At 72.7% G+C, this 111132-nt stretch carries 110 protein-coding genes and 2 pseudogenes; 48 read left to right on the forward strand and 64 right to left on the reverse strand.

From position 1 onward, the window contains the following. The first annotated feature begins 94 nt into the window (after positions 1-94). From ABZ312_RS22090 to ABZ312_RS22100, 3 genes are all read left to right on the forward strand, one after another. Positions 95-679, forward strand: a complete 585-nt coding sequence (locus tag ABZ312_RS22090) for a hypothetical protein (protein WP_500438558.1) — start codon at positions 95-97, stop codon at positions 677-679. 125 nt (positions 680-804) lie between these two features. Then, a complete protein-coding gene (locus ABZ312_RS22095) occupies positions 805-1365 on the forward strand; it encodes an AMIN-like domain-containing (lipo)protein (protein ID WP_500438560.1) in 561 nt (186 codons plus the stop codon). 248 nt (positions 1366-1613) lie between these two features. Further along, positions 1614-3650, forward strand: coding sequence for a DUF1996 domain-containing protein (locus ABZ312_RS22100; protein ID WP_500438562.1), 2037 nt, complete (start codon positions 1614-1616; stop codon positions 3648-3650). A gap of 78 nt (positions 3651-3728) precedes the next feature. On the opposite strand, the gene ABZ312_RS22105 is transcribed toward ABZ312_RS22100, so the two are convergent. Both ABZ312_RS22105 and ABZ312_RS22110 read right to left on the reverse strand, forming a co-directional pair. Beyond that, positions 3729-5108, reverse strand: a complete 1380-nt coding sequence (locus tag ABZ312_RS22105; protein WP_500326988.1) for a hypothetical protein — start codon at positions 5106-5108, stop codon at positions 3729-3731. Between the two features lie 4 nt (positions 5109-5112). After that, positions 5113-6216, reverse strand: a complete 1104-nt coding sequence (locus ABZ312_RS22110; RefSeq protein WP_500438563.1) for a hypothetical protein — start codon at positions 6214-6216, stop codon at positions 5113-5115. A gap of 511 nt (positions 6217-6727) precedes the next feature. On the opposite strand from ABZ312_RS22110, the gene ABZ312_RS22115 reads away from it, so the two are divergent. Both ABZ312_RS22115 and ABZ312_RS22120 read left to right on the forward strand, forming a co-directional pair. After that, entirely contained in the window at positions 6728-8938 is a 2211-nt protein-coding gene (locus ABZ312_RS22115; protein ID WP_500358157.1) for a HelD family protein, read from the forward strand. A gap of 118 nt (positions 8939-9056) precedes the next feature. Continuing rightward, on the forward strand, positions 9057-9797 hold the full coding sequence (locus tag ABZ312_RS22120; protein WP_500438565.1) for a DUF6193 family natural product biosynthesis protein: 741 nt from the start codon (positions 9057-9059) through the stop codon (positions 9795-9797). A gap of 403 nt (positions 9798-10200) precedes the next feature. Here the strand turns inward: ABZ312_RS22120 and ABZ312_RS22125 are convergent, their stop codons facing one another. The 3 genes from ABZ312_RS22125 to ABZ312_RS22135 form a co-directional block, all read right to left on the reverse strand. Beyond that, the gene (locus ABZ312_RS22125; RefSeq protein ID WP_500358153.1) at positions 10201-10410 is read right to left on the reverse strand and encodes a cupin domain-containing protein; all 210 of its coding nucleotides are present in this window, start codon (positions 10408-10410) and stop codon (positions 10201-10203) included. A 137-nt stretch (positions 10411-10547) separates the two neighbouring features. Continuing rightward, positions 10548-11522, reverse strand: a complete 975-nt coding sequence (locus ABZ312_RS22130; RefSeq protein ID WP_500438567.1) for a hypothetical protein — start codon at positions 11520-11522, stop codon at positions 10548-10550. 130 nt (positions 11523-11652) lie between these two features. Then, positions 11653-12309: an aggregation-promoting factor C-terminal-like domain-containing protein gene (locus ABZ312_RS22135; RefSeq protein WP_500326997.1), complete on the reverse strand. Its 657-nt coding sequence runs from the start codon at positions 12307-12309 to the stop codon at positions 11653-11655. Between the two features lie 389 nt (positions 12310-12698). Between ABZ312_RS22135 and ABZ312_RS22140 the strand changes: the two genes are divergently transcribed. Further along, complete coding sequence (locus ABZ312_RS22140; RefSeq protein WP_500326999.1) at positions 12699-13379, forward strand: TIGR04222 domain-containing membrane protein; 681 nt, start codon at positions 12699-12701, stop codon at positions 13377-13379. Positions 13380-13405: 26 nt separating this feature from the next. Here the strand turns inward: ABZ312_RS22140 and ABZ312_RS22145 are convergent, their stop codons facing one another. Both ABZ312_RS22145 and ABZ312_RS22150 read right to left on the reverse strand, forming a co-directional pair. Then, complete coding sequence (locus tag ABZ312_RS22145; RefSeq protein ID WP_500438569.1) at positions 13406-14977, reverse strand: hypothetical protein; 1572 nt, start codon at positions 14975-14977, stop codon at positions 13406-13408. 159 nt (positions 14978-15136) lie between these two features. Beyond that, on the reverse strand, positions 15137-15562 hold the full coding sequence (locus ABZ312_RS22150) for a hypothetical protein (RefSeq protein WP_500327002.1): 426 nt from the start codon (positions 15560-15562) through the stop codon (positions 15137-15139). Positions 15563-15675: 113 nt separating this feature from the next. On the opposite strand from ABZ312_RS22150, the gene ABZ312_RS22155 reads away from it, so the two are divergent. Then, positions 15676-16224 carry a CGNR zinc finger domain-containing protein gene (locus ABZ312_RS22155; protein WP_500327004.1) on the forward strand — a complete coding sequence of 183 codons (549 nt, stop codon included), beginning with the start codon at positions 15676-15678 and terminating at the stop codon, positions 16222-16224. 15 nt (positions 16225-16239) lie between these two features. Here the strand turns inward: ABZ312_RS22155 and ABZ312_RS22160 are convergent, their stop codons facing one another. The 3 genes from ABZ312_RS22160 to ABZ312_RS22170 are packed head-to-tail and all read right to left on the reverse strand — an operon-like array spanning position 16240 to position 19046. Beyond that, on the reverse strand, positions 16240-17445 hold the full coding sequence (locus ABZ312_RS22160) for a cytochrome P450 (protein WP_500327005.1): 1206 nt from the start codon (positions 17443-17445) through the stop codon (positions 16240-16242). Between the two features lie 34 nt (positions 17446-17479). Continuing rightward, on the reverse strand, positions 17480-18847 hold the full coding sequence (locus tag ABZ312_RS22165) for an NAD(P)/FAD-dependent oxidoreductase (protein ID WP_500327007.1): 1368 nt from the start codon (positions 18845-18847) through the stop codon (positions 17480-17482). Next, entirely contained in the window at positions 18837-19046 is a 210-nt protein-coding gene (locus ABZ312_RS22170) for a ferredoxin (RefSeq protein ID WP_500327009.1), read from the reverse strand. The genes ABZ312_RS22165 and ABZ312_RS22170 overlap by 11 nt, the downstream gene beginning before the upstream one ends. 133 nt (positions 19047-19179) lie before the next feature. On the opposite strand from ABZ312_RS22170, the gene ABZ312_RS22175 reads away from it, so the two are divergent. After that, positions 19180-19380, forward strand: coding sequence for a hypothetical protein (locus ABZ312_RS22175; RefSeq protein ID WP_499510265.1), 201 nt, complete (start codon positions 19180-19182; stop codon positions 19378-19380). Positions 19381-19396: 16 nt separating this feature from the next. On the opposite strand, the gene ABZ312_RS22180 is transcribed toward ABZ312_RS22175, so the two are convergent. Both ABZ312_RS22180 and ABZ312_RS22185 read right to left on the reverse strand, forming a co-directional pair. Continuing rightward, entirely contained in the window at positions 19397-19786 is a 390-nt protein-coding gene (locus ABZ312_RS22180; RefSeq protein ID WP_500327011.1) for a hypothetical protein, read from the reverse strand. Between the two features lie 133 nt (positions 19787-19919). Further along, complete coding sequence (locus tag ABZ312_RS22185; RefSeq protein WP_500327012.1) at positions 19920-20066, reverse strand: hypothetical protein; 147 nt, start codon at positions 20064-20066, stop codon at positions 19920-19922. 194 nt (positions 20067-20260) lie between these two features. Here ABZ312_RS22185 and ABZ312_RS22190 point away from each other — a divergent pair, with 194 nt between their 5' ends. Then, positions 20261-20791 carry a hypothetical protein gene (locus ABZ312_RS22190; RefSeq protein WP_500438571.1) on the forward strand — a complete coding sequence of 177 codons (531 nt, stop codon included), beginning with the start codon at positions 20261-20263 and terminating at the stop codon, positions 20789-20791. A 229-nt stretch (positions 20792-21020) separates the two neighbouring features. Continuing rightward, positions 21021-22133 carry a VanZ family protein gene (locus tag ABZ312_RS22195; RefSeq protein ID WP_500438572.1) on the forward strand — a complete coding sequence of 371 codons (1113 nt, stop codon included), beginning with the start codon at positions 21021-21023 and terminating at the stop codon, positions 22131-22133. Between the two features lie 29 nt (positions 22134-22162). Here the strand turns inward: ABZ312_RS22195 and ABZ312_RS22200 are convergent, their stop codons facing one another. Then, a complete protein-coding gene (locus ABZ312_RS22200; protein WP_500327017.1) occupies positions 22163-23431 on the reverse strand; it encodes a helix-turn-helix domain-containing protein in 1269 nt (422 codons plus the stop codon). A 427-nt stretch (positions 23432-23858) separates the two neighbouring features. Between ABZ312_RS22200 and ABZ312_RS22205 the strand changes: the two genes are divergently transcribed. Next, positions 23859-24404, forward strand: a complete 546-nt coding sequence (locus tag ABZ312_RS22205) for a hypothetical protein (RefSeq protein ID WP_500327018.1) — start codon at positions 23859-23861, stop codon at positions 24402-24404. An 877-nt stretch (positions 24405-25281) separates the two neighbouring features. Here the strand turns inward: ABZ312_RS22205 and ABZ312_RS22210 are convergent. The 4 genes from ABZ312_RS22210 to ABZ312_RS22225 all read right to left on the reverse strand — a co-directional run bounded on the left by ABZ312_RS22210 (position 25282) and on the right by ABZ312_RS22225 (position 27878). After that, entirely contained in the window at positions 25282-25680 is a 399-nt protein-coding gene (locus ABZ312_RS22210) for a VOC family protein (RefSeq protein WP_500327022.1), read from the reverse strand. Further along, a complete protein-coding gene (locus ABZ312_RS22215; protein WP_499510253.1) occupies positions 25677-25970 on the reverse strand; it encodes an ArsR/SmtB family transcription factor in 294 nt (97 codons plus the stop codon). The genes ABZ312_RS22210 and ABZ312_RS22215 overlap by 4 nt, the downstream gene beginning before the upstream one ends. 67 nt (positions 25971-26037) lie before the next feature. Next, complete coding sequence (locus tag ABZ312_RS22220) at positions 26038-27171, reverse strand: PP2C family protein-serine/threonine phosphatase (protein WP_500438574.1); 1134 nt, start codon at positions 27169-27171, stop codon at positions 26038-26040. Positions 27172-27350: 179 nt separating this feature from the next. Next, positions 27351-27878 carry an alpha/beta hydrolase fold domain-containing protein gene (locus ABZ312_RS22225; RefSeq protein WP_500438576.1) on the reverse strand — a complete coding sequence of 176 codons (528 nt, stop codon included), beginning with the start codon at positions 27876-27878 and terminating at the stop codon, positions 27351-27353. A gap of 100 nt (positions 27879-27978) precedes the next feature. Here ABZ312_RS22225 and ABZ312_RS22230 point away from each other — a divergent pair, with 100 nt between their 5' ends. Further along, positions 27979-28119 (forward strand): hypothetical protein, encoded by a 141-nt coding sequence (locus ABZ312_RS22230; RefSeq protein WP_500438578.1) that lies wholly within the window; start codon positions 27979-27981, stop codon positions 28117-28119. Between the two features lie 45 nt (positions 28120-28164). Here the strand turns inward: ABZ312_RS22230 and ABZ312_RS22235 are convergent, their stop codons facing one another. Continuing rightward, entirely contained in the window at positions 28165-28689 is a 525-nt protein-coding gene (locus tag ABZ312_RS22235; protein ID WP_500327029.1) for a P-loop nucleotide/nucleoside kinase family protein, read from the reverse strand. A gap of 198 nt (positions 28690-28887) precedes the next feature. On the opposite strand from ABZ312_RS22235, the gene ABZ312_RS22240 reads away from it, so the two are divergent. Beyond that, positions 28888-29442, forward strand: a complete 555-nt coding sequence (locus ABZ312_RS22240; protein ID WP_500327031.1) for a DoxX family protein — start codon at positions 28888-28890, stop codon at positions 29440-29442. A gap of 70 nt (positions 29443-29512) precedes the next feature. Here ABZ312_RS22240 and ABZ312_RS22245 read toward each other — a convergent pair whose 3' ends face one another. After that, a complete protein-coding gene (locus ABZ312_RS22245) occupies positions 29513-30670 on the reverse strand; it encodes a glycosyltransferase (protein WP_500438580.1) in 1158 nt (385 codons plus the stop codon). Positions 30671-30864: 194 nt separating this feature from the next. Here ABZ312_RS22245 and ABZ312_RS22250 point away from each other — a divergent pair, with 194 nt between their 5' ends. Then, complete coding sequence (locus ABZ312_RS22250; RefSeq protein WP_500438582.1) at positions 30865-31437, forward strand: SMI1/KNR4 family protein; 573 nt, start codon at positions 30865-30867, stop codon at positions 31435-31437. Between the two features lie 265 nt (positions 31438-31702). On the opposite strand, the gene ABZ312_RS22255 is transcribed toward ABZ312_RS22250, so the two are convergent. Together ABZ312_RS22255 and ABZ312_RS22260 are read right to left on the reverse strand one after the other, a co-directional pair. Further along, complete coding sequence (locus ABZ312_RS22255; RefSeq protein WP_500327038.1) at positions 31703-31921, reverse strand: hypothetical protein; 219 nt, start codon at positions 31919-31921, stop codon at positions 31703-31705. Positions 31922-31974: 53 nt separating this feature from the next. After that, a complete protein-coding gene (locus tag ABZ312_RS22260; RefSeq protein WP_500438584.1) occupies positions 31975-32280 on the reverse strand; it encodes a hypothetical protein in 306 nt (101 codons plus the stop codon). 558 nt (positions 32281-32838) lie between these two features. On the opposite strand from ABZ312_RS22260, the gene ABZ312_RS22265 reads away from it, so the two are divergent. Together ABZ312_RS22265 and ABZ312_RS22270 are read left to right on the forward strand one after the other, a co-directional pair. Continuing rightward, on the forward strand, positions 32839-34491 hold the full coding sequence (locus tag ABZ312_RS22265; RefSeq protein ID WP_500358847.1) for an alpha-keto acid decarboxylase family protein: 1653 nt from the start codon (positions 32839-32841) through the stop codon (positions 34489-34491). Between the two features lie 150 nt (positions 34492-34641). Next, positions 34642-35274, forward strand: coding sequence for a DUF6193 family natural product biosynthesis protein (locus ABZ312_RS22270; RefSeq protein ID WP_500438586.1), 633 nt, complete (start codon positions 34642-34644; stop codon positions 35272-35274). Between the two features lie 39 nt (positions 35275-35313). Here the strand turns inward: ABZ312_RS22270 and ABZ312_RS22275 are convergent, their stop codons facing one another. The 3 genes from ABZ312_RS22275 to ABZ312_RS22285 form a co-directional block, all read right to left on the reverse strand. Beyond that, positions 35314-36831: a GMC family oxidoreductase gene (locus tag ABZ312_RS22275; protein WP_500327043.1), complete on the reverse strand. Its 1518-nt coding sequence runs from the start codon at positions 36829-36831 to the stop codon at positions 35314-35316. A 55-nt stretch (positions 36832-36886) separates the two neighbouring features. After that, positions 36887-38368, reverse strand: a complete 1482-nt coding sequence (locus ABZ312_RS22280) for an aldehyde dehydrogenase family protein (RefSeq protein WP_500327044.1) — start codon at positions 38366-38368, stop codon at positions 36887-36889. 402 nt (positions 38369-38770) lie between these two features. Beyond that, on the reverse strand, positions 38771-39214 hold the full coding sequence (locus tag ABZ312_RS22285) for an ATP-binding protein (protein WP_500327045.1): 444 nt from the start codon (positions 39212-39214) through the stop codon (positions 38771-38773). 232 nt (positions 39215-39446) lie between these two features. Here ABZ312_RS22285 and ABZ312_RS22290 point away from each other — a divergent pair, with 232 nt between their 5' ends. The 3 genes from ABZ312_RS22290 (at position 39447) to ABZ312_RS22300 (ending at position 41813) form a co-directional block, all read left to right on the forward strand. After that, on the forward strand, positions 39447-39713 hold the full coding sequence (locus tag ABZ312_RS22290; protein WP_500327191.1) for a WhiB family transcriptional regulator: 267 nt from the start codon (positions 39447-39449) through the stop codon (positions 39711-39713). A 322-nt stretch (positions 39714-40035) separates the two neighbouring features. After that, positions 40036-40761, forward strand: coding sequence for a sigma factor-like helix-turn-helix DNA-binding protein (locus ABZ312_RS22295; protein ID WP_500327046.1), 726 nt, complete (start codon positions 40036-40038; stop codon positions 40759-40761). A gap of 134 nt (positions 40762-40895) precedes the next feature. Next, on the forward strand, positions 40896-41813 hold the full coding sequence (locus ABZ312_RS22300; RefSeq protein ID WP_500327048.1) for a DUF6891 domain-containing protein: 918 nt from the start codon (positions 40896-40898) through the stop codon (positions 41811-41813). Positions 41814-41998: 185 nt separating this feature from the next. On the opposite strand, the pseudogene ABZ312_RS22305 reads toward ABZ312_RS22300, so the two are convergent. Beyond that, positions 41999-42222: pseudogene (locus ABZ312_RS22305) on the reverse strand (cytochrome bc1 complex cytochrome b subunit); the annotation flags it as partial. On the opposite strand from ABZ312_RS22305, the gene ABZ312_RS22310 reads away from it, so the two are divergent. Then, positions 42193-42315 (forward strand): hypothetical protein, encoded by a 123-nt coding sequence (locus ABZ312_RS22310; protein WP_500358861.1) that lies wholly within the window; start codon positions 42193-42195, stop codon positions 42313-42315. The pseudogene ABZ312_RS22305 and the gene ABZ312_RS22310 sit on opposite strands and share 30 nt — an antisense overlap. A gap of 89 nt (positions 42316-42404) precedes the next feature. On the opposite strand, the gene ABZ312_RS22315 is transcribed toward ABZ312_RS22310, so the two are convergent. Further along, the gene (locus ABZ312_RS22315; protein WP_500327049.1) at positions 42405-43151 is read right to left on the reverse strand and encodes a phosphotransferase family protein; all 747 of its coding nucleotides are present in this window, start codon (positions 43149-43151) and stop codon (positions 42405-42407) included. A 320-nt stretch (positions 43152-43471) separates the two neighbouring features. On the opposite strand from ABZ312_RS22315, the gene ABZ312_RS22320 reads away from it, so the two are divergent. Continuing rightward, the gene (locus ABZ312_RS22320; RefSeq protein WP_500438588.1) at positions 43472-44323 is read left to right on the forward strand and encodes an NmrA/HSCARG family protein; all 852 of its coding nucleotides are present in this window, start codon (positions 43472-43474) and stop codon (positions 44321-44323) included. Between the two features lie 37 nt (positions 44324-44360). Here the strand turns inward: ABZ312_RS22320 and ABZ312_RS22325 are convergent, their stop codons facing one another. Beyond that, positions 44361-45110 carry a hypothetical protein gene (locus tag ABZ312_RS22325; RefSeq protein ID WP_500358853.1) on the reverse strand — a complete coding sequence of 250 codons (750 nt, stop codon included), beginning with the start codon at positions 45108-45110 and terminating at the stop codon, positions 44361-44363. Positions 45111-45545: 435 nt separating this feature from the next. On the opposite strand from ABZ312_RS22325, the gene ABZ312_RS22330 reads away from it, so the two are divergent. From ABZ312_RS22330 to ABZ312_RS22340, 3 genes are read left to right on the forward strand one after another with little or no spacing between them, the layout of a single operon-like run. Continuing rightward, positions 45546-47249 carry a bifunctional phosphatase PAP2/diacylglycerol kinase family protein gene (locus tag ABZ312_RS22330; RefSeq protein WP_500438590.1) on the forward strand — a complete coding sequence of 568 codons (1704 nt, stop codon included), beginning with the start codon at positions 45546-45548 and terminating at the stop codon, positions 47247-47249. Between the two features lie 42 nt (positions 47250-47291). Next, positions 47292-48245, forward strand: a complete 954-nt coding sequence (locus ABZ312_RS22335; RefSeq protein WP_500438592.1) for a YihY/virulence factor BrkB family protein — start codon at positions 47292-47294, stop codon at positions 48243-48245. 28 nt (positions 48246-48273) lie between these two features. Further along, positions 48274-49047: a phosphatase PAP2 family protein gene (locus tag ABZ312_RS22340; RefSeq protein WP_500327058.1), complete on the forward strand. Its 774-nt coding sequence runs from the start codon at positions 48274-48276 to the stop codon at positions 49045-49047. Between the two features lie 339 nt (positions 49048-49386). Here the strand turns inward: ABZ312_RS22340 and ABZ312_RS22345 are convergent, their stop codons facing one another. The 6 genes from ABZ312_RS22345 to ABZ312_RS22370 all read right to left on the reverse strand — a co-directional run bounded on the left by ABZ312_RS22345 (position 49387) and on the right by ABZ312_RS22370 (position 54273). Beyond that, the gene (locus tag ABZ312_RS22345; RefSeq protein WP_500438594.1) at positions 49387-50235 is read right to left on the reverse strand and encodes a hypothetical protein; all 849 of its coding nucleotides are present in this window, start codon (positions 50233-50235) and stop codon (positions 49387-49389) included. A gap of 55 nt (positions 50236-50290) precedes the next feature. Next, positions 50291-51493 carry a hypothetical protein gene (locus ABZ312_RS22350; protein WP_500438596.1) on the reverse strand — a complete coding sequence of 401 codons (1203 nt, stop codon included), beginning with the start codon at positions 51491-51493 and terminating at the stop codon, positions 50291-50293. Then, a complete protein-coding gene (locus tag ABZ312_RS22355; protein WP_500327063.1) occupies positions 51490-51813 on the reverse strand; it encodes a PadR family transcriptional regulator in 324 nt (107 codons plus the stop codon). The genes ABZ312_RS22350 and ABZ312_RS22355 overlap by 4 nt, the downstream gene beginning before the upstream one ends. A gap of 75 nt (positions 51814-51888) precedes the next feature. After that, the gene (locus ABZ312_RS22360; protein ID WP_500327065.1) at positions 51889-52737 is read right to left on the reverse strand and encodes an oxidoreductase; all 849 of its coding nucleotides are present in this window, start codon (positions 52735-52737) and stop codon (positions 51889-51891) included. 19 nt (positions 52738-52756) lie between these two features. Continuing rightward, complete coding sequence (locus tag ABZ312_RS22365; protein WP_500438598.1) at positions 52757-53509, reverse strand: SDR family oxidoreductase; 753 nt, start codon at positions 53507-53509, stop codon at positions 52757-52759. A gap of 44 nt (positions 53510-53553) precedes the next feature. Next, positions 53554-54273 carry an SDR family oxidoreductase gene (locus ABZ312_RS22370; protein ID WP_500327069.1) on the reverse strand — a complete coding sequence of 240 codons (720 nt, stop codon included), beginning with the start codon at positions 54271-54273 and terminating at the stop codon, positions 53554-53556. A 241-nt stretch (positions 54274-54514) separates the two neighbouring features. On the opposite strand from ABZ312_RS22370, the gene ABZ312_RS22375 reads away from it, so the two are divergent. After that, on the forward strand, positions 54515-55909 hold the full coding sequence (locus ABZ312_RS22375; RefSeq protein WP_500327071.1) for a D-alanyl-D-alanine carboxypeptidase family protein: 1395 nt from the start codon (positions 54515-54517) through the stop codon (positions 55907-55909). Between the two features lie 43 nt (positions 55910-55952). Here ABZ312_RS22375 and ligA read toward each other — a convergent pair whose 3' ends face one another. The 4 genes from ligA to ABZ312_RS22395 form a co-directional block, all read right to left on the reverse strand. Then, positions 55953-57986, reverse strand: a complete 2034-nt coding sequence (gene ligA, locus ABZ312_RS22380; protein WP_500438599.1) for an NAD-dependent DNA ligase LigA — start codon at positions 57984-57986, stop codon at positions 55953-55955. 66 nt (positions 57987-58052) lie between these two features. After that, positions 58053-58478, reverse strand: a complete 426-nt coding sequence (locus ABZ312_RS22385; RefSeq protein WP_500327074.1) for a hypothetical protein — start codon at positions 58476-58478, stop codon at positions 58053-58055. Between the two features lie 18 nt (positions 58479-58496). After that, the gene (locus tag ABZ312_RS22390) at positions 58497-59501 is read right to left on the reverse strand and encodes an NAD(P)H-dependent flavin oxidoreductase (RefSeq protein WP_500438601.1); all 1005 of its coding nucleotides are present in this window, start codon (positions 59499-59501) and stop codon (positions 58497-58499) included. A gap of 62 nt (positions 59502-59563) precedes the next feature. After that, entirely contained in the window at positions 59564-60403 is an 840-nt protein-coding gene (locus ABZ312_RS22395; protein ID WP_500438603.1) for an alpha/beta fold hydrolase, read from the reverse strand. Between the two features lie 274 nt (positions 60404-60677). Between ABZ312_RS22395 and ABZ312_RS22400 the strand changes: the two genes are divergently transcribed. Further along, a complete protein-coding gene (locus ABZ312_RS22400; protein ID WP_500327080.1) occupies positions 60678-61565 on the forward strand; it encodes a LysR family transcriptional regulator in 888 nt (295 codons plus the stop codon). A 28-nt stretch (positions 61566-61593) separates the two neighbouring features. Here the strand turns inward: ABZ312_RS22400 and ABZ312_RS22405 are convergent, their stop codons facing one another. The 3 genes from ABZ312_RS22405 to ABZ312_RS22415 form a co-directional block, all read right to left on the reverse strand. After that, entirely contained in the window at positions 61594-61833 is a 240-nt protein-coding gene (locus ABZ312_RS22405; protein ID WP_500327082.1) for a hypothetical protein, read from the reverse strand. A gap of 280 nt (positions 61834-62113) precedes the next feature. After that, positions 62114-62431 (reverse strand): hypothetical protein, encoded by a 318-nt coding sequence (locus tag ABZ312_RS22410; protein WP_500360488.1) that lies wholly within the window; start codon positions 62429-62431, stop codon positions 62114-62116. Positions 62432-62496: 65 nt separating this feature from the next. Beyond that, complete coding sequence (locus ABZ312_RS22415; RefSeq protein WP_500438630.1) at positions 62497-63309, reverse strand: class I SAM-dependent methyltransferase; 813 nt, start codon at positions 63307-63309, stop codon at positions 62497-62499. 164 nt (positions 63310-63473) lie between these two features. Between ABZ312_RS22415 and ABZ312_RS22420 the strand changes: the two genes are divergently transcribed. Beyond that, the gene (locus tag ABZ312_RS22420) at positions 63474-64019 is read left to right on the forward strand and encodes an MOSC domain-containing protein (RefSeq protein WP_500438605.1); all 546 of its coding nucleotides are present in this window, start codon (positions 63474-63476) and stop codon (positions 64017-64019) included. On the opposite strand, the gene ABZ312_RS22425 is transcribed toward ABZ312_RS22420, so the two are convergent. Both ABZ312_RS22425 and ABZ312_RS22430 read right to left on the reverse strand, forming a co-directional pair. Further along, positions 64016-64627: a TetR/AcrR family transcriptional regulator gene (locus ABZ312_RS22425; RefSeq protein WP_500327086.1), complete on the reverse strand. Its 612-nt coding sequence runs from the start codon at positions 64625-64627 to the stop codon at positions 64016-64018. The genes ABZ312_RS22420 and ABZ312_RS22425 overlap by 4 nt on opposite strands. A gap of 98 nt (positions 64628-64725) precedes the next feature. Next, positions 64726-67809 (reverse strand): helix-turn-helix transcriptional regulator, encoded by a 3084-nt coding sequence (locus tag ABZ312_RS22430; protein WP_500438607.1) that lies wholly within the window; start codon positions 67807-67809, stop codon positions 64726-64728. 431 nt (positions 67810-68240) lie between these two features. Between ABZ312_RS22430 and ABZ312_RS22435 the strand changes: the two genes are divergently transcribed. Beyond that, positions 68241-68930: a hemerythrin domain-containing protein gene (locus ABZ312_RS22435; RefSeq protein WP_500327090.1), complete on the forward strand. Its 690-nt coding sequence runs from the start codon at positions 68241-68243 to the stop codon at positions 68928-68930. A 74-nt stretch (positions 68931-69004) separates the two neighbouring features. On the opposite strand, the gene ABZ312_RS22440 is transcribed toward ABZ312_RS22435, so the two are convergent. Beyond that, positions 69005-70204, reverse strand: coding sequence for an MFS transporter (locus tag ABZ312_RS22440; protein ID WP_500438609.1), 1200 nt, complete (start codon positions 70202-70204; stop codon positions 69005-69007). A 247-nt stretch (positions 70205-70451) separates the two neighbouring features. Between ABZ312_RS22440 and ABZ312_RS22445 the strand changes: the two genes are divergently transcribed. Further along, entirely contained in the window at positions 70452-71396 is a 945-nt protein-coding gene (locus tag ABZ312_RS22445; RefSeq protein ID WP_500327094.1) for a helix-turn-helix domain-containing protein, read from the forward strand. Between the two features lie 21 nt (positions 71397-71417). On the opposite strand, the gene ABZ312_RS22450 is transcribed toward ABZ312_RS22445, so the two are convergent. Beyond that, positions 71418-72089 carry a ribonuclease FAU-1 family protein gene (locus ABZ312_RS22450; protein WP_500438611.1) on the reverse strand — a complete coding sequence of 224 codons (672 nt, stop codon included), beginning with the start codon at positions 72087-72089 and terminating at the stop codon, positions 71418-71420. 193 nt (positions 72090-72282) lie between these two features. Here ABZ312_RS22450 and ABZ312_RS22455 point away from each other — a divergent pair, with 193 nt between their 5' ends. Continuing rightward, positions 72283-73224 (forward strand): SDR family oxidoreductase, encoded by a 942-nt coding sequence (locus tag ABZ312_RS22455; protein ID WP_500438613.1) that lies wholly within the window; start codon positions 72283-72285, stop codon positions 73222-73224. A gap of 18 nt (positions 73225-73242) precedes the next feature. Here the strand turns inward: ABZ312_RS22455 and ABZ312_RS22460 are convergent, their stop codons facing one another. Then, positions 73243-73977, reverse strand: coding sequence for a hypothetical protein (locus ABZ312_RS22460; protein ID WP_500327099.1), 735 nt, complete (start codon positions 73975-73977; stop codon positions 73243-73245). A 277-nt stretch (positions 73978-74254) separates the two neighbouring features. Continuing rightward, positions 74255-75361 (reverse strand): cation diffusion facilitator family transporter, encoded by a 1107-nt coding sequence (locus ABZ312_RS22465; RefSeq protein ID WP_500438615.1) that lies wholly within the window; start codon positions 75359-75361, stop codon positions 74255-74257. Between the two features lie 61 nt (positions 75362-75422). Between ABZ312_RS22465 and ABZ312_RS22470 the strand changes: the two genes are divergently transcribed. The 4 genes from ABZ312_RS22470 (at position 75423) to ABZ312_RS22485 (ending at position 78078) form a co-directional block, all read left to right on the forward strand. After that, positions 75423-75782, forward strand: coding sequence for an ArsR/SmtB family transcription factor (locus tag ABZ312_RS22470; RefSeq protein WP_500327102.1), 360 nt, complete (start codon positions 75423-75425; stop codon positions 75780-75782). Positions 75783-75820: 38 nt separating this feature from the next. Then, on the forward strand, positions 75821-76195 hold the full coding sequence (locus ABZ312_RS22475; protein WP_500359459.1) for a hypothetical protein: 375 nt from the start codon (positions 75821-75823) through the stop codon (positions 76193-76195). A 106-nt stretch (positions 76196-76301) separates the two neighbouring features. Continuing rightward, positions 76302-77402, forward strand: a complete 1101-nt coding sequence (locus ABZ312_RS22480; protein ID WP_500327105.1) for a PLP-dependent cysteine synthase family protein — start codon at positions 76302-76304, stop codon at positions 77400-77402. Between the two features lie 202 nt (positions 77403-77604). Next, positions 77605-78078 (forward strand): DUF3558 family protein, encoded by a 474-nt coding sequence (locus tag ABZ312_RS22485; protein ID WP_500327107.1) that lies wholly within the window; start codon positions 77605-77607, stop codon positions 78076-78078. Between the two features lie 261 nt (positions 78079-78339). Here ABZ312_RS22485 and ABZ312_RS22490 read toward each other — a convergent pair whose 3' ends face one another. The 4 genes from ABZ312_RS22490 to ABZ312_RS22505 form a co-directional block, all read right to left on the reverse strand. Then, positions 78340-78852 (reverse strand): cupin domain-containing protein, encoded by a 513-nt coding sequence (locus ABZ312_RS22490; RefSeq protein WP_500327109.1) that lies wholly within the window; start codon positions 78850-78852, stop codon positions 78340-78342. 186 nt (positions 78853-79038) lie between these two features. Next, positions 79039-81813, reverse strand: coding sequence for a bifunctional YncE family protein/alkaline phosphatase family protein (locus tag ABZ312_RS22495; protein ID WP_500359461.1), 2775 nt, complete (start codon positions 81811-81813; stop codon positions 79039-79041). 6 nt (positions 81814-81819) lie between these two features. Next, the gene (locus ABZ312_RS22500; RefSeq protein ID WP_500359462.1) at positions 81820-83178 is read right to left on the reverse strand and encodes an ABC-2 transporter permease family protein; all 1359 of its coding nucleotides are present in this window, start codon (positions 83176-83178) and stop codon (positions 81820-81822) included. Then, a complete protein-coding gene (locus tag ABZ312_RS22505) occupies positions 83175-84116 on the reverse strand; it encodes an ABC transporter ATP-binding protein (protein ID WP_500327115.1) in 942 nt (313 codons plus the stop codon). Before ABZ312_RS22505 ends, ABZ312_RS22500 begins: the two co-directional genes overlap by 4 nt. A gap of 233 nt (positions 84117-84349) precedes the next feature. Between ABZ312_RS22505 and ABZ312_RS22510 the strand changes: the two genes are divergently transcribed. Continuing rightward, positions 84350-84832 carry a MarR family winged helix-turn-helix transcriptional regulator gene (locus ABZ312_RS22510; protein ID WP_500327117.1) on the forward strand — a complete coding sequence of 161 codons (483 nt, stop codon included), beginning with the start codon at positions 84350-84352 and terminating at the stop codon, positions 84830-84832. After that, a complete protein-coding gene (locus tag ABZ312_RS22515; protein ID WP_500438616.1) occupies positions 84829-85281 on the forward strand; it encodes a winged helix DNA-binding protein in 453 nt (150 codons plus the stop codon). The genes ABZ312_RS22510 and ABZ312_RS22515 overlap by 4 nt, the downstream gene beginning before the upstream one ends. A gap of 269 nt (positions 85282-85550) precedes the next feature. Here the strand turns inward: ABZ312_RS22515 and ABZ312_RS22520 are convergent, their stop codons facing one another. Continuing rightward, positions 85551-86414, reverse strand: a complete 864-nt coding sequence (locus tag ABZ312_RS22520) for a glycine-rich domain-containing protein (RefSeq protein ID WP_500438617.1) — start codon at positions 86412-86414, stop codon at positions 85551-85553. Between the two features lie 261 nt (positions 86415-86675). Between ABZ312_RS22520 and ABZ312_RS22525 the strand changes: the two genes are divergently transcribed. The 3 genes from ABZ312_RS22525 to ABZ312_RS22535 all read left to right on the forward strand — a co-directional run bounded on the left by ABZ312_RS22525 (position 86676) and on the right by ABZ312_RS22535 (position 91507). Continuing rightward, positions 86676-87257 carry a hypothetical protein gene (locus ABZ312_RS22525; protein ID WP_500327122.1) on the forward strand — a complete coding sequence of 194 codons (582 nt, stop codon included), beginning with the start codon at positions 86676-86678 and terminating at the stop codon, positions 87255-87257. Between the two features lie 167 nt (positions 87258-87424). Then, positions 87425-90211, forward strand: a complete 2787-nt coding sequence (locus tag ABZ312_RS22530; RefSeq protein ID WP_500438619.1) for an ATP-binding protein — start codon at positions 87425-87427, stop codon at positions 90209-90211. Between the two features lie 222 nt (positions 90212-90433). Beyond that, positions 90434-91507 (forward strand): PP2C family protein-serine/threonine phosphatase, encoded by a 1074-nt coding sequence (locus ABZ312_RS22535; RefSeq protein WP_500438620.1) that lies wholly within the window; start codon positions 90434-90436, stop codon positions 91505-91507. On the opposite strand, the gene ABZ312_RS22540 is transcribed toward ABZ312_RS22535, so the two are convergent. From ABZ312_RS22540 to ABZ312_RS22550, 3 genes are all read right to left on the reverse strand, one after another. Then, the gene (locus tag ABZ312_RS22540; RefSeq protein ID WP_500327127.1) at positions 91508-92512 is read right to left on the reverse strand and encodes a helix-turn-helix domain-containing protein; all 1005 of its coding nucleotides are present in this window, start codon (positions 92510-92512) and stop codon (positions 91508-91510) included. Between the two features lie 465 nt (positions 92513-92977). Then, positions 92978-93661: a hemerythrin domain-containing protein gene (locus tag ABZ312_RS22545; RefSeq protein WP_500438621.1), complete on the reverse strand. Its 684-nt coding sequence runs from the start codon at positions 93659-93661 to the stop codon at positions 92978-92980. 365 nt (positions 93662-94026) lie between these two features. After that, the gene (locus ABZ312_RS22550; protein WP_500327129.1) at positions 94027-94518 is read right to left on the reverse strand and encodes a cupin domain-containing protein; all 492 of its coding nucleotides are present in this window, start codon (positions 94516-94518) and stop codon (positions 94027-94029) included. A gap of 498 nt (positions 94519-95016) precedes the next feature. Here ABZ312_RS22550 and ABZ312_RS22555 point away from each other — a divergent pair, with 498 nt between their 5' ends. Then, positions 95017-96414 carry an FAD-dependent oxidoreductase gene (locus tag ABZ312_RS22555; RefSeq protein ID WP_500438622.1) on the forward strand — a complete coding sequence of 466 codons (1398 nt, stop codon included), beginning with the start codon at positions 95017-95019 and terminating at the stop codon, positions 96412-96414. Between the two features lie 140 nt (positions 96415-96554). Beyond that, positions 96555-97103 (forward strand): YciI family protein, encoded by a 549-nt coding sequence (locus tag ABZ312_RS22560; protein ID WP_500327132.1) that lies wholly within the window; start codon positions 96555-96557, stop codon positions 97101-97103. Between the two features lie 72 nt (positions 97104-97175). Here ABZ312_RS22560 and ABZ312_RS22565 read toward each other — a convergent pair whose 3' ends face one another. The 6 genes from ABZ312_RS22565 to ABZ312_RS22590 form a co-directional block, all read right to left on the reverse strand. Continuing rightward, on the reverse strand, positions 97176-98108 hold the full coding sequence (locus ABZ312_RS22565; RefSeq protein WP_500438623.1) for a hypothetical protein: 933 nt from the start codon (positions 98106-98108) through the stop codon (positions 97176-97178). A gap of 123 nt (positions 98109-98231) precedes the next feature. Beyond that, positions 98232-99074 (reverse strand): alpha/beta fold hydrolase, encoded by an 843-nt coding sequence (locus ABZ312_RS22570; protein WP_500438624.1) that lies wholly within the window; start codon positions 99072-99074, stop codon positions 98232-98234. Then, entirely contained in the window at positions 99071-99667 is a 597-nt protein-coding gene (locus tag ABZ312_RS22575) for a TetR/AcrR family transcriptional regulator (RefSeq protein ID WP_500438625.1), read from the reverse strand. Before ABZ312_RS22575 ends, ABZ312_RS22570 begins: the two co-directional genes overlap by 4 nt. Positions 99668-100102: 435 nt before the next feature. Continuing rightward, positions 100103-100528, reverse strand: coding sequence for a hypothetical protein (locus ABZ312_RS22580; protein ID WP_500327138.1), 426 nt, complete (start codon positions 100526-100528; stop codon positions 100103-100105). An 87-nt stretch (positions 100529-100615) separates the two neighbouring features. Next, positions 100616-101107: an FBP domain-containing protein gene (locus ABZ312_RS22585; protein ID WP_500327140.1), complete on the reverse strand. Its 492-nt coding sequence runs from the start codon at positions 101105-101107 to the stop codon at positions 100616-100618. A 121-nt stretch (positions 101108-101228) separates the two neighbouring features. Next, complete coding sequence (locus ABZ312_RS22590) at positions 101229-102032, reverse strand: SDR family NAD(P)-dependent oxidoreductase (protein WP_500327142.1); 804 nt, start codon at positions 102030-102032, stop codon at positions 101229-101231. 102 nt (positions 102033-102134) lie between these two features. Between ABZ312_RS22590 and ABZ312_RS22595 the strand changes: the two genes are divergently transcribed. Beyond that, a complete protein-coding gene (locus tag ABZ312_RS22595) occupies positions 102135-102977 on the forward strand; it encodes a helix-turn-helix transcriptional regulator (RefSeq protein ID WP_500327144.1) in 843 nt (280 codons plus the stop codon). Positions 102978-103078: 101 nt separating this feature from the next. Here the strand turns inward: ABZ312_RS22595 and ABZ312_RS22600 are convergent, their stop codons facing one another. Both ABZ312_RS22600 and ABZ312_RS22605 read right to left on the reverse strand, forming a co-directional pair. Then, positions 103079-103735: an FMN-dependent NADH-azoreductase gene (locus ABZ312_RS22600; protein ID WP_500327146.1), complete on the reverse strand. Its 657-nt coding sequence runs from the start codon at positions 103733-103735 to the stop codon at positions 103079-103081. A 118-nt stretch (positions 103736-103853) separates the two neighbouring features. Beyond that, positions 103854-104578, reverse strand: a pseudogene (locus ABZ312_RS22605) (DsbA family oxidoreductase). Positions 104579-104664: 86 nt separating this feature from the next. Between ABZ312_RS22605 and ABZ312_RS22610 the strand changes: the two are divergent. From ABZ312_RS22610 to ABZ312_RS22635, 6 genes are all read left to right on the forward strand, one after another. Next, positions 104665-105120 (forward strand): winged helix-turn-helix transcriptional regulator, encoded by a 456-nt coding sequence (locus tag ABZ312_RS22610; RefSeq protein WP_500438626.1) that lies wholly within the window; start codon positions 104665-104667, stop codon positions 105118-105120. Positions 105121-105250: 130 nt separating this feature from the next. Next, positions 105251-106552 (forward strand): amidohydrolase family protein, encoded by a 1302-nt coding sequence (locus ABZ312_RS22615; protein WP_500438627.1) that lies wholly within the window; start codon positions 105251-105253, stop codon positions 106550-106552. Between the two features lie 59 nt (positions 106553-106611). After that, positions 106612-107130, forward strand: a complete 519-nt coding sequence (locus tag ABZ312_RS22620; RefSeq protein ID WP_500327154.1) for a P-loop NTPase family protein — start codon at positions 106612-106614, stop codon at positions 107128-107130. Between the two features lie 84 nt (positions 107131-107214). Then, the gene (locus tag ABZ312_RS22625; protein ID WP_500327156.1) at positions 107215-107790 is read left to right on the forward strand and encodes a TetR/AcrR family transcriptional regulator; all 576 of its coding nucleotides are present in this window, start codon (positions 107215-107217) and stop codon (positions 107788-107790) included. A gap of 85 nt (positions 107791-107875) precedes the next feature. Beyond that, entirely contained in the window at positions 107876-108670 is a 795-nt protein-coding gene (locus ABZ312_RS22630) for an SDR family NAD(P)-dependent oxidoreductase (protein ID WP_500327158.1), read from the forward strand. A gap of 94 nt (positions 108671-108764) precedes the next feature. Beyond that, a complete protein-coding gene (locus ABZ312_RS22635; RefSeq protein WP_500438628.1) occupies positions 108765-109787 on the forward strand; it encodes a methyltransferase in 1023 nt (340 codons plus the stop codon). A gap of 257 nt (positions 109788-110044) precedes the next feature. On the opposite strand, the gene ABZ312_RS22640 is transcribed toward ABZ312_RS22635, so the two are convergent. Further along, the gene (locus ABZ312_RS22640) at positions 110045-110599 is read right to left on the reverse strand and encodes a hypothetical protein (protein ID WP_500327161.1); all 555 of its coding nucleotides are present in this window, start codon (positions 110597-110599) and stop codon (positions 110045-110047) included. 230 nt (positions 110600-110829) lie between these two features. After that, entirely contained in the window at positions 110830-111027 is a 198-nt protein-coding gene (locus tag ABZ312_RS22645; RefSeq protein WP_500358522.1) for a hypothetical protein, read from the reverse strand. Positions 111028-111132 lie beyond the last annotated feature (105 nt).

Consider the following 111132-nt stretch of genomic DNA (forward strand, 5'->3'; position numbering starts at 1 on the left):
CCCGTCACCCCGAGGCACAGGGCCGGGCCCGGGAGGAGATCGACCGCGTCCTCGGTGGACGCGGGCCACGGCGGTGGCCGCCGTCGTGGCCTGCGTGACCCTCGCACCGGGGCTGTGGCCACCGGGCGGGGCACGGACGCCGGCCGACGCGGCGGGACAGCGGCACGCCCTCCCCGCAGCGACGCCCTCGCCGGGAGCCACGGGGGACCGCACGACGGTACGCCTCCTGAGCGGCACCGGACTGACGCTGCGGGTACCGCGGACCTGGCACAGCCTGTCCGTCGACGACCGCGGCACGGCGACGGGCTTCGTCGCCTCGCAGCTCCTGAGCCTCCCGTCACGCGACTCCTGCCCCGACCTGGCGGAGGAAGCGCTGCCCGCCTGCGAGCCGCTGGAGGAACTCGGCGAGGACGGGGTGCTGATGACGTTCCGGACCGCCGTGACGGGCAAGGCCGGCCCGGCGACGCCCCTCACCCTGGGCGATCCGGTGGCCGCGGGAAAGGGGTGCCAGGTACTGCGGGGCGACACGGAGATCCTCGCCTGGGGTTACGGCCGCTCGGCGGCGTACGGCAAGCCCTTCGAGGTGCGCATCGACGTGTGCCTGCGCGCACCGTCGGACGCCACCCTCACCACGGTCACGGAGGCCCTGAAGTCGGCGTTCTCCAGCGCCGGCGGCTGACGGGAGACGGCGGGCCCGTGGACCGACCGGCGACGGCGCGTTCCAGGGCGTCCCGGCACAACCAAACCCTTGCCCGGCATGTCGTACATCGAAAGCAGGCAAGAGCCGCAATGCAAGGGGGAACCATGCGTGCGAAACGATACGGGGCGGTCCTGGCCGCCCTGGTGATGGCGGGTGCGGGGGTGGCCGTGGCAGCGCCCGCGGTGGCCGCGGCGCCCGCGGCGGCGTGCCCGACGGGCTGGGGCAGCCTCCCGAAGTCCGGGACCGACGCCGACCTCGGGTCACTGACCGACATCAGGACCGGCAGCCACGAGTGCTACGACCGTGTGGTGTTCGACGTGCCCACCGCAGGCACGGACGCGATCGGCTACACCGTGCAGTACGTCGACGCCGTCCACCAGGACGGCTCGGGGCGGGTCATACCGGTCTCCGGTGGGGCGATCATCGAGATCCGGGTGGCCGCCCCCTCGTACGACCCGCAGACCGGCGCCGCGACGTACCCGGGCCGCGCGGGGCGGGCGCTGCCGGGCGTCGACCTGACCGGCTACCGGACCTTCCGGGACGCGAGGTTCGCGTCGAGCTTCGAGGGTGACACGCAGGTGGGCCTCGGTGTGCGGGCCCGGCTGCCGTTCCGGGTGTTCCAGCTCTCCGACCGTCTGGTGATCGACGTGGCCCACACCTGGTGAGGTGCTCCCGCCGGCCGGGCCCGGTGGCGTGGCGCCACCGGGCCCGGTCTGGGCGGCCACGGCCTTGACCAGTAACTCCTGTGAATTCCTGGGGCGGTTGAACACTCCGGGGGTGGTGTCCGTATGTGTGGACGGCTTGTCGTGTTCAGGCCGCCAATCATCAGGCGCGCAGGAGGGTTTCCTTGGTACGCAATTCGCGCAGACGTGCTACCGGCACACGTAGTGGCACCTTTGTAGCCGTCGCCCTGATGCTGGGAGGCGGTGTCCTGGTGACGGCGAACGTGTTCGCCTCGGCGACCGAGGGGGACTCGTCGGGTCAGACGGCCCAGACGACCTCCGCGGGCCAGGCGATCACGGTCGACTGTCCGGACGTCGGCACGGAGCTCACCTCCGTGCCCGAGCAGGCGAAGGAGGACGTCGACAAGGAACTCGCCCTCCTGGACCAGCAGATAGCCGAGGCCTACCAGAGGCTGAAGGAGACGTCGGCGGCCCAGCAGCAGGACCCCGGTTTCGTGGACAACGCGGTCCTGGGCCCGCTGAAGGACAAGCGCGCCGCGACGATCGCGCGCATCCTGCAGGCCATCGACCGCGTGGGGGACCCCCCGCAGGGCGTCGAGGGCCTCGCGGGGTGCACGGTCCGCTCCACCGATGCCCAGGAAGGCCAGCAGGGACAGGAGGGCCAGCAGGGTCAGGAGGGCAGCGCGCAGCCGTCCACGGGTGACGGCGGCCAGAACGGCCAGGACGGCCAGGGCGCCCCGGCCGGACAGGGCGGCAACGGCCCCGTCGTGGCGGACTTCGCCGACATCATGAGCGTGAACCCGAACGCGCCGCGCGGCCCGCAGCCGTCGGACGCCTCTTCCGGCACGTTCTCGTCCGAATGCGGTGTCAACGCAGGCGGCCTGTTCAACTCCGACAACATCATCGTCGCCCCCGGAGTGACCAACGGCGCCCACCACTTCCACGACTACATCGGCAACCAGTCCAACAACGGACTCGCCACCATCGACGACCTCGCCGAGGCGGAGACGAGCTGCAAGGACCAGGGCGACAAGTCGTCGTACTACTGGCCCGTGCTGCGCGTGCAGGACGGCACCGTGGAGCGGGACGCCGGGGCGCCCGGCGGCGGCACCGAGGGCAACGCCGGGAAGATCGTGACCCCCAAGGAGGTCACGCTCACGTTCGTCGGCAACCCCGTCAGCAAGGTCACGCCCATGCCGCGCCTGCTGCGCATCATCACGGGCGACGCGAAGGCCTTCGTCAACGGGCCGGCCAACGCCAACGCCTCCTGGAGCTGCACGGGTCTGGAGGACCGGCAGCTGAAGGACAAGTACCCGCTCTGCCCCGACGGCAGCGACGTGGTCCGCACCTTCCGGTTCCAGAGCTGCTGGGACGGCCAGAACGTCGACAGCGCCAACCACCGCACCCACGTGGCCTTCGCCGACGCGGGCGGCAACTGCCCGCAGGGCTTCAAGGCCATCCCGCAGCTCGTCCAGCGCATCGTGTACGACGTCCGGACGCCGAGCGTCCAGGACGGCGGCAAGACGGTGCCGTTGTTCGCGGTGGACTCCTTCCCCGAGAACCTGCACAAGCCGATCACCGACCACGGCGACTTCATCAACATCTTCGACGAGGGCCTGATGCAGGAGGTGGCCGACTGCATCAACCAGGGCCGCACCTGCGGCGCCGGCGACGACGGTGCAGAGGAGCCCGGCAACGGCGGGAACGGCGACCCGGGTACGGAGGAGCCCGGCAACGGCGGGAACGGCGACCCGGGTACGGAGGAGCCCGGCAACGGCGGGAACGGCGACCCGGGTACGGAGGAGCCCGGCAACGGGGGCAACGACGACCCCGGCGCCGAAGAACCGGGCGACGGCGGGAACGACGACCCCGGCGCCGAGGAGCCCCCGGCGGACAACCCGGACGACGACCAGAACGGAGGCGACGACACCCCCGACGCTCCTGTCACGGTGACGCCCAAGGCCGACACCACGCCTACGGCGGGCCAGGACGACACCGCCAACCCCCCCGCCGGCGGCCACCAGCACCACGGCGAGGAGCAGGGCGGGCAGCAGGGCGAGGAGCAGGGCGGCCAGCAGTCGACGGCGCCCGGGCAGTCCCCCGCCCCCGGCGGGTTCGCCCCGAGCCCCGCGGGACAGGCCAACCAGCAGGCGATCAACGGCGGTCTGGCCGACACCGGGACCAACCTGTGGCCGGCCGGCCTCGGAGCGGTCCTGGCGATCGCGGGATTCCTCCTGCTCCGCCGGGTGAAGCGCGGCGCGCTCTAGCTCCGCTTCCCCTGCGGCCGCAGTGAAGTCCCCCTTGGCGACCGGGCGTACCGCCCGGTCGCCAAGGGCGTCGTCCACCTAGTCGGGGACCCCGGCGCCGTCCAGGAGCCGGTGCATGTCCTCTGCGGGCAGACCGGGGTTGCCGGCGGCGTGATGGGTCGTGCCGGGGTCGTCGAGCAGTTCGCGGATCAGCGGTACGGGCAGCCGCGGGTGACGGGCCGCAGCCCAGCGCCGGTCGGGGTCGCGGGCGAACTCCTCCAGGGTCCGCACGGGCAGGTCCGGGTCGGTCAACGCGAGACGACCTGCCTCGGGGTCCGCCGAGTCCGCGAAGCGCTCCGCGAGGCCCGCGGCGGGGAACCGCGGGTGGTTGGCGAACCACTCGACCGCGCGGTGGGTGCCGTTGAGGTAGAGGTCCAGCAGCGTTTCCGGCGGCGGTTCCGGGTGGAACTCGCACAGCAGGAGCCGCACGGCGAAGTCCTCGTCGCGGGACAGCAGTTCGACGTACTCGGGCTCCAGGCCGGGGCACACGGCGGCGCTGCGGCGCAGCCACGTGTGCGCGGAGGTCGCACATCGCCGCAGGACCTCCGGGTCGTCCTGGGCCTCCCGAACCCAGTCCAGCGCGTCCAGGCGGTCCTCGGGGCCCACGGTGTAGTCGACGGCCGCGCGTTCCCGCTCCGTCAGCTCCGGCCTGGCGGAGACGACCAGCCGCACGTGCGGATCCGGGTGGGTGGCCAACCGCGCGACGAGGTCCGGTGGGAGGGAGGGGTTGGCGGCGACGGCCCCCGGGCGGTCGCCGGTGACCAGGCGTTCGGCGAGCTCGCGGCTGAGCAGCCCGCCGCGGAGCACCCTGGCCAGGTCCCAGGGGTTCGTGAGGCTCTCCACGAGCCAGGCCGTGCGTTCTGCGTCCTGATGGCAGACGCGCATTGCGGCGGCGCGTCGCACATCGAGGTCGTCGTCGTGGAGCAGCGCTTCCTTGGCGTCGTCGGTGAGGGAGTCCCACGCGCGGCAGGCCGCCTGGCGCAGGGGGCCGTCCGCATGGTCCGCAAGTCGCGCCAGGAGGTGGCCGGGCACGAGGCGCGAGATGACGGTCTCGCAGCGGATCCGCCCGTCCGGGTGGGCGAGGAGACGTTCGTACGCCCAGTCGGGCAGCGGGTCCACGCGTGTCCTGTACGGCGTCGGGCCGATGGCCAGGCCCAGGATGACCCGCGGCGACGGATCGTCGAGGAGGCGGGCCCGCTGGGCCGGGTCCGCGTTCTCGCTCTCGGCGAAGCATGCCCGTAGCGCCGGGTCCGGGTCCGTCAGGATCGCGTCGACCACTTCCAATGGCAGACCTCTTCGCTGGGCGACGTTCCGTCTGATGACCCGGTCGTCGTGCCTGAGCAGTCGCAGCAGGACGTCCGCGGGCGCGGAGGGATTCCAGGACAGATACGCCAGGGCGGCGACGTGGTGGTCGGCCATGGTGTCAGGGACCCCCCACCGCGCGGCGCTCGGCGACCCGGAGCGTGGTGGCGGCCGCCACGCCCGCCGCAAGGCCGAAGGTCAGCGCGGCCGGGACCCCGATGCCCAGACTGGCGGAGAGGGACAGCAGCCCCCAGTGCAGACCGGCCCCGTCCACGGTGACCCGCAGCAACTGCGAGGCGATCAGCCCGAGGACGGTCGCGCAGACCGCGCCGACCGCCATCGCGGGGAACGTGGCCCGTGTCAGCAGTACGGGCAGCCGCCGCAGCATCCACCACACCACGGCGAGCAGCAGCAGGTCGGCGGCGCGGGCCAGGAGCCAGTCGGTCAGCGGGCCGCCTGACGGGGTCGTCCAGGCACCGAGGAGCAGCCACTGGCGCAGCAGGTCGCCCGGTTCGGAGAGCAGGCCGATGCCGGGGGAGTAGGTCTGGAGGGCGGCGGCGACCGACTGGTACGAGAGCACCACGAGGGACACCGCGACCACCGCCGTCCCGACGGTCGCGGCCAGCCGGCCCGCACGCGCCGGGACGACCGCCTGGGGGAGCGGGTCCGCGCCCTTGGCCGTGATGCGCGCCGTGAGCACCGTCACCGCCGCCGCGAGCAGCGCGGCCACCGCGACGGCCTCCCGCCCGGTGGTGATCACCGCGGCCAGCTGGGGCAGGAAGCGGTAGCTGCCGTGCCCGTGCGAGGCGATCAGCCACGGCGCGGAGACGGTGACCGCCAGCGTTCCGGCCGCCAGGCCCCACGCCCACACCGCGAGCAGCGTGGCGGGCCACCGGCCGTGCACCGGGGGCAGCCTGCGCAGCAGGAGCAGCGCCCCGGGCACGAAGGACGCGAAGACCGCGGCGAACCGGATCTGCAGCCCGGTCCTGTACAGCGTGAGGTAGTCGGTGCCGCCGGTCGGCGCGCCGAAGGGCTGCCCCCAGCCCGGCGGGTCGTACGACCAGGGGGTCAGCCACGTGCCGAGTTCCGTGGCCGCCCGGCCGCCGATCACGTCGACGGTGCCCGGCAGGTTCAGCGCGTGCGCGCTCGACCCCGCCCACCACAACAGCGCCGTGAGCAGCAATCCCCCGGTCAGGACCGGTATCGCCGCACGCCGGTAGGTCATCGTCCGCCCCCGCTTCGATCGTTCGTCCAGCGGGCGTTGATCATAGGGGCACCCGGCCCCTCCGGATCCCGCAGCTCCCGGGTGCCGGCCGCCACCGGCGGTTCGATGTGCCCCGTACGCCGACGACAGCGCATGCACTTCATGCCTTCCCACGCCCCGAATTCCGGTTACGGCGGGCGATTCTGCGGCACCCCCAGGGGCTTGCCGCAAGCCCCCCGGTGCGCTGTACGTTGGGAACGGATTGGAGCGGACGAGCTCCTTTCCCTTTCTTTTTTGCGCGCGCCGGAGCCCGCCGGAGGGGCGTCCCGGTACCGTCCCGGCACCTTCGCAGCACCGAGGCCCAGGCCCCGCCCCCGAACGCAGGAAATCCCCGTACCGCAATTGCGGTACGGGGATTTCCTCACGTATATTGAGTGTTTCTGTGCGCGCACAGAAACGGCCCCTCACCGGGGGCCACTGGAATCACCATATCGGACAGGGAGCGAATGTGTCAACTCGCGAAAGAGTCGAACTGCAGAAGGAGCAGGAATTCATCGACCGGCTCTACGAGCGGGTCGACACGCTGCGCGGGGTCGCCACCCGGCGCGTCGAGGACGCGCTGACCCCGGTGGGCAACGGCATGCAGGCCCGTCTCGAACGCGACGTCCTCGTCGCCGAGCGTTCCGGTCTGCTGGCGGCCCTCAACGCGGTCGACGGCTCGCTGTGCTTCGGCCGGATCGACCTCCAGGACGGTGCCGCGCACCACATCGGCCGCATCGGGATCCGTGAGGACGACACCGACCACACCCCGCTCCTGATCGACTGGCGCGCACCGGTCGCCCGGCCGTTCTACGTCGCCACCGGGCACACGCCCATGGGACTGCGCCGGCGCCGGCACATCACCACCGACGGCCGCCGGGTCACCGAGCTGCACGACGAGATCCTCGACCTCGAGGACGACGACCGCAGCGGCTTCGAGGACCGCACCGGCGACGCGGTGCTGCTCGCCGCCCTCAACTCGGCCCGCACCGGCCGCATGGCCGACATCGTGCGGACCATCCAGGCCGACCAGGACCGCATCATCCGCGCTCCGCACCGCGGCGTCCTCGTCGTCGAGGGCGGCCCCGGCACCGGCAAGACCGCGGTCGCGCTGCACCGGGCGGCCTTCCTGCTGTACGAGCACCGTGAGCTGCTGGCCAAGCGCGCGGTCCTGATCGTGGGTCCCAACCCGGCCTTCCTCCGCTACATCGGCGAGGTGCTGCCCGCCCTCGGCGAGACCGGCGTCATGCTCGCCACGCAGGCCGAACTCTTCCCCGGCGTCCACGCCCGCGGCACCGACACCCCGCGCGCGGCGGCCGTCAAGGGCAGCGCGGAGATGGCCGAGGCGCTCGCTCTCGCCCTGCGCGACCGCCAGGTACTGCCCGAGCCCGGTGCGCCGATCGTCATCCCGCACGACGACGGCGAACTCGTCCTGGACTGGGAGATGGCCTACCAGGCCCGGGACGCCGCCCGCGAGACGCGCCAGCCGCACAACCTCGCCCGGCCGTACTTCGCGTTCCACGTCATCGACGCCCTCACCGCGCAGCTCGCCGACCGCATCGGCGCGGACCCGTACGGCGGCCCCAACTTCCTCGGCCCGGACGACCTCGCACAGCTCGGCAAGGGCGTCGCCGCCAGCGCGGGGGTGCGGGCCGCCGTGGCGGAGCTGTGGCCGCTGCTCACCCCGCAGGAGTTCCTCGCCGGCTACCTCGCCGAGCCGGCGTACCTGCCGGACGAGGACGCCCGGGCGATCCGCCGCGCCCCGGACGACGGCGAGTGGACCCCGGCCGACGTGCCGCTCCTGGACGAGGCGGCCGAACTGCTCGGCGTCGACGACAGCGCCGCGCGGGCCGCCGCCGAGGCCGAACGCCAGGAGCAGATCGCCTACGCCCAGGGCGTCCTGGAGGTGTCGCGCGGTTCGGAGTCGTTCGAGTTCGAGGACGCGGAGTCCGAGGTCCTGGCCGCCCACGACATCATCGACGCCGAGCGGATGGCCGACCGGCAGGAGGAGGCCGACCACCGCAGCGCCGCCGAGCGGGCCGCCGCCGACCGTACGTGGGCGTTCGGGCACATCATCGTCGACGAGGCGCAGGAGCTGTCGCCGATGGCGTGGCGCCTGCTGATGCGACGGTCCCCGACCCGCTCGCTGACCCTGGTCGGCGATCCGGCGCAGACCTCGGAGGAGGCGGGCGTCGGCTCCTGGGAGAAGATCCTCGAGCCGTACGTCGGCGACCGCTTCGAGCACGTGCGGCTGGGCGTCAACTACCGTACGCCCGCGGAGATCATGGACCTGGCCGCGCAGGTCGTACGCATCGAGGACCCCGCCTTCGAGCCGCCCCGGTCGGTCCGTTCCACCGGCGAGAAGCCGTGGACGCGGCACGCCGGCGCGGACCTGGCCGGCGCGGTGGCGCGGGCCGTCGCGGAACTGACCCCCCACGAGGGGCGCCTCGCGGTGATCGCGCCGCGCGCGCTGCACGCGGAGATCGCCGCCCCGCTCGACGGGGTCACGGCCGGCGCCGAGCCCGACCTCACCCTGCCCGTGGTGCTGCTCGGCCCCCGGGAGGCCAAGGGGCTGGAGTTCGACCACGTCCTGGTCGTGGAACCGGCACGGTTCGGCACCAGCGACCTGTACGTGGCCCTGACCCGCGCCACTCAGCGCATGGGCATCGTCCACCGCGAGGACCTGCCCGCGTCGCTGCGCTGACCGCCACCCCCACCGCCACCTCACGACCCCGGCCCGGCGCTCACCGGCCGGGGTCGTCCGGAGCCGTACGGGCCGTGCCGGTGTTCCCCGCGCGGCGCGGTGACGCCACACTGGGCGCGTGGACCCCGACCTCTATCCCGACCTGATCGCCGCAGCTGGCCTGTCCGCCGCCCTGGAGCAGGCAGCGGCCGCCCTCGGCGCCGATCTCGTGATCGTGCGTGACGGCGGTGACGCAGTCCTCCAGGCGCGTGTCGCCACCGCCGTGCCCGACCGTGATCCGCTGGTCGTCCACACGTACGCCAAGGAGCGCGGTTTCACGTTCTCCGGATGGAGCCGGGGGGTCGAGCTGATCTCGGGGAGCACGGCCGACCTCGGGGACGTGGTGCGGGTGGGGGCGGCCTGGGGGGACGGCACCGGATTCCGCGACCTGCACCAACGGTTCTCGTTCCTCCACCCCAGCGAGCGCGCCGAAGCCCATGAACGCGGACCGGCCGCCGAGGTCGAGCTGCAGTGGCGAAGGCTGCACGAACAGGCGGCGGAGGCGCCTGACTTCGACGGCTTCCGGCTCCTCGTGCAGGCGGCCCATGCCGAGCCGCGGCTGCGGCAGCTCTTCGCGTTCTCCAGCCACTGGGTACTGGGCTTCAGCGCCCGCACCGGGCACCCGTCCCGGTTGGAGGTGGCCATCGTCCCCGCGCACGACGGCCATCCGTATCGCGTGAAGGACCACCTCCACCTCGGGGACGGTGTGATCGGCGAGGCGGCCACCGCGGAAGAGGCGGTCGCGCTGGCGGTCGCCCACCTCCCCGCCGGGCTCGGACCGGCCGTCGCCGGCACCTCCGCACCCGATGACGGCAGGTGAGCCCTTCGAGGTGCTGCTGGAACGGCTGACGGTGCACCGGTAGCCGGCGGGCGCCGTCGGCGAGTCCGGACCGCCCACCGCGTCCACGCTCCGGCGGCTCGCGCCCACGCTCGGGCTGCACACGCCGGACCTCTTCGTCATCGTAGGCGTCGACGTACCCGGCGATCTCGCTCCCGCCGACCCGAAGCCCGGACGTCGCGTACCGGATCTCGTCCGGCACGCCGTCGCCCTCCCGTCCTGCGCCGGTACGTGGCGTCACTGCCGCCGCCGCACGAGCGGTACCGGACGGCCCCGGCGCCGTCCTCACGGGCCTGCCACGCGACCGCAACCTCGGTTGGATGGCCACGGCCGAGACGTTCTTCCTGATCACGGGCCGCTGCTGGTCCGCGGCACGGGGAAAGGTTCACGGCCTTTCGACCCGGGTGAGGACGATCGCGTAGCGGCACTCGGCATTGCTGGTGTTGGCGAACACGCACGGGACGGGTGCGTCGACTTCGATCGAGTCGCCCGGGCCGAGTTCGTGCACCACATCGCCCTCGTGGAAGGTGAGCCTGCCGTCGAGCACCCAGACGGCCTCCCGCTGGAAGGCCAGGGAAGCCGCCGGATACGGCACGCGGGCATCGAACAGGCCCCTGGAGACCGCCTCCGAGGGGCCTGTTGGCGCTCAAGCGGCATCGAGGAGGCCATCACCCCCGCACCACCAGGCCCGGCCGGAACCCGGCAGCAACCCGCGGGAACCGGACCCCGTGGCTACGGGCTGACGTCGACGTAGTCCGAGGCCCTCTTGCGGACGAAGTAGCCGGTCCCGGTCGCGTCGTCGAAGGTCACCGCCCAGGTGCCGTCCTGGGTCGCCCGCTCCAGATTGAAGAAACGGCCCTTGCCGTCGACGCCCAAGGCGTGCACGTACCGGTAGCTCTTGGCGCCGCGGGGCCGGAAGTACAAGGACACCCGGGTGTCGCGAAGGGCCTTCCAGGTGGTGCCGCTCCGGTACTGGACGGTGCCCCCCACCTTCGTGAGGGCACCCTTCCGCACAGGCTCGGGAGAGGCGTTGAACCCCGTGATCCGGGTGGCCCGCCGGGAGAGGTGGACGCTCTTGGTGACCGCGGTGGCGAGATCGGGGTTGCCCTGGAAACGGGTACGCCAGTAGCCGTCCGCGGGTGCCGTACGGGTGTGGCTGAAGGTCTCGGCGACGCCGGGCTCGTTGTGACGGACCGTCACCGGGAGGGTGGCCACGGCCTTCCAGCCGGTCTTGCCGTCCTTGGAGTACTCGAGCGTGACGGCCGGCTTGGCGGGCCAGTGCCCACGGCTGTCCTGGAACTTCACCGAGCCGTCCACGTGCAGCCGGGACCGGTCGTCGAGGCTGGTCTTGACGTTGAGCACGGTCGCGAACGCCACGTGGACGGTCAGGGGCTGCGCCGACTCCGCCGCGAACGGGTCGTCGACACCCCCGAGGACGACCTCGCCGGCGGCGACAGGGCTGCTCGGGGGCACCTTCAGGGTGTACCGGCCCTGGCTGTCGGTGAGCGCGCCGCCGACTTCGTTCCCGCCCTGGGCGTTCGTGTACGAGAGCCACGCGCCGGGCAGCGGCCGCCAGCCGGCGGGCGTCTGGATCTCCGCGAGGCCGGTGACGGTGCCGGTGGCGCCCGGCGCGAGGTTCAACGCATGGGTGTTCACCGAGACCCTGGTGGGGGACTGCACGGTGGTGAGGTCCGTCAACGGCGTCACCGCGTTGATGGTGTGGGGGTCGGCCGCGGAGGAGCGGTGCCGGGCGACGTTCGCAAGCCCGCGCAGACAGATACCGTCAACCTTCCGCTGCGCTCGCCACTTCGGCGGCCGCCGCCGACCTCGACGGACGCTAGTACCAGTTGTTGGCCTGCCAGAACGACCAGGCGCCGCAGGGGCTGCCGTAACGGCTGTCCATGTATTTGAGGCCCCATTTGATCTGGGTGCCCGGGTTGGTGCGCCAGTCGGCGCCCGCGGAGGCCATCTTGGAGCCGGGCAGGGCCTGGACGAGGCCGTAGGCGCCGGAGGAGGAGTTGGTCGCGGTGTAGTTCCAGCCGCTCTCGTGGGTGACGATGTTGGAGAAGCACTGGTACTGCGAGGCGTCACCGATGATCGCCTGGGCCATGGCCTTGACCTCGGCGACGGTGTACGAGGCCTTCACGACCAGCGCCGCGCGGGCGGCGGCCTTGGCCTTGCGGTCGGCCTCCGCCTTCTCCTCCGCCGCCTTGCGGGCGGTGGCGTCCTTGGCGGCCTGCTTGCGGGCGGCCTGTTCCGCGGTCTTCCTGGTGCCGACGTCGGCGGCGTCGGACTGCGCCTGCACCTGCTGCGTCAGCGACGCCTGCTGGACCCGCTGGCCGGCGGGTATGTCCGACAGGACGGTGTCGACTTCGGAGGCGGCGAAGGGCTGCTCACTCGCCTGGCTGCTCGAGGCGACACCGACGACGGCGCCCACGGAGGTGACCGCCGTGGCCGAAGCCACCGCGATCCCCCGGACCGAGATCCGGCTCACACGGTTTCCTTCCAGCGCGGCCCGTTCGGTGATCTCCCGGACGCGATCGTGCCCCTCCCACCGGCTCGGACCGCCCCCGGCGACCACCGGCCAACTCCGTTGCCCCGTACGCGTGTACGTACGGGTGTGCGGATGACAGGGCCTGACTGGAGCGACAGCCTGCCGTAGGGGAGCACCCCAAGGCAATTCCCCCGGCACATTTCCTTACACACGCATCATCAGCCCCGGCAGTCCCGCCCCGTACCGGTGAAGGACCGCCGGCCGCACCTACACCACCGGCCGTACGTCCGCTACGGCACCCTCAAATCGCCCTCTGAACCCCGCCCCGGCAGGCTTCGACCACCCCCGCCGATGGGCACGTACCGGGCACACGCACGGGGGGTGGTGCCATGGACGAGGGAACGGCGGTCCGGCTGGAACCGCACGAGATCGCGCTGCTGCGCGGGGGCCCGAGGGCCGCCGTGACGGTCGCCGTGGTGGCGCTGCACCTGCGCGGCGCCGTGGAGTCCGGCCGGCCGGGCACCCTGCGCCGGGAGGTCTCCCCGGAACAGGCGGACCCGCCGCCGCACCGCCACCCGCTGGAGAAGGCGATACGGGTCGGGCTGTACCGCCCCGCGGGGATCAGGGAACTGCTCGGGCGCGCGGTCGTGCGCACGGCGCTGTCCCGGATGCGGGCGGAACTTGCCGGGGCGGGGCTGCTGCGCCTGGTGCGGGTCAGCCCGACCCGGGCCGCCCGCCGGTACCTGGCGGACCTGCGGCGGGGTACGCCGATGCCGCAGGGTCCCGCAGGGCTCGCGGAGGAGGACATCCTGCTCGCGGTCGCCCTCTACGGCGACCCGGCGCTGACCGCGCTCGTCCCGGCCTTCACCGGTGAGGCGGGGCTGATCGGCCGCGGAGCGGTCGCGGACGAGGGCCTGTTCCCGTTCGGCAGGCACGAGTTCCTGCGCTGGCGCGCCGACTACCCCGACGGCGACACGGGCCACGGCGCCGACGGCGGTGCCGGCCATTCCGGCTACACCGACCACTCCGGCGGCTTCGGTTGCGGCGGCGGAGGCGGCGGTTCGGACTGACGAGGCGGACGAGGGTGGCCGGACGGTCAGAAGCCGAAGGACTTCGTCGTGTAGGCGCACTCGGTGTAGATGTAGCCGGGCTTGAGCGTGGCCTTGTCGGACGCCGGGCTCGATCCGTCGGACGACGTCGACTTGTGCAGGAAGTACGTGGTGCCGACGGGCAGGCGGATGGTGCGCTGGGGGTAGTTCGTGCCGCTGTCCTGGCAGGGCTTGAACCCCGCGAGGGAGGGCGTCAGGAGTGAGTACGAGGTGCAGCTGCGGCAGGCCTTGAGCGTGAGGCTGCCGGTCACCGGCCCGGTGTAGAGCACCGTGATCGGGTTGGGGCTGTCGTTCTTGATCGTGACCGAGATGCTGCCGCCGGAGGCCAGCGTGGGCAGGCGCTTGCCCGCCGCGGGGATCTCGTCCGCGACCTCCGCCGCGATGGCGAACTTCTTGGCCAGCGCCCGGTTCTTCGCGCTCTTGTTGTCGGCGACGAACGTGTTCATCGTCTCCCGCGCCTCACCGAAGTCGCCGTCCTTGTACTGGTCGACCCCGCAGGCGTACACCCCCGAGTCGGCGCTCCTCCCGGCCCGGGCGGCGGAGGCGGCGACGGCGTCGCCGACGTCCCCGGCGCCGGCGTTCAGCCCCCCGGCCTGGGTGCCGAGGGTGCGCAGCCGGTCGACGGCGGGGCAGGGGTCGGAGCCGCTCACGTCCTTCGCGGCCTTGTCCACGGCCGAGTCGACGGCGGGTGCGACCTTCGCGGCCTGCTCGGAGTCGGGGAAGGTGCCCAGGAGGTCGCCGAAGTTCTCCGTCCAGCCGGCGTCCTCGTTGCCCAGTCGCTGCGCCCCGCACTCGTAGAGGGAGGCGGCCAGGCGGTCGTCGGGCCACTGGGCGAGCGCGCCGAGCGTCTGCTTGCCCATGGTGTCCGGGACCGTGCGCAGGTACGTCAGTGCCGGTATCGCCGCGCAGTAGTCCTGCTGCTCATAGGCGGCGCCGACGGTCGTGTAGTAGGTCTTCAGGCGGTCGGGTACCCGGGCCGCGGCCCGCGAGCCGGGGTGGCCGGATCTGATGTCCCGGTACTCGCCCAGGGCCTTGCGGTAGTCGGACCGGGCCGCGTCGAAGGGTCTGCTCCCCCCGGCCCGCACGAGCCGGTCGGCCTGGTCGAGCCGGTCCAGGAGCGCCTGCTCGTTGGCCTCGTCGCGGGCCATGTCGTACAGCACGACGCCGCCGGCCGGTACGGCCAGCAGCACCAGTCCGAGGGCGATCGCCAGGGGAGCGCCCGCGGGCCGCACCAGCCGGGTGCGCAGGCCGACCACGGCGCCGTGGACGGCCGCGGCCAGGAGGAGGACCAGGTAGACGGCCACCAGGCCCACGGGCACGCCGTCGGGGTCCGCGGGCAGCGCCACCAGCAGCAGGATGCCGGTCGCGAACCAGCACACGGCCATGAGCACCCAGCGCCGGGTCAGGGCGTAACCGAGGCCGAGACCACTGAGGTTGAGCAGCCCCACCGCCGCCGCGCGCAGCCCGTCCGGCGGCGCGGGCGGCGGGGTGGACGGCATGGGCGGGATGACGAATCCGTATCCGTATCCGTGCGCGGTGCCGTGCGGTTGCTCGGACATGGCGGCTCCCCCCGGTCAGCACTGCCCGCATGCCTGCAACTTGTCAGTGTACGGACGGTAGCCGGATCTCGACAGTGAGTTCGAGGGGTGGAATCGGGCCAACCGCCCGCAATGGGGTCGGTCCGGGCCGGAGCCGCCGCCGCGCCGGAGCCGGCGTGATCACACCGCCTTGAAGGGCTCCCGGTAGGACTTGCGCAGGGATGCGGCGGCGACGGGGAGCAGGGTGGCGAGCACCTTGCCCTTGAGCGTGCCGGGGGTGCGGGTGAGCTCGACGTCGACCCGTGTGCCGTTCCCCTCGGGGGTCAGCTGGAAGATCCATCCGCCGCCGGGGCCGAACACCTTCGAGTCGTGCGTGGTGATGGCGACCCTTCCCGTCCCGGCGTCCCAGTCGTAGCGCGCCCGCTCCCAGGCGGACGCGGTGCCCTCGGTCACCTCGGCCCAGGTGTCGCCGATCGCGTGCACCGTGAGGTGTTCGGCGTCGATGGTGGGCCAGGTCCGGGCCCGTGCGGGACCGAAGTCGGTGAGCACCGCCAGTGCCTCGGACGGGCTGAGCGAGGAGAGCAGGTGGAAACGTACGACAGCCATTGTGGCGTCCCCCACATCATGAGTAACCGTTCTGAACGGTGACGACCGTGTCACGGGGCGAAGTCACCTGTCAAGCCAGTGACGAATCGCGGGTCACCGGTTAGGATGGTGATGTGAACCATGCCTTCCCCTGTGGGACGCTCGCCCTCGACTTCCTGGGCACGCTGCGCGCACGACGCAATGCGGTGCCCACGGAGAAGCTCGCCTCGCCCGAGCTCCTCGACTCCTGGTTCGTCGAGTCCCGGATGCTCGACCGCGAGCCCGGCTCCGACGCGTCGGACCTCGCGGCGGCCGTGGACCTGCGGGAGTCGATCTACGCCCTGGTCGTGGCGCGGCTCGACGGCGAACCGCTGCCCGCCGGAGCGGTCGCCGCGGTGAACCGCCACGCGGCCCAGGCACCCGTGGTGACGCAGCTCGGCCCCGACGGTACGAGCCGTTCCGGTTCGGCGTCACAAGGCCTCGCCGCCGTCGCCCGCGAGGCCGTCGAGATCATCGGCGGCGAGGAGGGGGCGCTGCTGCGCGAGTGCGCCCGCCCGGAGTGCACCCAGGTCTACCTCGACCGCTCCCGGGGCCGCCGGCGTGAATGGTGCGCGATGAGGACCTGCGGGAACCGCGTCAAGGCAGCGGCCTTCCGGGCCCGGCACCGCACCACCGAAGCCTGAGGCGAGCGAGGGGCATCAGAACCTGACGGTGAGGTGACGGGGCCCGCGCAGCATGGCGTTGCGCCGGTAGGGAGGCGGGTCATGCAGCAGGGTCGCCGTACCCAGACCGGGCAGCAGCGCGCCGAGCGCCGCCTGGGCCTCGATGCGCGCGAGCGGTGCGCCGAAGCAGAGGTGGACGCCGCTGCCGAAGCCGAAGTGCTCGTTGTCCTTGCGGGCGGGGTCGAACCGTTCGGGGTCCTGGAACCGCAGGGGGTCACGGTTGCCCGAGGCGAGCGCGAGGATCACGGACGTGCCCTTCGGCACGACGGTGCCCGCGATGTCCACGTCGGCGAGGGGGATGCGCTCGCGCAGGTGCACCGGCGGCTCGTACCGCAGCAGTTCCTCCACCGTCTCCGGCAGCAGTTCCGGCTCCCGGCGCAGCCGCTCCAGCTGGTCGGGGTGGCGCAACAGCGTGAGCACACCGTTGGTGATCAGGTTGACCGTGGTCTCGTGCCCCGCGATGAGGAGCAGGATCGCGGTCTGCGCCAGTTCCTCGTCGGTGAGCCGCAGCTCCGGATCCGGTTCGTTGACGAAGTCCGAGAGCAGGTCGCCGGTGGGCCGGCCGCGGCGCTGCTCCGCGAGGCCGAGCAGGTACGCGCCCATCTCCATCTGGGCCTTGCGGCCCGCCTCGGCCCGCGCGGCGGTGTCCTCGCCGGGGCCGATGTCGGCGGAGGCGACGAGCAGGTCGGTCCACTCCCGGAACCGCGGCTCGTCCTCGCGCGGCACACCGAGCACCCGGCAGATGACCGTGACCGGCAGGGGGTAGGCGAGGTCGTCGACGATGTCGATGTGGTCGCGGCCCCGGAGCCCCTCGACCAGTTCCCCGGTGATCCGGGTGATCTGCCCGCGCATCGCGTCGACCCGGCCGGGGTTGTGGGGCGGGCCGAACGGCCGCATGGCCAGCGTGCGCAACCGGTGGTGCTCGGGGTCGTCCAGCCGCAGGAACGGCAGGTGCTGCGTCTCCTCCGCCGCCGGGGCAGCCGGTGTGGTGCGGTTGCGGGGGTCGGCGCTGAGCCTCGGGTCGTGGAGCAGGCCGACGATCTCGTGGTACGTGCCGACCAGGTAGCTGCCGTCCGTCTGCCGCACCACGGGCCCGGCCTCGCGGAGCTCCGCGTACAGCGGGTACGGGTCGGGGCGGCTGGCGTAATCGGTGATCCGTTCCAGCAGGGTCTCGGCGGTCATGCGTGGTGGCTCCTCGTGGATGGGCGGGGGTGGGTCACCCGGCGGGCCTCGCCAGGACCAGCCGCCGGTCCGGCAGGTACCCGGTGAGCGCGACCGTGGGACCGTGCGAGAGCCGGCTCGGGTCCGGCACATCGGAAGGGAGCACGACCTCGGCCGCCGTACGGCGGTCCGACGCGCCCAGCGGGGGCGGGAACGGGGCGGCCGTCTCGATGAGGCGCTCGTAGTACTCCAGCGACTTGGCCATGTTGACCGTGACCGCGGCGGTCAACCGGCCGCGGTAGCCGTACGCCATGACCAGGCGGCGCTCCTCCAGTGAGCCCTGCGCGATGACCACGTGGTCGGAGAAGGTGGGGACGCCCACCGACTTGATGTTGTAGCCGAACTGGCTCGACCAGAACGTCGGCACCGCGAGGTGCGGACGCCGCAGCGGCCCCGGACTGACCATGTTGTGGGCGGCGACCTCGGCCTGGTCCACCGCGTTGCGCCAGTGCTCGAGGGAGAGCAGCTGGTACTCGTACAGCGGGTGCGGGAAGCGCGAGACGTCACCGGCCACGAAGACGTCGTCCGTGACGATCCCGTACATGGTGAACGCCCGGCAGCCGGCGTCGCAGGCGATCCCGCGCGGGCCCGCGGCCAGCCCGGACTCCGCCAGCCACTCGACGTTGCGGACCGCGCCCATCGCGACGACGCACACGTCCGCGTCGACACGGGTGCCGTCCGACAGGTCCGCACCGGTGAACCTGCCGTTGCCGCGCAGCGAGGTGACGGTCACGCCGCAGCGCAGGTCCACACCGTGGGCCCGCTGCATGGCGGCGGCGAGCTTCGACAAGGTCCCGCCGAGCGCCCCCACCAGCGGCGCCGGGCCGCGTTCGGTGACCGTGACCTCCAGACCGCGCTCGCGGCAGACCGACGCGATCTCCGAACCGGTGAAGCCCGCGCCGATCACCAGCACCCGGCGCGGCCCGGCGGCCAGCCGCTCGGCCAGGCGCGCGGCGTCGTCGCTGGTGCGCAGGGTGAACACCCCGTCGAGGGCGGCCTCCTCCGGAACGGGCCAGGGCCGCGCCCGCGTCCCGGTCGTGATCAGCAGCCGGTCGAACGGCAGCGACGAGCCGTCGCCCAGCAGGACTCGCTTCCCCACCGGGTCCAGCCCGGTGGCGCGCACCCCCAACCGCCACTCCGCCTCCGGATCACGGCGCATCGGCAGCCCGGTGGCGTCCGCCGACACCTTGCCGAGCAGCACCCCCTTGGACAGCGGCGGCCGGTCGTACGGCGGGTGGGGTTCGTCCCCGACGACGGTCAGCGAACCGGTGAAGCCCTTCTCGCGCAGCGTCTCCGCGGCCCGCAGGCCCGCCAGCGACGCCCCGACGATGACGATCCGGCCCTCCAGGAGGTCAGCGGACACCGGCGCTCACCTCCTCGCCCACCAGGATCGCCTGCACCGGGCACGCCGCGGCGGCCTGGCGCACGCGTTCGTACTGGTCGCCCGGGACCGCCGGGTCGTACAGCAGTGCCTCCTCGCCGTGCAGTTCGAACACGTCCGGCGCAAGGAACACGCACTGCGCATAGCCTTGGCAACGGGTGAGGTCCACGACAACGCGCATGCCCAGCCACTCTCTCCGGCGCTTTGATGTCCCTCCATTCGTAAGCCCTGCGGGGCCGCGGCGCTCGCCCGGATACTCCGACCGGACATTCCGCCAGGATGCGTTCCCGCCCCTGCGGGTCCACGCTGAGCCGGTGCGATGCCGAGTGATCGTGTACCCGCCCTCGGGCACCGGCGGCCGCCGCGTGCGGTGCGACGGCAGGATCCTCGGCCTCGCCTACGGACCCCGGGACGTCCTCGCGCTGGCCCGCCGCGCCGGGCTCCGCATGCGCCTGGGCGACCTGTACGACAGCGACCTCGTCGAGTGGCGCGGCGCCGGCCCCACGACCTGGTGACGGCCCGCCGACGCGGCTACGGACGCGGCCAGAGCGGCGCCATCACACCGAGGTCGATCACCGACACCCACTCCGCCGACGGGATGGCCCGCTCGAGCACGAACCACTCGTCCGGACGACCGTCGAACCGGGACGCCGCGAGCGCCTCCGCGGACCCCGCGGGCAGCCTCGTACCCGCCCACGCGTGCCACCGCTGCGCCTCCGGCGCGGGAACCTCCACCGTGAACCGCACGGTGCGGTCCCGGAAGGCCCCCGGCAGCGACCCCGGACTCGGATCGGCGGTCAGGTGCACGGACCGCGCCAGTTCCGGTACGTCCTCCAGCTCCTCCGGCCAGGTCGCCCTGATCTCCGCGTCTGCCAAAATCAGCGGCCACAGCCCCGGCCGCGTGAAGTGGAAAAGGAGCATGCCGGGACCCTACTGGCGGATCGTCGCCGCGTATGTTTCCGGCATGTGACGAGGCGCGCACCTCGATGCGCGCGTTGTCGTCGCATCGGAAGAGCGAGGCCGCGCCAACGGTGAGCGCGGTCAGGTGACTCACTCACAGCAGTACGTCGCGCCCTTCCGGGTCGCCGCACACGGGGCAGTCGTACTCGTCAAGCGATTTTCCAGGAACCGGATGCCCGCAGAAGACGCAGGGGCGCATGTCGGCGTCCAGCGTTTCGACCGGGGGTTCGTCGTCGTTCACGACCGCAGGGTTCCACGCCGCGGACGGTTCGGGTGAGGCTTGCGCACACAAAGGGTCGCAGCGGCGGTGGACGGGGCGCGAGCCGGCCCGAGCCTGCCGTGTCGGTGGCGGCCCATAAGGTGCGGGCAACGTCTCCAAGAAGGAGTTCCCGTGGGGTTTTCCGGGCACCTGCTCTTTGCCCGCAGCAAGCGTCCGTGTTCGACGGCATCGACCAGGAGCTGAAGGACGGGGTGCACGAGTGGTGGCCGCGAGCGGGTGGTTGGCAGACCCTCCAGTTCGACAATGAGATCTGGGAGGACGACGATCTGCCCGCCCTCGTCGAGTGGACCGGCGCACCGGCCTGCGTCGGGTCCGTATCCGACAGCAGTGTCGCCCTGGTGACGGGGCTGGGAACCGACGGGCGACGTTGGCAGGCGTGGCTCAACCTGCACATTGCCGCGGCACTCGTCACCGAGGAACCGGAGGACCTGGAAGATCAGCTCCTGTGGGTGGACACCCCCGAGTTCGACGAGGCTGTGAGCCGCACACGCGCGGAACTCGACGCGGAGATTCCTTCCGACGCCGAAGGCGCTCTCGCCTGGGCCGCAGCGGCAGGCATCCCGGCCGTGGAACCGCAGTCCCGGATCGAGGAGATACTGCGTTCGGAGGAGACCTTCGTGGAGGACCTCTTCGCCGTACTGCTGGATGCGTTGGGTTTTCCGGAGGGGACCGAGCCCACGCCGTAGCCGCAGGAAACGGCGTTCAACCGGAGGGCCGAGCGCCGATCCGGAGCCTGTACTGGTGATCTTCCGAACCGGCAGGGGTGGGCTGTTACAGCTTGGTCATGAGTTGAACCAGGGCCCATGACGTGTGGGCGCCAGGGTGATCGCCGACGCGCCGCGATTCGCGCGCCGTCGGCTGATCTCCTCGCGCTCGAAAGGTACGGCATTGTTCGCTCTCGTCTTCGGAGGGCACATGTTGTACCTCCTCCTCGTCGCCCTCGTCTCCGCGGCCGTGCTGGGGGTCGTCTCGGTCGCCCTGCGTGGCCGTTCCGACCGGCCCTGGACCTACGGGGCGTGGGCGGCCACGACGACGGCCGCCTTGTTCCTGACGCTTTGGCTCAGACCCGTCGGTACAGGCGCGGTGAAGTGCACGGTGAGCAAGGACGTGTGGGAGGCGTTCGGGACGACCCAGGGCTGGATGAACGTCGCCCTGTTCGTGCCGATCGGCTTCTTCGGTGTGCGGGCGGCCCGGCGTCCGGTGCCTCCTGTGCTGCTGTCGGTCCTCCTGGCGTGCGGGATCGAGACCGTCCAGGCCTGCCTTCCGGTCATCGGCCGTTACTGCGACACCAGTGACTTCACCACCAACGTGGCGGGCGCCGTCGTGGGCGCGGGCATCGGGGTCCTGTCACTGCGCCTCGCCGGTACGAGGGTCCCGCCCTGGCCTACGCGCCACCGCGGGCTCCAGGCCGCGACCGGTGCGGGGTTCCTGGCCGTGGCCCTCGTGCTGACGACCGTCGTCGACGTGCGGGTCGTCGACCACGCCGAGCCGAGCAGGCAGGCGTCCGCGGAGCAGCAGGCGGTGATCGGGCAGGCGGTGCGCAAGGCGCTGGGCGACGACGTCAGGATCGTCCGGGTCCAGGACAACACGCCGTGCGGGATCGACGGCGTGAACGAGGAGGTGTGGGCGGAGCTGGACCCGAGCGGGGTCGCCTTCATGAGCTGGCCCGACCCGGACGGGTTCCGCGTCGACGTGTCGACGGGCCCCCGGACCGGGGCCGCGGCGGTCGGGAAGCCCATCCCGGGCTCTTCCTGGTCGGTGCACGACGCGGCGGCCGCCGAGCGGTCCGCGGACCGGTACGTGGCCCTGCACTACCCCACTGCCGACACGAAGCGGCCCGCGGTGGACCGCGTCGACGACGGCGCGGGCGGGATGTGGACCGTGACGTACCCCTACCGTGACGACAGCATGCGTGCCGTGACGTCGCTTCAGGTGACGGTGAACTCCGCCGGGCGTCTCCTCGGCGTCCGCCTCGCCGCGACCGCCGGCACCGGCCCGGACACCAAGTCCGGCGACTACTGCGGCTGACGACCCGGCGGACCCATGCGGTCACAGCGCTAGCTGTCGTAGGGGACCCAGGCACGCCGGCCTGCGTCGTTCGTGCCGTACCAGTAGTGCGGCAGTGCCGTGATGCCGCTGGTGCGGAACGGGCGGCCGTGGTCGTCGATGCGGATCGTGCCGGTGCGGCCCTGGGAGGACCAGTCGAGTTCGAGGTACCAGCGGGCGTCGTGGGTCCGTGTCATCGCGTCGACCAGCAGCACCTCCGGGTCCTCGGCGGAGACGCGGTACGGGAAATGCGCGGCCGGGATGACGTGTTCGCTGTCGGCGCCGTCCTCCGGGCGGGTGATGGGGCGGTCGACGTCGAGGTTCACGGTGAAGCGGCGGGGCGTGAGGTCGCTCCCGCAGCCCTGGCCCATGGCGTACGCACTCCCGGCGGCCGGGTTGCCGCGGCTGACGATCCGGACGTGGAGCGCCTCGAGGACCACGGCCGCCGACGACCGCCCCTGCACCGAGATCTGCACCCTCGTCTGCCGCCCGTGCACCGCGCCCTGCGTCGCCGCCCACGCCCGGGCATCCTGCTCCACCGGCGGTGCAGGTACCTGTGCGGGCGGCTTGGCGATGACGTAGTCGTGGCCGCAGCCCTTGTCCCAGACCAGGGAGTCGGCGCTCCACGCGAGGGGCAGGCCGGTGGTCTGCTTCGCGGCCGCGGTGGGACCGCTGCCGGTGGCGGGCGGGGAGGAGCTCCGGGAAGGGGAGGGGGACGTGGTGGCCGACGTCGGCGACCGGTGGGGTGCGCCGGGGGCGGTCGTCCGCGAGCCCGCGGTGCGGGAGGCGTCCGCCTCGGAGGACCGCTCGCCCGACAGGGCGGACGTGCTGCGCAAAGCGGCGACCAGCGCGCAGGCGACGGCGATGGACGCCAGGACCCCTCGGCGGCGGTACCAGGGGCGGGGAGCGGGGGTGGGAGCGGGCGCGTCCGGGTCGGGGCCGTCCCCGGGCTGCTCCGCGGAGCTGCCCTCCTCGACGAGCACCCCGTCCCCGTCCGGTGCCGCCGCTTCCGCCGGACCGTCCGTACGCACCTCCTGCCGAGCCGCCATCGCCGACAGCCACAGACGGTGCAGCTCGAGCCGCTCCTGCGGGCCCGCGTCGCAGAAGGCCGCGAGCCGTTCCACGGGCGCGAAGTCCTGAGGCACCGCGTCGCCCGTGCAGTACCGGTGCAACGTCGAGGTGTTCATGTTGAGGCGGCGGGCCAGAGAGGCGTAGCTCCGGTTCGTGCGGTCCTTCAGCCGGCGCACCAGCGCCGCGAACTCCTCGACATCGTCGCGCATCGACACCGTTCTCCCGTCGTCCGGCCGCCGATCCTGCATCCCAGGCACTCATATCCCTGCACGTCAGATGGGCCGGGATGGTTCCACCGCCGCCAAGGGGGCGGTAATCGTTGCGCAGGACTCCGGTGGCCGCCGATGCTCTTCGTGTCGCACCGACCAGGGCCGGACCGACCAGCCGGCGTCGGGCGACGTCCGGCACCGATGCACTGCACTCATGCATCCACCGCATTCACCGCATTCACGGGGGGACACCCATGCCCAAGCGCACCCGAGCAGGCGCGCTCCTCGCAGCCGCCGACCTGCCGCCGCACCGCACCTCGTCCTGAACGGCCCGCAAGGCCACCACCGGCGTACCGGAGGCGACGGACCGGGACACCGGCCCGCGGACACTGCCGGACCACTCGATCACCCGAAACGGAGAACCGACATGAACAACAAGACTCGCACCGCCCTCACCGCCGGCGTCCTCGCCGTTGCCCTCGGACTCGGCGCAGGCATCCAGGCCTCCGCCGGGACCCCGCACAGCGTCAGCGCCAAGTCGTCCGAGTCGGCACAGGCGTCCGTCCACGCCCCCGCGAAGGCGTCCACCGCAGCACCGCAGTCGGTCAGCGGCACGCCCGGTCGGGCGGTGACCCGGGTCGCCGACTTCTACGGCGCGTACATCGACGCGAAGGGCGACTACACGGACCCGGACGTCACGCTGGCCACGGCCCTCCGCAAGCACTACCTGACGCCCGACTTCGCCCTGCGGCTGGCGGCCTGGGAGAAGGAGAACGGGGCGGACGGCGTCCTGCGCGCCCAAAACGTCCCGGCCCGGTGGACGGTGACCGACAACGGAACCGTGGGAAACGGCCATGAGGTCATCGTCACCCTGACCTTCGGCAGCGGGGAGACGGCGCAGAAGACCAAGCTCTTCGTGCTGCTGGAGCGATACGACCACATCGTCGACATCGAGACCACGAGCGCCCGCTGACGGCTGACGGCACCGCTGACGCACACCATGGGGCCCCGCCGGGCAGTGCAACTCCGGCGGGGTCCTGTGTACCCACCGCGCAGGAGGCGCGTGCGGTGCGTAGGCCCGGGCGGCGAGGACGGCTTCCCTCGCCGCCCCGGACGCCGCCCCGGGAAGTCCATCCTGGGCTCAGGTGTGGCTGGTCACCCATGAACCACAAGTAGCTGCCCGGCGTCGCCGCACACGCTTCGAGAAGTTCGGCGAGGTCGAGCAGAGCCGCCTTCTGCTCCTCGTCAGTGCACCGCTGCGTCAGGACGGCGACCTCCTGGCGGACGACGTGAGCCTCCTGCTCGTTGAACAGCGACCTCCTGGCGGACGACGTGAGCCTCCTGCTCGTTGAACAGCGTGTCGCCGTAGGGTCCACCCAGCCGAGCTTGCCGGAGTCGTGCCGGCCGAGCGTGCCGAGCACCCTCGCCAGCGCTTCACCGTGCTCATAGGACCCTCGCAGCAAGGTCCCCCGGGACGTCCCCTTGCGTGCTGGTCGCCCAGAGTGCAGTTCCAGTTCGATCCCCACGGCCCCTCCCTTGGCTCGGTAGTCCAGAGACGACCTGCTGAACTGCTGGGAGCTCATCGTCCGACAGCGTGCCCGTCCGATCCGGGGTGGCGTTCACGCGGATCAAGGTACCGGGAGCGCAGCGCAACGGCTCCGGGCGGGGATTGGCTGCGCACGGTGATCCCGCGCCCCGACTGCGGGCGCCGGTGGCGGCGCCGCTACTGCGACGGCCCCTGAGCGCGCTCGTCCCAGCCGACCGCGACCGCCCAGGTGACCCCGGGCCCCGCGGTCACCGCCCTCGAAGTCAAGGACACGCGGGGGCGGGACCACCGCCCACGCCCCGCCTCAGTTCCCGGCGTCCGCGCTGTGCACGATCTGGATCAGGTTGCCGCAGGTGTCGTCCAGTACGGCGGTCGTGACGGGGCCCATCTGCACCGGTTCCTGCGTGAAGTGCACCCCGAGCCCGCGCAGCCGGGCGAACTCCGCGCGCACGTCGTCCACGGCGAAGGAGGTCGCCGGGATGCCGTCCTCGGCCAGCGCCGTCTTGTACGGCTTCACCGCGGGGTGGCCGGAGGGCTCGAGCAGCAGCTGCGTCCCGTCGGGCTCCTCCGGTGAGACCACGGTCAGCCACCGGTCCGTACCGATCGGGACGTCGTGCTTCTTCACGAAGCCCAGCACGTCGGTGTAGAAGCGCAGGGCCTTCTCCTGGTCGTCGACGAAGACGCTGGACAGGTGGATCCTCATGGGGTGCTCTCCGATGCGTCGGGCCTGAGCCACCGGGTCACGATGTGCTCCAGGGGTTCGGTGTTCAGGTCGTGGTATTTGTACCGGCCCTGGCGCCGCGTGAGCACCAGCCCCGCCGATTCGAGCACGGCCAGGTGCTGGCTGACCGCCTGGCGGGACAGCCCCAGGCCGTGCTTCATCGCCAGCCGCCCGCAGATCTCGAACAGGGTCTGGCCGTCCCGTTCCGCCAGCTCGTCAAGGATGCGTCGGCGGGTGGGGTCGGCCAGCGCCTTGAACACATCCTCTGCCATGACCGCAACGATAGGCAAGTGGATGCTTGCCTATCAAGCCCGGGTTCCGGGGTCGCCGTCCGGCGGTTCAGCTGTCCTGGATCCGGTCGGCCGCGTAGGCCCCGTCTTCCGTCGGGGTGTGTGTGATGGCCAGCAGCGCCGTGTCGTCGGTCCTGCGGCCGCCGGTGTGGCGGTGGTGGTCGGCGAGCAGGGTGTCCACGAGGGCGTCGGGGTCGGGGCGGCGGCGGCCCGTGCATCGGGCGACGGGGTCGTAGAAGGTGCCCGACGCGTCGCGGGCTTCGGTGAGTCCGTCGGTGTAGAGCAGCAGACTGGCCCCTTCGGGGAACGCCACCGTGTCGACGCGGTCGACGGTGTCGGTGCCGTCGTCGAGGGCGCCGAGGCCCAGGGGCAGGCCCGGCCCGGTGGGCTCGACGTACCGCACGGTGTCGCCCAGGAAGAGCAGCGGCGGCGGGTGGCCGCGGTTGACCAGCCGGACCTCGTTCCCGTGCCGGGGGAACTCCGCCAGCACGCCGGTGATGAACCCCTCGAACTCGGTCAGGGTCCCCGACTGCCGGGACTCGAGGGTGACGGCCCGCTCCAGCCGTTGCGCGAGGGCGGTCAGGCTGGGCTCCTGCAGGGCCGCCTCGCAGAAGGTCCCGATGCCGACGGCGACCGCCCTGACCGCTTCCATCCCCTTGCCGCGTACATCGCCGATGACGCAGCGGACGCCGAAGGGGGTGTCGACCACGGCGTAGAGGTCCCCGCCGATCTGCGCGTCCGTCTGGGCGGCCTCGTACCGGGCGGCGAAGCGCAGCGGGCCGATCCGCTCCGGTGGTGTCGGCAGGACGGCGCGCTGGACGGCGGCGGCGATGTCGCGTACGGAACGGAGCTGCGCATCGCGGTGGTACAGGAGCCGGTTCAGGAGGACGGCGATCCCGGTCACCGTCGCGACCATGAACAGCTCGCTGAACGCGATGGCACTCCGGCGGTAGCCGAAGACCCAGAACATGACCGCGTCGAGGACGAGGGCGGTCAATCCGATGAGGACCGTCCCGCGCAGCGACAGCAGAGCGGCGGCCACCAGCACCGCAGCCGCGTAGAGGGCCGCGGCGCTGACGGTGCGTGGCGTGGCGAGGTCGATCACCACGGCGACGAGCAGCAGGACGGCCGGCAGCAGGCGACTCTCCGTTCCCGCCCAGCTCCGCGTTCCCAGCCTTGCCACGTGCTGCTCCCGAGGTCGACCGGGCTTCCGGCCAGCTCAGGCTAACCGTCGCCCGTCCGCCCCGCCCTCCACGTCACCCGGCTCGCCCACCGCGGACATCGCCACGTGCCGGGTGTCACCCGGCTGGAGCAGGGGGCCCGCAGTAGTGGGCCGGTGGTGGGCCGGTGGTGGGCCGGCGGTCAGGCCGTCCCACCGGCCTCGCCGGTTCGCAGACCGCGGCGGAGGGCGTCGAGCTGCTCGGCGATCATGCGGCGGCTCACCTCGGTCCGCGGGGCCAGTTGGGCCGCGCCGTGGAAGGCGCCCGGGAAGTGGTGCATCTCGGTGGGGACGCCCGCGGTGATCAGCCGGTGGGCGTAGGCCAGGTCCTCGTCGCGCAGCGGGTCGAACTCGGTGGCCGCGATGTACGTGGGCGGCAGTCCGGCCAGGTCCTCCGTCCTGGCCGGGGCGGCGTACGGGCTGACGCCGTCGCCGCCGCGCAGCCCCTTGCCGCCGAGGTAGTGGTCCCAGCTCCGTTGGGCGTTGCGGCGGTTGAAACCGGGGGTGTCGGTGAAGGCCCGCATGGAGGCGGTGGCGAGGCGGTCGTCCAGGATGGGGGCGCCGAGGTACTGCATGCTCAGGGCGGGGCCGCCGTGGTCGCGTGCGTACAGGGCGACCGCCGGCGGGGCGGTGCCCCTGTGTGAGGGCTGGAGCGTCTTCCCCCGGCTCACCTTGTGCGTCGTGGACGGGCCCGGCGACCACGGATGCGTCGTACCCGTCCTGGCCGCGCCGGTGTTGGGCGGGCCTGACGATGGTGCGGCGTCGAGCGGGATGGCCGACTGGTGCCTGGACGTCGAACAGGCCGGTGGGGCGGTCGTCCTGTCGGTGGGTCAGCTGCCGGGCGCGCTCGACTGGCCGGTCCTGCTGTCCTCCGGCGTAGCGCGTGGCGGCTTCATGCCCGCCCTGACCTGACGGCGGCCGGCCGTCGAGCCCGCGAGGCCCCCGCGGCGGCGGTCCTCACTCGAACGAGGGCCACCGGCCGGCGGCCCACTCGCGCCATCCCGGCCACCCGGCGGGAGGGTCGCCCACGTCCTCGCCAGCGAGTTCGGCGGCGTCGGGCTCCTCGAACAGCGCCCGCCATTGCAGGAGGTCCGCCTCGCTCATCGGGAAGGTCCGTTCCGGTGTCGTGGCCTGGCGCCGGGCGACGCGGGCCCGTTGGGTCTCGTGGTCCACCGGTACGTACACCAGGCGACAGGACCCGCCCGCGGATTCCGCCAGGCGGCGGATCGCCGACCTCTCGTCACGCGACCAGCACCCGAAGTCCAGGACCACATCGGTCCCGAGCGCCAGCGCCTGCAGCGCGAGCCGCAGCAGCAGCCCTTCCAGCACGTCGCGCTTCCCGTCGGCCTCGGATGCGCCGAACAGCGGGATCATCCACTCGTCCGGCGTCAGGCGCAGCGCGCCGTGTTCCCCGGCGAGCCGCCGGGCCACGGTGGTCTTCCCGGCCCCGGGCAGGCCGACCATCAGGAACAAGGAGGTCACCCGGAGATCCTGCCAGGGGAGGGACGGGGTGGGGCCATCGGTGGCACGGCATGCGACCCCCATGGACCTAACGTCCGGCGTGCCGCCTGCCGGACGGCGCCGCAGGGCGTCACGCTGCTGCCGTGATCGGCCGTGCGGTGGACCGCCCGTCGCGACGTCCGGCTCGCAGGCCGCACATCCCCACGAAGGGCCTCAGACATGTCCGCTTCCCCGCTCGGCACACTGTCCCGCTCCGGCTCCCACGCCACCGCCGAGTTCGGCGTCCCGCCGTACGTCCATGACGCCGGGCTGCTGCTCCTGCGGCTGGTGCTCGGGCTGACGATGGCGGGCCACGGAGCCCAGAAGCTGTTCGGATGGTTCTCCGGGGTGGGCCTCGACGGCGCAGGACGCGTCTTCACCTCCGGCGGCTACCCGGCCGGGAAGGCGATGGCGGTGCTGGCGGGGCTCAGCGAGGTGCTCGGGGGCGTGGGCCTCGCCCTCGGGCTGCTGACCCCGCTCGCCGGGGCGGCGGTGGTGGGCGTCATGGTCAACGCCGTCGTCGTGAAGTGGGGTGGCGGGTTCTTCGCCCCGACGGGGGTGGAGTACGAACTGCTCATCGCCGCGCTGGCCACCACGCTGGCCGTCGGCGGGCCCGGCCGCTTCGCGTTCGACCGTCACCTTCCGGGCGTGCGCGCGCACCGGGTGGGCCACGGCGTCTCCGCGGTGGTCCTCGGCGTGGTGCTCGGCGTGTTCGTGCTGCTGTTCCGCAAGTGACCGGGGACGGCGGCGGGGTCCGCGCGCGTGGGGCCCGTCAGCCGTCCGACGGGCCCTCTCGCGCTGCGCGCTATGCCGCGGCGGCGGCGGTGAGGCGCTCGGCGACCTCCGAGGCCGAGGGCATCGCGGCGATCTCGTCACGCAGGCGCTCCGCCGCCGCGGTGAACGCGGGCTCGGCGAGCACACGGCTGACAGCGGCGGTGACCGCTTCCGGCCCCTGCTCGCCGATCGGCATCGCCACGCCCGCTCCCGCGGCCTGGAGCCGGAACGCCTGACGCTGCTGTCCGGCCGCTCCCGGGACGACGACGGCCGGGATCCCGCGCGCCGCCGCCCCGAACGTGTTGCCGGAACCGCCGTGGTGCACGACGACCGACACGCCGTCCAGCAACTCCGCGGCCGGCACGAAGGACACCAGCTCGACCCTGCCCGGCTCCAGCCCGAGGTCGTCGACCGGGGCGCCTCCCGTCGTGGCGACGAGGTCGACGTCCAGGACGCTCAGCGACCGGAGCAGCGGACCGAGTGCGGAGGCCCTGCCGGAGACGGTGCTGAGGCTGACGAGCACCCGGGGCCGGCCGGTACCGGGGACCCTGGCCGCGCGCGGCGTGCCCTCGGGGCCCTGGTGGGGCTCCGGCCGCAGCGCCATCCGTTCGAGGGGCGGCAGAGCCCCGCCGCGCTGCAGGCCGGGCGGGCAGAGGTCCACCAGCCAGCGGCCGGACGGCGCGTGGGCCGGGGCCTGCAGACCGCGGTCGAGGTAACGGGACCGCGCCGTCGCGGCCAGGGCGTCCAGGACCTCGGGCTCCAGCGCCGGGTCGATGCCCATCACCGCGGACGGCACCTTGAGCACGGCGGCGACCAGCGGCCCCACGAAGTCGCAGTGCTCCGACACGACCAGGTCCGGCTCCCACGTGCGCGCCTCCGCGAGGGCCTCGTCCACGGAGAGGTCGAGGCGTACCCCGGCGAAGAACTCGGCGACCAGCGCCGGCGAAGGATTCGACGCCATGTCGACACCGCTGCGGCGGGACACTTCGGCGATCGCCACGTCGACGGTCGGACCGGCGGGGATCAGCTCAAAACCCTGCGCCTCGACCGGGCCGGCCATGGCGGCGGCGGAGACGAAGGCAACGGTGTGCCCTTGCGCGCGCAACGCCCGGGCGAGCGGCAGCAGGGGCAGGAAGTGGCCGGTCAGGGGGGTGTTGAACATGAGGATGCGCATGGGTATCGAGATCACCTGTGTGCTTGTGCCACCTGCGTGGCCGCGGTGGGCGGACCGTCGTCGCGGTGCGACTCCCCGGGCCGGCGTGCTGCCCAGGACCCGGAAATGATTGTCGGCACAAGTATATGGGGGCTACTTGCCGAAGCAAGCAGGGGCCCCCGGGTCGCTCGTGGACACCGCTTGTCAGACGGGCCCGTCATGATCGGCACATGATCGAAGCCGACGACCCGGCCGATGACCTGGCCGACGACCTGGTGGTGCGCGCGGCGGCGAAGGCCGGGGCCACCACCGGGACCTTGCCCGCGCCCGCCCGGGCCGCGCAGGTGGCGGAGGCCGAAGCCCTTCTGGGCTTCGCGATACCGCCGTTGCTCGCCCGCCTCTACACGGAGGTGGCCAACGGCGGCTTCGGGCCCGGGTACGAGCTGTTCCCGCTGGTCGGGCAGGGGTGCAGCGCGGTGGCCGCGTACCAGGCCCGGCGGGCGGAGTCACAGGCCGCGGCCTCCCCGCACTGGCCCGAGGGCGTACTGCCGATCCTCGACTGGGGCTGCGGCATGTACGGCGCGGTGGACTGCCGGAGCGCGAGCGGCACCGTCCTGATCTTCGAGCCGAACGCCGACACCGGTGACTGGTCGGACGGCTGGTTCGTCGACGAGCGGAGCCTGGCCGACTGGCTCGGGACCTGGCTCGCCGGCGGCGGCTGGTACCGGCTGGACGGCCACGGCGACGACGAGCTCCCGGAACCCGGCAGGTGGGAGGAGGCGGCCACGCGGCTCGCCGCCTGAGGGCACGCCGCGGGGGCGCGGTTCTGTCCCGTGTCTCCGCGGTCGTGGTCGGCCGGTGCCGGGGCGGTCGGGTCAGTAGCGGGCGCCGACGGGGCGGTACGGCGTCGAGGCCCGGCGACATCACTCTGGGCCACCAGCCGAAGCAACCGGACGGCACCCCTGGTCACCGTCTGGTCACCCACTGCGCCGAGGAAGGGAGCCCCGACCACGACACGACGGTCCTCCTCGACATGATCGGCACCCGGCGGGACCCCGCGACCGCGGGTCAGGGCATCGGCCTGCCGGCCTCGCCCCGTCGGCGGGACATCCCGCGGTGGACCGTCCAGCAGCTCACCAGGACCAGCAACGCCCCGGCGACGGGCCATCCGATGGACCCGCCGTCGCGGTACTCCCGTACGCCGGTGAAGAGCAGGAGCCCTGACGGGATCAGTACCGCCCAGTCGATTGCCCTGCCCCATCTCCTGAGGGCCGTCTCGTCGATCATGCGCGGATCATACGGTCGACGCGTGCGTCCGGCGGAGCCGGATCCGGATCCGCCTACTGCTCGATGAGGCGAAGGGCCCCGATGATCGCGAGCGTCGGGCCGGCGACCGTGAAGACCGAGCCGACGATCTTCGTCTTGATGCGCGAGGCCGTGCGTGTGGCCGAGGTCGGTGCGGGCACCCATCCGTAGGCGTCATGGGCGTCCTGCTGTGATTGCTCGTCGTACGCCACCCAGAAGCGGGTGTGCCGGATTCCGAGCAGGCCGAACACGGTCATCCCCAGGCCCATGAGCAGCATGAAGACGGCCTCACCGCGGGGTGACATGGGCGCACCCGCGAGGACTGCTGCGAACTCGTGCACGGTGGCTCCTCGAGCGGCGTCGGGTTCGGGCGGCTGCGCGCTGCACGGGGCAGGGGTGCGGTGCTACCTCGTGCGGAGGTGTTGCCGCAACTGGCGGGTCTTCTCCACGGTCGCCACGGCCGGCATCAGCGTGCCCACCGTCGTGGCGGAGTCGATCAGCTCCTCAGGACCTCCGAGGAGGTGGGCCAGGCCCCATCCGGCGAGGGACAGCGCCGGCCATAGGACGAGACGGTGACGGCGAGCCGGCGCCGGAACGGGGTGGTGTCGGCCATGGGGTCGAGGGTATCGGCCGATCCGCAGGCCGGACCGCGTGTTCGACCGGGCCCCTGCGATCCGTTCGCGCAGCTCGTGCCCCGGATGGCTCCGGTTGCGGGCTGTGGGGGATGCGGACAGCATGTTGCGGGGGCGAAAAGCCCCGCTCGCTTCACCTGTGGCACTGGCGGTGGCCGTTCCCGTGGTGCCCGCCGCACTCCGCGCCGCCCGGCGAGGCCGGCACCGACTCCACCGGAGACCGGCGCCCTGGGGCGGTGGTGCCGTCACCAGGAAAGGAACCTCCCCATGTCCACCACCGTCATCCAGCACGTCCTGAACCGGCTGCGGGACATCGGCGTGCGTCATGTCTTCGGCGTCCCGGGCGACTACGCCTTCCCCGTCAACGACGCCATCTCCCAGCACCCGGACATCCAGTGGATCGGCAGCTGCAACGAGCTCAACGCGGGGTACAGCGCCGACGGCTACGCTCGCGTGCACGGTGTGGGCGCGGTGAGCACCACCTACGGGGTCGGCGAACTCAGCGCGATCAACGCCATCGCCGGTGCGTACACCGACCACCTGCCCGTGTTCCACCTGGTCGGCATGCCCAAGATGCCCGTGCAGGCGCACCACTCGGTCGTCCACCACACCCTGGGCAACGGTGAGTTCGACCTCTTCCTGAAGATGTCCGATGCCGTGGTGTGCGCGAGCGCGATCATGACGCCGCAGAACGTCGCGTCCGAGACCGAGCGGCTCATCGCGGCGGCGGCCTACCACCGCCGCCCGGTCTACATGGCGTTCCCCGCCGACCTGGCGGAGATGCCCGTGGTCGGATCGGCCCAGCCGATCCCCGCACCCGCCAGCGATCCCGCGCAACTGGACGCCGCCGTGCGGGCCGTCGCCGACATGCTCGGCCGGGCCGAGAGCGCCTGTGCCCTGCCCGGGGTGCTCGCCGCCCGTTCCGGCCTCGGACCGGAACTGCAGCGGTTCCTGGACGCCACCGGGATGCCCTTCGCCACGATGATGGCCGACAAGGGCGTCCTGAACGAGGAACAGTCCGGCTACTGCGGCATGTACGACGGCAAGCTCATGAACGAGGGCGTCCGCCGCTTCGTCGAGGGCAGCGACGTCGTCGTGCTGGTCGGTGCGCTGATGCACGACTTCAACAGCGGCGCGTTCACCGCCGACCTCGACCCCGGTCGCACGATCGACATCCGCCACCACCACGTGAGCGTCGACGGCATGACCTACCAGAGCGTGGAGATGAAGGACCTGCTCGTCGCGCTCACCGAGAAGCTGCCGCGCAAGCAGTGGCCGCACCTCGAGGCCCGGGTGACCCGCATGGCCCCGGCAGGAGGCAGCGGCGGCGACTCCATCACCGCCGAGAACCTCTACCCCCGCTGGGAGGACTTCCTCAAGCCGGACGACATCCTGGTCGCCGAGACCGGAACGGTCTCCATGGGCCTGGCGTTCGCCCAGCTGCCCAGCGGTGCCACCTTCCACAACCAGACCCTGTGGGGCTCGATCGGCTGGGCCACGCCCGCCGCCGTCGGCGCGGCCGTCGCGGCCCAGGACGGCCGGCGCGTCGTCCTCATCACCGGCGAGGGCTCGCACCAGCTCACGGCGCAGGAGATCAGCCAGTTCGGGCGGTACGGGCTGCGCCCGGTGGTGTTCGTGCTGAACAACCACGGCTACCTGATCGAGCGTCTGCTGTGCAAGCACCCGGACATCGCCTACAACGACCTCGCCAACTGGCGCTACGCCGAACTGCCGAAGGCCCTGGGCTGCGAGGACTGGTTCACCGCCCGCGTCTCGACCCTCGCCGAGCTCGACCAGGCCATGGACGCGGCGGCGAAGGCCGGCACCGGCTGCTACATCGAGGTCATGACCGACACCTACACCGCTCCGCCGCTGGCCAACCAGCTCCACGACAACATCGAGAGCCTCTACGCCGGCTGACCGGCCGTCAACCGGCGGGCGGCTGCGGCAGAATCAGAAGTCGTGGCCCAGCAACGTGATCCAGCCGATCTCTTTCCCGACATCGCGAGTCGGGGCGGTCTCGCCCAGGCACTGCGAGCCGTGGCGGAGGAGGAAGGTTTCTCCCTCCCCGTGACCGCCCCGTCCGCGGACGCGTTGACCCACGCCGCCGTCGAGAGCAGGTTGCCGCACCGGGGTGCCCTGCGGATCAACGCGTCGGAGTTCGCGCGGGAGTGGTGGATCCGTGGCGGAGAGGCGTCGCAGGGCGTACCGCTGATCTGGGGACGCGCCGCGGAGTTGGGGCAACTCGCGAGGGCCGCGCGGGCGTGGCACGAGGGCGGGTCATTGGGCGACATCCGCCGGGTCGCGCCCTTCGTGCTCATGACCGGCCGGTTCGAGGTGCCCGACGGCGATCCCGTCCGGCTGGCCGAGTCCGAGTGGCAGGGCCTGCGCAAGGAGGCGGGGGAAGTGGCCGTGCCCGGCTACCGGGCGCTGGTCGAAAGGGCGTACGCCGAACCGGCTCTGAGGGGTCTGTACCCCTTCCGGGACAGGTGGGTGCTGTACTTCTCGACCACCACCCGCCCGGACCTGACCGTCACCGGGCCGTGCCTGCGCGCCGATGACGTCGACCGGTTCACGGTCCGCGGAGCCTTCGCCGACCGGGACGTCCTCACCGAGACCGCCACCGCGCGGGAGGCGGTGGCGGTCGCCGTCCGGCATCTGCCGAGCGGACTCGGCCCCGTCACGTCCGGGGCGCCCCGGTAGCCACCCGCCGGCGCCGTCAGGACCTATCCGGACCACCGCTCAGGACCGCAGCAGCTCGGCGGCGCGTTCCGCGATCGCGTAGACGGTGGCGTTGGTGTTCGCGGAGGGGATCGAGGGGATGACGGAGGCGTCGGCGACCCGCAGGCCGTCGACGCCGCGCACACGCAGGGCGGGGTCGACGACGGAGCCGTCGTCGTGGCCCATCCGGCAGGTGCCGACGGGGTGCATGTACGAGCACAGGGTCCTGAGCGCGTGGTCCCGCAGGCCGGCGTCGTCCGTGACCTGGGGCCCCGGCAGGACCTCGTGCCCGCGCCACTCGGCGAGCGCGTCCGCCTGACCGATCTCCCGCGCCAGGTGAAGCCCCCGGACCACGGCGGCCAGGTCCCGCTCGTCGCCGTAGTAGTCGGGGTCGACGAGCGGCAGGACGTCCGGGTCGGCGCTCGCGAGGCGGACGCTCCCGCGGCTGTGGGGCCGTATCGAGGAGACGGAGATGGTGTAACCCTGCCCCGCGGCGGGCGCGTCGGGGACGGGGATGTGACCCGCCGCGTCGACGAAGAGCACCTGGAGGTCCGGGCCGTCGAGCCCGGGCCCGCTGCGCACCAGGCCGTACGCCTCGCCGTGGTTGTTGGCGCCCTCCGGGACCGGACGGGCCGCCCGGTAGATGAGGTTGGCGATCGGGTGGTCGTGCAGGTTCTCCCCGACGGCCGGGAGGTCCACCACGACGTCGATGCCGGTACGGCGCAGGTGCCCCTCGGGGCCGACTCCGGAGAGCATCAGCAGTTGCGCCGATCCGATGGCGCCCGCGGTGAGGACCACCTCGCCCGAGCACCGCACGAGCGATACGGTGCCGTCCCTGGCGCCGTACTCCACCCCGCTGCACCGCCCGCCGCCGATGTGCAGCCGGAGCACCTGGGTACCGGTCACCACGGTCAGGTCGGGACGGTGCAGGACGGGGGCCAGGTAGGCGTCGGCGGCGCTCTGCCGCCTGCCGTCGACGACGTTCAGGTCGGACCAGCCGAATCCCTCCTCCGCTCCGCCGCCGATGTCGGTCGCGCGCCGGTGACCGGTCTCGGCCGCCGCCTCGAGCATGGCCGCCACGACCGGGTTCGGGGACTCGGGGAGCCCGACGGTCAGGGGGCCGCCGACCCCGCGCAGGGCCGGATCCCGTCCGGAGAGGTTCTCGCTGCGCTTGAAGTAGGGCAGCAGCCCGTCGAACCCCCAGCCCTCCAGGCCGGCTTCCGCCCAGGCGTCGTAGCTGGAGCGGTGGCCGCGGAGGAAGTTCATCGCGTTGATGGCGGATCCGCCGCCGAGCGTGCGCCCGCGGGCGAGGGGGACGGTGGTGCCGCTCGCCCGCTGCCGGACGGTGGTGTCCCCCCAGTTCGCCGACGTCCGCAGCAGGGCCGGCCAGGCCGGGGGCGAGGTCATGTCGGCCGAGGTCTGCGCCGTGCCCGCCTCGAGCAGCAGGACGCGTACGCCCTCGGGCTCGGACAGCCGTGCCGCGATCACGCAGCCGGCCGTCCCGCCGCCGACGACGACGTAGTCGTAGCTGTCGGTCATCGATGTCCCGTCCGTTCCTCGTGAGTCGATCGTGTGCCGTGCCCAGAGGGGCAGGTCATTCGGCGATGGGGTAGCGCGGCGGCCGCGAGCCTTCGATGGTGATCCACTGGAGTTCGGTGAACTCCTCCAGGCCGGCGCGCCCGCCGGACTTGCCGTAGCCGCTGTTCTTGACGCCGCCGAAGGGCATCTGCGCCTCGTCGTCGAGCGTGCTGCCGTTGATGTGGCACATGCCGGCGTTGATGCGCTTGGCGAGGTCCAGGGCGAGGGGGATGTCCCGGGTGAAGACGGCCGAGGTGAGCCCGTAGTCGTTGTCGTTGGCCACGCGCAGGGCCTCCTCGGGTCCGTCGACGGAGATGACGCCGACGACGGGGCCGAAGGACTCCTCGCGGTAGACGCGCATGTCCGGGGTGACGTCGGCCAGTACGGTGGGCGCGAAGCACGGACCGTCCGAGGTCCCGCCGGCCAGGAGCCGTGCGCCGGCCGTGACCGCGTCCAGGACCAGGTCGGACAGCCGATCGATGCTGTCCGGTCCGACGACCGGGCCGAGCGCGGTGTGCGGGTCGCGCGGGTCACCGCAGGTGACGGTGGCGGCGACGGCGGCCAGGCGCCGGGTGAACTCCTCGGCGATCCTGCGGTCGACCAGGATGCGTTCCGTGGACAGGCACGCCTGGCCCGAGTTGGCGAAGGCGCCGAAGGCCGTGGCGCTGATCGCCCGGTCGAGGTCGGCGTCGGCGAGGACCAGGACGGGCGCCTTGCCGCCGAGTTCGAGGATCGCCTGCTTCATGTGCGCGGCGGCCCGCTGCGCGATGATCCGGCCCACCCGGCTCGAACCGGTGAAGTGCACCCGCCGTACGGCCGGGTGGGCGATCAGCGCGTCGACCACCTCGGGGCCGTCCTCGGGCGCGTTGGTGACGAGGTTGTACACCCCATGGGGCAGCCCGGCCTCGGTGAGGCACTCGGCGACCAGGCCGTGGGTGCGCGGGGTCTGCTCGGACGCCTTCATCACGACGGTGTTGCCCACGGCCAGCGCGTACGGGACCGAGTTGCCGACGAGCAGCGCCGGGGCGTTCCACGGGATGATGCAGGCGACCACGCCGACCGGTTTGCGGATCGCGATGGAGGTGCGGCCGGGTGTCTCGGAGGGGATGAGCTCGCCGGTGAGGCCGTCGTGGACCGCGCTCGCGGCGTAGCGGAACTTCTCGGCGAGAGCCGAGGTGTTGTAGTGGCCCCATGGGGCGGGGCCGCCCATCTCGACGGTGATCGCCTCGGAGATCTCCTCGGCTCGCGCTTCGAGTGCCTCGGCGGCCGCCCACAGGATGCGGCGGCGTTCGTTGGGCGGCAGCGCCGCCCAGGCGGGGAAGGCACGGTCGGCGGCATCGGCCGCCCGCAGGACGTCCGCCGAGAGGGCGGCTGCGGCCTGGGAGGCGATGTCGCCGGTGAACGGGTCGCGTGCGGTGAAGGTGTGCGTGCTGGCGGCCTGTTGCCAGACGCCGTCGATCAGCAGTTGCTGCACGGTGTTCTCGCCGGTGAGGGTCACGGGTGGTTCTCCTGCTGTGCGGAGGCGCGGTGCTTCGTGCGCAGCACGGCGCGTGGAGGTGGCGCTGGGACCGGTGGTGCCAGAGCGAAGGGTGATGCCGATCGGACGGGCCTGCTGGATGCGGGGCCCGTCAGCGACGCACGGGGTGGCGTCGTGCACGTCGGCGGTGTCGCCGAGGGTTTCCGGTGGCGTGGGGCGTGTGTCGTGCTCCGGCTCGCGGAGCGGGAGTTGGCGACCGCCCGCCACCGGCCTCGGCGCATGCGCGGCGGGCTCCGAGGACGCCTCACGTGCCGGTGGGGCGTCGGAGGCGGTGGCCTCCGCAGCGTCCGGAGTCCCCCGGCCGGTGCTATTGAAGGATGTCCGTGCAGCGTAGCGCTGATAAGCCGCAAGGTGCAATAGGTGCTAACATTTATGTATAAATCGGACGCGGATGACGTCGCGCCCTTGATCACGGCGAAGAACCCGCCCCCGGCGGCAGTTGCTGGTCGACCCAGACGAGCTTGCCTTCCGGAAGGTGGCGGGCCCCCAGGCGCGGGACAACTGCGCGACGAGGAAGAGCCCGCGGCCGTGTTCGTCGGTGGCGGTGGGGCGGTGCAGCAGCGGGTGACTGTGGCTGGAGTCCGAGACCTCGCAGGTCAGGACTGCGTGCCGGATCAGGCGCAGCCCGATCGTCCGGTCGTTGTCGCAGCCTCCGCCGCCGTGGACGACGGCGTTGGTGACCAGCTCGCTGACGATCGGCTCCGTGGACTCGGCCAGGTCGTCCAGCCCCCAGCGGGCCAGTTGGCGGGTGACGAGCGCCCGGGCACGGCTGACGACGGCCGCGGCGCCCGGGGGCCCGTACGTCACATTCCGGCGGCCTGTGTCGTCGTACCTCTGTGGAGGCGCACGCCTTCACGGGATGTGCGGATCGCGACCATAGGCTGTGTCTATCGACGCCTTCCGATATCCGTCTTGGACGTCACGGCGCGCTCGTCCATAGCATCCAGACATGGCACTTACCGTCCGGTCGGGGCCGGGCCCTGGGCCGCGGAACGGCCGCGAACGGTGGGCTGACATGACCACCTATGAGGAGGCTTCCATGAACTGGCGCGACGCCGCCGCCTGCAGCGGGGAGGATCCGGAACTCTTCTTCCCGATCAGCGGCAGCGGCCTGGGCATGGCGCAGATCGACGAGGCCAAGGCAGTGTGCCGGCGGTGCCCCGTCATCGCCCGGTGCCTGGAGTGGGCGGTGGAAACCGGCCCCATGGAAGGCATCTGGGGCGGCACCACGGAGAGCGAACGGCGTGCGATGCGGCACCGCGCCACCCGTGAGCGACTCAGAGGGGCGAGCGGAACCGCCGCCTGAGCCGCCCCACGCGACGGCTCGCCGGTTTCCGTCACCGCCTGCACGAGGGAAGCACGACACTCATGGAGGCCCTGCGCCGCCGCACAGGGGTCTCCTCGGCCAGAGGAACTCATGCTCATGCGGGGCAAGGCCGCGGGGCGACCGGGCACCCTTCCGAACCCGGCGCTGAAGGACCGGCCCATGCTGATGGCGTTGGCCTTCAGGATGCTCGGATCGACGCACGACGCCGAGGACGCCGTCCAGGAGACCTACGCCCGCTGGTACGCGATGTCCCCCTCGGCCCGCGCCGGCATCAGGTTCCCCCACGGCCTGGCTGGTCCGCGTGGCCGGCCGGATCTGCCTGGACCACCTCGGCTCCGCCCGCGTCCGCAGGGAGAGGTACACGGGCGAGTGGCTGCCCGAACCGCTGCCGGACAGCTCGGCGTGGAGCAGCGTACGGACGTCCGCGCACATGGACGACCCCGCTGACCGGGTCGCCCTGGACGACTCCGTCACCATGGGGATGCTCGTCCTGCTCGAGGCCCTCACGCCGGCGCAACGCGTGAGCTTCGTCCTGCACGACGTCTTCAAGGTGTCCTTCGTCGAGATCGCCGCCATCGTCGGCCGCAGCGCAGAGAGTTGCCGCGCGCTGGCCGTGGCGGGCCGCAGCGGCATCACCTCCGCGCGCAGGCACGAGGCGGATCAGCAGGAGTACCGGCGGCTGGTCCGCGAGTTCAAGCGGGCGTGCCAGACCGGCGAACTCGACCGCCTGATCGCCCTGCTGGACCCGCAGGTCACCACGCGGGCGGACAGCGGAGGACGGGTCCGTGCCGCTCTCAAGCCCATCCACGGAGCGGACAGGACCGCCCGCTACCTCATCGGCGCGTCCCGTAAGGAGGGCCGTCTGGCCACGGCCCTCATGACCCTGGAGAACGCCGGTCACCGCCCTGCACTGGTCTGCCGGGTGGACGGAGCGGTGGTCGCCGTCGTCACCCTGCACGTTGCCGGATCGCGGATCACCGACGTGTGGATCACGCTGAACCCGGACAAGCTGGCCGCCTGGGTCTAGGGCCTGTCGTCACACCTCGGTCAACGCCCACCCGGGATCAGGGCTGGTCGGCTCCCGGGAGGTCGGCGGTCAGAGGGGTGTGTCAGAGGGGTGTGTCAGAGGGGTGTGTCAGAGGGGTGTGTCAGAGTCTGCGCATGCTCGAGATCGTGGTGAAGACGGAGAACCGGGAGCGGCACGTCCGTGTGTCCGCCGAGGAGCTGGCTGGGCTGGTCCGGCACATCGGTGGTGACGGTGACCGGTTCCTGGTGGTCCAGCGGATACCCGACCTGCCTGACGTCTTCGCCCAGGTCTGGCACGAGGCCGGTGGTGACTACACGCTGGAGCACCGGGACGGTGCCGCCGACCGGCACTTCCAGGCGATGGCCGACGGGCCCGAAGCCGTGGTCGCGGCGATGACCGGCTGGGCCCGCCAGGAGGCCGGCTGGGACGGTGGTCTGGGCTGGTCGCTCCTGGACATGGGCCCCGTCCCCGAAGTACCGCCGCTCGACCTCGACGAAAACGAGCGCGTGGAGTTGGAGGAGCGCGTCCGCGAGGTGCTGGTCGGCGGCTACGCTTCCCGCGCCGAACTGGCCGAGCTTGCCGAGGAGTACCTGGTCACCAAGGACCGTCGGCCCGTCTCGCGCGAGCAGGCGGAGGCGCTGGCCGACCGGTTGTGGCTGGAGCGGGTCGCGGAGCAGACCGCATGGCAGGGCGAGACCGACCCTGAGCGACTCACCCGCGCGTTCGCCGCCCTGCAGGAGGCCGGCATCACCGCCCGTGAGAACTTCACCTGCTGCCGCACCTGCGGCCAGTCCGAGATCGGCGACGAAGGCAGGCCGGACGCCCGCGGCTTCGTCTACTTCCACACCCAGTGCACGGACTCCGCCGCGGCCGGCCACGGGCTGATGCTCCTCTACGGGGGTTTCGACGGCTCGCCCGAGACCACTGCAGCCATCGGCCACGAGGTCGTGGCCGCCCTCGAAGCGGCCGGCCTTCACGCCGTGTGGGACCGTGACCCCGACCGGGCCATCACCGTCACGCCCCTGGACTGGCGCCGCCGCCTGGTCGGTTAGGGACCGGCGTCAAGGATCACACCCACATCAGGTGTGAGCCGAGGGTGACAGCCGCCCGATATCCCCCGGCTTCGCCGGTCAGTGCTCGATGCCGTGCCGCATCTCCTCCTCGGTGGGCTTGGCCACCTGTGACGCGGGCCCGTAGAAGGCGTGCGACAGGCGCAGCCGCAGGCGTTCGCGGCGGGTCCCAGGCAGATGCGTTTGGTGACGACGAGGGAGACCACCGGGACGACGAACACCGCGACGCGGACGGCCCAGGTGACCGCGTTGATGGAGAGGTGGAAGCGGGTCGCGAACAGGTCGTTGCCGCCGCCCGCCAGCAGGCAGAAGTAGAGGCTCAGCCAGCGACGCCGAGCCCCGTGCGCACCTCGTCGGCCGGGTGGACGGCGTGACGGCGGCGGTCGTCGGTATCGACCTCACCGAGGAGGGCCGCATCGGCCGGATCTGGCTCATGATGCACCCGGACAAGCTGCACGCGTGGCGCAACAGGGACGGCGGATGACGACTCCTGGTGGAAGGAGGTTTCCGGACCTCCGGGAATGGCGGCGTGTCAGTTCCAAGTGGTCAGCGAACAGCCGGGCCCGCGCAGCCTCACATCCGGGATCTCAGCACGTCGACCTCGCAGCCCGGCGCGAACGGGTCGAAGCCGTGCTCGATCAGCCAGCGAACCACCAGCAGGCTTCGCAACGACCACCACGCGTGGATCACGTCGAGGTCGACGTCGGTGCCGTAGCCCGCGACGACGTCGTCGAGGTGCTCCTCGTGTCCGAGCGTGAAGGTGGCGAGGTCGTACAAGGCGTCACCCTGACCCGCCTCGGACCAGTCGATGATGCCCGTGACCTCGTCGCCTTCGAGGAAGACGTGCGCGATCTGCAGGTCGCCGTGCGTGAACGCCGGAGTCCACGGCCGGAGCGCGGCCTCGGCGACCCGGCGGTTGCGGGTGACCAGGTCAGCGGGCAGGAGGCCGTTCGTCACGAGCAGCTCGCACTCGCCGTCGAGTTCCGCCGCCAGTGCGACGAGGCTCCGGCCCGCCCCGCCGGGCCGGGGCGGCAGCGGCGCGTCGTGCAGCTTCCGGATGGCGGCGCCCGCCGCGGCCCACGCCGCCGGTGGCCCGGTCGACGGCCCGCCGAGGCGCCCAAGCGTCGTCCCCGGGACTGCGGCGATCGCGAGCACGGGCGGCTTGCGCCACAGGACCTCCGGGGTCGGGACCGGCGCGAGGGACATCGCCTCGACCTCGACGTCGATGCGCGCCTGATCGGCGTCCACCTTCAGGAACACGTCGCCGACGCGCAGGGTCGCGCGCTCGGAATGGGCGACGACGACTTCCACCTCATCCATGGGCGACCAGTATCCCGGGGGTGATCGCCGACGTCGCCGGGTTTGTCGCGTGCGATGACGCGGCCGGCGGCGTCCCGACACCGATCCGGGGTGTCACACATGCACCAGGTGATGGGTCATGGGGACGAAGGAAGTTCGTGACCACGGAGAACGGCCGTGGAAAGGCCATGCCGGGCGCCCGTTGTTCGCACACGTCCCGGCGTGAAGTTCACCCCGCGGAGGGGCCCGATGTGTCCGTGTTGCCGCGCATGTGCATGCGCCGTGGCCGGATACTGCGCATTGGCGTTCATGCCCTGCGGCCATGAAGAAGGAGTTTCCCGATGGTTGATGAGCCGATCCTGGTGCTTGCCGCAACCGGCGGACAGGGCAGGGCCGTGACCGACGCGTTGCTGGACCGCGGGGCCAGGGTGCGGGCGATGGTGCGGGATCCCGCGCGGGAGGCCGCGCGGCGGCTGGCCGATCGAGGCGTCACCGTGGTGGCGGGCTCCCTGAACGACGGCGCTTCCCTTGCCGCGGCGATGGACGGGGTGGCGGGGGTCTTCGCGTTCACCACGCCCTTCGAGGCCGGCGTGGACGCCGAGGTGGCCCAGGGACGGGCCATCCTGACCGCCGCCGGCGCGACGCGCGTACCGCATCTGGTGTTCAGTTCGGTGGCCGGTGCCGACCAGGGGAGCGGCGTACCGCACTTCGACAGCAAGGCCCGCATCGAAGCCGAGCTGGCCTCCGGCGATGTGCCCCACACGATCCTGGGGCCGACGTACTTCTACGACAACGCCCTCGGCGACGCGGAGCGCATCCGCGGCGGCGTGCTCGACCTGCCGCTGCCCGCCGACAGGCCGCTGCAGCAGCTCGCACGGGCCGACCATGGCGCGTTCGCGGCCGAGGTGCTGCTCAACCCCGCGCCCCACCTGGGGCGGCGTATCGAACTGGCCAGCGACGCACCCACGCCCGCGCAGATGGCGGACGCCCTGCGCGCGGCCCTGGGGCGGGACGTCCGGCACGAGCGCGTACCGCTGGAGGCCATCGGCAACCCGGACATGCACGCGATGTGGACCTTCCTCAACGGCCCCGGCTACCGCGTCGACGTCCCCGCGCTCCACGCGGCACATCCGGAGATCGCCTGGACCGGCTTCGCCGAATGGGCGCAGGCCGCCTTCGCCCCCGCCCACTGAGCCCGGGCGCACGGCCAGGCCACGACGCCCCAGCCGGTCACACGTCCGGTAGGAGGAGCCAGACTTCGGAGAGGGCGAGACCGTGCTCGTGGGTCGTCACCCCGCACGGGCAGCCCAGCCGGATCAGGCGCCAGTCGCAGGTCACCGTCCACGGGCCGTCCCGGCCTCCGCACGCCGGGCAGCCGACGGTCTCGGCCGTCCACACCCCGGCGGCGGGTCTGCCGTGACGCCGGAAGCGGCCCGCGTACCGGACCTGCCAGGGCCGGACCGGTGGTGTGTGCGGGGCGGTCCCGGGCGGGCCCGCCGAGGCCAGCGCGGCGAACAGTTCGGTCAGTTCGGGGAGCAGTGCCTCGCCCGCGTCGGTCGCCGGCCGGGTCCGTACGCCTGCCGTCCCCGCAGGGGACCCGTATCCGGGCGCGGCCGCTGCCACTGGTGGGTTCGGGGTGGCGTACCACGGCAGGAAGGCCCGGGCGACGGCGGCGAGGAGAGCGGCCGCGCGCGGGCTGACGGCGCCTGCGTCGAGGTGGTGGAGGGCGGTGCGCAGGACCCGTTGGAGCCGCCGGTCCCGGTCCGTGGCGCGGGTCCGGGCGGTCGCCTGCCGCCGGGCCGGGAGCGGCGCCGCAAGACGGTCCAGGACCGCCGCGGCCGCTGCGGAGTCCGCGGGGGCGGGCCGCCACTCCCCGGCCGCAAGGAGCCGCCGTGCCTGCCCGGCCTCACGGGCCAGGGCGCGAGTCGACAGCGGCCACGGACCGCAAGTTGCCTCGTGAACCTCGTCCCCGCGCGGCACGGCCTCTTCTCCGCCTTCCCTCGTTCCCGCCGCTGACGCGACGTGGGTCCTTCCCTATCCGTACGCGCTGGACGTGTCCAGCTCCGTCGTCCAGTCCGGAACACGCCGGGGCGCATCCCAGTCGTCCTCCGGCCGATCGCCCGGGGCCGCCCCGTACGGCCGGTCCCGGGCGATAGCGTCCTTCCGCTACAGCCCCCGGCCCCCGGCCGCCGCCTTGCCGCTGAGGCTCTCCAGGTCGCTCCTGCGGACCCGGATCAACAGCAGTGCGACCAGCGGCACGACGGCCGCCATGGCGATGATGACGTGGTACGGGAGGTGCGCCGGGCGCTGATGGGTGATCGGCTCGTCCGCGGCCCGGCTTCGGAAGTGCCCTGATCCGGGCCCTCGATATCGTCGGTCACGCGTCACCTGGGCCAGACGGGTAAGACGGCAGCCATGAGGATCGCTGGCGGCGCAGTCCCGCCACGGCTGCGGTGGTTGCTGCTGCTGCCCGCGCAGTGGGGGCTGCTGGTGGCGCTCGGAGCGCTGGTGACCGGCCCCCTGGCGGACCGGTGGCCGCTGTCGGGGGAGGACGGCGTCGTCCGGTCCCTGTCCGCGCACCGTACCGGCGCGGGCGTCACCGTGGCGCAGGGGCTGTCACTGGTCGCGGGTACCCAGGGCGTGATCGCCGTGACGCTGCTGTGCGCGGTGGCGCTGCTCGTACTGCCGCGCACCGCGCGGCGGGCCGAGGCGTACTTCCTGGCCGGCGCGGTGGCGGCGCAGTCGGCGGTCTTCGTCCTCGTCACCATGTGCGTGGAACGGCCCCGCCCGGACGTCCCGCACCTGGAGCTCGCACCGCCGACCTCGAGCTTCCCCTCCGGGCACGCGGGGGCCGCACTCGCCCTGTACGGGGGCCTGGCCGTGCTCGCGGCGCGCGGGCCGCGCCGTCCGTGGCGGCTTCCGTCGGTCGTCCTGCTGCTGTGCGTCCCGGCCGCGGTGGCGGAGTCGCGGCTGTACTCGGGCATGCACCACCCCAGTGACGTCATCGGAGGTCTCCTCAACGGCGCCTGCACCCTGTTCGTGATGACCCGCGCCCTGCCGCCGGCCGGCGGACGGCAGGGCCGGACGCCCGGCCCCCGCTCCCGTGGTGGCGGCGGACGCCGGGCCGTCGTCGTCCGGCACCCGCATGCCTGCCCCGGCGAACTGGCCGACGAGGTGCGTGCCGTCCTGGACCGCCACGGCTACACCGACCAGCGGTGGACCCTCACCACGGCGGAGCGCCCCGGCGGGGAACTCGCGGCACTGGCCGCGGTACCCGGCACCACGCTGGTCGTCGTGTGCGGCGGTGACGGCACCGTACGCGCCTGCGCCGGGCCCTTGCTGGGCACGGACACCGCCATGGCCATCGTGCCCTGCGGCACCGGCAACCTGCTGGCCCGCAACCTCCACCTGCCCATGGACCCGGCCGTGGCCCTGGAGCAGGCACTGACCGGGCGGACCACCCGCATCGACGTGGGGCGGGTGCACGGCGACGGGCTGCCCACGACCTGCTTCACCGTCATGGCGGGCGCCGGCTTCGACGCCGCCATGGTCCGTGACGCCTCCGTCCGGCTCAAGGCGCGCCTGGGCTGGAGCGCCTACGTCCTGTCTGGGGTCGGCCATCTCACCGACCCGCGCATGCACCTGGCGATCCGTCTGGACGGCGGCCCGGAACTGCCGCGCAGGGCGCGGATGGTCCTCATCGGCAACGTCGGCGTCCTCCAGGGCGGCCTGCCGCTGCTGCCCCGGGCACGCCCCGACAGCGGATGCCTGGACCTCGTGCTGCTCAACCCCCGTGGCCTGACCGGATGGGCGGCCGCCGCGGGGCACCTGGCGGTACGCATGTTGCCGCACCGCCCGGGGCGCCGCGGCGGCGGCACCGCGACCGGCGCGCCCGTGGCCCGCGGGGCGCTGGAGTACTTCCAGGCCCGGCGGATCGACATCGGCTTCGCCCCGTCCCAGGCACGGGAACTCGACGGGGACGTCGTCGCCGACGGCACCCGGCTCACCGCCGAGGTCCAGCCGGGGGCGCTCGCCGTCCGCCTCCCCGCCCCCACTACTGCACCCGCCACCGAGCGTGCCCCGCGGCACGACGACCGAGCCGTCACCCCCGGCGGCTGAGACCCCCGCCGCCACCCCGCGGCCGTACCGGTCAGGAGAACGATGGGCACCGCCACCCGCGTCCCGCAACGACGCGACGTCCAGGGCGACGAGCTGTCCGGCGACGAGGCCTGGGCCGCGCTGCGCCGGTACGGCGGCTGGAGCCTGCTGCGCGACTCCTTCGTGCGGTTCCGCTACGCCGACGGCTTCAGCCACTCCCGCGCGCTGGCCCTGCAGACGGTCCTGTCGATCGTCCCCTTCGCCATCGCCATGATCGGCCTGTCGAGCGTCCTGCACACCGACGACATCGGCCGCGTCGCCGAACTGACCGTCCGCCGGATCGCCAGCGGACCCAGCCAGGAGGTGATCGACGACGCCCTGCGGCAGAGCCACCGGCAGGGCGACGGCGGCGGGCAGGCGGCCCTGTGGCTGGGGCTGCTGTTCTCCGTCGTCAACGTCACCACCGGCCTGTGCCAGGTCGAACGCGGCGCCAACCGCATCTACGGCGTGGAGCGCGACCGCCCGTTCCTGTACAAGTACAGCCGCGGCCTGGTGATGGCCGTGCTGGCGGGCATGCCGCTGGGCCTCAGCTTCGTCCTCACCGTCCTGGGAGGCCATCTGACGCGGGCCCTGGCGCAGGTTTACCACCTGGACGCCGCCACCACGCACGCCTGGGACCTCCTGCGCTGGCCGCTCGGGATACTCCTCGCGGTGCTCGCCACCAGCGCGATCTTCCGCCGTTCACCCCGCCGTGCCCAGCCCGGCTACACATGGCTCGCCTTCGGCGCGACGGTGTACCTGGTGCTGTGGAGCGCGTCGACCTGGGCCCTGAGCCTGTACGTCGGGGCGAGCGGATCCTTCACGAGCATGTACGGGCCGCTCAGCGCCTTCGTCGCGCTGCTGCTGTGGTCCTATCTCACCTCGGTCGCGCTCTTCCTCGGCCTGGCGTTCGCCGCGCAACTGGAGGCGGTGCGCGCCGGGGTCCGGCAACCCGCCGCCGACGACCCGGGCGTGTGACACCCGACCGGCGAAGGAGGCCCCGCCCATGCGCAACCCGTACCACTTCACGCACCTGGGACCCGACGCACGTCTGGGCGCCCGGCTGCCGGCCGCGGCGGCCGCCACAGCCGTCATGGCGGTGCCCTTCGCCCTCGCCGTACTGCTGGTGGAATCCGGATGGCCCCCGCTGCGCCGCCTGGACCAGGGCGCCGCCGACCATCTGCACCGCGCCGCCCTGCAGCACCCGGGCCTGGTGCGCGTGCTCCGCGTCCTCACCGACGTCGTCTGGGACCCGGCGACGCTGCGCGCGCTGGTCGCCGTACTGGTGGTGTGGCTGCTGACCCGCCGGGCCTGGCGCCTGGCGGCCTGGGCCGCCGTCACCGCGGTCGCCGGAGCCACGACGGGGCTGCTCGCCAAGAACACCGTCGAACGCGCCCGCCCCCACCTGCCGGACCCGGTCGCCCACGCCCCCGGCTTCTCCTTCCCGTCCGGCCACGCCATGACGGCCACCACCTCCTGCGCCGTCCTGCTGCTCGCCCTGCTCCCCCTGGTGCCCAAGGCGTGGCGCCCGCTGCCGTGGGCCCTCGCCGGGATCACGGTGCTCGGCGTCGGCTGCACCCGGGTGGCCCTGGGCGTCCACTGGGTCAGCGACGTCCTGGGCGGCTGGCTGCTGGGCCTGGTCGTGGTCACCGCCACCACCCTCGTCTTCGAGACCTGGCGCGCCGAGACCGGACGTCCCCGCACCGCCCCCTCGCAGGGCCTGGAGCCGGAACTGACCGGGGGCGCCCCCGAATCACCACGCGACGCCTGGCGGCCCTGAGGCCCCGGCCAGCCCGACGAGCCGCCGAGCCAGTCGGCCAGGAGGGGGACGACCAGCTCGGGCGCCTCGACCTGGGGGAAGTGCCCCACCGCGGGCGCGTCGTCGAGAACGGTCAGCTTGGAGCGGGGGACGAACTCCGCGATGCGCGGGATCACATGGGCCCCGCTGATGGGGTCCGCCGGGCCCCAGATGAACTGCTGCTCGTCCTCACACGTGCGCAGCACCTCCGTCCATCGAGCGGCGTGCACCTTCCGTTCGTCCATGTACCGCAGGAGGCCCGGCAGGACTCTGAGGCCGTCGCGCGTCCGCGTCCCGGCCCACATGTCGTGCGGCACCGCCTCAGGCAGGGGTCGTCCGGTCAGATGCGCCACTCCCTGCGCCGTCGGTGAGGCCGGACCTGACCTTGGCCAGCATCTGGCCGAGCAGGTGGAAGGCCCGTGCCCGCGTGGGTGCTTGGCGGAGCGTTCCGGACCAGTGGACGTCGGTGTACCTCTCGACGGCGACGAGGGTCTCGTGGTCGTTCCGAGCCGCCAGCACCTGCACGAAGCGCACGTAGTCGCCGATGTCCGTGCCGGGCGGGTGCCGCTCCATGAAGGCCCGCAGGCGCGGGGTCAGCGCCGGCAGCGTCCGATCCGTCGGGAAGACGACGGCCAGGCCGGCGAGGGCGAGTCGCACCGCAGGGCATTCGGTTTCCCATCGGGCCAGGAGGTCCCGCGTGCGGGACTCGACGACTGCCCGGGTTCGGGCCTCGCTGTCCGGGTCGGTGTGGGGTGGGGTGCCGGGCCGGCGACGTGCCAGATGACGCTCCCCGACCGTGGCGGCGTGGAACAGCGTGTGCACCGCTCCGAACCGCTGCCGGGCAGGCACCCGGTCGTCGGTGGCCAGTACCGCGGGCAACACGACGCCTTCGGCTGTCCAGGGCCGGCAGGTGTCCTGGTGGAGGATTTCGCCGTAGAAGTCGCCGAGGAACCGGACGTCGCTCTCCCAGTGCGGATCCGCCAAGGGCTCGAACAGCATGGATGCCTGGGGCACCCGGCGCCAGTCGGGCAGACGGTCGGCGATGACGTCCCGGAAGATCCGCCGGATCGGCGGGCCGAAGACGCGACCGGTCCTCCACGCCGCCCGGAGCTCTTCATCGGTCGCGTCGGCGGAAGCGGAAGTGGATTCTGGTTCGGGTCGGTCGCTCATCGCCGGCGCAGCGTACTGCGGCACGGCTCGCCCGCGCCGTCCCCCGTTGCCGCTGTCACCGCCGCCAGTTCGGCGGTGGCGTGGCGCCGGCCTGGGGGCTGCTGACGGCGGCGCCGAGGGCCGCGCCGAAGACCGCGAGGGGGAGGGCCGCCAGCGGTACGTAGAGGAGCACCCAGCCGATGGCCTCGTGCAGGGCCAGGCCGATCCGGCCGGAGACCGGGTCGCCGTCGATGGGGTGCACCCCGGCCCGCTGGTAGCGGAACGCCTCCGTGACGTAGACGGTGAAGGCCGGAAGGCACGTGGCCGCCACCGCCCACACCGCGGCCTGCAGTCCGGCCCGGAACGAGTGGTCGGCGGCCGCGACGAACAGCGAGGCCAGGAACAGGGCCAGGACCGGGACGGCGAGCAGGTAGAGGCCGAGGCTGTCGCCGGAGGCGATGTCGTTGAGGCGGGCGCAGAGGAGGAGTCCGCCGGCGACCGCCACCCCGACGCCGAGGCCGGTGCGACGGGCACGGCGGCTGGTGGTCAGTGCCCGCGGCGGAACGAGCGTGAGCCACAGGCCCACGGCCAGCAGCACCGCCAGGGTGACGGCGGCCGAGGGAGCCAGCACGACGGAGGCGTCCGTGCCCAGGGAGCAGGCCGTGACGGCGACGCACGCGGCCACGCCCACCAGGCCCGCGACCGCGGTGGGCAGACCGGGTGCGGGGCGGCGCAGTCGCCGGGCGCGGGAGACGGCGACGGTGGCCAGGGCGCCTGCCAGGCCGACGAACGTCACCGCGAAGAGCCGCAGTTCGGGCAGCGCGCGACCGACCACCGGTCCGGTGCCGACGGCGAGCGCCGCGGCCAGGGCCGCGGCCGCGAGCACCGCCGCCCGGTGCCCGCGCGGCGGGAACAGCGCGGTACGGGCACACCCGGTCGCGAACGACCAGCGCTCCCGGGGGTCCGGCACCTGCGCCAGTTCGGCGGTCATCGCCGAGCCCCAGTCGCGGCGGTCGGCCGGCAACGTCGCGACCGCCGCCGTCAGCAGCCGCGCCGGGGCGTCCATGGCGGCCAACCGGACACCGGACGTGCGCCACCAGGCGGCCCAGAGCAGCGCACCGGCCAATGCCGCGGGCGCGGCCAGGAGGACCGAGGTCACGGCGTACGACAGGAGGTCCTCCTCCGGCGCCGGCGGGCTGCTGCGGCTCAGCAGCAGGACGTAGGCCGCGTCGACGGCGGCGCACACGAGCGCCGCGCCCAGCCGGCCCGTGCGGTTCATGCGCCCTCCCACCCCAGACGCAGCCCGGACCGTTCGGTGACGGTGCCGCTTTCCTGCTCGGCGAGTTCGGCGGCCAGCGCCAAGCCGGCGCCCGTGAGCCGGTACAGGTGCCGCGGGGGTCGTCCGGCCGGTGCGTCGGACTCCCACGTGGTCTCCAGTTGCCCGCGGTCGGCCAGCCGGATCAGGATCGGGTACATCGACCCGGCCCGGATGTCGAGCATGCGGCACAGTTCGTAGCCGTACCGCCAGTCGGTCGGGGTTTCGGCCAGCGCCAGCACCACCGCGATGGTCTGCGCCGAGGGGCGTCGGGACCGGGTCATGCGGATAACTCTATATAGCTAGAGTTGACCCGGCAAGGGACCGTCGTGAAGCGACGACGGAGCGCAACCCGCGGCTCAGACCACGGACTTGGTGTCGTCGTGGTCGGTGGACAGGGCCAGGGCCCGCCAGGTGTCCGCTTCCTTGCGGAGCTGGACGATCTTGCCGTCCATCGCGGCGGCGCAGTCGCTGCCCAATTGGGCCCGCATCGGCGGGTGGTCGGAGTCGGCGAGCTCGATCATGGCCCGGGCGCCCTTGACCGGGTCCCCCGGCTGGCCGTGGTTGAGGCCGGGGACGGCGTCGCGCACCGCACCCGCGGTGGCGGCGTAGTCGGCGATCACCTGACCCTCGGTGTGCAGGCTGGTCGCGTCGAGGAAGTCGGTGCGGAAATAACCCGGCTCGACGATGACGACGTGGATGCCCAGCGGGGCCAGTTCGTCGTGGAGGGCCTCGGAGAGCCCCTCCACCGCGAACTTGGTGGAGCAGTAGACGCCGAAGCCCGGCGCGCCTCGGAAACCGCCGATGGAGCTGAGGTTGAGGATGCGGCCCGACCGCTGCCGGCGCATGACCGGTAGGACGGCGCGGGTGACGTTGGCCAGACCGAAGACGTTCGTCTCGTACACCGACCGGAACGCCGCGTCGGAGGTCTCCTCGACCGCTCCCAGGACACCGCGGCCCGCGTTGTTGACCAGGACGTCGATCCTGCCGAAGGCGTACACGGCCGCGTCGACCGCCGCACGGGCCTGCGGCTCGTCGGTCACGTCCAGCGCGACCGCGAGCACCCGGTCGCCGTAGGCGGAGAGCGCCTTCTCCACGTCCCGGGGGTCGCGTGCCGTCGCCACGACGCGGTCGCCGCGTTCCAGCGCCTGACGTGCGATCTCCAGGCCGAATCCGCGGGCCGCGCCGGTGATGAACCATGTGATCATGACTGCCGGCCTCCTGGAGTCAGTGCGCGATGAGGTTCTGGCCGCCGTCGATGTCGTACGTCCCGCCGGTGAGCGCGTCGTTGCACATGATGTGGGTGGCCAGGGCGGCGACGTCCGCCGGGCCGACGACCCGCCGGATGGGCAGCTTGGCGCGCAGTTCCTCGCGCCGGGCCTCGAGTTGGTCACCCAGGAGCGACGCCGACAGGGCGGTGTCCACGAAGCCGGCGGCGACGAGGTTCACGCGGATCGGCGCCAGCTCGAGCGCCAGGTTCGCGGTGAGGGCGGGAAGGGCGGCGGTGAGCGCGGAGGTCACGGCCAGGCCGACGCCGGGGCGCCGGCCGCCGGTGCCGCCGATGAACAGCAGCGTGCCGCCGGGGCGGACCTTGTCGGCGCTGTAGAGCGCCACCGCCAAGGTCATGGCCAGACGTTCGCTGAAGTGGCGGCGTGCCTCCCCGAGGTCCATGTCGGCGAGCGGCATGTAGAAGGGGCTGCCGGCCGTGAGCAGCACGTGGTCGACCGTGCCGGGCAGGCCCTGGAAGAACTCCTCGAGACGGTCGGTGTCGGTGGCGTCGAAGGCCGCCGTGCTCAGGGGCCGGAGCTCGTCCGCGGCCTTCCGCAGCCGCTCGGGGTTGCGCCCGACCAGCACCACCTCGCCGCCACCGGCCCGTACGCGGCGCGCGGTCTCGAAGCCGATGCCCGCGCTGGCCCCGATCACCACGACGGTCTGGCCGGCGAGGTCAGGGGGGTCGTGCGACGCCTTGCCGTCCGTCATGGGCACCTCCGGTTTGGCCAGCCGTCCGTCCCGTCGGGTGGGGGTCAGACCAGCGGCTCGCCGCCGCGCAGCTGCGGGTAGAGCTGGCCGGGGCCGCCGGGCAGGGCCGCCTGGACCTTCCGGGTGACGTCGTCGGCGAGCACCTCGTCCGCTCCGGCCGCCACGCCGTCGAGGGTGGCGCGGGCCACCGCGGCGGGATCGGCCTTCGGACCGCTCACGGCGGCGGCCATCTCCGTCGCGAGGTAGCTGACGTGGAGCGCGGTGACCTGCGTGCCCTGCTCGGCGAGCGCCACCCGCAGGGCGTTGGTGATCGACCATTCGGCGGACTTGGCGGCGGCGTACCCGGCGGTGCGCGGGATGGAGACCCAGGACAGCACGGAGAGCACGTTGACGATCGCGCCGCCCCCGTTGCGCCCGAGGACCGGCGCGAACGCCCTGCTCATGGCGAGGGTGCCGAGGACGTGCGTCTCGAATTCCGTACGGAACGCGTCGAGGTCGGCGGTGAGGACGTTGGCACGGGTCGTCGAGCCCGCGTTGTTGATCAGGAACGTCACGTCCCCGGCCTGCTCGGCCGCGGCACGGACCGAATCCTGGTCGGTGATGTCCACCGCGATCGGGACGGCGCCGGGGACGGCGACCTTCGCGGGGTCGCGGGCTCCCGCGTAGACCTTGGCGGCCCCGGCCTCGAAGAGCGCCCGCACGAACTGCTCACCGAGCCCGCGGTTGGCTCCGGTGACGAGGGCAACGCACCCTTGGACCTTCATGGAGGCACCTTCCCGGCGTGGGGTCTCGGGGCTGGGACGCGCGCTCACGGCCCGCCACGGCAGCCCGTGGCCGTCCGTCCTGCCTCCTCGACCTTTTCGAACGCACCTCTTCGAACGTATATCGCCCGGGTTGCCGCCACCACCGGAAGGGCGGGCACCCCTTTGGCGGCGCTCATGATGCCGTGGCCGCCACGGTCCGGAAACTGGGGTTCGGCAGCGGAGTGTCGTGGAGGAGGTCGGCGTGGCGGGCGAGTCTCCCGGCGGTGCGGATCAGCAGGAGTCGTCGGGGCGGACGGCGGACCCGGACGAGGCGAACAGCGCGGTGGGGCCCTCCGTGCCCGCCGGCGAGGGCCGGACCCTGCTGGACGAGCTGACGAACCCTCCTCCGCCGCCCCCGCCCCCGCCACCGGTCGCGGAGGAGCGCACCCCCGTGAGCCCGGTGAGGCTCTGGCTTCCGGTGGTCGTGCTGCTGGCGCTGGTCTTCTGCGTGGTCCAGGCGCTGCGCCCGCTGCCGGCGCCCACGCTGAAGCTGACCGCGGCGCCCTCCTACACCTTCGGCGGCGACGGACCGTCGCTGCCGTGGCCCGCCGAGGGCCAAGCGGTCCTGGAAGCCGAAGGGCTGGGCCGGATCGGTACGTTCGGCGTGCAGCGGCCGGTGCCGATCGCGAGCGTCGCGAAGGTGATGACGGCCTACGTCATCCTGCGCGACCACCCCATCGGGGACGACGGCGAGGGCAAGACCGTCGAGGTCGACCGCAAGGCCGAGGACCAGTTCGGCAGCGGGCAGACGGAGGGGGAGTCCGTCGTCAAGGTCACCGCAGGGCAGAAGCTCAGCGAGTACGAGGCGCTGGAGGCCGTCATGCTGCCCTCGGCCAACAACATCGCCCGCCTGCTGGCCCGTTGGGACGCGGGGACGGAGGAGGCGTTCGTGAGGAAGATGAACGCCACCGCCAGGGAACTCGGGATGGACGACACGACGTACACCGACCCGAGCGGCCTGGAGGCGACCACCGTCAGCACCGCGAGCGACCAGGTCAAGCTGGCGCACGCGGCGATGAAGGACGAGGTCTTCGCGGAACTCGCCGCCAAGGCCCGGTACACGGACCTGAACGGCGACGTCCAGAGGAACGTCAACCAGCTCGTCGGCTCCGGCGGCGTCGTCGGCATCAAGACCGGCAGCAGCACCAAGGCGGGCGGCAACCTCCTCTTCGCGGCGGTCCGTGAGTTCGGCGGCACGCAGCAGCTCGTCATCGGAGCGATGCTGGGGCAGCACAAGGCCGACATCCTCGACACGGTGCTGGGCCGCAGCAACACCCTGCTCCAGGCCGCGCTGGGCGCCCTCGCCTCGGACACGGTGGTCAGGAAGGGTGAGGTCGTCGGCTACGTGGACGACGGCCTCGGCGGCCGCACCGAGGTCATGGCGGCCGAGGACGTCCAGGCGATCGGCTGGAGCGGACTGAAGGTCCGCCTCTCCCTGCACGCCCCCGAGAAGGGCGTCCCGCACGCGGCGCCGGCCGGCGCCCCCCTCGGCACCCTCACCGTCGGGGACGACGACAGCGCCGTCAAGGTCCCCGTCGCCCTCGGCCGCCACCTGTCCTCGCCGTCGATCGGCTCGAAGCTCACCCGCCTCGGCTGACGCGGGTCGGCGATCCCCCCGCCCAGGGCGGGTACCCCGGATCCTAGACGAGGTAGTCGGCGACCAGGTCCGCGAACTCCTGCTCGGTGAGCACCCTCGTGCCCAGTTCCTGGGCCTTGGCGAGCTTGGAGCCCGCGCCCTGGCCCGCGACGAGGATGGTGGTCTTCTTCGACACGCTGCCGGAGGAGGTGCCGCCGGCGTTGCTGACGAGCTCGTTCATCTCGTTGCGGTTCCTGCCGGCGAGGGGCCCGTTCATGCCGCCCGTGATGACGACGACCTGACCGTCCAGGGGTTTGGCCTCGCCTGGCGTGGCGGCGGCGGCCGGCGCCACGGGCTCGGTCATGGTGACGCCCGCGGCGACGAGCTTGTCGATGACGGGTCCCATGGCCGCGATGTGGGCCGCGATCTTGGGGGCGTTGGCCGCCGGGAGCTTGTGCACCGCGGCCAGGGCGTCGGCGTCGGCGGCGCGTATCGCGTCCATCGTGCCGAAGTGGCGGGCGATCTCCCGTGACAGCGTACGGCCGGTGCGGACGATGCCGAGCGCGCAGAACACCCGGTTGAGGGGCTTGGCCCTGGCCGCCTCGATCTGCGCCACCACGGTGTCGGCGCGCTTCTCGCTGCGGGTCGCGTCGACCAGTTGCCCACGTGTGAGGCCGAACAGGTCGGCCACGTCGGCGACCGCGCCGCCGTCGACGAGGGCCTCCAGGTAGGTGATGCCGAGACCGTCGATGTCCAGCTGGTCGCGGCCCACGGCGTACCGCAGCGCGGCGAGCAGCCCGCATCCGCCGCCAGCGCCGCCCGCGCACTCCCACCGTTCGCCGGAGGTGTCGATCTCGCCGCCGCACGTCGGGCACGACTCGGGGAACACCACGGGCGTCTCGTCGCCCGTGCGCAGTTCCACCACGGGTGCCTCGATGCGGGGGATGATGTCGCCGGCCTTCCACACCATGACGGTGTCGCCGATCATCATGCCGCTGTCGCGGATGAACTTCGGGTTGTGCAGCGTCGCGTACCTGACGACGCTGCCGTCGACCTCGACCGGCTCCAGCACGGCCCGCGGCGCGATGATGCCGGTGCGTCCGACGTTCCACTCCACCGCGAGGAGCTTCGACTGCCGTACGGCGGCGGCGAGTTTGTACGCCGTCGCCCAGTGCGGGTGGCGGGTGGCGAACCCGGCCTTCTCCTGCTCGGCGACCGCATCGGCCTTGATGACGACGCCGTCGATGCCGAACGGCAGCTCCGCGCGCAGCCCGGCGATCTCGTCGACGCGGCGCTGCACCTCCTCCACCGTGCTGCAGACGCGCGGCCCGGCCGGTGTCGCGGCCGTGGTCTGCACCCCGGCGGCGGCGACCGCCTCCATCATCTCCGTGTGCGTGTCAGCGGGCAGGCCGACTACGCCGTACGCGTAGAAGGTCGTCTCGATCACGTAGGGGCGGTCCTTGGCGCGCAGCGTCCCGGCCGTGCCGTTGCGCGGGTTGGAGAAGACCTTCGCCCCGTGGGCCGTGCGTATGGCGTTGGCCGCCGCGAACTGCTCCCGGGTGAGCAGGACTTCCCCGCGCACCTCGAAGGTGGCCGGTGAGTTCAGCTCCAGGGGCAGGCCCACGATCGACCCGATCGCATGGGAGACGTCCTCGCCGGTGGTGCCGTCGCCCCGGGTGACGAGCTGTGTCAGGCGCCCGTCCACGTACCGGGCGGCGATGGCCGCGCCGTCCAGCTTGGGCTCGGTGACGTAGCCGCCCTGAACCGGCGCGCCCAGCCGGCGGGCGACGGACGCGTCCCACTTCACCAGTTCCTCGGGGCTGAACACATTGTCGAGGGACAACATGGGAACGGTGTGGGCGACATCGCCCGCCGGGGCGGCGCCACCGCCCACCTTGCCCGTGGGGGAGTCCTCCCGGACGTCCTCGGGGTGGTCCAGCTCGTAGTCGCGGATGCGCCCGGCCAGCAGGTCGTACGCGGCGTCGTCGAGCGGGCTCGTCCCGTCGGCGTAGTAGGCGGCGCACGCCTGCAGGGCCGTGTCGACGGCGGAGCGGTAGTCCTCACGGGACATCAGCGGGGCAGCGATCACTGTCGTCATGTGCCGCATCTTGGTGCACGGGTCTGACAGTGAGCCGGTCAAGCGGCCCCGGGCGGGCCGGGCCCGTCAGCGGCTGCCGGCGGGCCACGGCTGCCCGTCCGGGCGCATGAGCGCGGGCCGGCCCGCCGCTACGAAGTCCCCGTACTCGTCCTGCACGATGCCTTGGTTGACCCAGCGCGACCGCAGCGCACCCGTGCGCTCCTCAGCGGTCACCAGCGCGGCCAGCGGATCGTCGGCGGTGCCGACGAGGCGGCCGAACGCCTCCTCCTCCGCTTCCGGGTCGAGCGGCGGAAACTCGACCAGGTCCATGAAGGTCGCGTGCCCGACGTCCTCGAGGTCGTGGACGTGGACCTCGTACACCGCTTTCGCCGGCCGGACCTCGACGACCCTGACGCCAGGGCGCTCGGGCGCACCGATCGGCCCGAGGAACTGTTCCACCGGACGGCCCCGTCTCAGGGCCCCGACAGCGAAGGACTCCGCCAAGTAGCGCACACGCGCATCGTACGGTGCTCAGGCGGGCTCCTTGCCGATGCCGCCGGACGCCTTGCACAGCAGCCGGGCGGCCCCGTCGGCGAGTTCGCGGACGACGTCGAGGGCCGACTCGATGCGGGAGACCGTGCCGACCGCCTCGCCCGCGTAGAGGGCCATCGCGTCCAGATGCCCGGTCGTGGTCCGGAGCGGGCAGAACGGGCTGGACGCCGGGACGGGTACGGGCACGCCGCCCAGTACCGCCTCGCCGGCGATGTCGGTGTCCAGGGCGCGTGCGCGCTCGACGCACTCCGACAGGACGCGGTGCGGCGCGTCCGGCCATCCGGTCGAGAACTGCGTCGTCAGCACGGTGTCGCCGGCACCCGCCCTGATCAGGGCCTCCTTGTACCGCGGGTGCGCATCGGACTCGTGCGTGGCGACGAACCGCGTGCCGATACGGGCCGCGTGCGCCCCGGCGGCCAGCACCGCGGCGAGGGACCGCGCGGTGCCGATGCCGCCCGCCGCGACGACGGGGACGTCGACCGCGTCGAGCACCTCGTCGAGGAGCGGGAGCAGGGGCCGTACCCCGCGCACGTGACCGCCCGCCTCCCTGCCCTGGACGACGACGAAGTCGCACCCGGCGTCGGCCGCGGCCCGGGCCTCCTCGACCGAACCCACCTGCCAGGCGGCCAGCGCCCCGCCGCGCTTGGCACGGGTGACCAGGCGGGGGACGGGATCCGCGTAGAAGAACTCGACGACCGGCATCCGCTCCGCGGCGACGTCGACGCACGCCTCGTCCTCGAGCAGCGGCAGGATGAAGTTGACCCCCACAGGGCGGGAGGTGCGCCGCCGTACCGCGTCGAGCAGGTCGGTGAGCACGGGCGGTGGCACCATCGGGTAGCCCACCATGCCGAGCGCCCCTGCCGCGGACACCGCGTCGGCGAGGTCCAGCCCGCTCACCCAGCCCATGCCGGCCAGCTGGATCGGCACGTCGCAGCCGACGAGGTCGGTGAACGGGGTGCGCAGCGGGATGGGTACGGTCGCCATGTGCTGATGCAAGCGCCCGCCGTCGCGCTGTCGCCGCTGCGACGCGTCACGCGGGCGGAGCGTCACCCCGACGGCCGATGCCCCGCCTCGACGGGGTGACGCCGGATGAAGTCGAGGACGGTCCACGCGACGAGGGAGGGGTCCTCCAGGGGCATCGCGTGGCTGACGCCCAGGAGCGTCACCTGCCGGGCCCGGGCGAGCCGTCCGGCCAGCGCGCGGTTCCGAGCCCGGTAGGGGCTGTTGAGGCGCTCCCCCTCGCCGCCCGCCACCAGGAGCACCGGCTGCGGCAGGCCGTCGAGGCCGGCGGCGTCGGCGTCCCACGCGGCGAACGCCGCGCGCTCGTGGTCGAAGAAGTACCTGCCGCTGAGCACCGACCTCCTGAAGCCCTCCGTGCCGAGCGCACGGGTCATGACGCCCAGGTAGCCGGGGGCGCACACGCTCCCCGGGAAGAAGCCGTAGGCCCGCGCCAGGTCGCCCTCCTCCGCGGCGGCGACGGCCCTGCGCATGGCGTCGCTCTCCGGCTCGTCGGGGGCGTACGGGAACGCCGGTTCCAGCAGCACCATCGACCAGACGAGCTCCGGGTACGCGGCGGCCAGTTGCAGGGTGATGGTGCCGCCGGTCGAGTGGCCGACCACGTGCGCCTGCCCGATCCCCCGGGCGTGGAGCACCTCCGCGAGGTGCCGGGCGTGGTCGGTGACGCCCAGCCGGCCGCTCAGGTCCCGGCTCCGGCCGTACCCGGCGCGATGGGTGCGTACGACCCGCAAGCCGGGGAGCAGCCCGGCGAGCGGTGCGAACCAGTCGGCGCCGAAGGAGGCGTGGACGAGCAGTACCGCCTCGCCGTCCCCCTCGTCCCAGAAGGCGATGTCGGCGTCCGGTGTCACGATGTGCTGCTCCGCTCGCATGGGCATTCGCCTCGGAGTGGGTGCCGTCCGTGCTGGTATGTGGTGGTTTGTGCAACTTCACGCGAGGCGATGCTGTTCCCGGCGGGGTGATTCCCCGTGCCGGTCACCCTGTGGATCGGCCGCTTCGCGGTGAGTGCCGTGCTCGCAGGGTGCCGGGCAGCCGTGACGTCGCCGTGCGCTCCGGTCACCCGATGCGATGCTGGACAGCGTGGGTCATCACCGGTGGAGATGACCGCCCGGTTCGGGCCACGGGAAAGGGACGGCGGCGGTTCGCATGGACCTACGGCAGATGGAAGTGGTGGTCGCGGTCGCCGAGGAGGGCGGGTTCACGGCGGCGGCGCAGCGGCTGCACGTGGTGCAGTCCGCGGTGTCCGGCACGGTGCGGGCGCTGGAGAAGGAACTGGGCAGCGCCTTGTTCGACCGGACCACGCACCACGTGTCGCTGACCCCGGCGGGGGAGGCGTTCGTGCCCGCCGCCCGTGCGGCGCTCCGCGCGGCCGAGGAGGCGCGAGCGGTGGTCGACGCCGTACGGGGTGAGGTGCGCGGACGCGTGACGGTCGCCATCATGCAGGGCGTCTGGGCCGGCCTGCACCGCGCCCTGGCGGGGCTGCGCGCGGAGCACCCCGGCGTGAGCGTACGTCTGCAGCAGGCACCGGTGGCCAACGTCCGGCAGGCGCTGAGCGAGGGCACGGTGGACCTCGGCGTGGTGGCGCTCGACCGGCAGCAGCAACGGGGGCTGGTGACCCGTCTGCTGTCGCGCGAGGAGATGCTGCTGGTGTCCTCGCCGACGCGTGCCTTCGCCGAGGAGGACCTGGTGCGCCTCGACGAGATCTCCGGCATGCCCTTCGTGGACTTCCTGCCCGGCTGGGCCATTCGCTACTCGGTGGACCGGGCCTTCCGGGCCGCCGCCGTGGAGCGGTCCACGGTGTTCGAGGTGAACGACATCGTGGCGGCGTCCGAGCTGGTCCGGCACGACCTCGGGGTGTGCATCATGCCGGCGTCGATCGCGGCCCGGTTCCCGGACCTCTCCGTACGCCGGTTCGTGCAGCACGCCCCCGCCTGGAAGGTCATGGTGGTCCGCCGCCGGGGGGACATGTCGCCCGCGGTCGAGGCGCTGCTGCGGCACATCACCCCCCGGACGGCGGCGGAGACGACGGGATGAGCACGGTGGGGCCCGCCGACCAGGGGCGTCACCGGATCACGGCCGGCGCGTCCGTGGCCGCGGTGTCCTTGCGGGCGGGGCGGCGCTCCGTCGCCCAGTAGGCGAGGGAGATCAGCGGCAGAGCGGCACCGAGGACGCTCACCGCCGTCCGGCCGCCGGCGTGGTAGGCGAGCGACCCGAGCCGGGAGCCGAGTGCGCCACCCGCGAAGAAGGGCGCCATGAAGGCGCTGTTGAGCCGTGACCGGGCGCCCGCGTCGAGCTGAATCATGATGCCGGTCATCTCGAACAGAGATGGTGGCAAGTGCAGTCCGACCCGGTGGGCCACTGAACGGGTGCGAGGCCGTGTCGTCAAATTGCCGCCTGCCCCGCGACGCTCCCCCAGCCGGCGCTGGGAGGTGCCCCCAGGCACGGCACTCCCCCAGCCTTCGGCCCGGGGGAGTTGTCGAATCGTCCGAGTAGCCCACTACGAGGACGACTCTCCGCCTTGCGATGCACCGCACCTGGGGGCACGCCCAGCGGAGCTGGGGGAGCTCCTTTGACGACACGACCTAGTGCCACAACTGCCGGGAGCCGATTGATTCCGCTGCCTCGTGCGCGGTGAGGGCGAGCCGCCCTCCGTCGTGCACCTCGGTGACGCCGACCAGGAGCGTGCCGTTCGCGTCGAGGCGCAGGGTGAAGACCGGGTCGAGGGCCATCAGGAAGTCGAACCCCTCCTTCTCGTCCCCCGAGGGAGGGCCGGCGAGTGTCGCCCGGCAGGTCCAGGTGGAGCCGGCGACCTCGATCTCGACGTGCACCTCGAACGAGCCCAGGCACGTCGACCGGTTGGCCCACCACTCGAGCGTCGCCGCCCCCGCGTAGCTGTCCACGGTCCGAGTATCCAGCCTTGGTGCTTCGTGACGGTCCGTCGGTCGTCAGGGAACCGGAACGCGCTCTACCGGCGGACCGCCGAGATCAGTCCGCCGGGCCGTTCCTCGCCCTGCGGCGGGGTGCCGATCGGGCGGCCGTAGGCGGCAGCGCGCTCGCGCAGGGTGTGGCTGCCGGCCTCCCAGCCGTGCCCGGCCAGCCAGCCCACCGGGTCGTCGGGCATCTCCGAGACCCACATGGACGCCGCCGATCCCGGCACGGCGTCCGCGCCGAAGCGCTCGATCACGCCACGCGAGCCCAACGTCAGCCCCATCCGACTGCCTGGCGCCGACTGCGCGCTGATCCGGGCCAGCAGCAGCTCCACCGCGTCCTCGGGTAGATAGATCAGCAGTCCCTCGGCGATCCACACGGTCGGCAGGGCCGGGTCGTGCCCTGCGGCGGCCAGCGCACCCGGCCAGTCCTCACGCAGATCCACCGCGACGGTGATCCGCTCGCAGCGTGCGACGGCCCGCTCCTGGCGCAGCACCGAAGCCTTGAAGTCCAGTGGCGCGGCGGTGTCGACCTCGAACAGCCGGGTGCCCTCGGGCCAGTCCATCCGGAAGGCCCGGCTGTCCATGCCGGCGCCGAGCAGCACGACCTGCCGGACCCCGGACGCGGAGGCCTGCTGCAACAGGTCGTCGAGGAACTTCGTCCTGATGACGATGGAGAACGACACGGCCAGCCGGCGGCGTCGCGCGGTCTCGTCACCGGGCGGTGGCGAGGAGGGCCACAGGCCGCCGGCGGTGGAGAAGGCCTGTGCCAGTGGGTCCCGGAACAGCGCGTTCTCCCGTTCGGTCTCCAGCGCGCGCACCCTGGCCACCCCCACAGCCGTGGCCCACACTCCCGACGGCTGGACCCGCTCCTGCTCATCAGTCACCGCGCCAGCCTAATCACCGCGGTCCAGGGCCGGTGGCGGGGGCTGATCGCGTACGGGCAGCCCACCTCGTGACAGCTCGAGGCTAGGATCGGCCTGCCACGCGGACCGAGGACAGGTGGGGATGGGACATGGCCGGCCGGGTCACGGCGGTGAGCCGCCACGCGACGTACGCCTTCAGCAAGCCCAACCGTGACTCCGTCACGCTGCTCGCCGGGCTCGGCGTCGAAGGGGACGTCCACGCGGGCGAGACGATCCGCCACCAGTTCCGGATGACCTACGAGCCCGACCTGCCGAACCTGCGCCAGGTCCACCTGATGCACGAGGAACTCTTCGACGAGCTCGCGCTCAAGGGCTTCGACATCTCGGCCGGCCGGCTCGGCGAGAACATCACCACCCGCGGCGTGGACCTGCTGGGCCTGCCCACCGGCACCCTGCTGCACCTCGGCGACGAGGCCGTGGTGGAGGTGACGGGGCTGCGCAACCCCTGCTCGAAGATCAACGACTTCCGCAAGGGCCTGCTCGGCGAGATGTTCGCCCTGGACCCGGTGTCGGGGGAGTTCACCTTCAAGTCCGGCGTCATGGGCGTGGTCCTCCGCGGCGGAGTCGTCCGCCCCCAGGACCCCGTCGAGGCCGAACTCCCGCCCACCCCGCACCGGCCCCTGGAGCGCGTCTAGCGCCGTGGGAGTGCCGGGCCCGGCGGTGCGCCCTGCTCGGCGCAGCAGGCCACGCCCAGGCGGATCAGGCTCGTGCGCATCCTGTGGGCGCCCAGTTCGGGGAGGAGGGCGCCGACGTGGTCCGCGGACAGGGCGGCGAGGAGGGTGTGGGCGAGGGTGGGCGGGTCGGGCGTGGTGGCGAGCAGGGTCGTCAGGTGGTCGTGCCAGAAGCGGTAGGCGGCGGTGCGGTGGCGCGCGCCCGGGTGCGCCGTCTGGGAGGCGCGGAGGAGGTCCAGGTGCCCGGCCACGTGGTCGAAGTAGGCGGTGACGAACGCCGCGAGGCGGTCCTCGGCCGGGGCTCCGGGGCCGAGTGGGGGCGGGCCGTCGAGGACGGCTTCCCGCAGTTCGCGTTCGCGGGCGGCCAGGAGCGCGGAGGCCAGTCCGGACCGGTCGCCGAAGCGGCGGTACACGGTGCCCTTGCCGACGCCCGCCGCGACGGCGACCCGGTCCATGGAGACGCCGTCCGCGCCGTGTTCGGCGAAGAGACGGGCGGCTGCCTTGAGTATCGCGGCGCGGTTGCGCGCGGCGTCCACCCGCTCCCTGAGCGGCGGGTCGTGGTCGTGCCTCACGTACGGACTCCTGGCCGAAGCATGTTGTGACGTCGGGCCCGATGCTGGCAGGCCGGAGTCGCCCCGGGCATCGGGAGAATTCCCGAATGCGGGATCCGTCAGGGGGAGGACGGGAGCCCGTGGCGGTGCGCCATCGCCGCGGCCTCGGTGCGGCTGGAGGCGCCCAGCTTGGCCAGGATGCTGGAGACGTGCGTGCTCGTCGTCTTCTGCGAGATGTGGAGCTCTTCGGAGATCCGGCGGTTGCTGTACCCCCTCGCGACCAGCCCCAGCACCTCCGACTCGCGCGGGGTGAGCCCGAAGGGCGTCGCCGGTTCCGCCGCGGTGGCGGCGGTCGCGGGCGGGGCCTGTTCGTCCGCCGGGCGCGTGCCGGCCCGGCGCGTCACCGCTTCGACGTCCGCGAGGAGCAGGCCCGCCCCGAGGCCGGTGGCGATGCGCCGTGCCCGGCCGAGCCGGTCGAGTGCCGCGGCGCGGTGCCGGTGGGTGGTGAGCAGGGCGCGTCCCTCGCCGAGGAGTGCCGCCGCCGTCTCGTAGGGACGCTCGGCCGCCGTGAAGTCGGCCACGGCCTTCGACCACAGGGCCGGGTCGTCGGCTCCCTCGGCGCGTCCCAACTCCGCGTGGAGCAGCCGCTCGTACGCCGCCCAGACGGGGAAGACGACGTCGAGCCGGCCGGCGGCGCGGCGTACCGCGGCGAGGACCTCGGCCGAGGCCCCGCCGAGGGCGGCGGACCGACGGGCCTCGGCCTCGACCGCCGCCGCGGTGCGCAGCAGTGGCAGCGACCAGCGGACGGGTCCGGTCGTCAGGCCCGCGGCGTCGGCCCGCAGGAACTCGGCCCGGGCGTCCGCGAGACGGCCCTGGGCGGCCGCGATCTCCATCGTGCAGTGGCTGAGGGCGACGAGGAGCTCGGCCCGCAGCCGCTCGGTGCCGCGCAGTCGCTCGGCGAGCGCCAACTGCCGGGCGGCCCCGTCCGCGTCACCGCGGTGGAGCAGGTGGTACGCGCGGCGGGCCGCGAACGTCCAGCGCGGCAGGTGCGACCGGGCGACCGAGGCGGCCTCGTCGAGGGCCGCCTCGGACTCCGCCCAACGGCCCAGGGAGAAGAGGCTGATCGCCCTGTTGGAGTGCACCCATGCTTCGTGGTCGGCCAGCCCAAGCGAGCGGCACAGCGCGATGCCGTGGTCCGCGGCCGCGACGGCCTCCTCGGAACGGCCCATGCCCTCCAGGATCGACGGCAGGTTCTGGTTCGCCCGCCCGGCGATGCCGAGTTCGCCCAGTTCCTCCGCCCGCCGTCTGACCTCGTACAGCTCGGTGATGCCGGCGCCCTCGCGGTCGGTCCCGGCGTCCAGCAGGCACCTGGTCATGCGGGCGTGCAGTTCCAGTGCCTCGGCGCCCACGGAGGCCGCGTACCGCACGGCCTCGTCGGTGGCGGCCCGGTGGTCCGTACCGGGGCGGTGGACGGCGCTCCAGTTGGCGATGTGGACCAGGACGTCGGCGTGCACCGGCGACGGGGCCAGCCCGTCGACCAGTTTCCGCGCCGTCTCGAGGTCCTGCCATCCGTCGCCGCGGTTCAGCCCCTGGATCAGCCGGGACCGCTGGGTGCGGAACCACGCGGCGCGCAGCCGGTGCGGCTCGTCCTCCGGCGGAAGGCCCTCCAGGGCGGCGTCGGCCAGGCGCAGTGCCGTGTCGAGGCTGCCGCTGTGCAGCGCGGCGACGGTGGCGGTCGCGAGCAGCTCCAGGCGGAGGCGTCCGTTCCCGTCGAGCCGGGGCGCGGCGGGCCCGGTCCCGTCGAGCCCGGGCCCCGCGTGCCCGGCGCCACCGCGCGGGTACGTCTGCGGGCAGCGCGGGGCGGGCAGGGCCGCACGGGCCTCGTCCGGGACCCGGTCCCACAGCTGGAGCGCCCGTTCCAGGTGCCACAGCTGCTCGGCGTAGGCGTAGCAGTGACGCGCTTCCTCGGCCGCCGCGACGCTCATCCGCAGGGCCTTCACGGAGTCCTGCGCGGCGTGCCAGTGGCGGGCCAGACGGCAGGACAGTTCCACGGCGGGCACGAGCGTGGGGTCGGCCTCCAGCGCCTGCGCGTACCGGCGGTTGATCAGCGCGCGTTCGCCCGGCAGCAGGGTCTCGCTGACGGTCTCGCGCACCAGCGAGTGCCGGAACCGGTAGTCCGCGCCGCCCGGTTCGGGGACGAGGACGTGGGCGAGGACGGCCGCGCGCAGTCCCTCGATCAGCTCGTCCTCGGGCAGCCCCGCCACCTCCCGCAGCAGTGCGTACCCGGTCACCGTCCCGCCCTCGGCGGCCGTGCGCAGGATGCGCCGGCTGGTCTCCGGCAACGCCTCCAGCCTGGTCAGCAGCACGTCGTGGAGCTCCTGGAGGTCGTGGAGCCCCGGGCCCGGTCGCTCCCGGCCGGCGCCGGCGAGCTCCTCGACGAAGAAGGCGTTGCCGTCGGAGCGGGCGAAGACGTCGTCGAGGACCGCCGGGTCCGGTGGCGCCCCGAGGATGCCGGTGAGCTGTCCGCCGACCTCGCCCCGGGTGAACCGGGGGAGCGCCACACGGCGTACGGATCTGAGCCGGCCCAGCTCCGCGAGCAGCGGGCGCAGCGGGTGCCGGGGGTCGACGTCGTCGGACCGGTAGGTCCCCACGAGCAGCAGCCTGCCGCGGCGCCTGGTGCGGAACAGGTAACCCAGCAGGTTGCGGGTGGAGGCGTCGGCCCAGTGCAGGTCCTCGATGACGAGCACGACCAGGCGGTCCGAGGCGAGGCGCTCCAGGACGCGGATGGTGAGCTCGAACAGCCGCGTCACGTCGTCGTCCCGGTGGTCGACGGGCGTCACGCCGCCCGGGTCGGGCAGGATCCGGGCGAGGAGGTCCTCATGGCCCGCGCTCGCCGCGCGCACCTCGTCGGGCAGTCGCTGCCACAGCACGCGCAGGGCCTCGGAGAACGCGGCGAAGGGCAGGCCGTCGCCGCCGACCTCGACGCAGCCACCGACCGCCGCGACGGCCGCCCTCGGCTCCAGCGACCGCAGGAGCTCCCCGACCAGCCTCGTCTTGCCCACTCCGGCCTCGCCCCGGACGAGGACGGCCTGGGGGTCGCCGCCGTCCGCGGCCCCGGCGGCCCGCAGCAGCTCGGCCAGCTCGGCCTCGCGGCCCACGAAGACGGGGCTGACGCGGGTCTGTGCCGGGAGGGATGCGCTCATCCGAGGGGACCTGTGGGGACCTGTGGGTGGTGACCACCGGGTACCGGGGGCGGCGTGCCCCGTCGTGGTCATGCGGACAATTCTCGCCGAAGGGTAGCAACGTACGGGTCCTTCCCCGCCCGTGGGGCCGGGAGCGACCCCCGTGGCGAGCCCCCGACCGGCTCGACCACGGGGTGCTGCGTTCGCGGGCGGGGGTCCCCGCGAATCCGCGGCTCCGACGGACCGCCGGGGTGGAGCCCTTCCGATGCTGGCGCAGCCGGGCTCTCCCGGGCATCGGGAGAACTCCCGACCGCCCTCCGGCGTCTGCCGGGCGGCCGTGCGGCGCGGACTCCGCCGCGGGATCGGGAATTCTCCCGATGTGCGCAGGCCGCTGCCGCTGACAGCATCCGAAGCTCCCTTCCGCGATCACCCCACCAATCGAGGCTCCAGCAGTGGCAGCAGTACCGACAGTCAGCGAGACCATGGCCGATGTGCGCGACATGTTCATGGCGCACACGATGATGCGCCGGGAGTTCCGCCTGCTCCCGCAACTCGTCCGGGACGTGGAGGCCGGTGACACCCGGCGCGCCGGGATCGTGGCGGACCATGCCGACAAGGTGTGCCTGATCCTGCACCTGCACCACGAGGGCGAGGACAAGGTGGTGTGGCCGCGCCTCCTGGAGCGCGGCGGTGAGCGGACCGCGGCCATCGTGCCCACGATGGAGGCGCAGCACCACGGCATCGACACCGCCCTCAGCGGGGTGACCGCGCTCCTGGCGGGGTGGCGCTCCACCGCCCAGGACGGCGAGGCCCTCGCCGCGGCCCTCGAAGAACTGCTGAGCCGGCTCCTGGAGCACATGGCCCTGGAGGAGAAGGAGATCCTCCCGCTGGCCGAGGAGTTCATCACCGCGGCGGAGTGGGCGGAGCTCGGTGAGCACGGCATGGCCAACAGCCCGAAGAAGGATTTGCCGCTGGCCTTCGGCATGGTGATGTACGAGGGCGACCCCGAGGTGATCAAGGCGGTCCTCTCGCACGCCCCGCTGGCGCCCCGGCTGGTCATGCCGCTGCTGGCCCCGCGCCTGTACGCCTCGCACGCCAAGCGCGTGTACGGGACGCCGACCCCGCCCCGCGTCGGGGCCTGACCCGGTCACCGTCGGGCGGGGCGTACGCGGTACGCCCCGCCACGGCGTCGGCCGCCCGGCCCCGGCCCCCGGCTTCAGGCGCCCGCGGGGAAGGCGTGCCTCCTGCCCCCGGTCACGGCCGCGGCGGCGGCGACCAGGAGGGCCAGCGCCGCCCAGGTGATCGACGCGGTCCCCAGGTCCGCGACCAGGAGGCCACCGATGAGGCCGCCCAGGGCGATGGACGAGGAGAAGACCGTGATCGTGATCGACTGCGCGACGTCGGCGGCCGCCCCCGTCGCGTTGATCGCGGCGCCGATGAACAGGCTCGGGGAGCTGCCGAAGGCGAAGCCCCACGCCGCGACGGCGACGTAGACCAGCGCGGGCACGCCGGAGCACACCGCGAGCACGAGCACGGTGAGCGCGAACAGCGCGGTGCTGCCCACGACGAGCCTGCGCAGGTGCCGGTCGATGTGGGTGCCGACGACGAGGACGCTCAGGATGGACGTGACGCCGAAGGCGAACAGCACCCATCCCGCCTGGCCGCCCATGCCCAGGTACCCGAGGAAGTCGGTGACGTAGGTGTAGAGGATGTTGTGGGCGACCATGTACGTGGCGAGGGCGAACAGGATGGTGCGCAGCCCCGGCAGGCGCAGGACTTGCGGGACCGTGAAGCGTTCGTCGGCCGACCGGCCGGGCAGGTTCGGCAGCGTCGCCAGGATCCACACCATGGTCAGCGCGGTCAGGGCGGCGGACGCGTGGAAGGCGAGCCGCCACCCGCCGAGGGCGCCCAGCCAGGTGCCCAGCGGGACGCCCAGCGCCAGCGACACGGGGGTTCCGGCAAGGGCGATGGCGATGGCGCGGCCCTGGCGTCCCTCGGGGGCGAGCCGGGCGGCGTAACCGCCGAGGAGGGGCCAGACGAGCCCGGTGCCGAGGCCGGCGGCGAAGCGGATCACGAGGGTCTGCCCGTAGTCGTCGGACAGCGCCGTGAGGGCGTTGGCGACGGCGACCGTGCCGAGCGCGAGCTGCAGCACGTTCTTGCGGGGCCACCTCGCCATCGCCCGGGTCAGCGGGATCGCCCCGATCGCGGTGGCGAGGGCGTAGATGGTCACGGTCTGGCCGGTGAGCGAGACGCTCGTGTGGAGCGTGCCGCTGATCTGCGGCAGCAGGCCGGCGGGCAGGCACTCGGTGAGGATGCCGACGAACCCGCTGAGGAAGAGGCCGAAGAGGGCCTTCCCGGGGAGGCGGTCCCGTCCGCGCGCTGGGGTGGACGGACCTGTGGTGGTCGTTTCCGTCATTCTTCGTGGTCCATGGGCTGTGTGTGACCCGACGCCGCACGGGCGGACGGGTCGAGCGGCACGCGATCCGAAGCGGGAACGGAGGGCGTGTCCCCGGGATGGCGTGACCCCGGGTGGTCGTCTCCAGGGCTCGTTCAGGCTGCTCCGGCCGTACGGCGTCACCCAGAGCCCCGCTCTGCCCACGTCCCGGGTGAGTACCACCGGCAGGGACAGGTTCCGCCCGGCATCCGGCGTGATACTGGAGCGCATGGCCACCCACCCCGACCTCCGCACCGGCCCGGGAGACGGGCCGGACCCCGGTCCGGGACCCGGCGCCGGGCGGCACCTCGACGCGCGCTCGGAGCTCAACGAGTTCCTGCGCACCCGCAGGGCCCGGCTGAAGCCGGCCGACATCGGGCTCGCCGAGTACGGCCGGCGCCGGGTGCCGGGCCTGCGGCGCGAGGAGCTGGCACAGCTCGCCGGGGTGTCCGTGGCGTACTACACGCGCCTGGAGCAGGGCAACGGCCGCAACGTGTCCGTGGAGGTGCTGGGCGCGATCTCGCGGGCGCTCAGGCTCTCCGAGGCGGAGCACGCCCACCTGCTGCACCTGGCGAAGCCGAAGCGGCGCAAGCCGCGGCCCGCGCCCGAGCGCCGGCAGGTACGGCCGGAGCTCCGGGAACTGCTGTCGGCCCTGGAGGGCGTCCCCGCGTACGTGTGGGGCCGCCGCACCGACGTGCTGGCGTGGAACCGCTCGGCGTCCGCTCTCTTCGGCGACTGGGCGGAGCGCGCCCCCGAGGACCGGAACTGGGCCAGGATCACCTTCCTCGACCCGGCGGCCCGGCGGCTCTTCGCCGACTGGGAGTCCAAGGCCGCCGACGTGGTGGGCCAGCTGAGGATGGACGCCGGCCGGCACGTCGACGATCCGGCACTCGCGGCGCTGGTCGGGGAGCTCTCCATGAGGAGTGCGGACTTCCGCTCGCTGTGGGCCGCCCACGACGTCAAGCGGAAGTCGCACGGCGGGATGCGGCTGCTGCACCCGCTGGCGGGCGCGCTCACCCTCCGCTACGAGACCCTCGCGCTCCCCGGCGACGAGGAGCAGTCACTGTCGACCTACCACGCCGAGCCGGGTTCGGCGTCGGAGGAGGCGCTGCGTCTGCTGGCGAGCTGGGGCGCGGACGCCTCCCGGGACTGGTCGGCGGCCGTGCGGGGTTGATCCCGTCCCCGCGAGCGCTCCTTACAAGTGACCTTCCCGGCCTGCGCGTTGGGGTACGGCGAGCGGCAGGCGCGGTGTGGGCCAGGCCGGTTCCCATCGCCATGCCGCCCACGCGGCGGCCTCGCCGAACGGTCCGGAACGCTCCTCGAGCATCGCCAGCGCCTGTTCGCGGGCCGCGTCGACGGCCCGGTGCTCGGTGTCGGTGACGACGCCGAGCCTGCGGACGTGGGCGTACTCGTCCTCGTCCTTCCACTCCCAGCTGCTCAGGTCGGGGGCGACGAGCAGGTCCACGATGAGGTCGAAGGTGTCGAACCCGTCGGCGGTCCGGATCGTGGGGCGCTCGAAGTTCACGTACCAGTTCCGCAGCCCGGCCCCGGTGTAGAAGGCGTTGACGCTGAACCAGGCGGTGGGCGGCTTCCACATCCGCAGCTCGGTCTCCTGCCACCGCCCGGGCGTGAGCTCCCACCGTCCCGTGGCGAGGGCGTCGATCCCGTCGGTGCGCACCGTGCGGTCGCCGGTGGCGCGGGCCTGCGCGTAGGCGACGGGCCAGCGGGTCTGCGCGCCGGGAGCACAGGCGGTCACCAGGGCGGTGCCGGTGTCGGCGAGGACACGGAGCGCGTGCTCGCTCCACACACGGCCGCTGCGGTGCACATCGCGGCGCACGGCCGTACGGCCGGCCCGGTGGGTGTTCATCGCCTTCTCCTTCGACTCGTCCGCCGTGGGACAGCGTGCGTCCGGCGCCGTGTGCGTACGTCGCACGTGTCCAGGCCTCCGTTCGAGTGGCCGCCCCGCGGCCGTCCGACGCGGCACGCGACCCCGGGCCCGAACCTCGGCTTCACTCGGTGGTGCCCCCGCTTCCGGACCAGGATTGAACGGTGTGCCCCTGATGACGACCGGTTCCAGCGTACGCAACCGCAGGGCGACGGCCCCGCTGGAGGGGCGCGTGGCCGTCGTCACCGGCGCGGCCCGGGGAGTCGGGGAGGCGCTCGCCCTGCACCTGTCGTCAGCCGGCATGCGGGTCGCGCTGCTGGGCCGTGAGGAGGCGACCCTGCGTCAGGCGGCGGCCGCCCTGCCCCGCCCGAACATCTTCGTCGAGGCGGACGTCACCGACCGCCCGGCACTCGAAGACGCGGCCCGGCGGGTGGACGAGGAACTCGGCCCCGCCAGCGTGGTGGTGGCCAACGCGGGCATCGCCGCCGGCGGGCCCTTCGCCCACACCGAAGCCGAACTCTGGCAGCGCGTCATCGACGTCAACCTGGTGGGGGCCGCGAACACGGCCAGGGCCTTCCTGCCCCAGCTCACGCGGACCCGCGGCTACTTCCTGCAGATCGCCTCGACCGCCGCCTTCTCCGCCGCCCCGCTGATGAGCGCCTACTGCGCCTCCAAGGCCGGCGCCGAGTCCTTCGCCCAGGCCCTGCGCGGCGAGGTCGAGCCCGACGGCGTCACCGTCGGCATCGCCTACCTCCACTGGACCGGCACCGACATGATCGTCGATCTGGACGACCACCCCGTACTGCGCGCCCTGCGGAAGAACCAGCCGTCGTTCGCACGGCGCGTCCACTCGCCCGTCCAGGTCGCCGACTGGCTCGCCACGGGCATCGCACGTCGCGCACACCATGTGTACGCGCCACCGTGGCTGCGCTTCTGCCAGCCGCTGCGGCCGCTGTTCCCCCCGGTGGTCTCGTGGATGGCCCGGCGCGAGCTGCGGTCCCGTTCAGGTGCGGAACTGGGGTCCGCCACCGCCGTCATGGGGGCCGGTGGCCGCGCCGACTGGGACGCCTTCACGTCGCCCGTCGAGCCGCAGCGGCCGGAGCGCCCGCCGCGGTGAGGGCGCCGTTCCACCCGCCTACGGTGGAGGGCGTCGCCCCGTGAGCCCCTGCCACCGGTCCCGGGCGGCTTCCAGGCCCGCGAGTGCTCCGGCGAGTGCCGGGTCGCGGATCTGGCGGGCGGTCAGCATGCCCAGCCACCTGCGGGCGTCCTGAGCGGGACCGGTATCGGCGTGCGCCGCCTTGAGGGCGTCCTCCGCTTTCTTGACGGCCGTGGCGAGCTCCGTGCGGAACCTGTTCTCCTTGGCGACGGCGTTCTCGACGCGGACGCTGAAGCGGCGCACGCCGTCCTCGCCGTGCTCCCCGGGCGGGTAGGACTCCAGGTGCACCCCGTCCGGCCGCCTGAGGTAGAGGTGATGGCCCGTCGGGCTGTGCTCGAACCGCACCTGCAGGCCGTCCAGCTGCAGCACCTTCGTCTCCCGCCCGGATATGACCATCACGTGCGCGTGCAGGGACACTTTCCCGAGTGCCGCGACGAAGGCGCCCTTCCCGGGCCGGCGCAGCCGCGCGAGGTGCCGTTCGGCGTCGCCGACGCGACGCCGGTGGGCACGATCGGCCCGTGCCACCTGCGCCCGCGCCCTTGCCAGTTCGCGCCGCGCCCGGCGCCGCAGCTTGCGGACGGCCCGCCGGGCGCGGTCCAGGGCGTCCCTGTCGGCTTCATGACGGCCGGAGAGCGCGAATCTCCAGCCGCCGGGGTATCGGCGGAGCCGCCGCCCCGCTCCAGCGAGCACGAGGATCACGACGGTCAAGGTCATCCCCACTATGCCCACGCGCCCACCTCACCCAGTGACAGCCGCCGCCGCACTCATGCGCACGGGGTGGAGGAACCAGTCGAAGGTGTCGAATCTGATGCATATCGGAAGATATGCCCAGCAATGTCACGGCGAATGCGCGCGCGACGGCGGCATTTCCGGACGTGTCCGGCACCTCGGGTCCTGCGGGCTGACGCCGCATCGGGTCGGCCCGCGGGTGCCGTCAGGGAGGAAGCGCGATCGGGTCCTCCGGGCGCGCCCGCGGGCCGGGTCGTGCCTCTCAGGCGGCGTGATGGGCCAGTTCGGCGTGCGGGTCGGCCGCACCGGGGACGGGTGCGGGGTCCGCGTGGACCAAGGCGGCGGTCAGGCGGGGGACCGCGTGCAGCAGCGCGTGCTCGGCCGCGACAGCCGTGTGGTGGGCCTGACGCACGGTGAGGTTCCCGTCGACGACCACGGCGACCTCGGCGCGCAGCCGGTGCCCGATCCAGCGCAGGCGCAGCTCGCCCACCTCCCGGACCCCGGGCACCTCGCGCAGGGCGCGCTCGGCGTCGTCCACCAGCGCCGGGTCGACGGCGTCCATGACGCGGCGGAAGACCTCGCGCGCGGCGTCGCGGAGCACCAGCAGGATGGCCGCCGTGATGGCCAGGCCCACGATGGGGTCCGCCAGGCGCCAGCCCAGCGCGGCGCCCGCGGCGCCGAGCAGCACGGCCAGCGAGGTGAAGCCGTCGGTGCGGGCGTGGAGGCCGTCGGCGACGAGCGCGGCGGAGCCGATCTTGCGTCCGACGCGGATGCGGTAGCGGGCCACCCATTCGTTGCCGATGAAGCCGAGCACCGCCGCGACGGCCACGGCGGGCAGGTAGGCGACGTCCCGCGGGTGCAGGAGGCGGTCGACGGCGGTCCAGGCGGCGAAGCCCGCGGACGCGGTGATGGTGAGGACGATGACGATCCCGGCGAGGTCCTCGGCCCGGCCGTAGCCGTAGGTGAAGCGCCGCGTGGCGGCCCGCCGCCCGAGGACGAACGCGACGCCGAGCGGGAGGGCGGTGAGGGCGTCGGCCGCGTTGTGGACGGTGTCGCCCAGGAGGGCTACCGAACCGGACAGGACGACGACCACGGCCTGGGCGTTCGCGGTGACGCCGAGGACCGCGAGCGAGATCCACAGGGCCCGCATGCCTTCGGCGGAGGACTCCAGGGCCCTGTCCACCTTGTCGGCGGACTCGTGCGAGTGCGGGCGCAGGAGGTGTCCCAGCCGGTGGCGCAGGCGTGCCCGGCTCCGGGGGCCGTGGCCTGCCGAGCGGTCGTGGCCGTGGCCGTGCGGGTACCCGTGGTCGTGCCCGTGTTCCTGCCCGTGGCCGTGGTCGTGCTGAGGGTGCGTGTGCCGGCCGTTCATGGGACCGCCTCCGGGGAGTCGTGGGTGGACACGGGCTGAGCCTTCCCCCCATTATGTGCATATGAACGCACGCATGCACCTGTCACCTGCGCATGGTGCGCACCCGCGGGAACCGGGCACCGAGCACTACGTCCGCGGGGCCGAGCTCCTGAGCCTCCTCGCGGACCGCACCCGCCTCGCCCTGCTGCACACGCTGACCGGGGGCGAGGCGGACGTCTCCACGCTGACCGAGCGGGTCGGCGCCGCACGTCCCGCCGTCAGCCAGCACCTGGCCAAACTCCGGATCGCGGGCCTGGTCTCCTCCCGCAAGGAGGGCCGCAGGGTGATCTACGCACTCTCCGACGGCCATCTGCGCAGGCTCGTCGACGAGGTGCTCAACCTCGCGGATCACCATCTGAGCGGCAAACCGCCGCACGCCTGAGCGCGTTCCGGGATGTTCCATGGCGTAATGTGCGGCCTGTGCGAGGCCGCCACCGCGGAACGTGCCCGACGTTCCTCGTTGCGCTGCTGGCCGCATTCTGCTTCACCGTGGCCGGCTCGCCCGCGCACGCCCGCAGCTGCCCGCACCCGCACGTTCATCTGAAGAACGCGCAGGAGCGGCCGCACCCCGTCACTCCCCACCACCCCGGTGAGGACTGCTCCCCGGGCTCCGCCGAGCTCCCGGGGTCCCGCACCGGACCACGCGAGCACGGTACCGGCCCCGCGCAGACCGGCGCCGCCGAAGCGGCGCCCGGACAGGTGCCCGCCTCGCACAACACACCGGGGAGCGACCCGGCCCCCGACGCCCGCATAGCGACTGCGGCGCCGTCCGTCCTCTGCCTCTGGCGCATCTAGAAGACGCCCCCCGGACCGGCTGACGGTCCCTCACCCCTGCCCGTGTGCGCACCGGCGGTGGGTGAGCCGTGCACGGCACTCTTCCCGATTCCAGAAAGCGGACACCATGAACGAGCCCACCACCGGCCACGACCTCGCCTCCGCGGTCGGCGACACGCCCCTGCTGTGGATCTCCCACCCCCTCACCTCTCCCGGACGCGGCTTCTGGGCCAAGCTGGAAGGCGCCAACCCAGGCGCCATCGAGGACCGCTCCGCCCTCCACATGGTCGGCTGCGCACGCGAGCGCGGCGACCTCCTTCCCGGCGCGACTGTCGTGGCGTCCACCAGCGGCGCCTTCGGCCTGGGACTGGTGCTCGCCGGACGGGTCTTCGGCCACCCGGTCACGCTCGTGACCGATCCGGACCTGGAGCCGGACATGAAGCGCCTGCTGCGCTCACGCGGTGCCCGTCTCGACATCGTCCGCGACGCCCACCCCTACGAGGGCTGGCAGGAGGCCTGCCGCCGGCGCGTGACCGAACTCCTGGCGGCCGAACCGGGGGCCTGGTGCGCCGACCCGTACGACAACCCCGACAACGCCGACGCCTACACGCCCCTGGCGGCGGAACTGATCGAGCAACTGGGCCGGGTCGACGTCCTGGTCACCAGCGTCGGCACCGGCGGCCACTCGGCGGGCATCAGCCGCACGCTGCGCGCCGTCAACCCGGACCTGCACGTGATCGGGGTGGACACCGTCGGTTCGATCACCTTCGGCCGGCCCGTCAGGCCCCGTCTCGTCCGGGGCCTGGGCAGCAGCATCCACTCGCGCAACGTGGCGTACGAGCAGTTCACCGAGGTGCACTGGGTCGCCGCGGCCGAGGCCGTGCACACCTGCCGTGCCCTGGCCCGCTCCCACTACGCGTCGGGCGGCTGGAGCGTCGGTGCCGTCGCCCTCGTCGCCGGATGGGCGGCCCGCACCTACTCCGCCGAGGCACGCATCGTGGCCGTGTTCCCCGACGGGCCGCACCGCTACCTCTCCACGATCTACGACGACGACTACTGCCGGGACCGCGGGCTGCTCGGTACCGCCCCCGCCACGGAGCCCACGGAGGTCGCCTCGCCCACCGACGGTGAGGCGGCGGGCTGGACCCGCTGCCGCACGGTGACGAACCCCGTGGCGTCGCTCATCGCCCCGCCGGCGCACCCCGTGGAGGCGCCCGAGTCCGTGTGAGGCGGTGCCGCCGCAAGGGCGGCCGTGTTCGCCGTGCCGCCGGCACGGCGAACACGGCTGTCGCACGGCGATGACATTCGGTTGCCGCCCTGTGACAGGAGTCCGCAACTGGCCGGGCGTGAGGTGACGTCTTCCGGGGCCGGGACACGAGGTCGGAGTGCCCCTCCGGCCCGCCGCGCCACCATCGGAGGACCCAACAGTGATGCGTTCACCTCTGGCAATCGTCGGCCTGGTGCTCCTCGCCGCGACTGCGACCGCCTGCGGCTCGTCGGACACCGGCGCGAAGGCGGCCCCCGCGCAGTCCGGCCCTGCTTCCGCTGCCAAGGGGAAGGAAGCGGCCTCGGGCGGATCGCCGGAGGACGGCAAGGAGGTCGATGCCTGCACCCTGCTCAAGCCCGAGGAGGTCACCCCGCTCATCGGCGAGAACGACGGCGGGCACCCCGACGCCGGTGTGGGGGAGAGCGTCTGCACCTGGGAGAACCCCGACACCTACCACTCCGTCACCCTGAGCATCGGCTCCCCGAAGACGGCCGGCTCGGAGGACGTCGACAACTCGATGATGACCGCGTTCACCGTCGACGACCGCCTGTGCACGATCCAGGTCGTCACCCTAAAGCGGGACGCCGACAAGAAGTCCGAGGCCAAGCTCATCGACCTCGTCCGCGCGAGAGTGTGACGGGGCGGCGGCCGTGTGCCTGACGCGTCGGCATCAATGCCCCCGCGCCACGCCCCCGCGGGTCCTGGAGGCTGCTCCGAGGCCCGCGGGGCGCCCGGACGCGGCCGGGTTGCCGCTGGTGCGCCGGACACTGGCGTCGGACCCATGGACGCACCGATGCGGTTCACGCTGACCGAGCACTCGGCCACCTACTGGTCGGCCGCACGCGCCCGGTGACCGCCGCCGCAGAGGCGGGTGCCCTCACCCGACGCGGCTGAGGGCCTACGGGAGCATGATCGTCCTGGAGCGCCGGATGACCTGCTCGGCGCGGGCGCCCATGTCCTCGTCGACCGGCGGCGGTGCCTCGCCGGGGCGGGCGGGTGTGCTGTGGTCCAGCATCAGCTGTTCGAGGCCGGGCGGCGTGTAGATGAAGAGCAGGCGCGCCGCGTGGATGCGCTTGTTCTTGAAACCGTGCCGGATGCCCTTGGGCACGTGGATGAAGTCCCCTGCCATGGCGGTGAACTCGTGGTCGCCGTCCACGAACTCCAGCTCGCCGTCGAGGACGTAGAACGTCTCGTCCTCTTGCGTGTGCGCATGGGGCACCGGGCCGCCACCGGCCGGAACGGTGGCCTCGATGAAGCCGATGTTCCCGTTCGTCTGCGCGCCCGTGGCCTTGACCGTGTAGACGTCGTCCGCGGCCCACACGGTCGGCCCCTGGCCCGACGGCACGTAGAGCGCGCCGCGCCTGTTCCAGGTCGGGTCGTCGGGGTCGTTCTCGTCCAGCAGGAAACTCATCGTGCCTCCGTTGTCAGGCGACCGCCCGTCTTCCTCCGGAGCGTATCAAATCCTTGACGAGTCAATTATCTCGTGGCGCTCGGTCTGTCCTCGGAACGGCCGCCTGGAGCGCGGCAGGTCGACGCACAGGGGGTCTCTGGCCGGCGGCACCGCCTGCCAGAGACCCCCATCCGTGATCAGCGGGCGTCAGCCGTCGTTCTCCGCCGACGGGATGTAGGCGCCCGGGACGTCGTCCGGGGCGAAGATCTTGTCCTCGCCGGGGTACGGCGTCGTCCACTGGTGCGTCTCGTACCACGTGAGGTGGTTCATCTGCGCGGGGTTGGCGAAGTCCGGCCTGGCGTTGGGGCCGGTCAGCCGCTGCTTGGACTGCCAGTCCTCCCACTTCGCGGCGAGGGCCTTCTTGCCCGCAGGCACCTTCGTCGTCGGGACGGCCGCGGCGCTCGGGTCCTGCGGCGCCGGGGTGTCCAGGCCGCAGGCGGGCGGGGTCTTGAGGCCGTCGGTGAGCGGGGTGCGGTTGGGCAGCGCGGTGAAGGGCGTGTAGTCGGCCTTCTTGGTGAACGCCCCGAACATCGGGGTGGCCGCACTGTCCTTCTGGTTCATCGGGTGGATCCCGAGGATCTGCTCGATGGTGCGGATCATCGTGATCTGCGAGTAGTAGCGGCTGTCGACGGTGTCGTGCCGGGCCCAGGGGCTGATGATCTGGATCGGGGCGCGGTGGCCGTCGACGTGGTCGAGGCCGGCCTGGGAGTCGTCCTCGACCACGAAGATCGCGGAGTCCTTCCAGTACGTGCTGTGCGAGATCTCGTCGACGATCCGGCCGACCGCGAGGTCGTTGTCGGCGACCTGGGCGGCGGGGCCCGCGGGCCCGCCGGTGTGGTCGCTGGAGAGCCAGAACATGTTCAGGTTCGCCGGACCGTTCTTCTCGAAGTCCTGCTTCCATATCTCCGCCCGGTAGACGTCCGGGACGCTGGTGTCGAACTTCGGGAAGCCGGGCACCGAAACGCTGTTCAGAGACGGGATCGGCGAGGACGAGACCAGGTTGTAGGCGGTGTCCTGCCCGGTGGCCTGCATGTTCTTGGTGTCGCAGTAAAGGTTCTGCCAGGTCGCGCCCGACGGCTTGGTCAGGAACTGGTGGAACTCGCCGAAGTCCCGCACGCTCTTGCCCTGCGCCTGCGCGCCGGTCCAGATGAAGCCGGTGCGCTGGTGGCCGAGGGCGTCGTCCTCGGTGTCGTAGCTGCGCGCGTACTCTCCGGCCGAGGACTCGGTGTACTCCGGGTTGTCCGCCTGCATCAGCCAGTTGTGGCCCTCGGCGGAGTTCGTGCCGATGTCGTACGTGTTGTCGTACAGCCCGAACTGCCGGGCCAGCGCGTGCTGGTTCGGCGTCACGTTCTCGCCGAACTCCGCGAGGGACGGGTCGCCGTTGCCCTGCGTGACGTCGCCGAAGACCTGGTCGTAGGTACGGTTCTCCTTGACGATCATGAAGACGTGCTTGATCGTCGACGGGTCGCCGAGCCGCTGCGGGACGGCCACCGGCTTCGTGCGGCCCTTGTCCTTGCCCTTGTCCTTCGCGAGCTTGACCGAGCCGTTGGTCCAGCCGTTCTGCTGGAAGACCTTGGCCGTCTGGGACTTGATGACCTTCTCGCTCGGCAGCCTGAACCGCTGCACGCTCGAGGTGGTGTCGTGGGTGCCGTGCCCGGCGCTGCCGGTGGGCCGGCGGGCGTCGATGCCGCGGGTGTTGGAGACCACGACCTGGTCGCCTACGGTGGCGATCTCCGCGGGGAAGTAGTCCGTCGGGAGCAGGCCGACGTAGCCGACCGGCTCCTGCGGGGAGTTGTACCGGTAGACGGCGACCGCGTTGGCGCGGCCCAGCGTCACCAGCAGGTGGCCGTCGTCGGTGAGCGTGACGGCGTTGGGCTCGTAGCCCACCGACGCCTCCGGCCACGGCTGGGTGGCGATGGTCTGTACGACCTTGTTCTTGCGGGTGTCGATGACCGACACGTCGTTGGTGGCGGTGTCCGTGACGAACAGCGCCCCCTTCTTGGCGTACAGGGCGGTCGGGTGCAGACCCACGTCGATGCTCGCGACGGCGGCCGCCGGGTCGGCCAGGTCGATGACGCTGACCGTGCCGGTGGTGGTGGCACCGGTCTTGGGGTCGGCCGGTACCTGCGTGCCGTACGAGTTGATGGTGGTCTCGCCGGGCTTCGCCGGGCGCCCGCCCTCGTTGCTGACGTACAGCTTGGAGCCGACCACGACCATGTCGCGCGGGGCGTTGCCCACGGCCCAGCTCTGCTTGACGGTCGCGGTAGCCGTGTCGATGGCGACCACGCGGTTCTGGCCGTTGACCGCGGCGTACACGGTGGAGCCGTCGGAGGAGAACACCGGCTCGCCCACCAGGGCGTGCTTGGAGCCGTCCGCCGGGACGGAGACGGACGTCGGGTTGGCGAGGCTGCCGTCGGGGTTCACGGTGAAGCGGGTGTAGCCGTCGGTCTGGCCCAGCCACAGCTGCGAACCGTCGGGGGAGTACGTGGGGCCCTCCTGGCCCACGCTGTTGCTGCCGATGCGCAGGTCCGCGGACGCGGAGTTGCCGACGAGCTGCTGGACCTTCCAGCTCTTCAGGTCCACGACGGCGAGCGCCACGCCCCCGTCGGTGACGGAGGCCGCGAGGTGGGTGCCGTCCGGGCTGACCGAGGACGACATGATCTTGCCGTTGTCGATGACGAGGTGCTCACCGTACGGGGCGATGTACTGGTCGCTCGAGACGACCTGCCCCCGGCCGGTGACCTGGCCGACCTGGTCGTGGCCGAACTGGGTGGTCTGGGCGAACCCGATCCCGGTACCGGTGGCGAGGACGACAGCGGTCGCGGCGGCCAGCGTGAGGCTTCTGCGGCTGCCGAACCATCGGCCGGGGAGGGCATGGGTATCCCTCTCGGCGCCCGCGCGGCGGCGACGTGTGACCTGCATGGTGAGTTATCCCTTCGGGGAGGTGGCAAGCAGTTCGACGTTGCCGTCGAACTGCCAGAGCGGGTTCGGCGCGTCCCCCACCGGGGTCCGCACCAGGAAGTAGCCGTTGACTTCCTTCGGTCCGTCGCCGTCGGCGACGTACCGCCCGTCCGGAGTGACGTCGAGTTGGTAGATGGCCTGGCCCGTGGCGGTGACGCCGGGAAGGTGCCAGGAGACGACGCAGCGCCAGTCGTTGCCGGGCCCTTCGGCATCGGCCGTGACGCCGCCCTTGGTGCACGCCGCCGTGGCCTTGAGCTGCGCTTCGGTGACGGCGGGACGGTGGAGCTGGTCGGTCTGCATGCGGTACAGGTGAGCGAAGGCCGTGGCGACCGAGCGCTGCACCTTGTCCTGCTCGACCCCGGAACCCGTGGCCGTCGTCGTCGCGGTGAGGACGGCGACCGTCGCGGCGAGCAGCCCGGCCAGCGGCAGGGCGCCGGCGAGGAGCGCGCGGCGCGCGGAGCCGTCATCGGTCAGGTTGGTGAAGTCGCGCCGCAGGAAGAGGAGGTAGGCCAGGGCCGTCGTGGTCACGGACCACAGCAGGCTGACCGCGATGCCGATGAGGAGCGGTGCCAGCTGCTGGGGGCCGGCGAACAGCCCGTTCCAGGAGATGAAGGCGTAGCCGGGCAGGGCCAGGCGTACGACGACGGGGAGCGGCATCATCTGCGCGAGCTGCATCGCGAGCGCGACGAGCGCGGGCAGCAGCAGGCCCATCGGGGAGCGCCCGAGCGCGATGGAACCGAGCAGGCCGATCCCGGCCAGGGCGAGCGTCGGGGCGAGTGCACAGAGCCAGGCGAGCAGGACCTGCCCGGCGGCGTCGGACGGCGTCAGCAGGTGGCCGTCGAGGCCGACCAGCGGCTGGTTGCCGACCGCCACGACCCCGCCGACCGCGCTGGAGCAGGCCATCCCGGCCACGAGCAGCAGCAGGACGGTGAGGCTGGCCAGCGCCTTCGCCACGAAGATCCGCCGGGCTGAGCGGACCGCCACCAGCAGGTGCCGCCAGGTGCCGAGCCGGTCCTCGGAGGCGAAGACGTCGCCGGCGACGACCGAGGTCAGCAGCGGGAGGGCCCAGGTGCCCGCGAAACCGAGCATCACCAGCGGTCCGGCCCACCCCGTCGCGTGCATCCAGCGGCCGAAGAGGGTGTCGACGGGGAGCGTGCTCTGCCGGCTCACCGCGGCGACGAAGAGCGCCGGCGCGATCCAGCAGGCCAGGACCAGCAGGCGGATCCGCCATTGCGACACCAGCTTGACCAGCTCGAAGCGGTAGCCGCGCGAAACCGGGACGCGACGGACGGGGACAACGTTGTCGGCGACGACGGTCGCGGTCATCGGCCGGCCTCCTGCTGCTGGGTGAGGGCGAGGAACGCCGCCTCGAGCGGCGAGACGACGGGTGCGAGCTCACGCAGTGCGATGCCCGCCCGAACGATCCCCACCACGAGTTCGTCGAGGGCCGGCACCAGAGCGCGCACGACCAGGAGGTCGGCGTCGTTCCGTACGCCGGCGTCGTCGACGACGCGGATTCCGGTCGTGCCGAGGGCCAGTTCGCGGGCGGCCTCCGGGTCGGAGGTGAGCAGCCGGTAGTCGAGTTCACGGTTCTCGGCGGCCAGCTTGCCCAGCGGGCCCGAGAAGACGACCCGTCCGGTGGCCAGGATGGTGACCTCGGAGCACAGTGCCTCCAGGTCGTCCATGCGGTGGCTCGACAGCACGACGGCGGTCCCCTCTTCGGCGAGCCGGGTCAGGACCCCGTGCACGTGCTTCTTGCCCGCCGGATCCAGGCCGTTGGACGGTTCGTCGAGCACGAGCAGCCGGGGTTTGGTGAGCAGGGCGGCGGCGAGCCCGAGCCGCTGGCGCATGCCGAGCGAGAACCCGCGGGCCCGGTCGTCCGCGACGTCCGTGAGTCCCACCTGGGCCAGTACGTCGTCGATCCCGGCCGTGCGCGCGTCCTGCCCGCGGAGGGCGGCCAGCGCGGCGAGGTTCTGCCGGGCGGTGAGTGACGGATAGAGGCCGGGCCCGTCCACGAAGCCGGCGACGCCGTCGGGCGCGGCGAGCGCCCGCCCGACCGGAGTGCCCAGGATCCCGAGGCTGCCGCTGTCGGCGACCGCCAAGCCCAGCAGGAGGCCGAGCAACGTGGTCTTGCCTGCGCCGTTCGGTCCGACCAGGCCGTGGATCTGTCCCTGCGTCACGTCGAGGTCGACGCCGTCGAGTGCGACGACGTCCCCGAAGTACTTGGCGATTCCGCGAGCACGGACTGCGAGGAGTGTGTCCATGAGTCCCTTCTTCCGCAACGCTCAAGGACCTTAGGGAGGGCGCACACCCCCGCCGGGGACGCTCGGTTGAATGGCCATGGAACGTATCGTCAAGACATCGGCAAGTCCGGGTGCACGAAGTGGGCGTCACCGAGCCGGACTCGGGCAGAACCGGGCGTAGGGCGCGGGCAGAACCGGTTCGGAAGTCGGAAATTCAGTAGCCATGTACATAGTAGCCATGTACGGTATTTGGCGTGAGTCCAGCAACTGAGAGCGCCACGCCGGGATACCTGGTCTGGCGCCTGTCGATGAGATGGCGGGTGGCCGTCGACCGGGCGGTCGCACCACTGGGCCTGACCCACGCCCAGTACGCGGTGATGGCCTCCCTGTACGGCATGTCGCGTTCCGGGCTGCGGCCCAGCCAGCGCCGGCTCGCCGACCACACCGGCCTCGAACCGCTGTACGTCTCCAAGCTCGCCCGCGCCCTGGAGACCGCCGGGCTCGTCGACCGCACCCGGGACCCGAGCGACCCGCGCGCCATGCAGCTGTCGCTGACCGAGCAGGGGCGCGACGTCACGCGACGCGCGATCGGCGTGGTCCAGGGCCTGCTGGACCAGTTGCTGGAGCCGCTCGGGGGGCAGGACAGCCCGCGCACGCGGCAGTTCACCCGCGAGCTGGCGACCCTGATCGACGCACCTCTTGATCCGTACACCGAGAACGACGAGGAGCAGTCATGACCACCACCGCACCCGCACCCACCGCCAACGGCCGGGTCATCGCCCTTGCGCACTACGCCGCGCGCGCCCTCCTGGAGGGCGTGCTGACCCGCCACGGCGCCACGTTCCACCAGAGTGTGACGCTCCGGGTCGTCGTTGCCGCGGGCGGGGCCATCGGCCGGGACGAGCTCGTCGGCGACGTCGTCGGTTCGCTCAAGACCGACGTGCCGGTCGTGTGCGGCGTGATCGAGGAGCTGACCGCCGCAATGCTGCTGGAGGAAGACCCGGCAGACGCGTCCCGGATGCGGCTCACGGACGCCGGACGGGAGTTGCACGAGAGCACCACCACGGAGACCGCCGGGATCTCCGCCCGGCTGTACGCCGGTATCCCCGCCGAGGACCTCGCTGTCGCGGGTCGGGTGCTGACACTGATCACGGAGCGTGCGAACGCCGAGTTGGCCGACGCCTGAGGTCTTCTCCCGCTCGTCTCCGTTCCGGGGGCTGCGGCCTCCTGAGCCGGGGCCCGGCGCGTCATGCGGCGCGCCGGGCCTGCCACGGGTGGGGCCCGCTCACCACCAGATGACCATGTATCCGGCCCCACCGGGCCTGCCCGCAGGACTTGTCGTGGTGCCGCCGTCGCCACCCGAACCCGAATCCCCGATCGGTGGCTGGCCGATGAGCGACAATCCCACGGGCGGCGTGACGATGCCGTTCGTCGCGGGGCCGCCCTGGCCGGTGTTCAGGCCCGGTCCGCCTGAGCGGGAGACGGCGTCCGGGTTGAGGGGTGGACCGCAGAGACCGATGCCCGGCGCGCCACTTCCGATGGAGGAAGCGGGTCCACCGGAGCCGCCCGTGGCGAGCGCGACCGCGCGAGGTTGTCGGGAGGGGCGGACAGGAGCGAGAGTCCGCCTTGGGTGCCTGCGGTATTGGCGGGGCCGCCGGCCCCGCCCTCGCCGATGGTGACCGTGTGAGGTTGCCCCGGCTGTACCTGGACGGTGCACCAGACGAAGCCGCCGCCGCCCCCACCGGTGCCGTTGCTGCCGTTCGGCCTCACTCCGGCACCGCCACCACCGGCGCCCCACAGCTGGAGGAAGGCGGTGGTGACCCCGTCGGGCGGAACGAAGGTTCCGCTGGCGCTGAATTGCCGCAGACCGTGAACGGCGCTGGGCCCGGGCGGGCCCGCGGGCCCTGCGGCCCGGTGGGACCCAGGGATCCCGGGTCTCCCTGCGGGCCTTGTGGCCCCTGCGGCCCGGTGGGCCCCACAGAGCCGGGGTCGCCTGACGGTCCCGCGGGCCCTGTGGGGCCCGGCGCGCCTGACGGCCCGGCAGCTCCAGTCAGGCCGCCCGGGCCCGTCGGGCCCGCAGGCCCGGCCGGACGCGGGGGTCCCGGCGGGCCGGGCGTTCCGGGGCGGCCCAATCGCGGCGGGCAGTAGCCGGGCACGGCCGGGACGAAGAAGCACGGGAAAGCGGAGCTCTGCGGGGCGGCGACCGGAGACGTGAGCACGGGAGTCGCGGCGCGCTCTCCGCTGCCCGCATGCGCCATTCCCGTCACGGCACCGGACGTCAGAGCCACGGCCGCGGCTGCCGTCCACACGTGCACGCACCTCGGACGGTGTCCGGCCGGCGCCGCCAAGCCGACTCGGCGGATCACAGCATCACCTCCAGCATGGGGCCTCGAGGGCGGACTGCACCGTTCTCCCGCGGCAAGAAACACCCCGGGTCCCATCTGACGCGCCCTCAGTGGCCGACCGGGTGACGGGCCTCGGGCGCGCCGGGGGGCACGGGGGCGGGGGAGCGGGGCCGGAAGGCGCGATTCCGTGGTATCCAGGCGGGAGTTGGGGCGATCGACTGGCGGGGAGACAGCCGTGAGGACACTGGACAGGGCGGTGCTGGCCGGGGCGGTTCTCGTCGCCGGGGTGCTGGGCTCCACGGGCTGCACCCTCACCATCGGCGAGACTGCGGGGGAGCCGGCGGATGTCGCCGTGGTCACCGCGACGGCTTCCGCCACGTCTTCGTCGTCCGGCTCCCCGTTCCCGTCCGCGCATCCCTCCGCCACAGCCTCCGCCTCGCCCTCGCCGAGCCGCACGCCGTCACCGGTGCCCGTCCGCGGACCCCGTCAGAAGCTGGTGGTGATGACCGTCAGCGGCGGCTTCGCAGGCGTCCACCAGCAGGTGACGCTCCGGGGTGACGGCACCGTCCTCACGATGGGCAAGGGCGAACCCGTGCAGCGCCGGGTCGGTGCTGCCCGGTTCGAGCAATTGCGGCTTCTGCTCGGTGACCCGGCGCTGGAAGACGTCCCGGACTTCACAATGAACATGGCGGCAAACGACATGTTCCAGTACACCCTCGAATTCGGCGGTCGCACCGTCATGACGGACCGCTCGGACGGGCCGCCCGCGCTGGAAAGGCTCATCAACGCCCTGAGTCGGTGGCTCCCGGGTCGTTGACCTGCACTCCTTGACGGAAGTGGTCCGGGAACCGTCCATCGGAAATACCGCAGGTGAATTCTCCTGCGGTCATGAGTCGGATATCACGGTGGCCCGCACGAGTACGCCGCCCGTGCCGTGTGAGAATGCTTGAGCCCAGCCCCGGAACCAGAGAGCCGGAAACTCCGATGCAAACCTCCGTGTACACCGCCGACGTCGGCGGTGGAACGCGCCAGGGGCTGGTCGGACGCGCGGGGGACGTGGACCGGATCGAGGGTCTGCTCGGCTCCGTCGATTCCGGTGGCGCGGTGCTGCTGTCCGGTGAGCCCGGGGTGGGCAAGACGGCGCTGCTCGGCCATCTCGCCCAGAGGGCACTGGCAGCCGGTGCCAGGGTGCTGCGGGCGGCGGGCACGCGGTCCGAGAGCGACGTGGAGTACGCGGCACTCAACCAGCTGCTCTTCCCGCTGTGGGAGGAGGATCCGCAAGCCCTGGACGGGGCGCACCGCGAGGCACTGCGGGTGGCCCTGGGCTTCGGGGAGGGACCCCCGCCCGAGCGGTTCCTGGTCTCCAACGCGGCCCTGGTACTGCTCCGCAACGCGGCCACCGCGACGCCGGTGCTGCTGGTCGTCGACGACCTCGATGCGGTGGACCCGGCGAGCGCGGCCGTGCTGGGATTTGCCGCACGCCGGCTCCCGGGAAGCCGCGTCAGGTTCCTGGCGGCCGTCCGCAAGGGTCGTCGCAGCTCCGTCGAGGACGGCGTACGCACCGGACACGAGGTCCTGCCGCTGGACGAGAGCGCGTCGCGGCTCCTGGCCGGCTCGTCCCATCCGGACCTCGCCGGGCCGGTCGTGGAGTGCGTCGTCGCGGTGGCGCAGGGAAATCCGCTGGCCCTGGTCGAGTTGCCGGCGGCCCTGACCGGGCCGCAGCGCGCCGGACTGGAGCGGCCGCCGGCCGCGCTGCCGCTCACGCGGCGCCTGCGCGAGGTCTTCGGCTCGTGCGTGGCGGAGCTGCCCGCGGCGACACGCCGTCTGCTGCTGGTGTCCGCGCTGGAGGGGACGGGGGACCTGGCCGTCGTGCAGACCGCCGCGCACCGGCTCGGCGTCGGGGCCGACCTGGTGGACCTGGAGGCCGCCGAGCGTGACGGCCTCGTGCGGATCGAGGAGTTCGACCACCGCGTGAGCTTCCGGCACCCGCTGTTCCGTGCCGCGGTGGTCGACGCGTCCACCTCCGCGGAGCGCCGTGCCGTGCACCGCGAACTCGCCGAGGTGCTGCACGACCGCCCCGACCAGCGCGCGTGGCACTTGGGGGAGGCGTGCGTGGAACAGGACGAACACGTCGCCGCGTTGCTGGAGGGCACCGCCCACCGGGTCCTGCGGCGCGGCGACGCCATGGCCGCGATCCGGGCCCTCACCAAGGCCGCGCACCTGAGCCCCGGCGCGGCCGACCGTGGCCGCCGGCTGGCCACCGCCGCGTACATACGCGCGGACGCCTCCGGTGAGCTGACGATGGCGTCCCGCCTTCTTGACGACGCCCGGCGCTTTGGTACCGACGCCCGCGCCTCCCTCTACTCGGCGGCGGTCACGGTCCACCGGCTGCTCGACGGCGAGGGGGACATCGACACGGCCCACCAGGTACTCCTCGGCGCGATCGAGAACGGCGACCATCCCTACGGCGTCTGCGACCCGGCCCTCGAGGAGGCCCTCTACCTGTTGTTGATGCTGTGCTGCCTGGGTGGCCGTGAAGAGCTGTGGGCGCCCCTCCACCGGATCCTGGACCGGCTCGGGCCCGACGCGCCGCCCCTGCTGGGGGTGAACGTCGCCACCCAGGGCGATCCCGCACGCACCGCCCTGGCGGCACTGGGGGACCTGGAGGAACTCATCGCGGGCCTTTCCCAGGAGACGGCCCCGTCGAGGATCACCCGGATCGGCGCCGCGAGCATCGCCGCGGACCGGCTCTCCGGGGTGCGTGACGCCGTATCGCGCGTCCTGCCCCAGGGCCGCCGGCAGATCGTCACCCTGCCGCTCCTGTGCACGGACGCGTTCCTCGCGGGACGGTGGGACGACACGACGGAGCTTGCCGACGAGGGACTGCGCCTGTGCAAGGAGCACGCCTTCGAGGCCGTCTCCTGGTACTTCCGCTACTACAAGGCGGTCGTCGCGGCGGCGCGCGGCGAAGCGGGCCTCGCGGTGGAGGCAGCCGACGCGATGGCCCTGTGGGGGACGTCCCGTGGCGCGCAGCATCTGGTGACCCTGGCGGACCACATCCGGGTGCTCGTCGCGCAGGCGGAGGGCGACTTCGAACGCGCCTACCGGCACGCGGCGGCCATCAGCCGACCTGGTGAACTGGCCCCGTACACCCCGGTGGCGCTGCTGGTGGCCGGGGACGTGGTGGAGGCGGCCGTGCGCACCCAGCGGCAGGCGGAGGCGGCCGCCCACGTGACCGCCGTCCGGCAGGCCGGGATTGCGGCGCTGTCCCCGCGCAGGGCCATGCTCGTCGACGCTTCGGCCGCGACGGCCGCCGAGGCGGACGAGGAGGCGATCGGGCACTTCGAGCGGGCCCTGTCGCACCCCGGCCTCCAGCAGTGGCCCTTCGACCTGGCACGCGTGACCCTGGCCTACGGCGAACGCCTGCGCAAGGCGCGGTCGACCACCGACGCCAGGGCGTCACTGAGCGCGGCCCTGGCGACCTTCGAGCAACTCGGCGCACGGCCGTGGGCGGACCGGGCGAGGCGCGCGCTGCAGGCGACTGGATGGATGGTCAAGCGGGCCGACGGGCCGGAGTCGGTCGGCCTCACCCCGCAGGAGGTCGAGATCGCCCATCTCGCGGCCTCCGGCCTGACCAACAAGCAGATCGCCGAGCGGCTCTACCTCTCCCCCCGCACTGTCGGTGGCCATCTGGGCCGGGTCTTCCCCAAACTCGGCATCACCTCCCGCGCGGCGCTCCGCGACGCCCTGACGGGCCTCGCCAAGCGCTAGCCGCGGACGTGCGGGGGCCGGCTCGGCGCCCGGGCGCCCAGGTGGGCGGGGGACTGCACGGGTGGGCAAGGGGCCGTGCACAACGGGGCAAGGAGCCCGGCGGGGAGTCCTCCTACGGTCGAGGTGTCCCATCACAAGTGGGACACCAATGCGCGGGTCCGGCACCGTTCGCGGATCCGTCGGCCTCCGGCCCCGCGCACGAACCCCAAGGGAGTGATGCCGATGCCGGACATCGAACAGTTCGAGGAGGAGCCCGACGGCGGGCGGCCGCCCCGGCATTTGGCCGTCGTGGGCGGCGTGGCGTGGATGCTCGCGGTGTGCGCGGTGTGCGTGATCCTGCCGCTGTACGCCCATCCGAGTCTCGCGTGCGGACTCGCGCCGCTGGTCACCGCAGGGGTCGTGGCGGTGGTGATGGCCCGCATGAAGGACCGGTACCGTCACGGGGCGGCGCGGGCGCGCGCCGTTTCGGACACCGTGCGGCGGACCTTGCTGCGGCCGCTCCCCGAGCGGGTCGGGGCGCTGGGGCTCGCCTCCGTCTACCGGGCCTGCGGCGGGCGGGGACAGGTCGGCGGGGACCTCTACGCCGTCGCGCGCAAAGGCGGGACGACCCGCCTGATCATCGGTGACGTGTGCGGCAAGGGCCTGCTCACGTTCGAGGACGTCGCGGCCGTGCTCGGGGCCTTCCGCGAATGGGCCCCGCGTGCGGCGACCCTGGCGGAGCTGTCGGCGCGGCTGGAGGAGAGCTTCGTGCGCCATCTGGCCGAAGCCGAAGGCGCCGTCCGCGACACGGACGAACGCTTCGTGACCGCACTGCTGTTGGAGGTACGGGACGGCGAACAGCTCGCCCGCATGGTCAACCACGGCCATCCGCCGCCCGTACGCGCCCGCGGGGGGACCGTCGCCCTTGTGCCGGGCTGCCCGTCACCCCCGCTGGGACTGCGTTCTCTGCGGGGCTGCGGGGCCATCGAGGAACGCTTCGAACTGGCCCCCGGGGACACGCTGTTGCTCTACACCGACGGGCTCGTCGAGGCCCGCGACGCCGCGGGGCACTGCTACCCGCTGATGGACCGGGCGACGGCGTGGCGCTGGGTCCGGCAGGGCCCGGACCACCACGAATGCCTGCCGGAAGCGCTCGGGGAGATCCTCCGGGACCTCGTCGACCACGCCGGTGCGCTCCCGGAGGACGATCTCGCGATGGTCGCGCTGACCCGGATGGAGGAACCGGCCGCCGCCGCGCTGCCCCGGCCCGCCGGTGAGGCCCTCGGCGAGGACGCGGGGCAGCTGCGGCAGGACTGATCACCTGTCAGTCGGCTGGGGGAGCGGGCCGGCTGCCTGGAGGGGTGCGACCTGCAGGGCGCCGGCCTGCCGCCACTCCGCCGGGGAGAGACCGTAGACCGCCCGGAAGGTGCGGCTGAAGTGCGCGTGGCTGGCGAAGCCCCACCGGTGTGCGATCGCCGCCACCGTCTGTCCCGCGAGCTCCGGCCGTACGAGGTCCCTGCGGCAGGCCTCCAGCCTCAGGCGCTGGATCCATCGGCCTACGGTCATGGGCTCGTCCTGGAAGAGCTGGTACAGGTAGCGGACGGAGATGTGGTGCGCGACCGCGACCGTCGCGGGGGAGAGCGCGGGATCGTCCAGATGGGCGCGGATGTAGGCACGGACGCGCTGCAGCAGGGCCCGCTCCACCGCGGCCTGCTCCCCTGAGGTGCCTTCCAGGGCGACCAGGGCGGTGAGCACGTCGACGATGCCCTGGCGCAGGAAGCGTTTCGCGTCCTGTGCGCAGATGCAGTGTTCCGTCGTGGTCACGAGCCCGTCGACGTATGAGGCGAGGATCCCGCCGATCCCGTGGCCGGGTGAGTAGGTGCGGCCGGTGGCCAGGCGCAGGAGCGAGTCGGGGAGGTCCAGCAGCTGGCGCGGGACCGTGGCCACGTGCTGCCGCACGGGGCCGGCGAAGTCCAGGACGTACGGCCTGCGGCTGTCGAGGATCACGAGTTCGCCGGCGGCCACCGGTGTCTCGCGGCCGTCCTGGGCCGCGACGCTGCCGCCGGTGTGTTGCAGGCTCACGATCAGCGAGCCGTCGCCGTCGGCGGCGATGAGCGGGGCGGTACGCGCCATCCGTTGCGGGCTCGCCTCGAGGAAGCCCGCTTGGACGCCGGCGACGCAGGCCCGGCGTATCGCCCCGTGGAGCTCGGCCGCTCCCTGGGTGCGGATCTCCAGGCGGGTGAACGCCCTGCGTACGGCGTCCCTCCAGTACTCGGCCCGCTCGGCGGGCGGTTGGATGTCCGTGCAGAATGCTTCGATCACGATGTCCTCGCGAACTGTGAGGAGTTGCCCGGTTCCCCGGGGCCCAGGCGGCGCTCTCCGCGTCACGCGCGGCCCACTCGGGGAACCCCCATCGCGGCCACCGTAGGGTCCTGCCGGGGCCATCGGCGGCCCTTCCGGCGGGGAGTGCGGGACACCCGCAGACATTGTGGGGACATCCGCAAACACGAATTCCTGCTATTGGGACATTTGTCACACAAGGCGATATGCATGCGGAATGCGTATTGAGAGAAATGTCACAATTGATTCACCTGCGCGAATCCCATGCCGAATGGAGTCGTAATAGGGCGGGATTGTGCCGTCGTATTCGGCGGGAGAGGGGTCCGGCAAGGAGAGCGAACGCTTCCGCCCGCATGCGCATGATCCGCCCCCCCCGGGCCGGCGCCAGGGCCGAGGCCGTGCCTCGGTCCTGGCGCCCCGGTCCCGGCCGGGGAACCGTCGGGTGCGTCAGGAACCGACGCGCGCCGGCCTGACCGTTCCGTGGACCTGCCGGGCGTGGGACGCGTACCGGCGGCGTCCCAGGACGGGGACGATCAGCCGGACGGGCAGCGGGGCCGTCGCCAGCACCGCCTTGATGGTCTCGGGATCGCCCTCGTACATCGCCATGCCGAAGACGAGCGGCAGGTCCTTCTTCGGTGTGCTCGCCATCCCGTGCTCGCCGAGCTGGTGCCATTCCGCAGCGGTCACGTACTTCGCGGCCAGCGGCAGGATCTCCTTCTCCTCCAGTGCCATGTGCCGGACGAGCACGGTCAACAGCCGCTCGAACGCGTCCGCGAGCTCCTCGCCTCCCCGCCCGGTGGAACGCCATCCCCCGAGCAGTCCGGTCACCTCGCCGTGCAGTGCGTCGATGGCGTGGTGCTGCTGCTCCATCGTCGGCACGATGGCCTCCGCATCCACGCCGGCGCGCTCGGCCAGCTTGGGCCACAGCAGCAGGTCCTCGCCCTCGTGGTGCGTGTGCAGGACCCGGCACACCAGCGCCGCGTGGGCACCGACGACCTCCGCGCGCCGGGTGTCGCCCGGCGCGACGGACCGGATGAGGTCGGGAAGCAGCCTGAACTCGCGGCGCAGCGCAGTATGGGCCATGTACATGTCGCGCGTATCGGCCATGGGTTCGTTGACGAGTGGAGCCATTGTCTCTTCCTTGTGCGGCCGCCTGGCATCCCGGGAGGGGGTGACGCGGCCCGTGTCGGGCATGGCCCTGCGCGTGGGCCGGCGGTCCGGTGGCATACGGGTCCGTCTGCAGTGGCACCCGGCGGGTGCCACCGGGTGCCACGGAATGCGCAGGGTGATCAGGGCAGGGGTCAGTGCAGGTCAGAGGCCTCGTCCGCTGCCCAGGACACTGTGGCAGTGGTGCCGGGGCTGCCGCATGCGTCAAATGCCCCTGCGTCGCGGCTGCGGCATGGGTCGTCTGACCCCGTCCCCGCTGGTGGGGCGGAGGGGCGTGGGTCGTGGTGGCCGTCGGACGGCTGTCGCATCCGGCCGCGGGGCCGGACCCCTCATTCGGGGAGGACGATGTTCCCCATGGCCTCGTTGACCGCGATCATTTCCGGAGTGAAATCCTCCGGGGTCCACAGGCGCGGCGAGTGTCCGGGCAGCGGGTCGTCCCCGAAGTCGAGGAAGAAGTTCTCGGGGCCGCCCGGGGTGAAGAAGAATGCCATCTTGGCCTCGCGGTCGCTGATGTTCTTGAACCGGTGCCGCACGCCACGCGGAACGAAGACGAAGTCACCCGCCGAGGCGACGAAGGTGTTCTCGCCGTCCAGGAACTCCAGCTCGCCCTCGAGGACGTAGAACGCCTCGTCGTTGTGCTCGTGGAGATGCGCTATCGGTCCGTTGCCCGGGGGCACGGTGGCGACGACGAAGCCGAGCCGGCCGTCGGTCTCCTTGCTGCTGACCTTGATGGTGTACTCGTCGCCGGCCACCCACTTGACGGGTCCCTCGGTGGAACGGACGTACAGTGCACCGCTCTTGTACTGCTCGGGGGTTGCCAATTCTCGCTCCTGTGCGAAATCGCGGGATCGCGCATGCGGGGTCGCCGCATGCGTGGGTCGCCGGGAGTCCCGGCCGTGATGAGAGGGGGAAGGGGCGGCGAGGCCGCGCAGTCATTGCGGCGTCAAGTAACCATGAGTCAACTTGCCTCGTCAAGTAGGTGGTGGGCGCGGCTGGTTGGGCCGTCAATCGTTGCGGGACGCGCCGGCTCAAGCGCCGGGCCACACAGCTGAGGGGGGTGCGTCAGGGACCCCGGCGGGCCCACCGCCCGCGCGGGTCGCACATATGCTTGCTGCATCAAGCAGCTTGCCGTACGCTCCGACGCGCGTTCGCAGTTCGAAGGCAACGGGCCCTGTTCTCCATGCATTTGACGGGATGTCTGTTCCCAGGCGGATGGTCGCGACCGTAGCTCGCGCAGAGATGGTTCGGCCGAGCGCAGGCCGATCACTGAGAGAAGCCCAAGGATGGTGCGCGTCGCCATCGGGGGCCAAGGAGAATGTGTGGCTGTCTCGCCCATGACCGTGTACGACAGGATCGTCAGGTCGGACGTGCCCGAGCATCCCCCCATGCTGTTCGACACAGCGTGTGTGTTGGGTGGCAGTGTCGCCGGCCTTCTGGCGGCCCGGGTCCTCGCGGACCACGCCCGGACCGTTGTGATCGTCGAGCGGGACGAGACGAATGTGGAGGGACGCCCTCGTGCGGGCGTGCCCCACGACCGTCAGGTGCACGGGTTGCAGGCCGCCGGGCTCGTACAACTGGAGCGGTGGCTGCCGGGATTCACGCGGGAGGCGCGGGAACTGGGCGGCGTCCTGCTCGGGCCCCAGCGCATGACCATGTACGTCGACGGCAGGGAGCAACTCCGCACAGGAGACACCGAGTTCCTCTTCTGTACCCGGCCCTTCCTCGAGTCGCGCATCCGCAGCCGGGTCCTGGCCCTGCCCAACGTGCGGACCATGGCGGCACAGGCCACGGGCCTGGAGTACGGCGACAACGGTGCGGTGGACGCCGTGCGGTACGTCGTCGACGGTGTCGCCGGCGCGCTGCCCGCCGACTTCGTGGTGGACGCGATGGGGCGCGCCTCCAAGTCCTCGGACTGGGTCGAGCAGGCGGGCTTCGACAGGCCCCGGCTGCAGCGGGTGCAGACCGGGGCCCACTACGCGACGGCGCTTTTCGAGCGGACCGGTCGGCACAGGGCAGAGCCGTCCTTCACGGGCGCACGGTTCACGCTGCCGCCCGGGCCGGACGGCCTGGCCGTGGCCCTGGCCAAGCCCGTCGAAGACGATCAGTGGCTCGTGGGGCTCACCACCTACGCGGAGGGCCGGCCTCCCCGGTCGATCGAGGAGTTCCGGGCGCTGTGCGAGAAGTTGCCGCATCCCTTCGGGGAGGTGACCGACGGCGCCGTCACCCGTGACGTCCTGACCTTCCACCAGGCGGACAGCCGGCGCCGTGATTTCGCGGGGCTGTCGCGCTACCCCGCCGGCCTGGTCGGCGTCGGCGACGCGGTTGCCTCCCTGAACGCCACCTACGGGCAGGGCATGATGTCCGCCGCCCTCCACGCCTCCTGCCTGTCCGCTTACCTGGGCGGTGGCGTCGAAACCGGCGAACCGGCCACCGAGTTCTTCGCCCTGCAGGAAGTGGCCGTCGACGCCATGTGGGCGGTCTCGGCCGGTTCGGACGCCGCCCTCCGCGACGCGATCGAGGGGGCCGAGGTGCCCGAGGACGTGCAGCGCCAGCGCTGGGCCATGGCTCAGCTCGCACAGGCCTCGCTCACGGACGTGACGATCGCCGAAGCCAGCGCGGCGGTCTTCTACGGCCTGGCCCATCCCATGTCGCTCGCCGACCCCGCCCTCCTCGAGCGGGCCATCGCCGTGAACGTCCGGGAGTCCGCGAACTCCTGAGCCGCGCACGCCACGTCCACGACGGTGTCGACGGTGCCGCGGCCGGTGTGACCACGCTGCCGCAGCCGTCGTGGTCCCCGCTCACCGTTCCGGGTCCGCGCGCCGAGCGGGCAGGGCCTGCGCTGGGGGAGAGTGTGCGGATGGAGTTCTTCTGCTACCACCGTGACCGGCCCAATTCGTTGACGCTGCGTCAAGAGCTGCTGGAGCAGCACTGGTCGTACATGGACCAGTACGAGAAGGAGATGATCGCCCGAGGCCCGACCCTCACCGCAGGGGACGGCGAGCCCACCGGCAGTGTGCACATGGTCGACCTGCCGGACGCTGCCGCTGCCCGCGCGTTCGCCTTCGACGAGCCCGGCTACCAGTCGGGCGTGTACCGGGACGTGCTGCTGCGCCGGTGGCGCAACCTGCTGGGGCGCACCATGTGGGACTTCCCCGGTGGCCGTACCGGCGGCAACCGGTACCTGGTGCTCGGCCTCGGCGCAGGCGGAGGAGCCGACCTCGTGGTGCCGCCCTTGCGGGACGACCTCATCGCGTTCGGGCCCCTGCTGTCCGACGACGGCAGCACGTGGCTCGGGACGGCGGCACTGGTCCGGGCGCCGGACGAGGATGCCGCACGCGCTGTCCTGACCCCCGACGCGTACGCCGGGATCGAGGTCCACAACTGGCAGTGCGGCGGCCGGTCGTGATGTGAGGCAGGCGGGGCGCCGGGCCGTCAGGCTGGGAGCGCGGAGCCTGCACGTGCCCCTCCAGTGTTCCGGTCAGGGGTCCGGATCGTCGAGGCGTGCGGTCAGCCGATCGGCGTGGGCGGCCGCTTCGTGGGCCCGGCGACGGGCGTCGCGGGCGGCCTTGTCGGCCTCCCGCAGCAGTCGCCGGGCCTGGCCCTGGCCGTCGCGGGCTGCCCGTACGGTCTGCTCGGCGTCCTTGACCCGCCCGAGCAGTTCGTCGAGGCGGGCCTGAGCCTCGTCGCGGTGCCGGTCCGCGGCGTGTAGGCCTTGCCGGGCGGCAACTGCCTCGCTTTCCCGGGCCGCGGCTTCCTGCTCCGCCCGGCGGGCGTGCTGTCCGGCCTGCTCGGCATCCTCGCGTCGGCGCTGTCGCTCGGCCTCGCGGCGGGCCCGCGCGGTGTCCTCGGCGGTCCGTGGCGGCTTCGGTGTGCGGTGCGTGCCCTGGGCGGTGGTGGCCTGGACGGTGGTGGCCTGGCCGGTGATGTCCACGGTCGCCGACAGTGGCTTGGTCAGGCGGCCCTCCGCGAACGCCGCGCCGGCGTCGGGGTCGGCGAGTGCGGCGTGCAGGGTCTCCTCCACTTCCTGCACGGCTTGGCCCGTGATGGGCTGTCCGGATTCCGCGGCCAGTTGTGCGGCTTGCCGGGACAGTGCCTGCACGAGCTCCCGCTGTTGCCGGTTGAGCCGGCGGAGCCGTCCTCCGTCCAGGCTGCGGTGGGCCTGCCGCAGTGCTTCGCCGAGCCGGAGGAGCGGCCCGATCTCGTCCCGGCGTTCGCGGGCCAGCAGATTGGCGGCCCAGGCCGAGGTGGTCGGCTTGCGCAGGGCCGCGATCCGGTCGGCGAGGGGCCGGTCGCCGGCCTTCTTGGCGGCCTGGGCGTGCGTGTTGCGGGCGGCGGTGAACTGCGCGGGCGGCAGCCGGTACAGCTCGTCGGCGACCGAGTCGAGGTCGGCGGGAGCGTCCTTGCCTGCCACGGTGCACCACCTGCCCGGCCGTCGGCCCCGCACGGGGCGCGCCGGGGACCGTTGCCGCCCATCGAACAACCGCCCCGGCCGCCCCGCAGCCGCACCGCGCCCAATCGGGTCGGGGACGCGGGTCTACCGGGTGCCGAGGGCCTCGCGGAGGTGCTCGCCGAACGCGGTGGGGTGGGTCGTCAGGCCGATGTGGCTGCCGGGGAAGTACCGGAGTTCCGTGCCGAGGTGCTCGGCCAGGGAGGCCGCCGCGCGGTGGGGGAGCTCGCCTCGCGAGTCCTGGCCGGCGGCGAGCACGATCCGGTCCGACAGCGCCTTGAGGCGGCTGGTGTCGGGGGCGTAGGACATGAAGGCGGGCACGATGCGGCCGACGAAGAGGGGCAGGTTGCCCATGGTCCGCTCGACCCGCGCCGCCGCTCGTGGCGGAAGCTCGATCGCGGGCTCCGGGTCGGTGGTGTTGTCGTCCTTCTTCATGCCCTCGGCGAACGCGGCCATCGCCGGCTTGAGGCCTTGGGCGCGGAAGGTGTCCTGCACGCGGTCGACGAGTGCGCGGTGCTCGGGGGCGTCGGGGAGGACGTCCACGACCGGCGGTTCGTGCGCCACGAGGCGTGCGACGCGTCCGGGGTGGGTGGTGAGCAGGTGGAGGGCGGTGATCGCGCCCGAGCTGGCGCCGAAGACGCGGGCGGGTTCGTGGGGCGAGAGCAGGTCGAGGAGGTGGAGCGCGTCGTCGGCGTGTTCGGCGACGTGCTGTTCTGCGTCGGGGTCGTCGAGGGTGCTGCGGGACATGCCACGCGGGTCGTAGGTCGCGACCGTGTACGCGGTGGCCAGGTCGTCGGCGATGTCGTCGAAGGTCGCGGCCCCGCCGGTTCCGCCCGGGATCAGGAGCAGGAGGGGGCCCCGGCCGCGTACTTCGTAGTGCAGGGTCGCGCCGTTCACGCGCAGGCTGCCGGTGGAGGGGGCGCTCGTCATGGGGCTGCTTCTCCTTCTCGGGATGCGGGCCAGTGCTCCAGGAGGTGGTGCAGGGCGTCGAGGGCGCGTAGCCAGGACTGCTGCGGTGAGCGCCGGTGGGCGAATCCGCCGGCGGCCTCCAGGGCGACGAACCCGTGGAAGGTGCTGCGCAGCAGGCGTACCGCGTCGGTGAGGTCGGGCTCGGCGAGTCCGTAGGCGCGGAGCATGCCATAGGTCAGCTCGACGGCGCGCCGTGGTCCGGGGGCTTTGGCGGCCAGTTCGGGGTCGATCTGCAGGGGGGTCTGCGTCGCGGTGTAGCGGCCGGGGTGCTGGTGGGCGTACTCGCGCCAGGCGTTGGCGAACGCGATGAGCGCGTCCTTGCCGGCCCGGCCCGCGGTGGCCTCGGCGATGCGGATGGTCTTCTCGTCGGCGGCCAGGAGCGCGATCCGTCCGCGCAGGTCCTCAAGGTTGCGGACGTGCGTGTAGAGGCTGGCGTCCCTGACGCCGAGCCGCCGGGCGACCTGGGACATGGTCACCTGGTCGAGGCCGACCTCGTCCGCCAGGTCGGCGCCCGCGACCGTCACCCGTTCCGCCGTCAGTCCGGCTCGCACCATGGACCCTCCCACTGATTCCTAGGATCTCTCACTGTAGCCTAGGGGTCCTAGGGTGCGCGAAGGGGTATCGGCGCAGGGGCGGTTGAGGAGCGGGTGGGGTGTGCCGTGGCCGACGGTGGCGGCGCGGTGGCCTGGCGCACTCATCGCCGTCCGAGCAGCTTCCCGGCGCGGCGGCACGCGTTCTCCACCCCGAGGTGGTGCGGGCGGGGTCCTTGCGCAGTGCCCTTCAGACCGGGAGGACGGTGTGGACCACGGGCCGACGGCCGGGTCGACGCCCTCACCGGGCCGGCGTCGTGTCGCGACACAGGTGGCGGACGCGGCGATGGCCATGGCGTTGGTCGTCGACGGCCCACCCGGCGACATCGGTCCCTGACGCATGCGGCGTCCCGGGTGGGCGACTTTGCAGGCCCCCGGGAGGCGGTGCCACCGGCGATGTCAGCCGTTGTCCCGTTCGGTCGTGGTGAGGTCCTCGGCGAGGCGCCAGCCGTCCCCTGCGGGCTCGAACACGAAGAGGTGGGAGCTCACCCAGGGGACATCGGCCCTGTGGGTCTTGCCGAACCGGTCGGTGGCGTACGGCCTCGTGGACTCGTCGACCCACACCTTGGCCCGGTCGCCGTCCATCTCGACCTGCTGGATGTGGGCGGTGGAGACGGCTCCGTCCCACATCACGTCCGCTTGCGGTTCGTCCCTCCGCCAATACGCGGTGGGGAGGTCGGCGTCGTGCTGGAAGACCTTTTGGGCCGCTCGCTCAAGCGACGCCCGCTCCGCCGCTTCGACGTGGCGGTGCACCACCAGTGTGGCCGGCACGGCGGCGACGAGTGCTGCCGCCGCTGCCAGGACCAGTGCGTGCTTCTTGTCCATGGTGCCCCCACCCCGAGCTGCGTGATCTTGCGGGAGCGTAACCGGTCGTCGCAGGTCAGCGACAGTCGGCCGGTGCCGCTACCTCGTTCACGTGGTGACCTTGGCGATGAACGCGGCGAGGTTCGCGACGGTCCGCTGGATCTTCTCCTCCAGGGTGAGCGTCTCGTGGAGCCGCGCGCCGACGCCCGCGTCCTTCATGCCCCGCACGTACAGCGGGCAGGCGAGGTCACGGCACATGTAGGCGCCCACGGTGTTGCCCTGCTGCCCGGCCTTGCCGGCTTTCGCTGCGACCATGAGTGAGACGCCCCCGGAGTGGGTGGTCAGGCACATCGAGCACATGCCGAGCCGCGCCTGCCAGGAGGCCGGACCCGAGGTGCGCAGGGCGAGGGCCACCGTGCGGCCGTCCAGCTCGGTGGCGAGGTAGGAGCGGTCGGGGGCCTGCGGGTCCCGCCAGCCGAGGAAGTCCAGGTCGTCCCAGGGCTGCTCGGCCAGGTCACGGGGGACGAAGAGGCGCTTGGCCTCGCCCTTGGTGCAGTTCACGAACGCGCTACGGATCTCTTGCTCGGTCAACGGCTTCATGGGCGGCAGGCTAGTTTGCCTAAAGTGATTAGGCAAGTTCTTAATTAACATCGCTGGATGGTAAGAAGGCTTTGGTTCCCGCGCCCCCGCCGCCGGGAAGGCGGCGGGGCCGCCGGAGGGGTCAGTTCGGGCGGGTGGCGGAGATTCCGCCGTCCACGTAGAGCGTGATGCCGTGGACCATGGCCGCATCGTCGCTGGCGACGTACAGGACGCCCTTGGCGATGTCGTCGGGCCTGATCACCACGCCTGCCGGGGTGGCGGCGGTCATCGCCTCGAGCTCCGCACGGGCCGCCTCGTTGCCCGGCGTGAGGGTCGCCCCGGGCGCGACGGCGTTCACCCGCACGCCGCGCGGGCCGTACTCCGCGGCCCAGCTCCGGGTGAGCTGCTCGTCCGCTGCCTTGGTCGCGGTGTACATCGCCGCGTAGGGGCTGCCGACGCGGGCCATCCAGGAGCCGATGGTGACGATGACGCCGTTGCCCCGCTCGGCCATGGCCGGCGCCATCGCGGCGACCAGGACGTGGGGAGCGCGGACGTTGACCGCGAGCATGGCGTCCAGGTCGGCGTCCGGCAGGTCCTCGGTCGCCGTCGCCGGGTAGATGCCCGCGCTGTTGACCAGGATGTCGACGCGTCCGCCGAGCACCTCGGTGGCCTCCGCCGCGAAGGCCCGCAGCTGCTCGTAGCTGCCCGCCAGGTCCGCCGCGACGAAGCCGGCCCGGCCGCCGGCCTGCCGGATGTCCTCGACGACGCCCTCGCCGCGGGATCCCTGCCGGCCGCTGACGACGACGTGGGCGCCCTCGCCGGCGAGCGTGCGGGCGATCGCCGCACCGATGCCGCTGGTCGAGCCGGTGATCACGGCGGTGCGGCCGGCGAGGCGGGAGCCGGGGGTGGCGGGTGTGCTGTCTGTGATGTGAAGAGAAGTGGTCATGGGTCCCTGTCTACGGCGGCCCGCCGGCATCGGGCCAGGTCAGGACGTACCTGGGCATGGCAGCACCACCCAGGGCGACGGCGTGCCGCCTACCCTGGAGCCATGCCACGCGACCGCGCCGCGCTCGGGGCGTTCCTCCGCTCCCGCCGGGACCGCATCACCCCTTCCCAGGCGGGCATCGAAGCGTTCCCCGGGGCCCGGCGGGTGCCGGGGCTGCGGCGCGAGGAGCTGGCCGTGCTCGCCGGCCTCAGCCCGGACTACTACAGCCGGCTCGAACAGGGACGCCAGGCCAACATCTCCGACGAGGTGCTCGACGCGCTGGCCCGGGCGCTGCGCCTGGACGAGGTCGAGCACGCGCATCTGCGCGACCTCGCCGCACCCACCGTGCGGCGGCGGGCCGCGACCCCGCAGTCGGTGCAGCGCCCCGATCCCGGGCTGCTGCGGCTGATGCGCACGCTCGACCACGTCCCGGTCCTGCTGCTCGGCCACCGCGGCGAGGTACTGGCCCGCAACGCCCTGCTCGTGGAGGTGCTGGGCCGTCCGCTGGAGCCGGGGACGTCGTTCGTCCGCTACATGTTCCAGGACCCGGTCGCCCGCGAACGGATCGTGAACTGGCAGGACTTCGCCTCGGCCACCGTCGCCACGATGCGCCGGGAGACCGCCCGCCGCCCGCACGACAACCGCCTCACCGCGCTGGTCGACGAGTTGCGCACCACCGACGCCGACGTCGCCCGCTGGTGGGACGACCACGCCGTCCGCGACTACGCGTCGGTGACCAAGCGCGTCCAGCACCCCACGGCGGGCCCGATGTCCTTCGACATCGAGATCGTCCGCGCGCCCCACGAGCCCGACCAGCGCCTCGTCGTCTACACCGCAGAACCCGACTCCTCCACCGCCCGCGTCCTGCCCCTCCTGGCCAGTTGGAACGCCGCGCCGCATCTCTGACCGGGCCGCCTCGCCCCGGAAGCAGGACCACCCCGTCGACCTCGCCGACCGGCCCGAGGCAGGCCCAAGGGGCCTGGGGGCGCTCAAGGAGTTCGTGCCGGTCAGGTGGCCGACCGGGTGGCGGTGAGCGCGGCGACCTCCATCGCCTGACGGCGCGCCCGCGCGTGCGCATCCTTCAGTGAGGCGCGGTGCTCCGGGAGCAGGTGCGCGAGCGACGGCACCGTGGGCGCATACGTCAGTTCGGGCGTGATGGGGCGGACGTCCAGGGCCATCAGCCGCGGATCGCCGAGGATGGTCTCCAGCGCGGGGATCAGGAAGTCCTTCCCGTGCTGGGGCGCACCGGGACCGTAGCCGCCGCCCCGGGCGGAGACGACGACGGCGGGGCGGCCGGCGGTGGGAGCGGGACCGGGCAGCCCGATCGTCCTGCCGACGATCATGATGTGGTCCAGCCACGCCTTGAAGACCGACGGCATCGCGTAGTTGTAGAGCGGTACGGCGAAGAGGTAGGCGTCGGCGCCCAGGAACTCCTCGACCAGTTCGTCCTGGAGCAGGGCGGCGGCCTTCTGCTCGGGGGTGTGCTCGTCGGCGGGGGTCGTACGGGCCAGGATGCCGGCCGCGTCCAGGTGGCCGACGGGGTCGAGCGCGAGGTCGCGGTGGACGACGTCGCCGGCCCAGGCGGCGGTGAAGGAATCGGCGACCCGGCGGGAGACGGAGGCGTCGCCGGAGGCCGAGGCGTCGATGCGCAGCAGGTAGGACATGGTGGTGACTCTCTCGCTGTGGTGCGGGTGTGCGGGTGTGGTGGTGGTCCGTCGGCCGGGTTCCGGCGCGCGGGTGTGGGCTGGCCCCGGTGAGGTCGTGTCGTCTGAGGCAGTGTCGTCAGGGAGCGGGGGGCCGGGGGACCGCACAGCCGTCGGGGCCGCAGGCGGCCGCGCCCGCTGCGCCGAGGATCCGCAGCGGCCGGGGCTCGGGGTGCGCCGCCTCCCAGGCCCTGGTCATCGCGGCCAGGAGTTCGTCGACGCCGACGGCGCCGGGGATCGCGTACGTGCCGTCGAGGATCATGAACGGCGTCCCGCGTGCCCCCAGGCGCTCGGCCTCGCGTTGGTCGGCGTCCACCCGGGCCCGGTAGGCCGGTCGCGCAGCGCCTCCGCGGCCTCCGCGCGGTCGAGGCCGGCCTCGGTGGCGAAGTCGAGGACCTGCTCGCGGGTCCACAGCTCGCGCGCCTGCCCGAAGTGGGCTCGGAACATCGCCGTCCACACCTCGCCGCCGCGCCCCTGGTCGGTGGCGAGGGCGAGGAGTTCGTGCGCGTAGTCGGTCGGCCCCAGCGTCCGCTCCAGCGCGTGGTAGGGGTCCAGCCCCTCGTCCCGGGCGGCGCGCTCGATCGGCGCGAAGATCTGCTCGCCCCTGGACACGGAGATCCCGTGCTTCTCCAGGAGCCGCCGTTGCGTGATGCCCTCACGGGGCAGGTCGGGGTGGAGCTGGAACGAGCGGTGGACGATCCGTACCTCTCCGGCGTGCTCGAAACGCTCCAGCGCCAGCCGCAGCCGGTTGTCCGCCAGTCCGCAGTACGGGCAGACGATGTCGGACCAGAAGTCGATCTGCATGGTGGGCCCCTCTCGAAACTCACTTTCTGTTCGTAGCCTCACTCTGCATTAGTGTGAGAAGCGATACAAAAGGCACATTGATGTGCGTGATCGTGGGAGAGGTGGCGGACGTGGGCACCGGCGGCGAGATGCGGCAGGGACGCACCAACGTGCGGGCGAGCGTGCGGCGCGTCCCCGGCCCGTGCGCGCACTGGGGCGACGGGGACGCGGACCTCATCCGCGAGATCCTCGACCTGGTCGGCGACAAGTGGAGCGTGCTGATCATCGGCACCCTCTCCGACGGACCCGTGCGCTACTCCGACCTCGCGCACGCCATCCCCGGCATCTCCCAGCGGATGCTCACCCTCACCCTCAAGCAGCTCCAGCGCAGCGGCCTGGTCGACCGGACCGCGTACGCCGAGGTGCCGCCGCGCGTCGAGTACTCCCTGACCGGGCTCGGCACCTCCCTGCTGTCCACCGTGCTGGAGCTGGCGGCCTGGTCGGCCGAGCGGCACGCGGAGATCCGCCGCCACCAGCAGACATACGACGAGCGGACCGGGTAGGACCTGACCGGCCGATCATGTCCGGAGCCGGATGGCGAGGGCCGCCGGCGCGGGTGCGATGCTTGGCGCCATCGGGGAGGGCGGCTGCCCGGCCCCTGACCACCACATACATCCGTTCGGGAGGGGCCCCGTGACCGGAGCAACGGCGATCGTCAACGCGAGGGTCTTCGACGGCACCCGGCTGCGGGACTGGACGTCGGTCCGGTTCGCCGACGGCATCATCACCGACTGCGCCACCGGTCCCACCGCCCAGGACGGCGACGAGGTGATCGACGCGGAGGGCGGCACCCTCCTGCCGGGGCTGATCGACTCGCACATCCACCTGGTGCCCGGCGCGCTGGCGCAGGGGCTCACCTTCGGTGTGACCACCGCACTGGACATGTTCAGCCAGGCCGACGTGATGGCCGTGGCCAAGCAACAGGCCGCCGCTCGGCCGGACGTGGCCGACGTGCGTTCCGCGGGGATCGGTGCCACTGCTCCCGGCGGGCATCCCTCCGCGATGTACGCCCCGTTCCCGACCTTGACCGGCCCGGAGCAGGCCGAGCAGTTCGTCGCGGACCGCGTCGCCGAAGGCTCGGACCACGTGAAGGTCTTCGGCCCCTCGGGCACCGCGGGTCCGCGGACGATGCCGTCTTTGGACCTGGCCACGATCACCGCGGTGACCGAGGCAGCGCATCGTCGCGGACTCGTGGTCGTCGCGTACATCCACTCCGTGGCCGGGATGGGCGAGGTCATGTCCGCGGGCATCGACGTCATCGCGCACGTGCCCGTGGACGGCGAACTGGACAGAGCGCTGGCCGAGCGGATCGCCGAGGCCGGAATCGCGGTCGGCCCGACGCTGGCAACCATCGAGAACGTCCTGGGCGAACCAGGCGGGGCCGCTGTGGCCGGCGACCCCCGACTTGCCGCGGCACTCGGGGACGCGCAGGCGCGGCGGCTGACCTCTGGCGCGTCTGGGCGGCACGGGCGGGCGATGCCGCCCTATTCCCGTGCCGAGGAGAACGTCGGCCGCCTGGTCGACGCGGGCGTCACGGTCCTGGCCGGCACCGACGCCCCGAACCCGGGAACCGTGTTCGGGGCAAGTCTGCACCGGGAACTGGAGCTGCTCGGCCGCTGCGGCATGACGCCCGCTCAGGCGCTGGACGCCGCGACCGCCGCTCCGGCACGAGTGTTCAGCCTCGCCGACCGCGGGCAGGTCGCACCCGGTCGGCGCGCGGACCTCGTGCTCGTGTCCGGCGACCCGTTGACCGAGGTCACCGCGACCCGGGCCATCGAACGGATCTGGCGGGCAGGCGTCCTGTGTGACCGACGTGCGTTCGTCGCCGACGCGGCCGAGACGGAAGAGCTCGACGCCTTCGACGCCCGGGTCGCCAAGGTCGTGGCGGCCGTCCGCGATCGCCGGTACGGCTTCGATCCGAACAGGGCCGGCTGACCCGTCACGAGCATCTGCGACCGCCCGCACCGCGGCGGCCCGGGGTAGGGTGCACGGTCGTGGAACGGATCTTGGTGGTGGGCGCCACGGGCGCGGGCAAGTCCACGCTCGCCCGTGCGGTGGGCGGTCGACTGGGCCTGACGTACCACGAGATGGACGCGCTGTACTTCAACGGTCCCGACTGGGCGGTGAACGGCGCGTTCGCCGAGGACGTGGCGGGGTTCGCCGCCGGGCCCCGCTGGGTGGTCGACTCCCTCGGCTATCCGGACGTTCGTGACCTGCTGTGGGGGCGGGCCGACACCGTGGTGTGGCTGGACTACCCCAGGCGCGTCATCATGCCGCGCGTCCTGCGCCGCTCCGTGCGGCGCACCGTCACGCGCGAGGCGATCTTCGGGGGCAACAGGGAAACCCTGACCGGCTGGCTGAGCCGGGAGCATCCTGCCTGGTGGTCCTGGTCCCAGCACGCGGGCCGTCGCCTCGAGATCGAGCGCCGCGCCGGCGATCCCCGCTTCGCGCCGCTGGACGTCCTCCGCTTCGGCCACCCCGACGAGACCGCGGCCTGGCTGGCATCCCTCTGAGCCCGGTCAGGACCGCGGCGCGCGCGGCCTCCCCCGGAACGCTTACTTTATTGAGCAATCCAGAATCATGCTAGGCTTTCCGGCATGGGACGGATCAGGGAGTTCGACGTCGACCAAGCGGTCGACCGCGCGATGGACCTGTTCTGGCGTCGCGGCTACGCCGAGACCGCCCTGCAGGACCTCCTCGACGAGCTGTCGATCGGAAGCGGCAGCTTCTACGCGGCTTTCGGCTCGAAGGAGCAGCTCTACCTCCGCGCCCTCGAGCGTTACTCCGCCCTCCAGGCGGACGACCTCGTGAAGATCCTCGAGCACGCGACCGAGATCCGGTCGGCGGTGCGACAGGTCCTCGTCGCCATGATCGAGGCGGATCTGACCGATCCGTCGCGGGGGTGCCTCGTCGTCAACACCGCCACCGAGTGCGGCGGCAGGCCCCCGGCTGCCGAACGTGTCGTCGCGGCGATGCGGCAGGTCGAGTCGTCCTTGGCGGGAGCCCTGGAGCGGGCCAGGTCGCGGGGTGAGCTGGCGCCGGACAAGAACCCGGTCGAGCTGGCCCGCTTCCTGACCACCTTCGTCCAGGGCCTGCGGGTCGTCGGCCGGGCGCGTCTCGGGCGGTCCTTCGTCGAGGACGCCCTCGCGGTGGCGATGCGCGCCCTGGGCTGACCGCGGTCGGGCTCCGACGCACACCGTGTGGGCCCGGCTTCCGCTTGCCATAATTCTGTATTGATCAATCCACAAAGGATTCCTCATGGAACTGCACCTCAAGAACAAGGTCGCCGTCGTCACCGGAGCCAGCAAGGGCATCGGCCTGGCCGTCGTCGAGGCGATGGCCCGCGAAGGCGTCCGCGTCGTCGCCGGCAGCCGCAACTCGACGCCCGAACTCGACGCGCTGGCGACCACCTACGACGTCACGATCGTGCCCGTCGACCTGGCGGCACCGGAGGGGGCGCAGACCCTGGTCCGCCGCGCGGTGGAGCGCCACCAGCGGATCGACATCCTGGTCAACAACGTCGGCGCCGCCGAACCGCGCAGCGGGTTCCTCGAGGTCACCGACGCCGAATGGCAGCGGATCTTCGACCTGACCTTCTTCAGCGCCGTCCGCGCCAGCCGTGCCGCGCTCCCGCACCTGGCCGAGGCCGACGGTGCGGCGATCGTCAACATCAGCTCCATCAACGCCCGCACGCCCTTCCCGATGGTCGTGGACTACTCGGCCGCCAAGGCCGCGCTGACCAACCTGAGCAAGTCGCTGTCCGAGGAGTTCGCGCCGAAGGGCGTCCGCGTCAACGCGATCTCCCCCGGCCCGGTGCGCACGCCGTTCTGGACGGCCCCGGGCGCTTTCGCCGACGCCACCGCCGCGGCCGCCGGCACCACGGCGCAGGAGGCCCTGGACGTCGTGGTGCCCCAGAGCATGGGCATCACCTCGGGCCGGATCACCGAGCCGCAGGAGGTCGCCGACCTCACCGTCTTCCTGGCCTCGCCGGTGGCGGGCAACATCAACGGGGCCGAGGTGCTCATCGACGGCGGCCAGATCAAGACGCTCTGAACGCGGGGCGCGGCCCGTCCTGCCCCGGGCGGCGGTGCGAGACCGCGCCCAGCGACCAACCTGAGAATCCGTTGTCGAGTGAGTGGAGATACATGTGACCGTCGACGAATCGATCACCCCCGAGCCGATCCTGCAGCTGGGTCTGGGATTCATGGCCTCGAAGACACTGCTGAGCGCGGTGGAGCTGGAGATTTTCACCGTCCTGGCCCGGGGCGGTCGCGATCGCGCGTCCCTCGCCGCCGAAGTGGGCCTCCACTCCAGGTCCTCCGCGGACTTCCTCGACGCCCTCGTGTCGCTGGGCCTGCTGGACCGTGACGACGACGGCGTCTACCGCAACAGCGCCGCGTCCGAGGTCTTCCTGGACCAGGCCAAGCCCTCCTACATCGGCGGCATCCTGGAGATGGCCAACACCCGCCTCTTCGGCTTCTGGGACAACCTCACCGATGCCCTGCGAACCGGCACCCAGCAGAACGAAGTCACGCACACCGGAGCCCCCTTCTTCGCCACGCTGAGCCAGGACCCTGTCGCGTGGCGCAACTTCCTCAACGGCATGAACGGTGTCAGCACACCCCTCGCGGGGGCACTCGCCGCCGACTTCGACTGGACCGGCCACCGGCACGTGGTCGACCTCGGCGGCGCTCTGGGGGCCGTACCCGCGGCAGTGCTGCGATCCCACCCCGAGATGACCGGAACGGTCTTCGAACTTCCCCCGGTACGCCCGGTATTCGACGAATTCGCCGCCGCTCACGGCCTGACCGACCGCCTGTCCTTCCACAGCGGCGACTTCTTCTCCGACCCCCTTCCCCCGGCCGACGTCTACGTCATGGGGCAGATCCTCCACGACTGGAATGCCGAGCAGCGGCAGTTCCTGCTCCGCAAGGCCCATGACGCCCTGCCCGTCGGCGGCACGCTCATCGTCTACGACGCCATGATCGACGACGACCGACGGCACAATACCTACGGCTTCATGGTGTCGCTGAACATGCTCATCGACACGGAAGGCGGCTCCGAGTACACCGTCGCCGATGCGACCCGCTGGCTGGCGGCGGCAGGCTTCTCCACGACGGAGGCCCGTCCTCTCATCGGCGGTTACACGGCCGTCTACGCCACCAAGTAGCCGGTCGGCGATCGTCAGCTCACCGGAGCACTCCAGCCGTCGCCGGTGGCGATGTGCAAGGCCCCCCGGTGCAGGCCGAGGTCGGCGGCGGCCCTCGGCACCTCGAGGACGCCGTCGGACCCTCGGCCGCCGTGGGGCTGCGCGGCCCGTGGGCGGCCATGAACCGCAGTGGGTGGGCGCAGATCAGACCGTGAGAGCCCGGTACTCACTCCAGGCGGCCTCGCCGGCCGCCCGGTTGTCGTGCGGGCTGGGATCCCTCAGCTCTTCAGGGTCCTCCGCCACTCCACTTCCTCGACGGAGACCGGCGCCTGGATCTTGTACACGTCGCCGACCCGCAGATTGTCGGGCGTGCTGTACGTGCCGTAGGTACCGATGACCGAGACGGCCACATGGGAACCGGGTTGCCAGAAAGTACGGAAGTACGGGGCGGTCGGAGGGATTTCGGGAATCTCCAGCAAGGGCACGCCACGTCGGTCCAGCAGGCGTCGGAGCTTGTCGAAGCGGAGCCTGGGAGTGAACCTGCCGTATCTGGCGCGCATTTCGGCGTTGACGAGCGTGCGATCGCGGAACGCCAGCCGGTGCACCTGCAGGCTGAAGTGGTGCCCCGACCAGGGGTGGTCGGCCGCACCGCGGTTCCAGTAGAACTCGACGAGACCGTAGTCACGGCAGATGCTGAGGGAGCGGAAGGCGTTCTCGGCGAAGTCCGGGCCGAGGACCTCGGTCACGCGGTCGGGGGAATCCGCGGGTCCCACGCCGAGCACGGTGCCGGTGGTGATGACGTCCATGTAGAACGCCAGGGAGTACGGCGTCACAGGCTGATCCCCGATGTGGTGTGTCCGGCGCGACGTGGGGAGACCCTACTCCACCACGGCCGCCCCACGACCGGGGGCCGGAAGTGACGAACGGGTCCTCGCCGCGATGGAGCGGCGGGGACCCGCGGATGGCGATGAGACCTCGACAGGTCAGCGGGTGGCACCCCCGGCCTGGGGAAGACGCATTGCGTGTGGGGTGGCGTCCGCGCTGTCAGCTGCGGGAGCCACCGTCAGTCACCGTAGTCGCCGCCGTCGTCACCGTAGTCGCCCCCGCCGTCGCCCCCGCCGTCATCGCCGCCGCCGTCGTCGGCGACCACGGAGACCGTGCTCTGAGGGTGGTCGGCCGCGACGGCGGCCGACGTCGAGCCTGCCGCTCCGGTCAGTGCGGCGGCGGCAGCCACGGTGGCGATCAGTGTCTTGCGCCTCATGATGGCGTGTCCTTCCGTGCATGTCGGTAGGTGCCGCGGTCGCCCGGCGCGAGAGCAACGCTGAGGTACTGAAGAGACCATCAATACCGCCCGGAACGAGCCGGC

It is taken from the genome of Streptomyces sp. NPDC006207 (assembly GCF_040613835.1).
GTDB lineage: Bacteria > Actinomycetota > Actinomycetes > Streptomycetales > Streptomycetaceae > Actinacidiphila.

What these genes read in the sequence shown, in the direction of transcription:
- ABZ312_RS22095 (WP_500438560.1), top strand. Translation starts at nt 805, where the DNA reads ATGCGTGCGAAACGATACGGGGCGGTCCTGGCCGCCCTGGTGATGGCG.
- ABZ312_RS22100 (WP_500438562.1), top strand. Translation starts at nt 1,614, where the DNA reads ATGCTGGGAGGCGGTGTCCTGGTGACGGCGAACGTGTTCGCCTCGGCG.
- ABZ312_RS22105 (WP_500326988.1), bottom strand. Translation starts at nt 5,108, where the DNA reads ATGGCCGACCACCACGTCGCCGCCCTGGCGTATCTGTCCTGGAATCCC.
- ABZ312_RS22110 (WP_500438563.1), bottom strand. Translation starts at nt 6,216, where the DNA reads ATGACCTACCGGCGTGCGGCGATACCGGTCCTGACCGGGGGATTGCTG.
- ABZ312_RS22140 (WP_500326999.1), top strand. Translation starts at nt 12,699, where the DNA reads ATGGACGAGGGAACGGCGGTCCGGCTGGAACCGCACGAGATCGCGCTG.
- ABZ312_RS22145 (WP_500438569.1), bottom strand. Translation starts at nt 14,977, where the DNA reads ATGTCCGAGCAACCGCACGGCACCGCGCACGGATACGGATACGGATTC.
- ABZ312_RS22150 (WP_500327002.1), bottom strand. Translation starts at nt 15,562, where the DNA reads ATGGCTGTCGTACGTTTCCACCTGCTCTCCTCGCTCAGCCCGTCCGAG.
- ABZ312_RS22160 (WP_500327005.1), bottom strand. Translation starts at nt 17,445, where the DNA reads ATGACCGCCGAGACCCTGCTGGAACGGATCACCGATTACGCCAGCCGC.
- ABZ312_RS22170 (WP_500327009.1), bottom strand. Translation starts at nt 19,046, where the DNA reads ATGCGCGTTGTCGTGGACCTCACCCGTTGCCAAGGCTATGCGCAGTGC.
- ABZ312_RS22180 (WP_500327011.1), bottom strand. Translation starts at nt 19,786, where the DNA reads ATGCTCCTTTTCCACTTCACGCGGCCGGGGCTGTGGCCGCTGATTTTG.
- ABZ312_RS22195 (WP_500438572.1), top strand. Translation starts at nt 21,021, where the DNA reads ATGTTGTACCTCCTCCTCGTCGCCCTCGTCTCCGCGGCCGTGCTGGGG.
- ABZ312_RS22200 (WP_500327017.1), bottom strand. Translation starts at nt 23,431, where the DNA reads ATGCGCGACGATGTCGAGGAGTTCGCGGCGCTGGTGCGCCGGCTGAAG.
- ABZ312_RS22205 (WP_500327018.1), top strand. Translation starts at nt 23,859, where the DNA reads ATGAACAACAAGACTCGCACCGCCCTCACCGCCGGCGTCCTCGCCGTT.
- ABZ312_RS22210 (WP_500327022.1), bottom strand. Translation starts at nt 25,680, where the DNA reads ATGAGGATCCACCTGTCCAGCGTCTTCGTCGACGACCAGGAGAAGGCC.
- ABZ312_RS22215 (WP_499510253.1), bottom strand. Translation starts at nt 25,970, where the DNA reads ATGGCAGAGGATGTGTTCAAGGCGCTGGCCGACCCCACCCGCCGACGC.
- ABZ312_RS22230 (WP_500438578.1), top strand. Translation starts at nt 27,979, where the DNA reads ATGGCCGACTGGTGCCTGGACGTCGAACAGGCCGGTGGGGCGGTCGTC.
- ABZ312_RS22240 (WP_500327031.1), top strand. Translation starts at nt 28,888, where the DNA reads ATGTCCGCTTCCCCGCTCGGCACACTGTCCCGCTCCGGCTCCCACGCC.
- ABZ312_RS22250 (WP_500438582.1), top strand. Translation starts at nt 30,865, where the DNA reads ATGATCGAAGCCGACGACCCGGCCGATGACCTGGCCGACGACCTGGTG.
- ABZ312_RS22255 (WP_500327038.1), bottom strand. Translation starts at nt 31,921, where the DNA reads ATGATCGACGAGACGGCCCTCAGGAGATGGGGCAGGGCAATCGACTGG.
- ABZ312_RS22265 (WP_500358847.1), top strand. Translation starts at nt 32,839, where the DNA reads ATGTCCACCACCGTCATCCAGCACGTCCTGAACCGGCTGCGGGACATC.
- ABZ312_RS22275 (WP_500327043.1), bottom strand. Translation starts at nt 36,831, where the DNA reads ATGACCGACAGCTACGACTACGTCGTCGTCGGCGGCGGGACGGCCGGC.
- ABZ312_RS22290 (WP_500327191.1), top strand. Translation starts at nt 39,447, where the DNA reads ATGAACTGGCGCGACGCCGCCGCCTGCAGCGGGGAGGATCCGGAACTC.
- ABZ312_RS22300 (WP_500327048.1), top strand. Translation starts at nt 40,896, where the DNA reads ATGCTCGAGATCGTGGTGAAGACGGAGAACCGGGAGCGGCACGTCCGT.
- ABZ312_RS22315 (WP_500327049.1), bottom strand. Translation starts at nt 43,151, where the DNA reads ATGGATGAGGTGGAAGTCGTCGTCGCCCATTCCGAGCGCGCGACCCTG.
- ABZ312_RS22320 (WP_500438588.1), top strand. Translation starts at nt 43,472, where the DNA reads ATGGTTGATGAGCCGATCCTGGTGCTTGCCGCAACCGGCGGACAGGGC.
- ABZ312_RS22330 (WP_500438590.1), top strand. Translation starts at nt 45,546, where the DNA reads ATGAGGATCGCTGGCGGCGCAGTCCCGCCACGGCTGCGGTGGTTGCTG.
- ABZ312_RS22335 (WP_500438592.1), top strand. Translation starts at nt 47,292, where the DNA reads ATGGGCACCGCCACCCGCGTCCCGCAACGACGCGACGTCCAGGGCGAC.
- ABZ312_RS22340 (WP_500327058.1), top strand. Translation starts at nt 48,274, where the DNA reads ATGCGCAACCCGTACCACTTCACGCACCTGGGACCCGACGCACGTCTG.
- ABZ312_RS22345 (WP_500438594.1), bottom strand. Translation starts at nt 50,235, where the DNA reads ATGAGCGACCGACCCGAACCAGAATCCACTTCCGCTTCCGCCGACGCG.
- ABZ312_RS22350 (WP_500438596.1), bottom strand. Translation starts at nt 51,493, where the DNA reads ATGAACCGCACGGGCCGGCTGGGCGCGGCGCTCGTGTGCGCCGCCGTC.
- ABZ312_RS22355 (WP_500327063.1), bottom strand. Translation starts at nt 51,813, where the DNA reads ATGACCCGGTCCCGACGCCCCTCGGCGCAGACCATCGCGGTGGTGCTG.
- ABZ312_RS22360 (WP_500327065.1), bottom strand. Translation starts at nt 52,737, where the DNA reads ATGATCACATGGTTCATCACCGGCGCGGCCCGCGGATTCGGCCTGGAG.
- ABZ312_RS22365 (WP_500438598.1), bottom strand. Translation starts at nt 53,509, where the DNA reads ATGACGGACGGCAAGGCGTCGCACGACCCCCCTGACCTCGCCGGCCAG.
- ABZ312_RS22370 (WP_500327069.1), bottom strand. Translation starts at nt 54,273, where the DNA reads ATGAAGGTCCAAGGGTGCGTTGCCCTCGTCACCGGAGCCAACCGCGGG.
- ligA (WP_500438599.1), bottom strand. Translation starts at nt 57,986, where the DNA reads ATGACGACAGTGATCGCTGCCCCGCTGATGTCCCGTGAGGACTACCGC.
- ABZ312_RS22390 (WP_500438601.1), bottom strand. Translation starts at nt 59,501, where the DNA reads ATGGCGACCGTACCCATCCCGCTGCGCACCCCGTTCACCGACCTCGTC.
- ABZ312_RS22395 (WP_500438603.1), bottom strand. Translation starts at nt 60,403, where the DNA reads ATGCGAGCGGAGCAGCACATCGTGACACCGGACGCCGACATCGCCTTC.
- ABZ312_RS22400 (WP_500327080.1), top strand. Translation starts at nt 60,678, where the DNA reads ATGGACCTACGGCAGATGGAAGTGGTGGTCGCGGTCGCCGAGGAGGGC.
- ABZ312_RS22405 (WP_500327082.1), bottom strand. Translation starts at nt 61,833, where the DNA reads ATGATTCAGCTCGACGCGGGCGCCCGGTCACGGCTCAACAGCGCCTTC.
- ABZ312_RS22420 (WP_500438605.1), top strand. Translation starts at nt 63,474, where the DNA reads ATGGCCGGCCGGGTCACGGCGGTGAGCCGCCACGCGACGTACGCCTTC.
- ABZ312_RS22430 (WP_500438607.1), bottom strand. Translation starts at nt 67,809, where the DNA reads ATGAGCGCATCCCTCCCGGCACAGACCCGCGTCAGCCCCGTCTTCGTG.
- ABZ312_RS22440 (WP_500438609.1), bottom strand. Translation starts at nt 70,204, where the DNA reads ATGACGGAAACGACCACCACAGGTCCGTCCACCCCAGCGCGCGGACGG.
- ABZ312_RS22445 (WP_500327094.1), top strand. Translation starts at nt 70,452, where the DNA reads ATGGCCACCCACCCCGACCTCCGCACCGGCCCGGGAGACGGGCCGGAC.
- ABZ312_RS22450 (WP_500438611.1), bottom strand. Translation starts at nt 72,089, where the DNA reads ATGAACACCCACCGGGCCGGCCGTACGGCCGTGCGCCGCGATGTGCAC.
- ABZ312_RS22455 (WP_500438613.1), top strand. Translation starts at nt 72,283, where the DNA reads ATGACGACCGGTTCCAGCGTACGCAACCGCAGGGCGACGGCCCCGCTG.
- ABZ312_RS22460 (WP_500327099.1), bottom strand. Translation starts at nt 73,977, where the DNA reads ATGACCTTGACCGTCGTGATCCTCGTGCTCGCTGGAGCGGGGCGGCGG.
- ABZ312_RS22465 (WP_500438615.1), bottom strand. Translation starts at nt 75,361, where the DNA reads ATGAACGGCCGGCACACGCACCCTCAGCACGACCACGGCCACGGGCAG.
- ABZ312_RS22470 (WP_500327102.1), top strand. Translation starts at nt 75,423, where the DNA reads ATGAACGCACGCATGCACCTGTCACCTGCGCATGGTGCGCACCCGCGG.
- ABZ312_RS22480 (WP_500327105.1), top strand. Translation starts at nt 76,302, where the DNA reads ATGAACGAGCCCACCACCGGCCACGACCTCGCCTCCGCGGTCGGCGAC.
- ABZ312_RS22485 (WP_500327107.1), top strand. Translation starts at nt 77,605, where the DNA reads ATGCGTTCACCTCTGGCAATCGTCGGCCTGGTGCTCCTCGCCGCGACT.
- ABZ312_RS22490 (WP_500327109.1), bottom strand. Translation starts at nt 78,852, where the DNA reads ATGAGTTTCCTGCTGGACGAGAACGACCCCGACGACCCGACCTGGAAC.
- ABZ312_RS22495 (WP_500359461.1), bottom strand. Translation starts at nt 81,813, where the DNA reads ATGCAGGTCACACGTCGCCGCCGCGCGGGCGCCGAGAGGGATACCCAT.
- ABZ312_RS22500 (WP_500359462.1), bottom strand. Translation starts at nt 83,178, where the DNA reads ATGACCGCGACCGTCGTCGCCGACAACGTTGTCCCCGTCCGTCGCGTC.
- ABZ312_RS22505 (WP_500327115.1), bottom strand. Translation starts at nt 84,116, where the DNA reads ATGGACACACTCCTCGCAGTCCGTGCTCGCGGAATCGCCAAGTACTTC.
- ABZ312_RS22515 (WP_500438616.1), top strand. Translation starts at nt 84,829, where the DNA reads ATGACCACCACCGCACCCGCACCCACCGCCAACGGCCGGGTCATCGCC.
- ABZ312_RS22530 (WP_500438619.1), top strand. Translation starts at nt 87,425, where the DNA reads ATGCAAACCTCCGTGTACACCGCCGACGTCGGCGGTGGAACGCGCCAG.
- ABZ312_RS22535 (WP_500438620.1), top strand. Translation starts at nt 90,434, where the DNA reads ATGCCGGACATCGAACAGTTCGAGGAGGAGCCCGACGGCGGGCGGCCG.
- ABZ312_RS22545 (WP_500438621.1), bottom strand. Translation starts at nt 93,661, where the DNA reads ATGGCTCCACTCGTCAACGAACCCATGGCCGATACGCGCGACATGTAC.
- ABZ312_RS22560 (WP_500327132.1), top strand. Translation starts at nt 96,555, where the DNA reads ATGGAGTTCTTCTGCTACCACCGTGACCGGCCCAATTCGTTGACGCTG.
- ABZ312_RS22570 (WP_500438624.1), bottom strand. Translation starts at nt 99,074, where the DNA reads ATGACGAGCGCCCCCTCCACCGGCAGCCTGCGCGTGAACGGCGCGACC.
- ABZ312_RS22575 (WP_500438625.1), bottom strand. Translation starts at nt 99,667, where the DNA reads ATGGTGCGAGCCGGACTGACGGCGGAACGGGTGACGGTCGCGGGCGCC.
- ABZ312_RS22580 (WP_500327138.1), bottom strand. Translation starts at nt 100,528, where the DNA reads ATGGACAAGAAGCACGCACTGGTCCTGGCAGCGGCGGCAGCACTCGTC.
- ABZ312_RS22585 (WP_500327140.1), bottom strand. Translation starts at nt 101,107, where the DNA reads ATGAAGCCGTTGACCGAGCAAGAGATCCGTAGCGCGTTCGTGAACTGC.
- ABZ312_RS22590 (WP_500327142.1), bottom strand. Translation starts at nt 102,032, where the DNA reads ATGACCACTTCTCTTCACATCACAGACAGCACACCCGCCACCCCCGGC.
- ABZ312_RS22595 (WP_500327144.1), top strand. Translation starts at nt 102,135, where the DNA reads ATGCCACGCGACCGCGCCGCGCTCGGGGCGTTCCTCCGCTCCCGCCGG.
- ABZ312_RS22600 (WP_500327146.1), bottom strand. Translation starts at nt 103,735, where the DNA reads ATGTCCTACCTGCTGCGCATCGACGCCTCGGCCTCCGGCGACGCCTCC.
- ABZ312_RS22625 (WP_500327156.1), top strand. Translation starts at nt 107,215, where the DNA reads ATGGGACGGATCAGGGAGTTCGACGTCGACCAAGCGGTCGACCGCGCG.
- ABZ312_RS22630 (WP_500327158.1), top strand. Translation starts at nt 107,876, where the DNA reads ATGGAACTGCACCTCAAGAACAAGGTCGCCGTCGTCACCGGAGCCAGC.
- ABZ312_RS22645 (WP_500358522.1), bottom strand. Translation starts at nt 111,027, where the DNA reads ATGAGGCGCAAGACACTGATCGCCACCGTGGCTGCCGCCGCCGCACTG.